The following is a 115,343-nucleotide window of genomic DNA, read 5'->3' as shown; positions in this document are numbered from 1 at the left end:
GGTACTCATCAACTGGTTGACCTTGCATTAACACCTTAGCAAAATCACAATAATAACAAATATGTGAACAAAAAGGAATGTGCACATAGGCTGATTCAACGGGATAGCTCATGATTTGCCCCTTTCATCCATTTTTTTCGTAATACGATAATTGCAAGCAGGCCATTAACCACCATCAAATAAATTGGAAAGGCGAGGCTTGTAAAATTCCAGATTGACATTGCAAAAAAGCTTGTTGCAGCATTAAAAACACCTGCAGCAAATGGCTCCCACGACTCTGTTTCTGGATACTGCCAAGATTTAACAAGGGTAGGTACCGAAGCTAAAATATCTGCGACTATTGCTAAGGCTATTGCAAGATTTGGATTTTTTGTCATGGCCCATACAATTAGTGTTAATAGAGAAACTACGCCACAAATGAAATCAAATCGTCCTATAGCCCAATAGGCTTTGCGATTAATAAATGAACATAGAAAAATAAGTGCTGTGGAAGAAAAGGAGATCAGTACAGGAAACTGGCCCCAACTCCATCCTTTAGAAAGAGCAGCAAAAAAACCGATTGCTGGTGCAATCGACCAGAGTAACCAAGAAACTTTATTGGGACGAACACGGCCCGTCACAGTTGCCCAAGCATAGGGAATATTAAAGACGAGCGTAACAGCCGCGCCTACGAAAATCATAAATTGCATAGCTTCATTATATCAGAAAAAGGCTATAAGAGTATCTGTTTTAGGATGATAAAAAGGACCTTTCAGTCCTCATTTTTTAAATGTGAATGGCGATAGCTATAGCCAAAATAAAAGAGAGTGGCTAACAGCAGCAAGATGATTAAGACAAACCAAGTTATCCAATCATAATTCAGTAACAGCCCAAAGCTAATTAACAATGAAACGATTGGTAAAAAAGGAACAAAAGGGGTACGGAATTCGCCTTCTTCTGGTTCTCCATAATCATGCCGTAACTTTATAATTCCTACTGCAAGCATCATCAGATAAAGAAGGGTACACAGATTAAAAAAACCTGAGAGACGTTCAATAGAGAAAAGGCCTGTCACTAGCATTGCAAGAATTCCCATCAAGAGAATAGCGTTTTTGGGAACACGATATTTCCCAGATAAGCGACTTAATTTTTTAGGGAGTAGACCATCCCGACTGATGCCATACAAGGTTTGGACGAGGGCATAAGACATAGTAATCCCGACAGTGAGTAGGGTGAAGAGCGCAACAATTGAGATAATGTTGCCAAGCCACGTTAATCCAACAGAGCGTAATGCAAAAGCCAGAACATCAGACACATCGAGCTGAGTATAGTGGACCATTCCTGTTAAAACTAATGTCACAAGAATATAAATGATTGCTGTAATAAATAATGCGCCCATGATTCCTGAGGGGATGGCATGTTCTGGATCTTTCGTCTCTTCGGAAGATACCGAAATGGTTTCAAACCCAAGAAAGGCCATGAACATCAAAGATGCGCCTGCGAGCATCCCTTTCCCACTAAAAATCGAGGTCCAACCAAATGGTGCAAAATTTTGCCAGTTATCAGGATTAAGAAAAAATAAGCCTGCGATAACAAAAATTGCTAAAGCAACGAGCTTTAGTACTACTAACACACGATTAAAACGGAGCATAGCATGCGTTCCTAAAAAACCCAAAAGCGTAATCGCAATAATAATAAGCACAGGGATAAGATCAATTGAAAAATGGGACGCTGTCCCTAGAGGACCATTAATGACAGCAGGCAAATGGAGCCCCAGTAACCCTTTGATGTAGGACCCCCATCCACTAGCCGTGACAGAAAGCCCCGTGAAAAATTCAATCATCAAGAGTGTTCCAGCAATCCAAGCAGGAAATTCACCAAAAAGAGTGTACAAATAGCCATATGGTCCGCCTTGTGCAGGGATGCGCGAGGCAAATTCCGAGAAGATTAGCGCAGAAAACCCAATGGCAACTGATGCAACGATAATCGAAACAATCAAGGAGGGGCCTGCAACTGTTGCCGCAGCTCGCCCAGTTAAAGTGAAAACTCCGGTCCCTACCATACTGCCTAATCCTAAAAAGACAAGGTCCATGCTATTTAAACGACGAACCCTCTCCAATTTTTCATTCTCCATTGAAAAAGGCTTTTTTCTAAAAATGTTCATTAAATTTTATTATCCTATTTACATGTTATAGTAATGTTATCATTTCATTTTAACATATCTATAAAAAAACTCAAATATATTTAATGTACTTCCTTAGAATAAGTTTTTCTATTAACCTATTTTTTCTGGAAACTGAAAGGTGCTCACTCCTAAATCATCATAACGTTGGAAATAAAGGGTACGGCTGTCCACCGCAACAGCGCTTCGATAAATGGTATAGGTATCCGAGCGACCATCGGATTTAGGAACAGTTACGCCATCTAATATGTGCCATGTTTCAATAACATTTTCTTGCTCATCTGCTGGAAATATCGCTCGCTCTTTGAAAATCGCTGCCCGCATAAAACGTGAAGTTGGAGTAAAACCTCCTGGAAACACAGGTTTTCCTGAAAAATTACCACTCGAAATACGATTGGGGTTTGACGGATTTACTGACAGGCTGGTCAGTGGTTTTATATCCATATAAGTCGCTAATTTTTCTACTTCACGCTCAAATTTTGGGGCATTGGTCACAACACCTACTGGATTATCAATAATTACCAGTTGCCCTCCCCGTGGTTCAATATTGACCATCATACCTGTAGGATCGGTTGCAGAGAAATGTAAGTCATTACGGCCAAATTTATAGGTGGAAAATAAATCTGTCATGAGCTGAACATTGGAAATCTTTTCCCGTAAATCTGCCACTGAACGACAATTTCCCAAAATCCAAAGCACTAATTCAAAGCCAGCCAGCTGAATTTTTCCGCTGACTGCTTCGTCAGCATATTCTGAGTGATTTGAAAACGTTAGTTTTTGAGCTGCCAGACCAAACTCGTTGACCCCATCGGATAAATCCACATGCGGACGTGCTTTGCGTGCTCCAACACCTAATACTGCATAGGTATTCTCGATTGTTTGACCATTGTAGACGCTTTGCCACTGATAACCTCTTGGTAGATTCATAGGACTTGCCTCAAAGGCTCGCCAATCCATTGTTCGAGCAAACATTAATCCGCCATCACGTGAGTGCATTTGAAAACTAGTACACATTTTTCTCCCCTAACTAATCTATCATCTCTTTATTTTAACAAAATATTAAAGGACAAAAGTTCAAAAAAGCTCGAAAAAAGCACTGACACAATTGTCAGTACTTTTATTCAACCCATAATTATAAAATTATTTGTACATTTCAAGCAATGCAAGGAAGCTATCAGCTTCGAGTGATGCTCCACCAACGAGGGCACCGTCGATGTTTTCTTTAGCCATCAATCCTTCGATTGTTTCAGGTTTAACTGAACCACCGTATTGGATACGTACAGCTTCTGAAACTTCTTTTCCGTAAAGTTTTTCAACTGTTGAACGAACAACACCACAAGTTTCGTCAGCAATTTCGTTTGTTGCAGTTTTACCAGTTCCGATTGCCCAGATTGGTTCATAAGCAATAACCATTTTAGAAACTTGTTCAGCGCTCAAACCAGCAAGACCAGCTTCGATTTGACCTGAAACCCATTCAGCTGTTTTACCAGCTTCAAAAGTTTCCAAAGTTTCACCACAACAAAGGATTGGAGTTGCTCCAGCAGCGAAGATTGCTTTTGCTTTTTTGTTGATGTCTTCGTCAGTTTCGTGGAAATATTCACGACGTTCGCTGTGACCGATGATGATGTATTCAACACCTAAATCAACGATAGTAGCTGGACTATTTTCACCAGTGAATGCTCCAGCATTTTCAAAGTAGCTATTTTCAGCAGCAAGTTTCAATTCTGAACCTTGACGAAGGTAAGCCATAGGAGCGAGGAAAAGTGCAGGTGCACCGATAACTGATTCAACTTTATCAGATGAAGGCAAGTTATTTTTTACAGCTTCAACAAAAGCTTGTGCTTCTGACAAAGTTTTGTTCATTTTCCAGTTACCAGCGATAATTGGTTTACGTGACATTCTAATTCTCCTTATAAGGCGTTTATGCCTCTTAAATTTTGGACTTCAGTCCATCTTTTACATGGTCTATTTTATCACATTGTGAAAAAAATTGCAGAAATCAACTCATCATTCATAAATTTCAATCCTGTCACTTTTTTTCTAATAATTTTATAGCATCGCGTGTTTTTTCCAACTTGTCATAACTTTCTGTAAAATGCTCTGATACATACATATAAAAAAGAATGTCAACAACATAAAGCTGAGCCATCAAACTCATTGTTGCAGCAGTCCGCATTTGGTAATCCTCACCAGAAACAGAACGAAGAATACAATCAGCCATTTGTCCTAAGCTTGAATTTTCCCGAGAAGTAATTGCAATAATGGGGATTTTCATATTTTTCACCACCCTTGCAAGTTCCAAAACTTCTTTTGTTTCTCCCTTCATTGAAATTCCAATGAAGATTGTTTTTTTATTAGAAACAGAAAGAGAGGAAACAAATAAATGGGCATCTTGAATAAAGATAACCTGCTTGCCAATTCGACTAAACTTTTGAAAAATGTCCTGAGCAACCATTGAAGATGCTCCAATTCCAAAAACAAAGATATTCTCAGCATCATCAATTGAAGACACAGCTTCCATAATTTCATCATCCAATAGAGCAGAATTTGTCGTCTCTACCATGTGATTTACCCGGACTTTGAGTTTATTCTTGATTGAAGTAGGCGTTTCTGAATCATTTACTTCCTTGTAGTATTCTTCATCGTCTACGTGAGCAGCATACGAGGCACTCAATTTTTGTTTAAACTGAGAGAATCCATCATAACCTAACTTTCTGGAAAATCTTACTAAAGCCGCAGAGGAGCTACCAATTTCTCCAGCCACTTCTTGCGCACTTTTTACTAGCATTTTCTCTCCGACTTCAAAAATATAGTCAGCTATTTTTTTCTCAACTGTCGTAAAGTTAGAATAATTTTGCCTAATGATAAGTAAAGTATCCATTTAACCTCTCCGTTCTTCTTTAATTATAACAAAGAGGTTGGTATAAACCAACCTCTAACTTTTATGCTTTAACTGTTATAATCTCTTGACCCTTACTTATTTTTCCATCATGGCTGACAATGATTTCTCGATAAGTATCAGAATTTGTGATCACCACAGGTGTAATTATAGGTAAACCTGCCGCTTTTATTTTTGAAAGATCTGCTCTTACCAATAAATCACCTTTTTTGACACGGTCATTTTGCTTAACGAAACTTTCAAAAGCTTCACCATTTAAGCCAACAGTATCCATTCCGATATGAATTAGAATTTCAACACCGTCATCACTAGTCAAACCAATCGCGTGCTTAGTTGGAAAAACTGTCGTAACAAGTCCATTGACGGGCGAAACGACATCTCCATTATCTGGTTCAATGGCTACTCCTTTACCCAACATTCCGCTTGAGAAAACTTCATCTTCAATTGTAGAAAGTTCTTTCACATTCCCTTCAAGTGGTGATGCGATTGTCGAACTAGAAAATTCTGGAGTTGTCACAACCCGTAAAGTAGGTTGAATAGTTTCCATTTGGACTGATTTTCCATAATTATCTGCTTTTTCTTTTGCATCTTTAGGAATACCAAAGAGATAAGTAGCAATAAATCCACCAATATAAGCACCCAATAGTCCAAGAAGATAAACCCACCATTTGCCATTGGCAATAAGCGGAAGGAGGGCAAGGCCTGAAGGGCCAATAGCAATGGCTCCAGCTTGACCTAATGAACCGATGATTGCACCACCAATCCCCCCACCGATACAGGCAGTGATGAATGGACGACCAAGTGGTAAGGTAATCCCATAAATTAAAGGTTCACCAATTCCTAAAATCCCTACTGGGAGAGCACCTTTTACAAGTTCGACAAATTCTTTATCTTTTCTCAAACGAAGCCAAAGCGCAATTGCAGCACCAACTTGACCAGCTCCAGCCATTGCAAGGATTGGCAATAATTGTGTTGAACCCGTTTTAGCAATCATTTCTAAATGAATAGGGGTTAAGATTTGGTGTAAACCAAACATAACCATTGGTAAGAAAAGTACACCCAAAACAAAGCCAGAGAAACCACCACCAACTTGAAGAATAAAGTTAATTGCCCCGACTAAACTTGAAGAAATAACTCCCGCTACCGGCATAATGGCAAAAATCTCCGCAAAACCAATGACCAATAAACCAATGGTTGGTGTCACAATAATATCAATTGAGTCAGGAATAAATTTGCGGAGTTGTTTTTCTAAAATCGATAGTAACCAAACAGCGAAAATTACGCCAATAATTCCACCTTGTCCTGCCGAAAGTGCACTTCCATTAAAGATATTTTTTAATGGCGCTTCTGGGTTCATTCCTGTGAGCAAGGAAACCGCACCGATAACTCCACCAAGCGAAGGTGTCGCTCCAAATTCTTGAGCTGAATTAATTCCGACATAGATGGCTAAGTAAGAAAAAATTCCAGATTGAATAATTTTTAAGACGGTAATAAATTGGGTCCATGTTGCGGCATCTAAGGTACCAGCAGTGACTAAGTTCCCTAAAACAGAGGCCAGCCCACCAATCAAACCGGCACCAACAAAAGCAGGAATCAATGGAACGAATATTTTAGAAATTGTATTAAGAACTGCTTTAAACTTTGAAGGCTTATTATATTTTTCTTTAGCTTCCGATTTTGTTTTTGCCATTAAATCATCAATTGATTGACCTTCAGCACTTGGGAAAGTCTCTCCTAACCTTACCCCAACTGTCTCAACCATTGCTTGAGCAACTTTATTTACAGTTCCAGGTCCGATGACAACTTGTAGTGTTTCATCTTCAACGACACCCATCACTCCATCGATTGCCTTTAAACCAGCTAAGTTAACTTTTGAATCATCAATAATGGTCATCCGAACACGAGTCATGCAATGAATCAATTTTTTTACATTTTGTGTTCCACCAACATTTTCATAAATCTCTCGTGCAATACGAGCTATTTTTTCTTCTGCCATTTTTGCTCCTTCTCCTACCTTAAAAGGTAAATTCTTAATTCAGAGTATTTTTCACAAAACCATTCGCTCTAACAAGCTTGGCTTTTCCTTCTTCTGCTGCACAATCAGTTAATAGCATGACAATTGCAAGTTTAACATCTTGATCGGCTTCAATGAATTTTTCTTCGGCTTCTTCATAAGTACAATCTGTCGCTTGCATGATGATGCGCTTACTACGCTCAACTAATTTTTCATTTGTTTGTTTAACATCGACCATCAAGTTATTATAAACTTTACCAATCCCAATCATTGAAATTGTTGAAATCATATTCAAAATTAATTTTTGAGCTGTTCCCGATTTTAATCTTGTTGAGCCTGTTAAAAATTCTGGTCCACAATCAACTTCAATTGGAAATTCGGCATGTTTTGAAATTTCAGCATTAAGATTGCAAGAAAGGCTTGCCGTTTTAGCACCAATTTCTTTAGCGTAATCTAAAGCTCCAATTACATAAGGCGTCCGACCACTGGCAGCGATTCCTAAAACAAGGTCGTTCTCATTCAACTTCAAATCAATCAAATCTTGTCTTCCAAGTTCAAGACTATCCTCAGCCCCTTCGACAGCAACCGTCATTGCTTTGTCACCACCGGCAATTAAACCAATCACTTGTGTAGCTGGTACGCCAAAGGTTGGGACACATTCAGCGGCATCAAGTACACCTAAACGACCACTTGTTCCAGCACCCATATAAATCAAACGGCCGCCTTTGTTAAAAGCTTCAATCGCTGATGAAATAACTGTTTCAATACTTGGAAGTGCTTCTTCAACTGCAAAAGCAACTTTTTTATCTTCATTATTCATTTTAATAAGCGCTTCTGCGACAGTCATTTGGTCAAGATTAAAGGTTTCGTTATTTCGTCGTTCTGTTGTTAGTGTTGATAAATCAATCATTATTTTTCTCTTTTTCTATTTTAAATTTTTGTCCTGGGCCAATAAAAGAAATAAGTTCCAAATCTTCTTTAATAATATTTCCCACAACATTTACTTTTTTATCTGCTGGCAAATTTCTTTTAGTAATTTGAATTTCACCCATATAACGCCCATATTCAAAATTATCAATAGTAATTGAGCCTTTTTTTCTCTCAATTGTATTTTCTGGACTTATTTCAGAAATTTCATTGAACCGGGCCTGAGTGCTGCGGACCACATCTCTAGCATTATCTTGTCTATTTTCATGCTCACCGAGGACTTTAGCAAAATCACTTGTTGCTTGGGTTGCTTGCAATACAAGTTCCCCCTCTTGAAGATATTGGTTCATCTGCCAAGCTGTTCTTGCTTTTAAGCCTCCATCCCCAACATAAATATGATCTATATTTAGAGATTCCATATCAAGTAAGGAAGAGAGTGGATGTTGATAGCGGTGCGCTTCAAGGGTTGGTAATCCTTCATATAAAGGATGGCGTAGAGCATCATCTCCCGGAATAAAGGCCATAACTTTAAATGAATTTCTTTTCAAAAATTCATTTTTTCTAAGAAAGCTCTCCCAAGAAAGGCCTGTTTCTGGTCTTGGGTAATAGTTGTGCCAGGCTTCAAGCTGATTAAAGTTTGCCTTGTTTTCTTTTAACTCGTCAATATCTTCTTGCCTAATTGTACTGGCATTTAGACTGACAGTCATTTTTTGACTAACTTGCGCAATTGTCTCATTGCTGATATGATAATCCATTCTGAGTCCAGTTACTCCAAGTTCTTGAAGTTCTTCTACTCTATCAATAGAAAATCCAGCTTTTTCTAAAGCTTGACCTGAAATATCAACCATAAGTTTCAAATGATTCTTTTTAGCAGCTGTTCCTAAGTCTATTAGCCTTTTTTTATATAGACTTGCTTCATCCTCGGGAATATGCATCGATGTGAAAATCCCTTTAAAACCATGATTAGTCATCTTGTCAATATATAAATAGTCCTTTTCATCCAAGTCCCTATTCATAAAAATTGAAAAACCGTACATTTTTTATCCTTCCGAAATATTATTTCCTGATAACGTAGTCATTATAACTTAAAAGAATTATTATTTCAAGTATTAATTTAATCTTTTTTTATTTTGAAATATTATTTCATCGTTTTGTATAATAAAAAAGAATAAATTTCTTTATTCTTTTTTATTATTTTTCCCTCAACAAAGAGAGTCCTTCATGAGTGAGGGCATCTCCCGCTGTAATTGTTTTTGCGCAAATGAATCATCAAAAAGCCACTTTCTTAGGTCTTCTTGTGCAATGATAAGCGGCATGCGATCATGAACATCACTTACTGAAGGGTTTGAAGCTGTTGTGATAATCACACTCTCTAGCTCTCCTTCATGAACGCGATAAAGCCCTGCTAAATAAAGCGGCGTATTTCTTCCTAATCCAAAATAATATTTTGTAGATTTTTCATTTTTTTTATTTCCATGTTGCCACTCAAAAAAACCATTAGTAGGAATAACACAGCGCTGACGAGAAAACAGAGGCCTAAACGTTACTTTCTCTAGCAAAGTTTCCGCACGTGCATTAATCACTAGAGATTTACTCCGAATTCCCCATCGCGTAGCGTAGGCACCCACATTTTCTGTTGCTTTATCACCAAGTAGAGTGAGAATGGTATCGGACGGAAAGATTTCACCAGTAGCTATTTTTTTCATAGGCATTGGAAAAACTCCCGCAGACTCTTCGAGGCGTAAGTTAGCCTTATCAAATAAACGTTTTAATGTTTCATTAGCTTCAGGTTCCAAAGTATATCTTCCACACATTTCACTCCTCCTTAATGTTCAACTCGATATCTTTAATGCATCAGATTTTCTTAAGTTAATTTTAACAGTTTTTTACCAGTAAAGCAGTTATTTTTACTAAAAAAAGTAGGCGTCACCTACTTTTAAGTTTTATCTTATTGCACAATGCACTTATCTTTTACGGAATCAAAATTTTCCTTTAAAAGTTCTGCTGAATGGGCAAACTTTTCTTCTTCTGCGGGAGTCAAATCCAGTTCAAGGACTGCGCGCACTCCTGTACGATCAATAATTGCTGGGCTTCCAGTATAGAGCTGGGCTTGTCCATACTCTCCTGTCAGATAAGCTGAAACCGGTAAAATAACACTTTCATTTCGGAAAATAGCTCGAGTAAGACGCGCTAAAGAAGCGGCTATCCCGTAAGAAGTGTTCCCTTTTTGCATGAAGATATCCAATCCCACTTCTCGTATTTCTTGGTCAATTTCATCAAAAGAAGGAAAATCTGGGCTGGGATACTTTTCTAACCATCTTGTAAGAGGAATAGCCCCTACTGTCACATTTGACCATGCGGTAAAACTAGATTTGCCGTGTTCAGCAAGTACATATCCATGAATACTTTTGGGATTAATCTGTAGCTTCTCAGCCACAATTTGTCGCATCCGACTTGTTTCTAACAACGTTCCTGTACCAATCACTCGATTTTTAGGTAAACCCGAAACTTCGGCCACAACTTGAGCTAGTACATCTACTGGATTTGATGCAACGAGAAATATACCATCGAAACCTGCAGCCATTGTCTGTTTGGTAATATCTCTAATCATCTCAACATTGTTCTCAAGAAGTTGGAGACGATCAGGTTGCGCACCGAAAGTCGCAGAAGGTGCATTCGCAGAAAGTACAACAATATCGGCATCAGCCACATCACAGTAATCAGCAGCATAAATATTTTTAGGTGCAGAATTAAGATAAGGAAGCGCATGAAGAAGGTCTAAGCTATTAGCTGAAGCTTTGCTCTTATTGGTGTTGATAATGGCAATCTCATCAGCTAAATCATCTACTACTAAGTTATGTGCGTAGGTACTTCCTACAGCACCAGCTCCGACAATGACGACTTTCTTATTGTTAACTTTCATCCGTTTCTCATTTTTCAGGAGACATTAATCCCTCCTGCTTCCTTTCTCATTCCAAACTAATTTTTATCTAAAATGTCCAATTTTACAGGTGGTAACGTCGGGCAATTCTTTCATCTTCTTTCATTTGAGCAATCAATTGCTCCATGTTTTCAAATTTAATCATATCGCGAATCTTATCGAGCCATAAAACGGTTAATTTTTCACCATAAATTTCTCCGCTGAAGTCAAAAATGTGGACCTCAACTGTCTTTTCCGTACCATTAAAAGTATCGTTATAACCGATAGAGGCAAAACCGCGATGTCGCTCCCCACGAAATAGGACATCACACGTGTAGACACCCACAGCGGGCAGATGGATAAAATCCTTGATAACGAGATTAGCCGTCGGGTAGCCAAGTTGTCGCCCACGTGCAAAGCCGTGAACGACGAGACCTGTTGTTTCGTAAGCATAACCTAAAAGCGCATTAGCTTGGGCGATTTCTCCCTCTTCTACTGCCTTGCGAATCCTTGTTGACGAAATCTTTCCTTGATCATCGGCTTGTTCTGGAATAATAATGACACGGTAATCTTCGGTCGATTTAAGATTTTGCATGTCTGAACCTGTGGTATAATCAAATCCTGTAATGACGACTTTTGGATTAAATTTAAGGACAACGTTTTTTGAAAATTCTTCAGAAGTTTGGTGGGCAAAATCGGAAGTAAAATCTTTAAATACGAGATAATCAACGCCATTTTTCGCAAATAAATCGGCTCTTTTTTGGTCAGAGGTTAACTTCAAAAGCATATCAGGGCTAAATTTTTCGAAGGTTAACGTCGGCTTTTCCGGAAAAGTCAGGACAGCAATCTTGAGATTGAGGACCGCAGCGACTTTTCTTGCCTCAGCAAAAAGCGCTTGATGTCCAAGATGAAGGCCATCAAAATAGCCAAGGACTAGGATAAGTTCTTCATCAAACTTTAGTTCTTCATTAAATTCTAATATTTCCATTGTTCTCACTTTTAACTTTCGAGGAATTGGACTTGAATGCGGCCTTAGACCAAGACTTTATTTGGCTTCCATACTCCTTGTTTTTCAGGGTGTTTCATGTAAACAGCGACCAGCTGATCCTCATAGAAAGCAGCACACTTACTTGTAGTAATTGCTGACAGCGTCGTCAGTAACTTTTCATCAAGTGGATGAAAAGACAAATCAGCCGTCAGTTGATTCGTATCAAGTTTTTTCCCTACTTTAACCTTATCAAACTGCTCCCTTGACAAATCAATCCGTGGTAAGTCAGTAACTGCATATTCTATCGGATAAAGCAACTCCATCAATTGGCCCTGTTCTTGAGCTTCTTTAATCTCAGCTAAAGTCACAGCTTGCTGGATCTCTAAACCATTGCTCGCTGTGCGTTGTAATTTTGACATGTGACCAGCATAACCTAGACGTTCCGCAAGGTTAACAGCCAACGTCCGGACATAGGTTCCTTTACTACAAGCTACTTTAAAGGAAAAACGTAAACTATCGTTCTCTTCATCAAGCGTAAGCGGGCTCGTCCGTTCAAAAGAATAAATGGTTACCTCACGTGCAGGTCGTTCTATGGTCTGACCAGCGCGAGCATATTCATAGAGTCTTTTCCCATTAATTTTTACAGCAGAGTACATGGGTGGAATCTGTTGGATTTTACCTGTAAACTCTTTCATAGTTTCATCAATCTCAGAAGGTGTTAGTAAAGCATGTCCTTCTTTGATCACGGGTGTTTTTTTAACGATGTGGCCGTCAGCATCTTCTGTCTCGGTTGAAAAGCCAATCGTCACTTCCCCTTCATAGACTTTACCAGCGTTCTCCATATATTCCAGAAGGCGCGTTGCTTTGCCTACGGCTACCGGTAGAACCCCTGTTACCGAAGGATCAAGCGTTCCCCCGTGTCCGATTTTTTTTGTTTTTAAAATACCTCTAAGTTTGGCCACCACGTCAAACGATGTCCAGCCTGACTCTTTGTAAACATTTAAAATTCCATTAACATTTTCGTTCATCTTGAAAATTATAGCATTTTTTGCTTGAAAAAGCACATTTTTGTCAGCTGACAAACTGGTCAGCTCCTGACCACACCATCAGCCATTTTTACAAAATAAAAAGCTGATTTAATCAGCTTTACCACCACTTATTAAGCTGCTCCTTGAGGAACACCTGTATTATTGATTGATTTGATTTGCGCAGCTCCACCTTTAAGTGCCTCCGCCGCACCATATTTCGCAAACAACTGGTCGCCAGTTAGGGTTTCTTTTACTTGCCACTCTACCATTGGCCAAGGATTTTGTGCCATACGTAATCCAGTTTGTGAAGGATTAGGGGCTTGTAAATAATAGGTGCCATCAGCATTAATTTGAATACGTGCTGTATTTTGAATCACATTCACAGGATCATTATAACTCGAAACACCGTTGTCCCCTACGTTTACTAAATAAATGAGATTGGCTTCCCCTGTGTAAAGCTCATATTTACCTTGTGCATTATTAACCCACTGGGCATAGACTGCATCATGTTCCTTATCGCTCAACGCACTCCAAGTCTTAGCAGTTGCAGTGGACGATGAGGAAGATGAGGAGGATGCAACGGTCGACTCCGAAGTACTGCTAGATGAAGCTTTGCTAGACGTACTTGAGGCCTTTGTGCTCTTACTTGTTGACTGAGTGCCGCTACTTTTACTGGATTGGGCAAAGGAATTCGTTTTATCCGGTCCCACTTGTTGAGGATAAAATACCTGATAAGCTATAATCCCAAGTGCAACGACCAATAGGACCGCCAAACTGACTATACCTATTGTTTTCTTGCGATCTTTTGTCTTCACATGTTTAGCCATATGGGCCTCCCTTTTTCAAAAAATATATCCTTTATAGTGTCATTATACTGAAATTTCAGCATTTTTTCAAAGTATCTAGCTTTCATTAAGCTTAAAAAAATTACTGACCAACTCGTCAGTAATTTTTTATTTGCCTGATAATTCGGCATATCTAAAACAGGTTTTTACGTGATCATTGATCACCCCGACTGCTTGTAAAAACGCATAAATCACCGTGGAACCTGTGAATTTAAATCCACGTTTTTTCATATCTTTGCTCATACGATCAGAAAGTTCGCTTGTAGCTGGCGTCACCTCTCCGTCCTCAATATGATGTTGTTGAACTTTACCTTTTGTGAATGACCAGATGTAAGCATCAAATGATCCAAATTCCTTTTGCACTTCCAGTACACGTTGTGCATTATTAATAGCTGCTTTTACTTTCAGCTTATTACGGATAATCCCGGAATTTTGTAAAAGTTCTTGTTCTTTCAACTCATCATAGGCAGCTACTTTTCTTATCTCAAAGTCATCAAAAGCTTTATAGAAATTTTCTTGCTTGTTTAAGATTGTTGACCAAGAAAGACCTGCTTGGTTGATGTCTAAAATCAGTTTGGCAAAAAGTTCCCGATCATCGTGCAAAGGAACTCCCCAATAAGTATCGTGATAATCAACCATTCTATCAGATGAAAGACACCATTGGCACCTTATTTTTGTTGTCATACAAACTCCTTTCCATCATTTAACATAATTAAAATTATGCAAATTCAAAAGAATTTTTTCTCCCACACTGACCCTTTAATTTCATAGATAAATTCATTATAGGTACAACGGAGCATCATTTCGGCCATTTCTGAAAAACTACTCGCTAAGTTAAGTTGCTCCAAGCCATTGATTTCATGCCAAAATACTTTTCCTTCAGATGTTTCATCAATTAATTCCCCTGAAAACTCTGTAGTAGCATAAAGAAAAACCATATATCTTCTGTCTTTATCAGGCTCGAACCAATCTTTAATCCCACAGAGTTTTAAATTTTTGATATCTAATCCAGTTTCTTCTTTTATTTCACGAATTGTTGATGGAACGATCGCCTCACCCTTTTCGACATGTCCTCCTGGGAAAGCAACACCCGGCCACGTTTTTTTACGTTCCTGTACCAAAACTTTTTTATTTTTTTCGTCAATGATGGCGCACATGTTTGTTAACTCGACTCTTTCGAGCTCGTGATAAGTCATTATTCCTCTACCCCAAATTTAAATTATTTCTTTTCTATAGGTGCCATTGCGGCTAATAAACGCTTCATCCCAACCTCAGGAAAATTAATTTTAAGTTCCATATTTTTTCCAGTTCCTGAGACAGCCAATACCAGACCTTCGCCCCATTTGCGGTGAACTGCTGTATCACCGATTTGCCAATCTTCTGTTGAAGATTGATCTATTGTTGTTTGAGCTGCTGTAGGATTAATCACTGCTTTACGCTGGTGCAAAGCATCTGACATCGAGCGTCCTGTAGCAAAACCACCCGATTTATAAGAAGCATTGAAGCTTGAATTTGCTTTACGAGCAATACCAGTATAATCAAGCAACTCATCGTCAATTTCCGAAATAAAGCGACTGGGACGATTATAGTTCGTCTTCCCATAAAGCACACGTTGATTGGCGTTCATTAAGTAAAGCGTTTCTTCTGCCCGTGTAATTCCAACATAAGCCAAACGACGTTCTTCTTCCAATTCATCAATGTCTTCATTTACCCGTGATAAAGGAAAAATGTTTTCTTCCATTCCAATTAGGAAGACAATTGGAAATTCCAAACCTTTTGCCGCATGCAGGGTCATCATGGTTACTTGGTCAGATTCTTCTTCATAAGCATCTGTTTCAGAAAGCAAACTAACTTCGTTAAGGAAACGGCTCAACTTATCTAAACCAGTTTCAGTAATTGGCTCTCCTGTTTCTTCATCTAGAGGAATTTCTGATTTTTCATCAAATCCTTTAGTTACTGACAAGAATTCTTCAATATTTTCAATTCGTGCTTGATTTTCGATACTTGGCATCATTTGTAAAGCTTTGACATAGCCAGTACGCTCCAACATTTCTTCGACTAATTCTGTAATGGTGTAAGTTTCAGCGTGCGTTCTTAATAAATCAAAAGTAAGAGCTAAATTGTAAATTTCACCGGCCGCTTTTCCACGAATATCGGATAACATAATATCAAAACTTGAATCTGCTAAAGAAAGTCCACGACTGTCAGCAAAACGACGTAATTTTTCTAATGCCCCTGGACCGACTCCTCGTTTAGGTTCATTAACAATTCGTTCAAAACTCATATTATCTGCTGGATTTGCTACTACATTTAAGTAAGCAATAACATCACGAATTTCCTTACGTGAGTAGAATTTCGTTCCCGCAACCATTGTATAAGGAATATTAGATTTAACAAAAGAATCTTCAATTGTCCGAGACTGAGCATTTGTCCGATAAAGCACAGCATAGTCAGCATAAGAACGTCCGGAACGAATACCTGATGTGATAATTTCAGAAACCTTATTTGCTTCTTCTTGTTCATTTCCAGCACGGAAATAAATAATCTTATCTCCAGCATCATTTTGCGTCCAAAGTTCTTTTGGTCGGCGTTTTAAATTATTTTTTATGACGTTGTTTGCCGCATCAAGAATTGTTTTTGTTGAGCGGTAATTTTCTTCAAGCAAAACCACTTTAGCTTTGGGATAATCTTTTTCAAAGTCTAAGATATTTTGCATATCTGCGCCACGCCAACCATAGATTGATTGATCCGCATCCCCAACAACACAGATATTTTGAAAACGACTGGCTAAAAGTTTCACCAACTGATATTGTGCATGGTTAGTATCTTGATACTCATCCACATGAATATATTGAAATTTCCCCTGATAGTAGGCAAGAACATCTGGATTTTCATCAAAAAGACGCAATGTCTGCATGATTAAATCATCAAAATCCATTGATTCTGCTTTTCGTAATTCTTTTTGGTAAATCTTATAAACACGTGCAACAACCATTTCATAGGGATGTCTAGCGTTTGTCTGAGCTTCATATGCTGATTCATCTAACAAATCATTTTTAGCATTTGAAATCGCATTTAAAAGCCCTTTGGGCTCCCATTTCTTAGGATCTAAATTCGCTTCCTTCAAAATTCGTTTCATCAACGATTTTTGGTCCCCTGGATCTATAATTGTAAAATTACGATTATAGCCAATATGGTCAGCATCACGTCTTAAAATTCGTACACACATGGAGTGAAAGGTCGCAATTAATGTATCTTGTGCTCTTGGAGTAAGTGATAAAGCACGCTCCCGCATTTCTTTTGCCGCTTTATTTGTAAAGGTAATCGCTAAAATATTCCAAGGATTAACCATTTTTTCATCAATTAAGTAAGCAATTCGATGGGTTAAGACACGAGTCTTACCTGAACCAGCTCCTGCCATAATTAATAAAGGCCCTTCTGTAGTTTTGACCGCTTCTGCTTGTTTTTCGTTCATTCCTTGTAATAATGGATTCATTTTATTCTCCTAGCTGAAAATCACTTTTAATTATAGCATATTTTGGACGACAAAAAATAACTGAGAAAATAGAAAAAGCAATCTTTCATAGATTGCTTTCAGCACTAAAAGTTTTTGATTTGATTGTATTTTTTTTCAAAGGCCTGAGTGACTGAACTGGAAGCTTTTGAAAAAGCTGTTGTGCTGACGTAAGTACCATGCACAATAATCCGATGGGTTGCTTCTGCATCTGCACAGGTCACTAGTGTAATTTCTTTTTGATTAGGCGTGTCGTCAAGAACTTCCACATGCTCTGGCGTTACCACATTAATTTTATCAATTTTATAAGCATACACGTTATTTTTATCCGTTACATAAATCATCATCCCATTTTTTGCTTTTTCAAGTGGAGTAAACAAAATTGAAAGATCAGACGTAAAACCTGTCATATTATGTCCGGCTAATGTATAATTTCCTTGACCCATTACTTGATCTTCCTTCATCGTTCCTGCCCCATAGAGTAAGGAAGTGTTCCCTACACCCTTAAAAATTGGAAGATTGATGCCTAAATCAGGAATAGCAACCCCTCCGATTACTGGTAGAGGTTGCTTATCAAATTGACTAGAAACAACAGCTTGAAAATCTACAGAACGCACCGCATCGAAATCAAAACTGGCTTTAGCTTCTTTATTTTTTTCAATTTTTTCAGGTGTGACTTGACTTAACTGATACTGATTACTTTTGGTAGCAATCATCATATTTCTTATGGGTTTATTAAATACCAAGACCAACCCTACAATAAAAAGTACTAAAATCAGTAAATTAATGAGCCAGTTCCCTTTTTTCTTTTTACCGCTTGTTCTCTTCTTCATTTAGCACTTCCTCGTCTCTTGACTTCTTTTCTCAATTGTAGCATTCTTTAAGCAACTAGTCAAAATGATTGCAAAAGTAAGAATAAAGCTTTTGGGTGCAACATTATTTTATATGTAAAAATAACGCTGCGTTTATTTCATTTCATTCTTCATTTTAATTTAAACCCCAAGTTTAAGCATATTTAATAACGACTAAAAATATTATTTTAAACCATATAACTGAGCGCAACACAAAAGGACTAAAACCTTAAATTTCTGAGCTTTTTTACAAAAAACAATTTGCTCTAAAATTTAAAAAGTTCCAAAATTTTACCTTGTATAAGGTCGCTTCAGCCTTTTTAAACCACTCCGAAGCATCTGAGCTTCGCATAAAACAATTAAGCGAGCAATCACCATTATGATCCGCTTCAACCAGTCCATAAACTAGGGGAAAATCCTGCTGCCATTACTCAAAAGTCTAGTCCCTAGAAAATTTCCAGTTTAACCTTCTCAAAAATATCTCTTGGAGTATGCCATTTCGCTTCCAAAAATGGATGCAAAAAAAACCATAGACCGAAATCTATGATTATTAACTCTTTCCCTCAAATAGTTGTATCTTACTTAATTTATCATCCTACTCATGAAATTGCATTCTTATCTCATTTTAATTTACCACTATGAGTTTTATTTATATTTCTAAAAAAATTTTTTTGAACACTAGTAAGTCAAGTAAACAATTAATAATTATCGAACCTGATAACATCAAATCATTATCACTCTCTCCTGTTCTTGGGAGTAAATTTTTTTCACCTTTTCTCATCTGATAATTCTGTGTCTGGCTTTGGAGGCTTGTGGTAGCTTTCTGACTTGAACTTTGTTTAGTTGTTGATACAATATTTTGAGGATTATTTTTAGAAAAACTTTGAGGTTTAGGTAGAACTGAAGAAAAGTTATTTTCTTTTGATTGAGAAATTTCTTTTTCACTGGAACTTGGGAGTGAGGACTCTGTTGATTTTTTTGCCATACGTAAGTATCAGCCATTTTCTGACCTTGAAATAAGGTTAGTAAATCAAAGGAATCATAAATATATTGACCTGCTGGTTCTTCGGCGTTTCCTTCTCCAACATTTTCCCAAAAGCCAGTGTAAACATCTGTTTCTTCAGGATCAGGAAGATTCATATCTGAAGTTAAAATAACGTTAGCTCCTAATTTTAATTCTTGTGGGGGATAGTCACCAGTGGCTAACATATTTAACGTACCGACATTTTTTCTCATATCAAAGCTAGACAAATCAAGACTCTTTAATCCCTCGTCTCCCGCAAACATAGCCTTCATGCTATAAACCTGTTTTGTATCAAAAGAAGATAAATCCAAAACCTTTAATGCAGCATCATGGGCAAACATTGCTGTTAAGTTTGTAACATTTGAAGTGTCAAATGTTGTCAAATCAAGGTTTTCTAATTTGGAATCATTCGCAAACATTTCATACATATTTGTTGCATTATGAGTATCAAGGTATTGAACTCCTTGAATTGTTGTTAAATTGGGAAAACCAGCAAAAAGTGCATAACAAGACCCTTGAGCTACAATAGGACCAATTAAATTAATTTCTTTTATCTCTTGATAGTTTGAGTAATACCAATTATCTGGAAATCGAACTCCATCAATAGTTCCAGAATCTATTTTCAAAATACCATCACGAAACGTCCATGGACAGGTTCCCAACAGTCCCGACGTTTCATCAATCGCTTTGGTTGTCTGTGTTTTTTCATCGGTTAAGGTTTCTGCTTTAACTTTACCGCTATCTGCCAATAGAAAAAATACGATAAAAACTAACATGATTAAATTGATTAAATTTTTTTCAAAACTTATCATTTTTGCATTACTAACCGTTCAGCTGCGATATAAATCTTTGTTTTAGAAACCAACTCCAATTCTAGGTTTAGTAACTTGTTTTCAAACCGAACTTCTCCAATTAAAATTTCCCCATAACCTTCATCTTCCACAAGCTTTTGACTATCAGCAAAAAGATACTTTGAAGCATCATAATTCATATTAATGACTTTTGTATTTTCACAAAGAAGAGTTTGGAATGATTTTTCATACGGGTCATAGAAAACTAATTTAGCCACTACTTCTTTTACGTTCTTTCGACTGCTTTCATAAATTTCTATCTTTAATGAATAATCATGAAGTCCTTTTTTGAAAAAAGTATAGCTAGTCCCTAAAACCTCCTTTAAATCTTCAACGTTTTGCTCATATCCTTTAATATCCCATAAAGTATTATCATCTGAATTGGGGTCAACAAAATATTTCATAATTCTCCTTTTTAAATTGCTGCAAGAAGAGCTGCCCATGCTGGAGCGCTTTCAGGTGCAAAAATAACCAAGCCTACAATGGAAATAAAGATGGCGATAGCTATTGCTAATTGTGCAGGATTTTTTAAGTTAAGGTGCCGTCTGTTAATTTCAGATTTAGCCGCTTTTTCTTTTTTCAAATCATCTTGCCCTTTTTTGTAATCCTTTAAAGCCTTAGCCTTCTTTTGAACTCCCTTAGGAATGCCTGCTTTATCTAAGTTTGATCCATGTGAATTGGTACCATCCACATTCTCTGCCCCACTCTTACCGTGTCCTTCAACATGAACATGAGGTTTAGCATCTCCAGCAGCTGGACGATCAACTCTAGCTTTCCATCCGCCACCCAAATCATGCCATTGTCCATATCCTCTTGAAGTTAAATCTGAATTTTCTGGAGTCCAATAACTGGAATCCGTCACCTTATATTGAGCTAACATTTTTTCAAGTTGCTTTACTTCAGGATTATTAGTCGTTGGATTTTTAAGTTTTGATACTTTATCTGTTTGTGCCATCAAAGCAGCAGAACTGGAAATAGCATCAGCCTGAGCAATAGCATTCGCTGGCATAAGGAAACCTAAAAATAAGGCTGCAAAGAATATAACGATTTTTCTCATATTGTAAATCTCCTTTTTTAAAAATTTAGTATTTTTATAAAGACAGCATGTATATAATAAAATATACCATTCCCCCACTTATTATATGCAAGCCTTTTCATATAAACTACTAAAGAGATTATACTACTAACTTTCAAATTTTGTCAATAATTTGTTACGTATAAAGTTACATACATTATTGCATAAAAATCTAATATTTTAGTTCAAAAAAAGTCGAATAATATCGACTTTTTATTTTTTTAATCTTCATTCTTCACTTCTCTACTCACTTAAAAGATTGAGCCTAAATTCACTGGCACAAGGTAACTGTACTTGAAATAACTCTAAAAATGATTTAAATAATTAGTAATTATGGCTTGAGTAATTTCAATCCGCAATATATATCAGATGACTCACTTTATCCTCCAATTTTTGAGTAAAGAATAAGTTTCGTGAAATTCACCTTCATAGATCTTTTATAATAACATTCAATTATTTTTTACTCCTCCACTAAAGCATAATACCTACACAATAAAAAAACACTTGCTAAAACAAGTGTTTTATTTTAAGTCGTTGATATTTCCAATCTTGAAGGTCTTTGTTTCTGTTAATTCAAATTGATCTTTTATACCTGAGGTCAGATATACTTTATTGTCTTTATCAACAAATACAGCTTCAACGTTTTTCATTTTTTCAATGTATTCATATCCCTTTTTCGTACCCATGGCATAAATCATGGTAGAAAGGCCATCTCCATTGGTCTGATCTTCCCCCGAGATAAGTAAGGTAATACTAGCAATATCATTTTCAAAAGGATAACCTGTCTTTGGATTTAATATATGACTGTATTTATGGCCATCTACCTCGAGATAACGTTCATAAATTCCTGATGTATTCACATGTTGATTGCTTGCTTTTAGAATTCCCATTTGCTGTCCCGTTGGATCATTAGGATCTTTAATCCCGATACTCCAAGGGTCACTAGCGCCCCGAGGAGAATGCCCAATCACATAGATTGAACTCGAACCCAAGTTGACAATCCCAGTTGTCACACCGTTTTCTTTGAGCGAGTTCACCATCTTCATCGCTACAAATCCTTTAACGATAGAACCCAGGTCTAAACGTACTGATGGCTTTGTCAGATAAATAGTATGCGCTTCATCATTAAACTCAATATACTTGTAATTGATAAGTGGAAGCACTTGATCAATTTCCTTTTGTGAGGGTTTTCGGGCGTTATCCATACCGATGTTCCAAAGACTTGTCAAAGAACCGATGGTGATATCATAGCCTAAATCCTTAGCAGAATAACGATAGCCAGCTTTAATCAGTTCATAAACACCAGCATCAACTTTGACCGGTTTAACTCCAGCATTTTGATTAATTTGATCGATTTGAGATCCCGACTGGTTAACTGTTGTTAATTTATTGTAGGTTACAGGGATTTTCAAGGCTTGATCAACAGCAGCTTCTTTATTTTTATCATAGACAGTGACTTTAACAAAAGTTCCCATTGTTGTAACGTCTTTTTCAAGCGGCGTTTTGAGTAAATCTCTTGTATCTTTTACTTTAGCACTTTTGTTCCCACAAGCACTAAGTGAAATCAGGCTCACCCCTACTGCAACTAGTCCTAATATTTTTTTCATCATCCTATTTTTACTGACAGCTCTGTCAGCACCAGTTTTTAATTCAGAAAGCCTGCCAGTAGCTGACAGGCTTTCCCATTTTTATTTTATGTTCATTCTTGATCTGCATCAGCACTGCTGACAGCTTCGTCAGCAGTTTGAACCGTTGTTTCTTCTTCAAGCTCAGCTTCAACCAACGCAAAGGTTACGATCTGCGCTTCGTCATCAAGTCGCATCACTTTTACACCTTGGGCTGCTCGACCAGTTTGTGAGATGTTAGAGACATTCGTCCGGATAATGACACCCGTATCCGTAATGACCATGATGTCTTCATCACCATTAATCGCCGTTAAGCCAGCAAGCTTACCTGTACGTTCAGTCACATTCATGACTTTGATCCCTTTACCACCACGTCCTTTAGTAGGATATTCAGAAGCTTGAGTCCGTTTACCCAAACCATTTTCTGAAATTACAAGAACTTCCTGTTCGTTATTGATGGTTGAAGTTCCAACGACGTAGTCACCTTCTCTGAGATTTACCCCTTTAACACCAGTTGCACTACGTCCCATATCACGAACAACTGCACCCTTAAAGCGTACAGAATAGCCCAAGTGAGTTCCGATAATGACTTCGTCATCTCCTGAAGTTCGTAAGACGTTAATTAACTCATCACCTTCGCGCAAATTGAGTGCCTTCAGACCATTCGTCCGGATATTAGCAAATTGTGCGGTAGCTGTACGTTTAACAACCCCATTACGTGTTGTAAAGAACAGGTATTTCGCTGCTTGATCACGGTCGACATTGATGATGGTTGCTATCTTTTCACCATCATCTAATTTCAAAAGATTTACAATCGGAAGACCCTTGGCAGTTCGTCCGTACTCAGGAATCTCATACCCCTTCATTCGATAGACGCGACCAAGGTTAGTGAAGAATAAAAGTTGATCATGAGTTGATGTGGAAACGAGATGTTGCACAAAGTCATCATCCGACATCCCCATCCCTTGCACACCACGACCTCCACGGTTTTGCGCCCGGAATTCATCATTTGCCAGACGTTTGATATATCCTTTATTTGACAAAGTAATCAAAACATCTTCTTCTTCAATCAAATCTTCATCTTCAAGATTGAGGACTTCACCCACCAGAAGCTCCGTACGACGTTTATCAGAGAATTTACGTTTAACTTCTTCAAGTTCCTCACGAATAATTTTCTTTACACGTTCAGGTTTTGCGAGAATATCAGCCAAATCCGCAATTAAGGCCACTAAGTCTTGATATTCATTTTCAATTTTATCACGTTCCAATCCAGTCAAACGACGCAAGCGCATATCTAAAATTGCTTGTGATTGTTTTTCAGAAAGTTGGAATTCATCCATCATTGCTTTTTGGGCAATGGCATCCGTTTGAGACTCGCGAATAATACTGATAATGCGGTCAATGTTATCTAAGGCAATCCGCAAACCTTCTAAGATATGTGCACGCGCTTCTGCGCGCGCCTTATCAAAAGCAGTTCGACGTTCAACGACTTCAATTTGATGCTCGATGTAGTCTAAAAGGATTTCTTTAAGCGAAAGGACTTTTGGAATTCCTTTTTCAATGGCTAACATATTGAACCCGAAAGAGGTTTGCAGGCTCGTCAATTTGAAAAGGTTGTTCAAAATAACATGAGCTGAGAGGTCTCGACGCACTTCAATGACTACTCGAATTCCTTCACGGTTGGATTCATCACGAACAGCTGTCAAACCTTCAATGCGTTTTTCATGGTTCAAGCGAACAATGTGTTCAACCAAACGCGCTTTATTGACCATATAAGGCAGTTCAGTCACGACGATACGTTCTTTACCACCGGGCATTTCTTCAATATGCGTCTTCGCACGCAAAGTAATTGAACCTTTCCCGGTTTCATAAGCACGGCGAATTCCTGATTTGCCCATGACTAAAGCACCAGTAGGAAAGTCTGGACCAGGTATCACTGACATCAAATCCATTGTGGTTGCTTCTGGATTTTCCATTAAGAGGTCTACTGCATCAATTGTTTCAGCCAGATTATGTGGTGGAATATTTGTGGTCATTCCGACAGCAATACCAGTGGTCCCATTGACTAAAAGGTTAGGAAAACGCGCTGGTAAAACCAGTGGTTCACGCTCTGTTCCATCAAAGTTATCGGTGAAATCAACTGTATTTTTATTGATATCACGCAACATTTCTAAGGCAATTTTACTTAAACGGGCTTCGGTATAACGCATCGCTGCGGCTCCGTCACCATCCATTGAACCAAAGTTCCCATGGCCGTCTGCAAGCATGTGACGGTATGACCACCACTGCGCCATCCGTACCATGGCTTCGTAGATCGAGCTGTCACCGTGTGGGTGATATTTACCCATAACTTCACCGACGATACGCGCTGATTTTTTGTGTGGTTTATCTGGGGTATTCCCCAACTCATTCATACCGTAGAGAATCCGACGATGAACTGGTTTTAGACCATCTCGTACATCAGGAAGTGCTCGTGCCACGATAACTGACATGGCATAGTCACGAAATGACGTTTTCATCTCCTCAACCAAATTGACATTAATCACATTTTTGTCTTGCATGTTTGTGTTGTAAATCCGCTTTCGATAGAGAATTTACGTTCCTTTCTTGCTTTCGGAAAAGTTTGCCTCAGGGGCAAACAGATTAACTTAATTATATCAAAAAATGCGAAAAAAGTCAGCTTTTATAAAGGCCGACAACAATAATTACTTTTTCTACTTCTGGAAAATATGGTACTCACAAATATAGCGATAAAGTGAGTGAACCTAAATCTAGAAAAGCTTTACCTCACACAGGCACTTCAAAAATAGCAATACAAACTGTAACTTTGGCCATCCATAATCAAGGTGTCACACAACAAGCTGATGTAGCTTACGAGCTGGTTCAAAAGTATTAAAAATATAGAATTGAAGAAGCGGATTCTTTCACAGAATAAACACGTAGTAGCTATAACACACCAAAAAAGACTAGCCCTTAGCTAGTCTTTTCCTCTCCTTTTGCTTTTGTTAATCTTTATTATTAGTTAAGTATCTTTTTACTCCTAGTAAGGAAAGGGACAGGAGAATAATCACACCTAGAATAGAAAAATAAAATTTTGTTTTCTCTCCTGTCAAGGGAAGCTTTTCACTTTCTTTGCCATCCTCAATAGGCATAGAGATGTTTTGAGCGTTCTTGATATTGTATGATTCATGGCTTTTTTGAATTTTTATATTTTCTTGTGTACCTTTATTTTCTTCAGTTTTTTTATCATCTTTAAGTTCTTGAACATCCTCTGGCACTACTGCTACTTTTTTCCAGTTGGCATAAAGGGTTTTATCACCTTGGTCTTGCGTAGAGATGACTTCTATTTTTTTCCCATTTTCATCTGTCCACCCCATGAAAGTATAACCTTCACGCCTTGCTTTTTCAAAGCTATTTACGCCTTGTCCATAGGTGTAAGTTTTTGGATTTTTATCAGAATTCACTCCATCATTTAGAAGATAAATTATGTTATAAGAATTAGCCTGCCACTTCGCATGGAGTGTTTTATCGCCTTGTGCATTTGTTCCAATATTGGTTACAGGATTATCATTTTCATCTGTCCACCCCATGAAAGTATAACCTTCACGTTCTGGAGCTTCGAAATAATTTACTCCGTGACCATAGCTGTATGTTGAAGGATTATTAGGATGGTTTGTTCCACCATTGAGAACGTAATTGATATTAAATTCTAAGCTCTCTGCTCTGAATGTTAAAACAGCGGGCTCAGTGTAAATTGGGTCATTATTTATTGAATTAACCGGTATGATTTTCAAGCGGTAGAAGCTTCCTTCATCTGAAATATCAGAAACAAAGTCGAGTGGCTTAGAAATACTTTGATTTCCTCCTGAATTTGTCAAACTTTCTATATCGTTATAGGTCACCCCGCTATCTCTACTTACCTGCCAGATCATGTCCACTGTCATTTTCTGAGGAGAAGCCAAGCTTATCTCTGATTCGAAATGCGCAGCATCTCCTGGGACTAAGGACATCTGATCATAGGGATTCGTTCCAGTTACCTGTCCATCGTATTCATACTGTACTAAAGCTGGGACATCAAAGTTGAAAGCATGCCATTTATTTGGATCTCCATTATATGCTCTTTCTTGATAGAGAGTAAAGGGAACATTTTGCGTCAGATTTGGTTCAAGTTCAGCAACATCGCCCAATAAAAACACAGGCCTAGTCTCGGTTAATGTAGAATCATTTTTAAGCGTACTTAGTGGCATGAACCCCGTTGACTTTCCTGTCATATAGATTTTAACCCCAGCACTGCCATTGACCGCTTGACTTGTATCAACACTAGTAGAAGTGTTATCTATGAGGGGATTGGGAAGGACCCAAGCTTGTAAACTTTCATCCCAGTTATAAGAACCAGCTGCAGCTGTAGAATTACCAGAATTTGTAATAGTAAAAGTAGGGGCCTCCATGTAAGGAATAACCTTTATCAGTCGATAATCACTGTTAGGCAATTTCGTAAATGTAAGCGTTCCTTGATAACGGTCCCCATCTGTTGTATTGGTACCTGGTGAGGGGATATTAAAGGAAGCTTTAAACAAGCTATTGGTCGCTCCTACCCATGGAATATGTGTTTTATAATCGAAAGTATAAGTTTTATCCGCAGTTGTGATTGCTCCACCATTTGCTGCAAATACGCGTACAGGTAATATATTTAAGAGCGTACAAAATGCTATTATGAAAGAAACCATAATGATTCTTCTCAAAGATAGCGCTTTGTGTAATATTTGATATTTTTTCATTTTTTCTCCTTGGTTTATTTATAGGCAAAGACAATGAAAGGACTTTGCCCCATCTAGAATTGGGCTTCCTTTTTATTATTCCTTAGATACTCATATTATAATGAAAAATAAATTAAATCAATATCTTTTTTATTATAATTGTCTACACAAATACCTTTTTTTTAATTTAAATCACACAAAAAAGACTCTTCTATATGCATTTCGTACTCTACCAAAATATCCTTTACAAGAAATTGTTCAATAAATCGAACTGTCATCGAAAATATTTTAACTTTATGAAAACATTAAATGATATTTCAATAAGAAAAAGTTACTGAAACTATCGTTCCAGTAACTTAATTATTAATTTTTATATTAAACACATCCTAGCTAATTATAGCCGCTGCTTTCACCTAGCTTGTGAATTATCTAGACGTTTTTATAAAAAACGCCCTAATTTAATTAGGACGTCTTCTTTACTCCGCTTTTAAATTTGAATCTATAACCAAATCCTTGGTTTGGCGTTGCTCACGTCGTGCGATATAGGGTAAAAGCATTCCCAATAAGAGCAACACAACTGGTGTCAAAATATTTGATGCCAGTTGGAACCACCATGCAGATGGATTAGCGGCATAGTCTAATTTTGGAACCATTCCTAACACACAGGCAATGAGTGTAAAGAGGAAACACCAAGCACCAGCAATCATGGCAAGACGTTTTTGTTTGATAAATTTATATTCAGATTGAAAATGTTTCACTGCCCGATTTAACATCATAAAGGCAAAGAAGACCCAAAGATAACGCATTGGCATCACAACTGAATTTAAATTAGTCAACCATTTGACTAATTCATTCATATCACCAATTCCAAGAATTGGTAAAAGAATGATAATACTTACCAAAATTCCGGTAAGCGTATAACCGTTTTTTAGTGTTCCTTTATTTGTCTTTTTACGTAACCATGCTGGAACGAATTCTGGGTCGGCATCAGCAAGTAAAATGCGTAATGGCGCGTCAATAGAGAAAGCTAAGGCAGCAATTTGTCCTACACCGTTCGTTAAAGCATAGACAATCATTAAAAAATTTCCGACACCAAAGTGTTGACCTAAAATTTGGAATGCTGCATAAGCACCATTAGCCATCAAGTCATTTGGTAAATTACCGCTTGAGAAAATCATTCCCATGGCAATCGAACCTAAGACGGCACAGATACCAACCATTCCAGCAAGTAAAAACATGCCTCTTGGAAATTCTTTTGCTGGGTTTTTCGTTTGGTTAACATAAGGAGAAATTTTTTCAGCACCACCGACAGCGAAAACCAACATTGAGATCGTTGTGAAATAACTAAAGTCAAATTTAGGGAGATATGTTTTAATATTTCCCATGTCCGGCGTTGCAATATGAAAATCTTTTGCGATAAAAGGTGCTCCAATCGCCATGACAATGAAAAGTAAACTCATAACAAACATTGCTGTTCCCGCAAGTCCACCAATCACTTTCAGCGTATTTAACCCTTTTGTTGACAACCATAAGAAAGCTAAGAAAATTGCTAAGGAAGCCAGAGCAACAGCGGTCATTGACATCTGATTAACCAGATTTCCGTTTCCTTGACCCACCCAACCAAAAGCAATCAAAATCGCTTGTGGTTTTTGAGCCAAATAAGGAATGTGAACTACCCAATAAGTCCATGCGGCATAATAAGCCAAGCGTTTCGTACTGGTATTTTCAACCCATGAACTGACCCCACCTTTACTATCTTTAAAAGTTGAACCCAGTTGACCAACAATAAGTGCATAGGGAATAAAGTACAAAGCCAAAATTAACAGCCATGAGGTAACAACAGTAATTCCTTGTTGGGCAAAGTTATTGACAACATTCCCCATTCCCCAAACCATGTTAAAGGCAATGAATGCGACGGTAAACCATCTAATTTTTTTAGTGTCCATACTACTCCTTAAAATAATTTTTTGAAAAACTTGCGGACAGTGACAAGCCTTTCTAATCCCCTCTCGTTAGAAAAAGATTACAACAAATTATAAATGAAAGCGTTGGTGATGTCAATTTTTTACCGCATATAAAAATGCACCGCTCCAGCAACGTGTAGGGTACATTTTTTATAGCCTTTAATTTTAAAGTTCTTCCAGAGCTTGGGTGATTGGTAGAGAGCCGTTATGCATGGTAATTACTTTACCAATGGCTTGATCTGTATGAATCAGTGCTTTGAGTGTTTGTGCGACATCTTCAATTGTATTTTTTCCAGATTGATTATCATTGATTGCGATAAGACCAGTCCCTTTCTCTTCAGTAAGGGTACCAGGTTGTAAAATGGTATAAGCGAGACGCGTTTCTTTAGTCAAGTACAAATCAGCAAAATATTTAGCAATGTAGTAATCTTTTAAACTATCAAAACCGGGACCAACCCATTTTTCAGGTTGCAAAGCAAAAATCGTGCTTAGTAAGATAAATCGTTTCACTTCTGCTTTTTCGGCTGCCTGCATGAGTTTGACAGCCCCATATAAGTCAACTTTCAACAAGCTTTTTCCGCCTGATCCTGAAACATTAATAATAACATCCATTCCATGTAATTGCTTGGCCATTTCCTCCGGTGTCCAATCAAGATCGAAATGAACTGCTTTTACATTATTATATTGAGGAACTTGCTCAACTTTTCTTGCTCCAGCATAGATTTGATGGTCCGTTGTTGAGAGAGATTTGAGCAAACTTTTACCTACACGTCCGGTACTTCCAACGATAAATATTTTCATTTTCTACCTCTTTTCTACTTCTTTCATTGTAACAAAAAACCACCCTATTGGCGGTTTTGAGAATTTTCTTTACTCTTCATCCATTGAAAGGACAGATAAGAAGGCTTCTTGAGGGACTTCTACTGAACCAATGGCTTTCATCCGTTTTTTACCGGCTTTTTGTTTTTCAAGGAGTTTTCGCTTACGGGAAATATCGCCACCATAACATTTGGCCAAGACGTTTTTACGAAGAGCTTTAATATCTGAACGCGCAACGATTTTATTTCCTATCGTTGCCTGGATTGGTACTTCAAATTGTTGACGTGGAATGAGTTTTTTAAGTTTTTCAACAATAATTTTACCACGTTCATAAGCAAAATCTTTATGGACAATGAAACTTAAGGCATCCACTTTTTCGGCATTTAAGAGAATGTCCATTTTCACAAGATTTGATGGACGGTAATCAGAAATTTCATAATCAAAGCTGGCATAACCTTTAGTTGATGATTTAAGTTTATCAAAGAAATCAAAAACAATTTCACTCAATGGAATATGATAAATGATATTGACACGATTTGCGTCTAAATAATCCATTGTTAGGAAAATTCCACGTTTTCGTTGAGCTAATTCCATAACCGGACCAACGAAATCATTTGGTACCATGATTTGAGCTTTAACAAAGGGTTCTTCGATGTTTTCAATGCGCGTAGGATCTGGGAATTCTGATGGGTTGGCTACTTCAAGGGTTTCACCGTCCGTTGTATTGATATGATAAACAACGGATGGTGCGGTCATAATCAAATCAATACCAAATTCACGTTCTAAACGTTCTTGAATGACATCCATATGCAAGAGACCGAGGAAACCACAACGGAAGCCGAAACCAAGCGCTTGTGATGTTTCAGGTTCAAAACGAAGACTAGCATCGTTTAATTGAAGTTTTTCTAGGGCTTCGCGCAGGTCATTGAATTTATTTGATTCGATAGGGTAAATCCCCGCAAATACCATGGGGTTCATTTCTTTATAACCCTCTAAAGCCTCAGTTGCTGGATTTGATGCGAGGGTCACGGTGTCTCCGACACGTGTGTCCGCAACGGTTTTAATAGAGGCTGCGACATAACCTACATCTCCAGCCATTAAGAAATCACGAGCGACTGCTTTTGGTGTAAAAATCCCAACTTCTGTGACATCAAATTCTTTACCGTTACTCATCAATTGAATACGGTCCCCAACTTTAAGCGAGCCGTCAATGACCCGAATTTGAAGGATAACGCCTCGATAGGCATCATAAACTGAGTCAAAAATCAAAGCCTTGAGCGGAGCGTCAACTTCCCCTTGAGGGGCAGGAACTTTCTCAACAATTTGTTCAAGAATTTCTTCAATCCCAATCCCAGCTTTGGCCGAAGCAAGAACGGCTTCAGAGGCGTCTAAACCAATCACATCTTCAATTTCTTGACGGACCATTTCTGGGTCAGCAGCTGGTAGATCAATCTTATTAATGACGGGTAAAATTTCAAGGTCATTATCCAAAGCAAGATAAACATTTGCAAGGGTTTGGGCTTCGATTCCTTGTGCGGCATCAACAACTAATATTGCTCCTTCACAGGCAGCAAGGCTTCGTGAAACTTCATAAGTAAAATCGACGTGACCTGGCGTGTCAATCAAATGGAAAATATAAGTTTCACCATCTTTGGCTTTATAATTGAGCTCGATCGCATTTAATTTAATGGTAATGCCGCGTTCACGTTCAAGGTCCATTGAGTCAAGAAGTTGTGCTTGCATTTCTCGTTTTGAAACCGTTTCAGTTTGCTCGAGGATACGGTCAGCAAGTGTTGATTTCCCGTGGTCAATATGGGCGATAATCGAAAAATTACGAATTTTTTCCTTACGCGCGTTCATTTCTTGTAGATTCATAGTGTTCCTTTTTTCGCCTGCAGGCGCTAGAAATTTAGTTAACTAAAAAGTCAGTTGAGTTAATTATATCATATTTCACCTTAAAAAACCGTCTCTTTTGTAAGAGACGGCAGGGTAAAAAGAGAGGACTTCCCCCCAAGTTAATGTCTGCTGACAGGCTGGTCAGAGCATTTAAAAAGGGTGATGTGTAAATGTTTCATCATCAGTTGGGAATTCCTGCTCGATTTGACTAATTTGTCCTATTTCGACAGTTACTTCCTTGGTAATAAAATGTTGTACATGAGCACTAAAGGTACGATCATCACTTACAAAATGCAAGTGAAAACCTGAACCGAAGAGATCTTTGAGGTGTTCAGGTGACCAGATGCCTAGCATTGTCCCTTCTACTTCCTCTTTTGTGAAATAGGGTTGGTCCGCCATGATTTCTGGATAAGAACGGGTATTATTGGCAGGCTTACTAGAGAGCGTTACCGTCTTAAATTTTCCATGGATGACGAGACTGTAAGCTGTATTTTTTGTAGGAAATTTTTCAATTAAATGAGCTAAAAAATCTTTAGAGTTACTGACGGACTGGTCAGTAAATGTTTGAAGTGGATGATGGTCAACCATCGCTACGTAGGGCATGGTTTCTTCATCATTAACCAAACGAACCTGATTATGAGCATCCCCATGATAAGCAATTCCATCAATAATTGTCACTTCGCCATCGGCGGTATCTAGTGTCCCAATACCTGCTGAACCATGTTGCAAAGCCTCTTTCAGGCGAATAGTGCCCTTATAAAAACCACCTGAAAGCGTTGTAAATGTGTTATGTTGAAATATTTTACTAGTTTCCATCTTTTCGTTTCTTGTACCTTTTTTGTTTGATAGATAAAATTGTATCACAGGCTGTCGAAAATAGCCGCTCTAATGCTTGAAAAATTTGCAGGAAAAGTGGGCCTTTTTCAAGTGTATTTTTTTCAAAATTCAAAGTATCTAAAAAAGTCCTGTTGTGGTAAAATAGTTTCATGACTATGAAAACATCTCTCGCAAAATTTGCAGGAAATTCAAGCGGATGGTTCTTACGAACTTTTCTGCATCGTGGTTCGACTCTGCCCGGCAAAGTGGCATTGAAAGTGGACCCAGATATTTTAAAAAATTTAACACAAAATTATGAAATTATTGTCATCACCGGAACAAACGGAAAGACATTGACCACGGCCTTAACTGTGGGTATTCTTGAGAAAGCCTTTGGACCCGTCGTGACTAATCCAACTGGTGCCAACATGATTACAGGGATTGTCTCCACCTTTTTAAAGGCTCCAAAAGCAAAAGCTGGTGAGAAAAAATTTGCGGTCCTTGAGATTGATGAGGCCAGCTTACCTAAAATTACGGAATACATCAAGCCTTCTTTATTTGTTTTCACGAATATTTTCCGAGATCAAATGGATCGCTACGGCGAAATCTACACGACCTATGATTTCATTGTAAAAGGCGCTGCAAATGCACCAGAAGCTACTGTCTTGCTCAATGGAGACAGTCCCCTCTTTCATTCTAAAACGTTGGTCAATCCCGTCAAATATTATGGTTTTAATCATGAAAATCATCAACCAACCCATGCGCATTACAACACAGAAGGCGTGGTTTGTCCCGTTTGTCATCATATCTTAGCTTATCAGATGAATACCTATGCTAACTTAGGAAATTATATCTGTGAAAATTGTGGCTTTACGCGTCCGGAGCTTGATTATCAACTGACAGAGCTGTCAGAGATTACGAATACTTCTTCTAAGTTTGTCATTGATGGGACGGACTATAAGATTAATGTGGGAGGGCTCTATAATATTTATAATGCCCTGGCTGCTGTTTCTGTTGCTGAATATTTTAACGTACCAAAAGCAACGATTGCTGCGGGATTCGAACTTTCCAAGGCCGTTTTTGGTCGACAAGAGACACTAGAAATTGATGGGAAAAAAGTGACGATTGTTCTCATTAAAAATCCAGTTGGTGCCAACCAAGCCTTGGAAATGATGAAATTAGCACCCTATCCTTTCACTTTAGTCAGTCTCCTTAATGCAAACTACGCAGATGGGATTGATACAAGCTGGATTTGGGATGCCAATTTTGAGTTGTTAAATGAAATGGCTATTGATCAGATTATAACTGGTGGAGCACGTTCTTCTGAAATGGCGCGCCGCATGCGTGTTACAGGATTTGACGCACAAAAGATTTCTGAGCGCGCTAACTTATCTGAAATCTTAAGCGCAATCAAAGAAAGTCCAAAAGAACACGTTTATATCCTTGCTACCTATACAGCCATGCTTCAAATGCGGGAACTTTTAGCAGAAAATCATTACCTTAAAAAGGAAATGCACTGATATGGTAAAGACGGGCGATCAATTTCAAAAAAATACCGCTTACGAGCATCCTGAAAAAAAGCACTTTATCACCTCAAGCCTAGGTTATAATCGTGTCGAAGTGGACCAATTCATGCGAAAACTCGCAGATGCTCCCGATCATATAAGTCCAAAAGCGCTTACGGAGCAAAACTTTTCCACGAGTGCATTTGGTTATGACAAGCAAGACGTTCGCTTTTACCTGAAACAATTTGCTTCTTACCGTTATCGCTTGAACCACCAGGCTGAATTTCAAGATGCTCGACGTGCAATTCTTGCAGAAATTGACTTGACCCAGACTAATTTTTCAAAGAGTCTGCGTGGCTACTGTATTGAGCAAGTGGATACTTTTTTAGAGCATCAGCCAAATCTTGAGACAATTGCATCAGCCGAGTTCAAAACACAATTCTATGGCTATAACAAGCGACAAGTTCAGCTGTATTTCGAAGCACTCGTCGAAAAATTGAAAGGAAATTTATGACTTATATTTCTTTAAAATCTAACTTAGAAGCTCCTCAATATTCTTTAAATATTGCTCATCTTTATGGCGATTTAATGAATACCTACGGAGATAATGGCAATATTCTCATGCTTAAGTACGTTGGTGAAAAATTGGGCACCGAAATGACTTTTGAAATTGTCTCGCTGGGTGATAAGTTTGATAAAGACTATTACGACCTCGTCTTTTGGGGAGGCGGTCAAGACTATGAGCAAGAAATCATCGCGGATCAATCACTGACGGCGCTATCAGCACCTCTCAAAGCTTATATTGAAGCGCAAAAACCCATGCTAGCCATCTGCGGAGGCTATCAAATGCTCGGACAGTACTATGTTAACTCAGCAGGTACGAAGATCAAAGGAACAGGGATCCTAGGTCACTACACTGAAAACTTACGGACGGATCGCTTCATTGGAGATATCGAAACACATAACGATGAGTTTGGGGAAACTTACTATGGGTTTGAAAATCATTCAGGAATTACTTACCTCTCTGAAAACGAAAAACCACTCGGTCGTGTTGTTTACGGCGGAGGAAATAACCCTGATGACGATACGGAAGGTTTGATTTACAAAAATACTTTCGGAACTTATTTTCATGGGCCGATTCTTTCTCGCAATGCTCGCCTTGCGTACCGTTTAGTCACTACAGCCCTTTACCAAAAATATGGTGCGGATCTACAACTTCCCCCTTTTGAAGCAATCCTAGCAGATGAAGAAAAAGGACAACAGGTCGGTGATATCAAACGAAAAGTTGAAAAATAAAACAAAAACTTACTGACCAGTTGGTCAGTAAGTTTTTTTAGTCTACTGATTTTAACGCTCCGAGCATGTCAACTTTTCTTAGTTTAAAGTGCACAACTAAAGCGAGTGCGAGCGTCGTTGCAAAAGTAATGGTTGCCGATATTACCAAATTTGTCCAGTATAACTCAGGGGCAAACATGATTTGATTTGGTACTAATTGACTGATGATAAAGTGGTGGAAGAAAGCACCTAGTCCAAAGCCAGCGCCAATTCCTAAGAAACTCAGTAGAATCGTTTCCCGGTAAATATACAAAGTCACTTCAGAATTATAAAAACCAAGGACTTTTATTGTCGAAAGCTCTCTAATCCGCTCTGACACATTAATATTTGTAAGATTATAGATCACAACAATTGCAAGCAAGATGGCACAAGTGATTAAGACAAACATCACACTATTAATCCCATGCATAAAGGAATTAATGGTTGTTTTCAAATCACTATTTTGCGAGACTGCCTTGACTGCTGGAAGTTTCATGAAAGCCGCTGACTGATCCTTAATTCGCTTTGCGCTTGGATTTTTAAGTGTAATAAGGTAAGCATTGCTTTGAAAAGTACGCCCAAAAGTTTGCTGATACTGGGTTTGATTCATAAAAATGTAGTGCCCCATGTACATCTCAGTAATTCCTGCTACGCGAATCTTATGCAGTTTTTTGTCTTCATCTTCAGCGGTAAAAGTATCTCCTACTTTAACTTTCAAGACTTCTGCGAGTTTCTCAGAAATCACACTCCCCTGCTTTTGAAGTTGAAGTTTATCCTGACTTTTTCGCTCTCGTAAAGTTACAAATCGAGAAAAAGCTGTCTCATCAGATGTAGCAATAACATTCAACGTTTGGACTTCATTTGCGGCACCCGTTTTTTTAGTTAAATTTTCAAAAGCTATGGGTAAATTTTCCTGAATATCTGTTGAATTTAATTGCTTATCTAAGGATTTTTGAGCTGCTTTCTTAGTTGAATCCTGCTTAATTGCAATCATATCATAGTGTAAGATTTGATCAAACTGACGAGTTGATAAGCCAGAGATTGAATCTCTAATACCAAATCCCATAACCAACAAGGCAGTGCATCCAGCAACACCAAAAATGGTCATCAACATGCGCTTTTTATAGCGAAAAAGATTACGAGCCGTTACTTTATAAGTAAAACTCATCCGTTCCCAAATAAAAGTAATATGCTCCAAAAAGATCCGAGAGCCAGCTTTAGGAACCTTTGCTAAAAATAGACGAGCAGGAACCTCTTTTAATTCTTGAGCCACCACCCAATAGGCAGGTAACACACTACAAGCTATTGCAATAAGAAAAGCCACAATCGTCCAAAAAAGTGAAAAACTCAACCGAAGATTAGAAAAAGTTGAAGAAGACGTATAGGCGTTAAAAACTGCTAAAGGTAAAAAGGTGTGTCCTAAAATCGTTCCCACCAATGCCCCCGCACCACTTGATACCAGACCATAAATCAAGAATTTTTTACGTATCTCAGCATTTTTATACCCTAACGCTTTTAGTAACCCTAAATTACTCCGCTCTTCTTCTACAAAACGTGTCATTGTCGTTAAACTAACTAAAAGCGCGATAGCAAACAATACTACGGGGAAAATATTTGAGAGGGTATCAATCCGCGTAGAGTCATCTATAAAACTTTGATAACCAGGGTTACCCTCTTTTCTGCTGTTCACCGTATACTTTGGCACACTCAAAGCATCTATTTTTTCTTGTTGAACTTTGAGCTTTTCTTGTCCTTTTTTGAGGGTATCTTTTCCCTCTTGCAATTGTTTTTGTGCCGCTTGGAGCTGTGCCGTTTGGGTAGCACTCATCACGATTCCCCTCGCTTGTGCTTGCTCAAGTTGTAATTTTTGTTCAGTGAGTTGGTTTTCCTGATGAGTAAGAATGGTTTCTTGTTGAGCAAGCTCTAGCCTTGCTTCATCCAGCTCGATCTGAGATTTTTCCCGAAGCTCGGATAAACGGGATTTTCCTTGTTGCTTTAAGCGAGTTTCTAATTGCTTTTGGTATTGTTCTAGGCGCTGATTGTATTTTTCATCATAGATGGACAGTTCAGAGAGATTTTTATAGCTGAGGCGTGCCATCATGTACACCTTTGATTGGAAAGCTTTTTTTGGAACAACGGCGTAGCCATTAAGTTGTCCCGTACCAACTGTTGTTGGTCCAAACGTGTTTTTATCAACATATTCACTGGATTTAACAAAGCCAACTATTTTAAAGTTATCTTTGCGCAAAACCCTGGACTCATCTTGTGCTTCAGCTGCAAAATGAAGGGTTTCACCAAGATGATAGTCCGCTTTAAATCGGTAATCTAAAGCAATTTCACCAGAATTTTGTGGCATTTTACCAGACATGAGTTGGTAGGTTGAGAGTGTATCAGGTTGCGAGAAAAGGCGTAAACTCGTGTGAGTATCTTTAATAACAACATCCTGAAAATAGCCGAACTCTATCTTTTTTAGACCCGATGTTTGTTTCAAAAATTTTTGATCACTTTGATCTAGCCCCAAACTTGAAGTGACTGTCAGATCAGCTAATTGCTGCTGTCGGTAAAAGTGTTCGGCGGTGGCACGCATATCCGGCCCAGAGACTTTGAGCCCAACGAAAGCAAAAACGCCTAAAACCATCAATGAAAAAATCGATAAAAAGCGGCCCAGCGAACCAGTAATAGAGCGTCGTATTTCTTTATTTAGTGTCTTTTTACGCATGTCTCACCACTCGATCTGTTCAATACTTTCAGGCTGGTCATTTTCTTTTACCGCCTTCACCTTACCATCATGCATTTGGATGATTCGATCAGCAATTGGAGCAATGGCTGCATTATGCGTCACAATAATCACTGTGGTCCCTTGTTCACGTGCCATTTCTTGTAAAAGTTTTAAGATTTGCTTACCCGTATGATAATCAAGCGCGCCTGTTGGTTCATCACAAAGCAACAGTTTGGGATTTTTAGCTAATGCTCTCGCAATTGCTACACGCTGCTGCTCACCTCCCGAAAGTTGGGAGGGAAAATTATGGATTCTGTGCCCTAAGCCGACCTCTTTTAATACGTTCTCAGCATCTAACGCATCTTCAACGATCTCTGAAGCCAGTTCAACATTCTCTTTTGCTGTTAAATTATTGATTAAATTATAAAATTGGAAAACAAAACCTACCTGGTATCGCCGATAAGTTATTAATTCTTTCGCAGAGAAGCTGGCGATGTTTTGCCCATCAATCCACACTTCACCAGCATCACTCGTATCCATCCCTCCTAAGATATTAAGCACCGTAGATTTTCCTGCACCAGAAGAACCTAATATAACTGCTAGTTCTCCTTCTTCAATATCAAAAGTCACTTGGTCATTCGCATAGATTTTTTCTTGTCCCGATTGATAAATTTTTGATTCGGCCTTAAGTTGAATAAAAGTCATAAAGTCCTCCTATTATGAAAACGCTATTATGATAATTATAACATAATTCTTTTCATTTTCTTAGATTTCCTTTGTAAAGGATAAGAAAAAGTTACTGACCAGCTGGTCAGTAACTTTTTGTCTTTTATTTCCAGAAATCGTCAAATACTGTAATTGGTAAATGACGTTTATGTTGTGTTTTATTCCACCAAGCTTCAATTTTTTCTTGCGCTTCAGCAGAGATTTGTTTCCCTTCTGTATAGTCATCAATATCACGGTAAGTAACGCCTAAAGCCACTTCATCTGCTAGCCCTGGCTTGCCTTCTTCCAAATCGGCGGTCGGTACTTTTTCATAGAGCGCAGGATCGGCGCCAAGCTCGGCAAGCAACGCTTTACCTTGACGCTTGTTCAAACGAAAAAGTGGTAATAAATCTGCTCCTCCATCCCCAAATTTAGTGAAGAAGCCTGTAATGTTTTCTGCCGCATGGTCCGTTCCAAGGACAGCTCCGTGGTACTCCCCTGCAACGGCGTATTGCGTAATCATCCGTTGACGGGCTTTGATATTTCCTTTATTAAAGTCAGAAACTTCAATCCCGGCTTCCTTAAGAGCGGCAACCTGCCCATCTACTGCAGGTTTAATGTTAATCGTTAAACTCACATCGGGTTGGATAAATTTAAGAGCGCGTTGGGCGTCTGCTTCATCAGCTTGTACACCGTGAGGCAGTCGGATTGCAATGAACTGATAAGTATCGTCTTTTGTTTCAGCTCGCATCTCCTCAATTGCCATTTGAGCCAAACGTCCTGCTAAACTGGAGTCTTGCCCGCCAGAAATCCCTAATACAAATGCTTTTATAAAAGGATATTTTTTGAGATAAGCTTTCAAAAATTCCACTGATACGCGAATTTCTGCTTTCGGATCAATTTCCGGTTTAACGCCTAATTCTTGAATAATTTGGTCTTGCAATGTCATCTTATTTCCTTTCAACAACTGATGGCTTGGTCAGTTACTGACCGTTTCATCAGGACTTACTGACGGATAAATTTTACTCATATAAAATTCGTCAATGTATTTTCCATCTACGTACATGGCTTCTTGGCGTACCCCTTCAATTACAAAACCTTGTTTGTGATAAAGGGCAATAGCTGCATAATTATTAACCATTACCGTGAGCTCAAGTCGCTTGATGCCTTTATCTTTGGCCCAGTCATCTAACCACTCAAAGAGCTGAGTCCCAATTCCTTGGTGCTGGTATGCTTCTAAAATCCCAACCACAAGGTAAGCCGTATTTCTGATTCGTCGAGCTTTTCCACGTTTCGCCGATAAATAACCAACGAGTTTTCCAGCATCTTCTGCACCAATTAGGAAATCAAAACGTGAAATTTGCCCAATCGTACGACTAAAATCAAACCGCCGCTCATCCGGCTCTAACATCATAAATTTTGTTTCCGTGTCCAACTGTTTTTGGACATCCCAAAACAGTCGGGCATCACATATATCAATCCTTCTTATTCTCATTATACATCATCCAATCTCGTCATTGAAACAGTTGTACGCACTTGCGAAATCAAGCGCATCTTGTGGTTCCAAAGCTCTTGCGACAAGTCAACGGGATACGGCTGTGGGTTTAAATCACGCTTATATTCGTCCCATAATTCATCTAAATTTTCACGAGCAAAAGCTTTTATTTCTTGGAGGGCGGGAAGCTCATAAACCAATTCACCCTTAACAAAGATATTCTCTAGCAACGGTTTTGCATTAAAATCACGCACATTTTTATTGATATAAGTATAGAGCGGATGGAACATATAAATTTCATCTGCTTGATCAGGGCGCTCTTCGTTAAAAGTAATGTAATCTCCCTCTGATTTACCATCTCCTTTTTTCGTGATGCGCCAAACTTGTTTCTTACCAGGTGTAGACACTTTTTCAGCATTACTTGATAATTTGATCGTGTCTTGCATTTGACCTTTCTCATCTGCAATAGATACTAACTTGTAAACTGCCCCAAGTGCTGGTTGATCATAAGCGGTGATAAGTTTTGTACCCACGCCCCACACATCAATCTTCGCCTTTTGCATCTTCAAGCTCAAAATAGTGTTTTCGTCTAAGTCATTAGAAGCATAAATTTTGGCATCAGGAAAACCGGCCTCATCCAGCTGCTGACGAACTTTTTTAGAAATATAAGCCATATCTCCCGAATCAATACGCACACCTTGAAAATTAATTTTATTACCAAATTCTCGTGCCACTTTTATCGCAGCAGGCACACCTACTCGCAAAGTATCATAGGTATCAACAAGAAAAACACAATCTTTATGGGTGGATGCATAAGCTTTGAAAGCCTCATAGTCATTTCCATAGCTTTGTACTAAAGCGTGAGCATGCGTCCCACTCGCCGGAATACCAAAAATCTTCGCCGCTCTCACATTAGAGGTCGCATCCGCTCCCCCAATGACCGCCGCACGAGTCCCCCATATGGCTGCATCCATTTCTTGGGCACGGCGTGTCCCAAATTCTAAGAGAGGGTCTTCACCAATCACCGATTTAATCCGAGCTGCTTTCGTAGCAATCAATGTTTGAAAATTAATGATGTTTAAAAGGGCTGTTTCAATCAGCTGGCATTCCGCAAGTGAGCCCTCTACTTGAACTAACGGTTCATTTGCAAAGGCCAACTGCCCTTCGCGCATCGCCCTCACTGTCCCTGTAAACCTTAATGATTTTAAATAACTAAGAAAATCTTCAGGATAGTCTAATTCCCGCAGGTATTCAATATCTGTCTCGGAAAAAGAGAGAGTTTTTAAATACTCCACCATCCGCTCAAGTCCAGCAAAAATAGCATACCCATTTTTAAAGGGCATCTCTCGAAAAAAAACCTCAAAAACCGCATGGCGATTGTGTCGCCCAAGTTTAAAATAAGTTTGCATCATATTGATTTGATATAAATCGGTATGTAATGTAAGACTATCGTCTGGATAAAGATGTGGCATAATTCCTCCGTCATTCACATTTGTGAAGTTCACTGATTTTAAGACGTTTCTAATCTTTATTTTATCAAATTTTTGCATAAATTTGTACTACAAACGTCTTAAAGGACCAGATAAAAAAATAAGCGCTTTGCCTTTACATTGACTGTTTCTTATTTTCCTCTTTCTTTTACAAAAGAGACATTTTTGATATAATCAAAACATGAAAAAACGAAAAAAAATTGGGCTACTTGGAGGAAACTTCAATCCTATCCATCATGCCCATCTCATGATGGCTGACCAAGTAGCTCAACAGATGAGCCTTGACCAAGTCCTCCTTATGCCTGAAAACATCCCTCCGCACGTAGACACAAAGAACACAATTGCGGCCGAGCATCGTGTCAATATGCTAAAGCTTGCTATCAAAGATAATCCAAGACTCGGTTTGGAGCTTATCGAAATTGAACGGGGGGGAAAATCTTACAGTTATGATACCTTAAAGCTCCTCACACAACTACACCCTGATACTGACTTTTATTTTATTATCGGCAGTGATATGGTTGAATATTTACCCAAATGGTATAAAATTGATGAACTTATAAAGCTGGTAAACTTTATTGCCATCCGGCGCACTCCACTTTTACCAGAGTCCCCTTATCCTGTCACTTGGCTTGAAACGCCACTTTTACCTATCTCGAGCACCATGATTCGGGAAACTTTTGCAAGACAACTTGAACCTACCTATCTATTGCCTCAAAGTGTGCTTCAGTATATTCAAAAAAACAACCTCTATAAAAAAAAGCATGGATAAACATGCTTTTTTTTTACATTTTCTCAGGTAACTTTTCACTTACATTTCAAGATTTAAGACTTCTTGCGCATAAATGGATGCATTACCATTAATCACATAGGCAATGGTCATGATGGGAAGGATATACTGAACTGAACCAAAGCCAAACACTTCTGCTGCAATAAAAATTGGTCCAAAATAACTGTTCGTTGCAGCTGAAAAGATAGAGACGTAACCTGCAGCAGCTATCAGTTCTACTGGTAAGCCCAACCAAAGTGCTAAAGTAACACCTAATGAGGATCCTATAGCAAAAAGCGGTGTGACTTCCCCACCTTGGAATCCAGCGGAGATGCTTAAAACAGTAAAGATAAGTTTTAAGAGCCAATCATATCCATTGATAGAACCTCCGTGAAAGCTTTGAGCAATCAAATTGGTCCCTAGTCCCGCGTATCGATCCAAATGTATCAACAAAAGTCCGATACTGAGAACAATACCGAGTAAGAGGATTCTTTGATAAGGATTTTCAATCTTTTTAGCGACTTTAGCTTTCATAAAAGCCAATGAAACAGCAAATAAGCGACCAACTAAGCCAAAACAAATTGCAACAAACAAAAGTTTGAGAAGTGTCACAGGCTCTATTTGTATTGAGCTAGAAATATGAAATGAAAACTTTTCAAGTCCTAAGTAATGTGAAGTTTCGCTCGCAACATATGAAGCAACCAATGCAGGAATTAAGGCCCGATACTCTATCTTACCTAACATTAAAATTTCGATAGCAAAAAAACTTGCCGCAATAGGGGTCTGAAAAAGACCTGCGAAACCCGCTGCCATCCCTGTGATAAGTAAGATTTTTGCTGCTTCCTCGGTTGATAATTTCTTACCAATGGTATGACCAATCACACCCCCTATTTGAACAGCGACTCCTTCACGCCCCACACTCGCTCCAAATAAATGTGAAAGCCACGTTGAGAATACAATCAATGGAATCAAGCGCTTTGGAATTTCTTTTCTTCCATGGTTTCCCGCTTCAAAGATTAGGCCCATTCCTTTTTGACTCTCTTTACCATACTTTCTGTAGATAAACACAATCAAAAGTCCTGACAGTCCTAAAAAGGGAATGAGATATAGAGCATGAGCGTCTCTAAAGCTTGTAATATAAATGAGACCACGACCAAAAAGTGCGTCTACTCCACCAATTATAAGTCCCATTACAATCGCCAAAAATACATAGAGAATTTGTACACGAGAAATACCCAGTTTAAAAAAATTCATGAATTACTACTCCTTATATTCTGAAGTGAGGAACTTCTCTAAAAAAACCTCACCTTATAATTTTTCAAAACAAAAGGCGCTACAAACAAGACTGTCAGTAACAGCCTTTTGTTTGTAGGCGCCATCAGTTGATTTTTAAATCAGCGGTTTTGGGAGTGCACCATTCCCATTTATAATCTTATTGTACTCATTTTTAAAATAATTTGCAAGGATGATCCTAGTCACGCATTCCATTTTTTCTTTGAGCTTCTTTTATCTTCTCAGGAGTAACATCTTCCCCAGTTTTTTCATCAATTACTTTGATGGTTTCAACTTGTGAACGGAAATTAGCTTTAACACTATCAATATAAGCACGTCGTAAAACAGTCTGTTCTTCAAGCTCTGCTTCTGACAAACCCTCTGTTTTTTTCTTACGTGCTAGTTCATTAATGCGCGCTATTTGTTCATTAGTCATTGCCATATTTAAAGTTCCTTTCTTTTTACTGACCGATCTGTCAGTAGTTTTTTTAAAAGATTTTATTACTTACCACAATTATTTTGTATTAATCAAACTAAAGTCAGCCATAGAACTTGTTAAGGTAACAACTTCCGAAAGCAACGCCAGACGATTCTCACGAACAGCTTCATCTTCTGCCATTACCATAACATTTTCAAAGAAGTTTTCGATAGCGGGACATAAATCATGAACAAGTGTTCTAAATTTATTTTCAGCTGACAGTTGCATCCACTCATCCTGTAATGAAACCACCACATCATATAAGTTTTGTTCCGCTTGTGATTCAAAAGAGGCTGCGTTTACTGACGAAGTGCTCTTATTTTTTTTCACAATATTAATTGAACGCGTAATGTTTTCCATAGATGGTTTAAATGGTCGATGATCCTTGTGCGCATCAATGACAAAAGCTACTTCCATTATGTTAGCAACATCAAAGTTTGAACTATTAATTGCCGCTTCAACAATATCATGACGATCGAGTTTTTCAAGCAAGAGTTTTTGAATACGCGCTTTGACAAAATCCAAAATTTCAAGATGATTTTCACCTTCAAATTGGTCAATAAATAAAGATAAATCGAAATGCCAATTCATTTTTTCAATAATACGAATCAAGCCTTGTACTGCTCGACGTAGGGCATAAGGGTCATTTGAACCAGAAGGAATTAAACCAACATTAAAGAAAGAGAGGACTGAATCAATTTTGTCAGCTGCTGCAAGCACAGCACCAACTTTTGTTTCAGGCAATTCTCCCTCGGCTGAAGTTGGCATATAATGTTCACGAATTGCTGCGGAAACATTTGCATTTTCACCAGCTAAAAGCGCATATTTTTCACCCATTACCCCTTGTAATTCATCAAATTCTCCAACCATTCCTGTCAAAAGGTCAAATTTATAAATTTCAGCACTACGGGCAACGTCTCTTTTTTCTTCATCAGTCAAGCCAGCAATATCAGCTAATTTAGCGGCTATTTCTTTTGTTCGCGCCATGTGTTCAGTAATTGAACCAATTTTTGCATGGAAAGTTACTTTAGCAAGTTTAGCGACCAAATCTTCAATTTTAAGTTTTTGGTCTTCTTTCCAGAAAAACTCTGCATCTTCAAGACGAGCAACCAAAACTTTTTCATTTCCGAGCACGACGTTTTCAATATTTTCAGCGTTCCCATTACGGACAGAGATAAAGTTTGGTGCGAGTTGACCTTCTTGGTTATAAACTTCAAAATAACGTTGATTATCACGCATTGATGTCACTAAAACTTCTGCTGGAACAGAAAGATATTTAGGATCAAATGACCCGACAAAGGCAGTTGGATATTCAACAATATTATTTACTTCTTCTAATAAATCTTTATGCAAAGTAACTTGCCATTTATTTTCAGACGCAAGAGTCAAAATTTGAGCTGAAATTTCTGCTTTACGCTGTTCAGCATCAACTAAAACAAAGTTTTCTGGCATTTTGCTAGCATAATCATTTGCATTTTTGAGTTCAACCTCAACATTTGCCAAGAAACGATGGCCTCGTGAAAAACGATTTGCTGTTACGTCCAATAAATCAAAAGCAACAACTTTATCTTCTAGAAGTGAAACAATCCATTGAATCGGACGAACAAAGAGAAAATCATTATTTCCCCATTTCATATAAGTTGAGAATGTCATTTTTGCGATGACTTCATCGCCAACTTTAGACAGAATTTCTTCTGCTTTTACTCCGTCAATATGTTTTTTAGCATAATAATAATCCCCCTTAAGGATTAAATCATCTGGTGTAGCTCCTTGTCCTCTTGAGAAACCTTGAATCGCTTTTGACCAATTTCCTTGCGCATCTTTAGCAATTTTAGCAGATGGCCCTTTGACTTCTTCATCAATCGCTTCTGACGCTTCTGCCAAACCTTCAACAAGTATTGCTAAGCGACGTGGAGTTGAAAATTTAATAATTTTATCAAATTTTAAGCGATTTTCTTTAAGAAAAGTTTCCATTCTTTCGGCTAATTGATTGATTGAAGGAGTCACCAAATGTGCTGGAATTTCTTCCAAACCAATTTCAAGTAAGTAATTTGTCATTATTTTTCTTCTCCTTCAACAATCTTTGTATATTTTCCCTTTTTACCAAGGTATTTTTCACGCAACGCTTCATCTTTTAAGAGCGGGAAACCAAGTTTTGCACGTTCTTCAATGAAAGTTTTTGCTACCTTACGTGCCATTGTACGAACGCGATGCATATAGCCTGCACGCTCAGTTACAGAAACTGCTCCACGTGCATCAAGTAAATTGAAGGTATGTGAAGATTTCAAAATATAATCATAAGCTGGGTGAACCAAGCCTTTATCTAATAAATCAAGCGCTTCTTGTTCATATTCTCCAAAAAGTTTAAGTAAAAGCTCTTGGTTTGATTCTTCAAAGGCAAATTTAGAATGTTCGTATTCTGGTTCTTTGAAAATATCACCGTAAGCTACGCCATTTCCCCATTCAAGGTCATAAACAGAATCAACCTCTTGAATAACTGTCGCAATACGTTCCAAACCATAAGTAATTTCTGAAGTTACGGAATCAACTTCAATTCCTCCGACTTGTTGGAAATAAGTAAATTGAGTACATTCTTGCCCATCAATCCAAACTTCCCATCCAATACCAGCACATCCCATTGAAGGATTTTCCCAGTTATCTTCAACAAAGCGAATGTCATGTTCTAAAGCATCAATTCCAAGTTCAGCTAAACTTTGAAGATAAAGTTCTTGGATATTTTTTGGAGAGGGTTTTAAGACAACTTGGAACTGATGGTGTTGGAACAAACGATTTGGGTTTTCACCATAACGACCGTCAGCAGGACGACGTGATGGTTGCACATAAGCGGCTCCCCACGGTTCAGGCCCGTTTGAACGCAAGAAAGTATAAGGACTCATTGTTCCTGCTCCTACTTCATTATCGTAAGCTTGCATCAAGTTTGCTCCCTGTTTAGACCAAAAGCCTTGTAGGGTCAAGATAATATCTTGAAATGCTAGTTTTTTATTTGTCATTATTTTCCTCCAAAATTCAAAAAAACCGTCACTCGCACACTCATCATAATTATCAAAAATCATGATAAAGGGTGCAAATGCACGGTTCCACCTTTATTTTTTACTTTATTTGTGTTCATTACAGTTTTAAGTTAAGCCATTATTTTTCCCGAACTTCCACTATCTTCGAGTCGCTACCTATAAATTCTAGCCCTATTTTCCCATTTTGTCAAGAGAAACCTCAACACTACGGAACCAAGAGGATTTTTCCTACGTTCTTCCCCTTTTCTAAATAGTCATGGGCTGCCTTTCCATCAGAAAGGTGAAAAATGGTAGGTGGGGTAATCGTAATTTTTTCTTCTAAAAAATAGTTAAACAGGCGTTTAGCACGGCTATTTCTTTCTTCATAAGACGTTAGAAAATGCCATAAATCACCGGTGAGGATATTCTTTGATTGAGAAAAAAGATTTACAAAATCTATTTGTGGTGGCTGGCCTCCAGCCATACCAAAAAGAACAACTTTCCCTCGATTTTTAAGTAGTTTAATAGATTGATTTAAGGTTGAGCCAATCCCATCATAAACGGTATCAAATTGCTGACTCTGTTGCTCAACCCAAGAAAATTCTCGACTTGGAAAAACTTCTTTTACTCCAAGTTTTATGGCAGTAGCCACTTTTTCTTTTGAAGCAGAGCCATACACGCTCATCCCATCAGCGCGGAGCATTTGACTAAGGATCTGTCCAACTCCTCCTGTCACGCCAGAAATAAAGACTTTAGCTCCTTGTTGATCTTTAGCTAAATCATGCGCTAAAAAATCAGCAGTCAGACCTTGTAGCCCAATACTAGCCGCCAGTTCTAGAGAAATATCATCTGGTAAAATAATGAGATGCGCTTTAGGTACCGCTACAAAAGAAGCATTTGCAAAAGGAACATCGACAAATAGTACCCGTTTACCAATAAGCCACTTATATCTTGATTCTACGATAAAACCAGCACCTTCATAGCCATTAATATAAGGCGCTCTTTGGGCAATTGTATACTCACCTCTGCGCCGATATATATCAGCAAAATTTAAACCGATAAAAGAAGTCTTTACTAATACTTCGTCATCCTTAAGAACTGGTTCTGGCTGCTCTCCATATTTCAGAACGTCCGAATCACCAAATTTGTCAAAATATAAAGCTTTCATTGATGCATCTCCTTTGATCAGTTTTTAAATCAAACTTTTTTATTTTGCTTTATTGTGCTTGAGCAAAGCAATAGATTAATGTCTGCGATTATAAACAATGCTAGAAGTGAAAGACAGACCAATAATTACTGCTCCTATGAGTCCAGTGATAACATCACCAATTTCCCACTTGATGCTTGCTAAAATTAAAATTGCTAAGGTCAAAATCGCCCAATGAGCCCCATGCTCTAAATAAACTAACTCGTTAAGTGTTCCTTTTTTGACAAGGTACAGAGTTAAGCTCCGAACAAACATCGCTCCGATAACACCTAAACCTAACAAAATGATAATAGGATCTGAGGTAATTGCAAAAGCACCAATGACCCCGTCAAAACTAAAGGAAGCATCAATGACTTCGAGGTAGAGAAAGAGAGCAAAACCAGCTTTTCCTGTAGCGATAATAAAATTAGTCGTTGAAGTTGCCTTTGAATGGCTCATCATGTCACCAAAGCCATCAACTAATAAGAAAGTCAAAATTCCCAAACAGCCAGCAAATAAAATCGTATGTGACTCTACAGCCAACGTTTCAGAAACAAGTAATAGCAAGCCTAGTGAAATAATTGCATTCGCAGCAGGGAAATGACCGATACGCTGCAAAAGTTTTTCTGGTAATTTTAACCAGGTATAAGCACGCTGATCAAAGAAAAAGCCTAAAGCCAACATCAGTAAAAACATGCCACCAAAAGCTGCAATTTGAGGATGTGCATGGTGCAAAATATAGCCATACGTACCCATTACTTGAGGATCACCTTTTGCTAAGGCTAAGCGTAGCGCGCTAATAGGATCTATATGAGCCGAAACACCTACTATAAGCAAGGGAAAAATGAGGCGCATCCCTACTACTGCTATGAGAATCCCGACGGTCAAAAACATCTTTTGCCAGGCTGGACTCATCCTCTCTAGGATTCGCGCATTTACGATAGCATTATCAATTGATAAGGAAATTTCTAAAACAGCTAAAATAAATGTGACAAAAAGTCCATTCCATCCGCCATAGATAAACGCGATAATAAGGGCAAAAAGCGTGACAATAAATGAGCCTCTGAATAGTTTCATGGGGTTCCTCTTCTAATTAGTTATTGAACCTATTTTACCATATTTTAATCTTGTTAAAGCTTTAAACTCACCAATAAATCAATCCTTTATTTCTCTTTCAATAAGCTGCGTTTTTCCTTTAAGAATGCTAATTTTTCCATTAAAATCCTCCGTCAGCTCTGACAAGAATGATTTGACCTGATCCTCTTCAATAAAACATTTGACAGTAATGTCAGACAAAAATACGGGCTCAATAATTTCAATATCTCGACTAGCAAGGTAACGTTGTAACTTATCATAGAGGGCATAATCTAATGTTAGAACTAACTCTTTTTGTACAACAAACTCCACACAACCTACTGCTTCAATCGCATGATTTACTGCGCCCGCATAAGCCCTAATCAGACCCCCGGCTCCTAATTTTATCCCTCCAAAGTAACGAGTGACGACAGCACAAACATTGATCAGTTCTTTCTTTTTTAAGATTTCAAGCATGGGTACACCTGCTGTGCCTGAAGGTTCACCGTCATCACTACTTCGCTGTATTTCCTGGCGATCACCTAAAGTATATGCTGAACAATTGTGATTGGCTTTCCAATGTTCCTTTTTAATTTGATTAATAAACGCTCGTGCTTCTTGTTCATTTTCTATCCGCTTGAGGTGGCAAATAAAACGTGACTTTTTTATTTCTTCTTCATGGGTGAAATCATTTTTTATCGTTATGGTCATGCTTATGATTTTAACAAATTTGGTGATGATTTAACAGCATTTCCGTATAGTAAGATATGGAACAATTTTATGGACGACTCCTCTTAGAAAACGATCTAAAAGCTACTGACCAGCCTGTCAGTGATAATAAAGATAAATTTCTTATAACTCCCCAAAAGGTTTTGAGAAACGCTAAAGTAACAAAAATCCAAGGAATGTTTTCAGTTAACAAACGACAGATACAATGCAATCGCTGTGGCAGCCTTCATTTCAAACATGAGGTCCAACTCCCTTTAGGGTGTTTTTATTGCCCTACTTGTATCAATTTAGGGAGAGTGCGGTCTGATGAATGGCTTTATGCTTTTGCTCAAGAAGAGTTTCAAGCTGGCCATTATTTGAGATGGAGAGGAAAATTGACACCCGCTCAACAAAATATTGCTGACCAACTGGTCAGTAATAGCAAAAAACAATTTCATACATTAGTACGCGCTGTGACTGGCGCTGGTAAAACAGAGATGACTTATCCTCTCATTAATCAATTTCTTAAAAGTGGAAAAGGCGTGGCTTTTGTGAGTCCTAGAATAGATGTTTGCATAGAAATACATAACAGATTAAGTCACGACTTTTCCTGCGCTATTCCTCTCCTTTATGGGCATGGAAAGTCTTATTTTCGTTCCCCTCTTGTTGTCGCAACAACTCATCAACTCCTCCGCTTCCAAGCAGCTTTTGACTTAATTATTGTGGATGAAGTGGATGCCTTTCCATTCTCTGAAAGTCCTTATCTCTATTTTGCACTGAAAAAGGCGCTGAAAAAAGAGGCACAACTTCTTTATCTCACAGCTACTTCAACGAATTATTTAGAGCAGCAGATAAAAAATGGGACGTTAAAACAACTGGAGCTTAATCAGCGTTTCCATCAGTCGCCCCTCATTTTACCACGCTTTTTTTGGCACACACAACTTATCAAGAAGATAAAAAAACAGCGCAAAACAGGTTTCCCATTACTCATTTTTGCAGCTGAAATTCAAGCAGGGCAACTTTTAACTCAAAAATTACAAAAAAATTTCCCTCATGAGAAAATAGCGTGCGTCTCTTCTAAAACTTCTTTACGACAGGAGTATATCCAACAATTTCGCCAAGGAGAATTAGATATTCTCGTCTCTACAACCATTCTTGAGCGAGGAGTTACTTTCCCTAAAGTTGATGTTTTTGTTAACCATGCCGAGCATTCAAATTTTACAAAATCATCTTTAATTCAAATGGCTGGGCGTGTCGGACGCTCGTCTGAACGCCCTAATGGTCTCGTTTATTTTTTTCACGAAGGACGCACTAGAGCAATGACGAAAGCAAGACAAGAAATTAAAAAAAGTAATCTTAAAGGGAGCCTCTCATGAATTGTTTAATCTGCCAGGCCAAAGCGCTTACACCCTCAATTGATTTTCAAGCACTTATCACTCTGAAGAGCAATCCTTCTTATCTCTGTTTGACTTGTAAAAATACATTTATAAAAATTGGGGCGGACCATTGCCCACGCTGCTATAAATCTGGAGAGAAAGAAATCTGCCAAGACTGTCAAGAATGGGAACGAAAAGGAATTATAATCAATCATCAGGCAATTTTTAAATATAATGACTCAATGCAACAGTTTTTTAGTCGCTACAAATTCATGGGTGATTATCAGTTGCATCAAGTGTTTAAAAGTTACTTTAAATTCAAAAAGGAGTTTACAATTGTTCCTATTCCTTTAAGTCCAGAGCGTTATCAAGAGCGAGGCTTTAACCAGGTTGCAGCTTTTATGGAAAAACTCCCTCTCCAACATCTTCTTACAAAAAAAGAAAGCCAGCCTCAAAGTTCACTTACACGCGAAGAACGATTGACCCACACCAACCCTTTCCAAATAAAGGAAAATAGCGGTATTCCAGAAAAAATAATAGTAGTGGACGATATTTATACCACTGGAGCTACTCTGGTTCATGCCTGTAAGACATTAAAAGAAGCTGGATGCAACACTGTCAAGACCTTCTCACTCTGTCGTTAAACTAAACTTAAAAAATTCCTAAAAAAAAAACATGCCAATAGAGTAGCATGTCATTTGTTCTTCACTTCTCTGGCCATGCGATAATCCTCAAGTGTGAGAATCGTGTTTGCCAACTTTTTATTTTTTTCTCGTAAAGTTCCTTATTGTTATCCTTATGAATAATAGGGCGAAGGGTTTTCGTAAATATATCATCGAGACCATAAGGGGCATAAAACTCAAGGTGTTTTGATGTTCCCGTAATCCCTATAGCATGCACAGTCGCAATCCAACGGCCTATCGCATCTTCCGTCGATTGATAAGGCTTTTTATTACCGCCTCGCCATAAATGCATATATGCCTCATTGTGGACATCAAAAGTGAAAGGAAATTTTTGAGATAATTCCTTTTCGAGTGCATGATCTTTACTGACAGCTTGGTCAGCTGTAACATGGTCGTCAAAATATACCACATCAATATCCTCTACACCATGCATCGGTAATTTCGAATCAACCTGATTCCAAACCGTCTGAAAGATACTCCCAGCAGCAATATAGTAATTCGGCAAATTTAAAGTAGCGACTTCGTCTAAAATAACCATGAGCTCATTATTAGCTCGTAGCAGGGTAATAAATTCCTTTTCTCTTCCCATCTTTGTACACTTTTCTAAAAAAAGAATTGCCAAATTTTAGGTAAAAATATAACTAAACCAACAATAAGAGCAAAACCTGAAATCACAAGTACTGCACCTGCCGCCATATCTTTAGCGCGCTTTGCACGCATATAAAATTGATAGTCAGAAGCTAAATCCACTACATTCTCTATCGCCGAGTTAAATAATTCAGCCATGAATACTAAAAAGATAGCCAGAAGTAAAAAGAGCCACTCAAATTCAGAAATTTGAAAAATAAGTCCAAAAATAATAGCCGCAATTGCTGAAAAAACGTGCTTACGCATATTTCTTTCTTCTTTAAAAGCTGTCCAAATTCCTGAAAGGGCAAAATCTAAACTGGAAAGTAGATTGGGATTTTTCCAACGGGAACGCTCTTTTTTTTCAGGGATATTTCCATTATTAAAATCTTTTTTCTTGAAAAGCTTTACATCCTTATCGTGTGAGTCCATAAGCAGTTAAAATCTCCTCTTGCAGTCCAAACATTTCCGCTTCTTCAGGTCCGCCCACAGGATAGTGATCGTAACCATTAATGTGCAAAAAGCCGTGGACTGCAAGCCACGCATATTCACGCTCCAGTGAGTGTCCGAAATCCTGCGCCTGTTCTTGTGCTTTATCAATCGAAATATAGAGCTCTCCAATAAAGGGATCCATTTCTTCCAACAGTTCTTCTGGAATGTCCATTTCTTCATCAAAGAAAAATTCCTCTTCATCTGGCTTGTATTCAAGTGAAATAACATCAGTCGGACGGTCCGTATCTCGGTATTGCAAGTTAAGCTCGTGTGAACGTGCATTATCTACAAAAGTCACGGCCATTTCCGTTGAAGGCCTCAACCCTAATTTTTCAGCAGCAAAATTGAGAATGTGCTTTGTTTGTTCAATAATTTCTTTTGGCACTTTATTTGTTTCATCTACTAATTCGATATACATGTTTATTCCTATTAAAAACTGAGTCTTCATCAGTTGTTATTTCTCTTAAGTCAAATACTGACAGCCTTGTCAGCAAGTTTGTATAAAAGCACTTTTAATCATCACCGTAAGCTTTAATAATTTCAGCAACAACCGGATGACGTACCACATCTTTCGCTGTGAAATAGACAAAGTCGATAGCTTTAACAGCACTTAATTTTTCTTTAGCATCAATAAGTCCAGATTTCACTTTACCCGGCAAGTCAATTTGTGAACTGTCTCCATTTACAATCATTTTGGAATTGAAACCAAGTCTTGTTAAGAACATTTTCATTTGCATGGTTGTGGTATTCTGAGCTTCGTCTAAAATGACGAAAGCGTCATCAAGTGTTCGACCACGCATATAAGCTAAGGGTGCTATCTCAATAATCCCACGCTCCATCATCCGCTCTGTTGCTGATTTTCCCAGTATTTGAAAAAGAGCATCATAAACTGGACGCAAATATGGATCGACTTTTTCTTGTAAGTCCCCAGGTAAAAATCCTAAACTTTCCCCAGCTTCTACTGCTGGACGTGTAAGAATAATCCGTTTGACAACACCGTTACGTAAAGCTTGGACAGCCATAACGACCGCAAGAAAAGTTTTACCTGTCCCCGCAGGACCAATACCAAAGACGATATCATGGTATTTGACTGCATCGACATATGTTTTTTGTACTAAATTTTTCAGACGAATTGGTTTGCCATAAGCATCTTTTGTCAATTCAATTTCATAAAGGCTGGTAAAATTTTCAATGTCATCATTCAAAACCATTTTGATAGCAATTATAACATCTGATGTTTGAACAGGAACGCCTCTTCTTACAAGAACTTGTAAAGCCTGCAACACCTTTCGAGCGTTTTCGCCTTGTTGTTCATCTGGCGAGAAAATTTGAACCATTTCACCCCGATAATTAATCTCCACGCCCATTTGCGCCTCAACCAATTTTAGAAACTTGTCTTGTACTCCAAAAAGAAGGCTAGTATCCTCTGGATTTTCTATTTTAAATTCAATCGAACTTTTAGTCAAATAAGCAATCTCCAATTAAGCATTTTCTTACATTATAGCACAAGTCGATGAACGATGCCATTGGTCGTGTCATTTAACAACCCTAGTATTAATTGACTTTGAAAGTACAAACGTTCAAAAAGTCATAGTGCATGACAACTTCGAGAAACATTACATCAGTAATCTCTTCTACTCCTCATTAAGCAATAAAAAAATCTATCTTCACAAGATAGATTTTATAATTCTTATTTAGCCACTACTGGATAAACTGAGACGTGTTTTTTACCACGTTTCATTTCGAATTTAACAGTTCCTTCGATTTTAGCGAAGAGAGTATCGTCGCCACCACGGCCAACGTTAGTACCTGGATGGATATGTGTACCACGTTGACGGAAAAGGATTGAACCGCCGCTTACAAGTTCACCGTCAGATGCTTTAGCACCGAGACGTTTAGCTTGTGAGTCACGTCCATTGGAAGTAGAACCCCCACCTTTTTTGTGGGCGAAGAGTTGCAGATTAAGTTCAAGCATGTTATTGCCCTCCATTTTCAAATTTAAGTGTAATGTACTGGCCATAATTTTTCTCAACTGCTTTCATTGCATTTGCAAAGGCTTCGAGCAAGGTTTGTGCCAATACGCCTTGTTTTTCAGGTGTGCTCAAAGGGATTTCAACATAGAGATAACCTTCTTCCATATGCGTCACAGGTTTAATGTGAGCCATATCATAGATATTATTCGCCGTTGTAATCGATAGAACGCTGACTGCCGCACAAACCACATCGTGTCCGTACTCGCCAGATTCAGCATGTCCTGAGATTTCATAAGAAACAATTTTGTCTCTTTTTGTCCTGATACAAGCTTCAATCATAATTAAGCGTTAACTGATTTGATAACAACTTTAGTGTATGGTTGACGGTGACCTTGTTTACGGTGTGAGTGTTTTTTAGGTTTGTATTGGAAAGTAACAACTTTCTTTTGCTTACCATGTTTTTCGACTTCACCAACAACAGTTGCGCCTTCAACGAGTGGTGCACCAACTTTAGTTGTTTCGCCTCCGACAAAGATAACTTCGTCGAAAGTAACGGTTTGACCAGCTTCAACATTGAGTTTTTCAACGTAGATTACTGAACCTTCTTCAACTTTAACTTGTTTACCACCAGTTTTGATGATTGCATAGTTTGACATTGTGATTCCTCCTTGTTAGATTTCATCGCTTTTTGAGTCAAGCGACTGTTAGACTCGCCTTAGTTCGTGGGCTTATGCCACTTCATACGAAACTTCGTGCGGTTGCACTTTATGAGACTTCACAAAGACAACTATATTATTATACTACTTCTTCAAGAGGATTTCAACCCTTATTATTTTCTTTTTCCTTTTTTTTTTTTGCGTCTGTGGTTTGTGGATTAAGTCCTACTCGGTAAAGCTTTTGGTCATTCCAAAGCATGTTGATTAAGGAGTTGACTAAAAGAAGGAGCCAGGCAAAACTAAGAGAGAAGGACAAGATTTCAAAAGCAGTAAGGGTGAGATAATGAATCGGATGCCATAACAGATAAGATAAAAAGATTAAGCCGACAATTAAATAAGACATGCGATAGAGGTTCCGTGTTGCCTGAGGTAAGAACCAACGAATTCCTAAAATAGAAAGTCCCATAAAGAATACTATCAATTGGGCTACTACATCATGAGCAACATGCATCCATCCACCATTATTGGGAATTAGACCAACCAATCCAATTGAAATAGCGCACAAGGTTAATAGAACCTGCAGGATAGATTGTCGAAGGTGAGTACCAATCTTTTGTCTTAAAGAGACAAAGATATAATCTACTAAAGCTGCAAATAGAGCAGCGGAGACTATGAGGGTCAGATTAAACTGCCAGCTGGAGTGCGAAGCTTGTGTTCCTAATAAACTAAAATTCCGCTGCCACCAATATTGATCACCATTTGTGGCCATACTGGAAACCAGTCCACCAATTGAAACCATCAAGAGCATATTAACCATCACATTAATGGAGAATGTATCTACAACAAAAATCATCAGATAGTTAATAATCCCAGAAAAAATTCCAAAAATTAAGGTTGAGGTAAATAAACCAAAATTGACGCCGTAAAATATTTGTCCTAAAAACCAGAAGAACGCGATGGTCGATAAGACAAGAATAAGCAAAACTGAAAACACAACTGTTGCAAAAGTCCGCCAAAATATTCGTTTTCCCATTTGTCGGTAGAAATCTTGCCGACGCTTATAATAAGCACCAATAAAAGTGAACATTCCAATTGCATTAGCAATAATAATAACCGCTGTCGCAATGGATTCATTACCGGATAGCGGTATGACATGAGGGTGTTCCAAGAAAAAGGCAAAAGCAATAAAGATCAAGGAAGCGATAATCGTTGGTAGAATAAACCACGTTGCCGCTCGGTCCGTTTTGGTGACGTTAACTTTACGAATTGTAAAACTATCTGCTTCCAAGGCGACTACTTCTATTTCTTCATCCTCGCTCAAGTTAAGCCTGTCATATAATTCCTTGGGGAGATGTATTTTTTCCATTGTTAACTTTCCTCTTCTTTCACATCGGGCACTTCACTCCAATCAATCCTCAAATGATATTCCCCAATACTCATCTCACCTTGCGACAATTGATATTTTATTTTAAGTTGACCTTTTGAAGAATTAAGATCTAATTGATGCGTGAAAATGGAGAGTTTCCCAACGCCTTCGTAAGTGGTATGACTCGGAATTTCAGGATTAAAACGCATCTTAACTGCCTGCCTTGAATAACGTGTCATCGTTACCTCTGCATCATTGATCTTTAATAGTACCTTTTCATTTTCTCCATTTTTATACATTATAAGAGTATGCTGAGCACTTTGTTTTATTTGTGCGTTATAGGTTTCTTTAATCAATTCTTCTTGTTGATCAATCTTTACTCTATTGCGAATCGTAATTTTCATATGTTTATTTTACTATAATATTCATGAGAATAGAAATCCTAGATAAGGGAGTTGTCCATACTAATCGTTCAGCATTTTGCAGAAAAATACGGTATAATAAAGAAAAGACTCTTAACTTAAAAACAACATTCTAAAGTCATATTTAGAGTCTTAAGAGGAGGTCTCACTTGGAAAAAGTTTTCCGCGACCCTGTCCATGATTACATCACTGTGACGCATCCCGTAATTGCTGCTCTAATTGATACTGCTGAATTCCAACGGTTACGACGAATTAAGCAACTAGGGACATCTAGTTTTACTTTTCACGGGGCAGAACACACGCGCTTTTCACACTGTTTAGGTGTGTATCATATTGCTAAGAGGATAACAGATTACTTTAGTCTCAACTTTCCATTAGAATGGAATCCGGATGAAAATTTGCTTACACAATGTGCCGCCTTACTTCACGATGTTGGACATGGTGCATATTCTCATACGTTTGAAGGGTTATTTGGTACCGACCACGAAGCAGTCACCCGAGAAATTATTACTTCCCCTCAAACAGAAGTCAATGCCATTTTACGACAAGTCTCTGCTGATTTCCCAGAAAAAGTCGCTTCTGTTATCTCACATGAATATCCAAATCCTCAGGTGGTTCAACTTATCTCTAGCCAAATAGATGCGGATCGGATGGACTATTTATTACGAGATGCATATTTTACCGGAGCTGTATATGGAAAGTTTGATTTAACTTGGATTTTACGTGTTATTGTCCCTACAGAAAATGGCATTGCGTTTAAATATTCTGGGATGCATGCGGTTGAAGATTATATCGTTAGTCGTTACCAAATGTATATGCAAGTTTATTTTCATGCTTCTTCTCGTTCGATGGAAGTCTTGCTTCAAAAACTTTTAGCACGGGCCAAAGCACTTTATAAAAAATACCCCGAATATTTTGCCATGAGTAGTCCATGTTTAGTTCCTTTTTTCAGGGAAGAACACCGACTTGAAGATTATCTACGTTTAGATGATGGCGTAATGAATACTTATTTTCAAATTTGGATGACGCATGAGGATCCTATCTTGGCAGATTTGGCGAGGGCTTATGTTAATCGTCATCTACTAAAATCAATTAAATTTAATCGTGATACTGTCTCACTAGACGATCTATCAATTTTGACGCAGTTGGTTGAGGAAGCGGGCTATGATCCTGACTACTACACAGGCGTTCACAGTAATTATGACCTTCCCTATGACTTTTATCGACCAAGTTCTCAAAAGCCACGGACAGAAATTAAAATTTTGCAAAAAGATGGAGCTCTAACTGAGCTGTCCGTTTTATCTCCCTTAATAAAAAGTCTTACAGGTACTATTCATGGAAACAGCCGCTTTTATTTTCCAAAAGAAATGATGGAAAATCCGGAATTTACAAAACATATTCAGAATGACACCTTTTTTGATAAAGAGGAACGTGACGAAAGTTCTAAATTATAAAATATCCAATATAGAAAGATAATACGATGATTAAACTTGTTGCAATTGACCTTGACGGTACACTACTTGACCCTAACCGCCAAATTACCGAAGAAGTAAGAAAAACAATCGCTAAAGCAAAAGCCGCTGGTGTTAAGATAGTAATCACCACTGGGCGCCCACTCCCTGGTGTAGTGGAAATACTGAAAACTTTAGGCCTTACCGAACAGGGAGACTATGTCATTACTTACAACGGTGCCTTAGTTCAAAGAGCTACGGGGGAAGAGTTTATCAAAGAGACGCTCACCTCAGAAGATTGGTTAGATCTAGATGCAGCAGCTCGCAAAATAGGGTTGCCAATTCATGCGATTACTCGTGAAGGGATTTATACTCCAAACCGTGATCTTGGTAAATACACTGTTCAAGAGGCACAGATGGTACAAATGCCGCTCTACTTCAGACAACCTGAGGAAATAGCTGCGCTTGAAATTGCCAAAGTGATGATGGTTGATGAACCTCAAGCTTTAAATGATGGAATTGCCTATCTTCCTTTCGAATTTTTCGAGCGCTACAACATGGTAAAATCGACTCCATATTATCTCGAGTTTATGAATAAAAAAGCAAGTAAAGGTTCAGCCGTTAAACACTTAGCAGAAAAACTTTTCTTGGATCTAGATGAAGTTATGGCTATCGGAGACGAGGAAAATGATCGGTCTATGCTTGAAGTTGCTGGGAACCCTGTTGTGATGGAAAATGGTAAAGCTGAATTGAAAAAAATCGCAAAATACGTGACGAAATCCAACGCAGAATCTGGTGTTGCCTATGCTATCAATGAATGGGTTTTGAAAGATTACGAAGCCTAGTTACAATTTATAAGCAGATTTCCTGTACTTCCCCCTTCTGCATGTTATAATAACATTATAAACAGATGATAAAAAAATGAACTTAAAGATGCAAGAATCCTTGTATTCTTGAGTTTGATTTTGAAGTGGAGGTAGATATGAAGATTAAATTTGATGAAAAGACTGCTACTAAGATTAAAGATTTAGGCGAAGCTGACTTAGTCTTTGATTTCGATCATACATTGAGTGAAGAAAATACAGCAGTTGATGCATGTGCTGGCGGGATTTCTCGCTACCGTATTGTGGCTGTCGATAAAGGAAAAGTCCCAAAAGAATTTGATGCGACAATCGACTCTGAATTTGGACCAATTTATTATAAAGGATATGGTGCCTACTTCTTCCAAGATGAGATGTATACAGTGCTTAATACCTCTTACAATCTCATTGAGCTTCGGAGCACTGCCGAGCTTCTAAGTCCTAACCTGTTGATTGTAGATTTTCGTGGAAAAACAAGTGCTAGCTTCTAAATAAAAAGCCCTTAACTTAATAAGGGCTTTTTTTTAAATATCATAAAATGGATTGGTCGAGCTTGCACTCTCAATGACCCTCACATCTGTTGCAAACGCACGAATTTTTTTAGCTACAAGTGGGATAAATGCTTGTTCGATATAATGCCCTGGGTCGATTCCAAGGAGACCAGCAGAGAGCATATCGTGTCCTGTATGGTAGTAGATATCTCCAGTGATATAGAGATCAGCGCCGTGTTCTTTGGCTTGCGGCCAAAATTTACCGCCTGACCCACCACAGATGGCTATGCGTTGAATTTTTTCTTTTAATTGACGATCGTAGGTCACCAGTCGTAAATGATCAAGATTAAATGTCTCTTTTACACGTTCGGTCAGTACTGACAGTTCTGTCATTGGAAGATTACCCACACGTCCCAAACCTTCATCATTGAAAGTTTCAACATCTGTTAGCCCTAAAAGCTGACAAAAGTAATCATTTAATCCCCCAGAAACAATATCGATGTTGGTATGGCTCGTATAGACTCCAATACCTTGTTGAGCTAAATCCCAGATTAATTTTTGCTGAGTATCTAGAGTGGTTAGAGCGTCCAAGGGGCGAAAAATAAGCGGGTGTTTTGCAATAATCAGATCGATGTTTTGAGCAATGGCTTCTTTGACCGTTTGTTCTCGAATATCAAGCGTCACCAAAACTCTTCTGACTTCACTTTCTGGATCACCAAGTTGTAAACCCACAGGATCACCTTCCATAGCTAATTCTTGTGGGCAAAATGTTTCGTATTGCGCCATAAGTGCTTTAATTTTCACTGAGTACCTCCTCTATTCTCTGTTTTTTTTCTTCTAAACCCTCCCGTTTCTGATGCTGATTTTGAGGAAGTTTAGCGAGTATTTTGTTTAAGGTTCTTAACTCTTTTTCCCATTTTTGCCTAAAGAACTCTGTTTTCTTAGTAAGAAGAATCGGTCCAAATAAATATTCAGTTACTGACAGCTCTGTCAGTAATTCGGGATGTTGTTTTTTAGGCACAGCAACAATGATTTCGTAGAATTTTCCAGCTTCCAGCAAAATACTTTCATGAGAAATCACAAAGTCATGGGCGAGGAGCCACCTTCTTAAGGTATCTTCATGATTATTAGGTTGTAAAATCAGACGTGATACACCGTTTAACAAAGGCCTATCTTTACTTAATATCTCGGTGATGAGAATTCCACCCATACCCGCAATCACAATAGTATCAATACCATCCTGCTCATTGATAGCAGCTAGACCGTTTGCTTTCCTTACATAAATTTCATTATGTAAATCCGCTTCTTCTACATGACGTTTTGCGATTTCAAAGGGACCTTGTACGACTTCTCCCGCAACAGCATAATTAATCTTTTTTTGCTGTATGAGGTAAGTTGGTAAAAAAGCGTGGTCAGAGCCAATATCGGCAAGTCGTGCATTTTGCGGGACAAAATTTGCAATGGCTTGTAAGCGTTGCGATAATTTAATTTCAGTCATTTTTTCAAATAATTCTTTCCAAATTTACAATATTCTAAAACTGGACATGTTTCACAGTTAGGCTTTTTTGCTGTACAGTGGTAGCGTCCAAAAAAAATGAGGTGGTGGTGCGCTTGAATCCATTTTTCTTTCGGAATTAACTTCATCAGCTTTTCTTCTACTTCTAGAACAGAGGCTTTCTGAGGAACAACATCTAACCGTTTCGAGACGCGTTCAACATGGGTGTCAACTGCTAACCCTGGTATTCCATAGGCTTCTGCCAACACAACATTGGCCGTTTTACGTCCAACCCCTGGCAAAGTTTGGAGTACTTTTTTGTCCTTTGGCAAATCAGGAAGCTCATCTTTAAACTGAGTAGTAAGCATTTGTGCCGTTTTGAGGATATTTTTAGCCTTTGTTTTATAAAGACCAATTGTTCTGATTTTTTGTTCAATATCTTCAACGGATGCTTCGGCCATCGTTTCAGCATCGGGGTAAGCAGCAAAAAGGGCTGGAGTTGCTTTATTGACTCCTTTATCTGTTGCTTGTGCAGAAAGTATAGTAGCGATCAAAAGCTGAAAGGGTGTTTCCCAATTCAATTCTCCATGGGCCTGAGGAAACATCTCTTCGATAATTTCTAGTGCTTCTAAATATTTTTTCTTGCTTAACATAATTTTAATTCCGTAATTTAGTTATCCCAAGGACCTTCTAAAGGGATATAGAAAGATTCATTCGTCACCTTACTTTTATTTTGGTAACGTTCGCTTTGCTTTTCTTCAACATCATGAAGAGAGGTCACTCCATCATTTTTCCAATTTCGTAAGATTGCCTTAATGTAGTTAAGAGAAACTTTGCGATTTAGGACTGCTTCGCGCAGTGCTTGTTGAATCAGCTGAAAATCATAATGTTCTTCAAACAGCCAAGCTCTTAACTCTTCCATTTGCACAGGCGAAATCATGCCCATTTCAGCTTCAAACATACTGACCAAAGTCTTAAGCTGACCCTCTTCTTGCTGAGGTTGTGTAAGCTCAGAGCTTCCTGTCGTAACAAGTTGGTCAAGTTTTTGAAAAGCAGGCCGTGTGTCAAAAAAGGTTTCCATCTCCCCATCTCGTTCTAACAAAGCTACTTTCATTGTGCCAAATTTTGCGAGCCGATCAATCGCTTGGTTCACATCATTTAAGCTTTTACCTGTCTGAGTGGCAATATCACTTGGCGCAATTTCCCGATTTTCATAGAAATAAAGCCAGACTAGAAAGTCGAAAGCTGAGGGGAAAAGTTTATCAAAGTGAGCGAGCAGTGCACTTGGTAACACCAGATGCCCGACACTGTATTCATCGTAATAATTCATATGCTTATTATAACACATCTTAAGCCAGACATTTATTTAACTTTGATAAGATCTCTTAAAAATAAAAAAGCACTTAGTGCTTCTTATTCTCCTTGATAAATGATTTTGCCCTCACATATTGTATAAGCGACTTTACCTTTCAACTGTTTATTGATAAATGGCGAATTACAAGCTTTTGAGATGAATGTTTCACTTACTGCGGTGTCAGTTGTTGCGTCAAAAATGACGAGATCAGCCGGTCCATTTTCTGCGAGGTAACCTGCATCAAAATTATAAAGTTTAGCTGGATTAACGGTCATTTTTGTCAGTAATTCACTGAGTGTTAAATGGCCTTTTGCGACTAAGTTTGTCAAGCCAAGTTGCAAGGAAGTTTCTAATCCAATCATTCCTGATGGTGCCTTATCAATGCTGACATTTTTCTCTTCATGAGTATGAGGGGCATGGTCTATGGCGATGACATCAATCGTTCCATCTTTTAATCCCTCAATTATTTTATCGATATCAGCCGTTCTACGCAGTGGTGGATTGAGTTTAGCATTTGTCCCTTGCTCAAAAATCATTTGTTCTGTAATCGAAAAATGTTGTGGAGTCACTTCTGCTGTGATTTTTGCTCCCAAATTTTTGGCAAATCGCACCACTTCAACAGATTCTCCAGCTGATAAATGTTGAATGTGCAAGCGAGCGCCTGTTTCGTAAGCAATCATGGCATCACGCGCTATCATACTGTATTCTGAAACAGTCGGTGCTCCTGTGAAACCACATTGATGTGCCACTTCACCATCATTCACTCCTAAAGTTCCAATCAAATTTGGATCTTCTTCGTGAATTGAAAGCAGGCTGTCAGTTAATTTCGCTTTTTGCAGCGCTTTACGTAAAACTCCAGCATCTGTCAGTGGAATACCATCATCAGAAAAGCCGATTGCTCCAGCTTCCCTGAGTGCATCAAAATCTGTTAAATTTTTTCCATCAAAATCTTGCGTAATTGATCCCACCGCTTCAATCTTAATGTCTTCTTTGTCAGCAATTTCTAGAGTTTCTGTCAGCACTTTTGGCGTAGATAAAATCGGTTTTGTATTCGCCATCATGACCACGGTTGTAAAACCACCTGCAGCCGCTGCCTTAGCACCACTATGAATGGTTTCTTTATGCGTTTGTCCTGGCTCACGAAAATGAACATGAACATCAATTAAACCGGGCGCTACGACCAACCCTGTTGCATCTATGATTTCTGCATTTTCTACGGTTAAGTTTGAAGCAATTTTTGATATTTTATTCGCTTCAATTAAAACATCCACTACTTCATCGCGTTTTGACTTAGGATCAATGAGACGTCCGTTTTTGATTAATAATGCCATTATTCACCTTCCGTTTTGAAAATTTCTTTTCATCAGTAGCTATTGATCTACTGACAGAGCTGTCAGTAAATTAATCTTGCCAAGTTTCTTGATTTTCTTTGAACTTTTTAAGTAATTCTAATTCTTCTTTTGTCACATAACCCGTTTCTTTAGCAATTTCAATCAGCTCAGAATAAGTTGTCAATGTGGCTAATTTAACACCAGCCTCAGCAAATTTACGGCTTGCTTTTTCTAATTCATAAGTGAAAATTGCAACCACACCAAGAACATCAGCGCCTTCACGTTCAGCAGCTGCAACAGCTTCTAAAACAGAACCACCAGTCGAAATCAAATCTTCAACCACAACCATTTTTTGGCCTTTAGCCACACGTCCCTCAACCTGATTTCCTGCTCCATGGTCTTTGGGTTTGCTACGAATATAAGCAAATGGTAATTTAAGATAGTCAGCAATAATTGCACCATGAGGAATTCCTGCTGTAGCAGTTCCTGCAATGACTTCAACTTCTGGAAATTCCGCTTTAATCAATTCAGCAAAAGCCCCTTCGATTTGGTTTCTTACTTCCGGATAAGCTAAGGTCACCCGATTATCCGTATATATTGGCGACTTAATTCCTGAAGCCCAAGTAAACGGTTGACTTGGTGAGAGACTGACCGCTTTAATTTCCAATAAATCTGCAGCAATGGCTTTTGATATTGACATGATTTCTCCTTCTCAATTTACTGACAAAATGGTCAGCAATAAAAAACACTTGCCAAGAAACCTAGCAAGTGTAAAAAGTATCCAAACAAATTCACTTTTACTGACAGAAAATCCTGTCAGTAAAAATAGAATCAATTTTTCCTGATTTCAACCTTGCTAGCCTCTCTGGACTAGTTTAAAAGTTATATTGTTTATTAGTTTAACAAACTTGAGCCAGATTTGCAAGTCTTTTTATCTTATTTCCACTAAATCCTCTTCACAGTACTTACAAATTTTCCAATTCTTCCATCGCTTCTAAAAGAGTCAGCTCTAGCTCATCTTTTTCGTCATTAAAGCGGTCAATTTCAGCTTGTAATTCTCCTAATTTAACAAAATCAGCGGTATTTTCTTGCATTTCCAATAAAAGTGCTGCGATTTTTGTTTCCAAATCGGCTAGTTTCTCTTCACAAGCCTTGATTTCGCGTTCTACTTTACGTCGATTCTTTTGAGCTTCTTTCTGAGCTGTAAAATCTTGTTGAGCTAAACTTTCTATCGGCTCCCCATGTTCTGCAGAATTACTCTCAGCTTGTACTTCTGCTTTTTTCTCGACATAATAATCATAATCTCCCAAAAATTCTGTACTTCCTTCGGGAGCAATTTCTAAAACTTTGGTAGCTACTCTATTAATGAAATAGCGGTCATGAGAAACAAACAAGATTGTTCCCGGAAAATCAATCAAAGCATTCTCTAAGACCTCACGTGAATCAATATCCAAGTGGTTGGTTGGTTCATCTAAAACTAAAAAGTTATCATGATCCATTGCTAATTTAGCAAGTAAAAGACGGGCTTTTTCACCGCCAGAAAGCATTCCAACCGTTTTCTTTACATCATCTCCACTAAAAAGAAAAGCGCCAAGCATGTTGCGAATTTCAACTTCATTGAGTAAGCGGTGCTCATTCCATAATTCGTCTAAGACAGTATTGGAAGCTGTCAATCTCCCTTGTTCTTGGTCATAATAGCCCAAAGTAACATTGGCACCCAATTTTGCTTGGCCTGCCAAAAATGGAATCTGTCCAACAATTGACTTAATCAATGTTGTTTTACCTACTCCATTTGGCCCAACAATAGCAAGGGACTCGCCTTTACGCTCATCAATGTTAATCGGACCAGAGAGACGATTATCTTCATAACCCACCGTTGCTTCTGAAACGGTCAAAACAACATTTCCAGACATTTTTTCAGGAGTGAAAGTGACATTAGCCGATTTATCATTACCTGTTGGTGCGTCTAAACGCTCCATTTTCTCCAACTTTTTACGACGTGATTGCGCCATTTTAGTCGTCGAAGCACGAACTAAATTTTTGGCAACATAATCCTCTAATTTAGCAATTTCTTTTTGTTGTTTTTCAAAATTTTTGAGCTCAGTGAGTAATTTTTGCTCTCTTTGTTCGACATAGCGCGAGTAGTTTCCAGAAAAACGAGTCAATTCTCCTCGCGACAACTCCAAGACCTCATTAACTACTTTATCCAAAAAGTAGCGGTCATGACTGACAATCAATAAACTTCCTTCATAATTTTTAAGGTAATTTTCAAGCCAAGCTAAAGTTTCAATATCCAAGTGGTTAGTTGGTTCATCCAAAATCAAAAGTTGTGGTCTTTCAAGCAACATCTTAGCAAGAGCCAAACGTGTTTTTTGTCCCCCCGATAAACTTGAAATTTCTCTTTCCCACATTGTTTCATCAAAGCGAAAACCATTTAAGACAGACTTAATTTCAGATTCATAAGTAAATCCATTTTTTATCCGAAATTCTTCTGATAAAGCATCGTAACGTTTCATCAAAGCTGTCAATTCATCCCCAGCAAGTTCTCCCATTTGCAATTCCATCTGGCGCAATTGTTTTTCCATTTGGCGAAGCGAATCAAAAACAGAGAGCATTTCTGCAAATATTGTCCTTGAGGAATTCAGCCCAGTATCTTGCGCTAAATAATTCATACTTAAATCTTTTGTTTTGGAAATCGTTCCACGACTGGCCTCTTCAACTCCAGCGATGATTTTAAGTAAAGTTGACTTACCAGCTCCATTTCGCCCAACTAAAGCAATTCTGGAGTGATCCTGGAGGCTAAAATTGATATTTTCAAATAAGGTGTCACCGCCGAAAGTCCGTGCAATTCCATTTCCTTGCAATAGTATCATTGTTTGTATCTTCCTTTTTATAACTGATCGAAGTTTCTTCAAAGCAGGTATATTATAACTGCTCCAAAGAAAGCATATGAACTGATTATAACATTTAACAAAGTCTTTTTGTAGTTTTTAAGAAAAGAGAAAAGTGTTCACTGAGCGAGTTGAACACTTTTCTTTAAAAATTATGCTAAAATTAAACGTTGTTTCAACTCCACCTTACGAACTTCCGTTGGTACAAAGGCACGAATCCCTTCCTCATTGAAACCCACTAACAAACGATTATCATCAAAGATAAGTGGACGTTTCAAAAGGCGAGGATTTTTCTGTATTAATCGGATAGCTTCTTCTAAGCTCAAACTTTCAAACTCTTGTTCCAAATTTAGATAGGTTTTTCCGCGTACAGCAATAATATCTTCCAAGCCATTCTCTGTTAAAGATAAGATTTTGATCAAGTCTTCTTTACTCATAACTGTAGAAGACAAATTTATTTCCATAAATTCTAGTTGACGTTTTCGAAGCCATTTTCTAGCTTTTCTGCAGGACGAACAGGAACCACTGAGATAAACTTTAATCATAATTTTCTCCTCATCTTTTTTTCATATTTCTATTCTAACATGAAAGACAAATTAAAGAAAGCGTTTTATGAGATTTCTTTAAAATTATATTTAGTTTTTTACATCTAAACTTCTGAAAAAAATTGAAAAAACAATTTAGTTGAGTTTTTCACAAACTTTTGGTAAAATAATCACAAAACATATTATAAAATAAATAAAGTAATTATAAATTCGAGGTATCAACATGAACGAAAATAAAGTAAGTAAGAACTTACCCAAAGCAACTGCAAAGCGTTTGCCCCAATATTACCGTCTCTTCAAAAGCTTAGTCGACGAAAATATTTCTCGTACTAATTCACAACTGATTTCCGAAAAAATCGGCGTCGATGCTGCAACAATTCGACGTGATTTTTCTCTTTTTGGGGAACTAGGCCGTCGGGGTTACGGCTATGAAACTCAAACTCTACGCGATTTTTTCGGCGAACTACTCGGACAAGATCAGGAAACGCCCATTGCTTTAATTGGTGTCGGTAATCTTGGTCGAGCCCTTCTCCACTACCACTTCCAAGAACGGAATAAAATGAGAATCACTCAAGCTTACGATATTGCTGGGAATCCTTTAGTCGGAACACAAACCGATGATGGAATTCCCATTTATAATATTTCTGATCTAGAAAAAAATGTCAAAAAATCTGAAATAAAAACTGCCATTCTCTCCGTTCGAAAAGAAAATGCCCAAGAAGTCGTCGATGACTTAATCAAAGCAGGAATCAAAGGAATCTTAAACTTTGCACCAATTCGTCTTCACGTTCCATCAGACGTTGTTGTTCAATCTATCGATTTAACTAAAGAGCTCCAAACCCTCCTTTTCTTTATGGGAAATAATGAAAAAAATGAATAAGAAAACAGCTAAATCTAGCTGTTTTTTTTGATGCTATTTTATAGCTTACCTTATTATTTAATCACTATCTCAGATATAATTTGGGAAGCTTGCTTATCAAATGAGGTAGGAATTTCAATCAATTGCGTACTATCCAATAATTTTTGTGACTCTTGTTTAACCCAAACCGGATCTTGAAGGTACCTCACGTCCTGGTAATGATTGGGATCTTTATAAAAATTAATCGTACCATTATGATTTGAACTATAGGTTACAGTACTAGTTCCAGCCATCGTATGATCATAACTAAAGGATAATGTTACCGTATCACGAGGTACAACTACAGAACCTGAAAAAGGAAAAACGGGGTGGTTGGTGCCGTTTTTAGTGACTTCAATAGAAACTGGCCGATGCTGGATCTTATAATAATTTAGCAATGTTTCCGTCACTCGTGCATATTCAATTTGTTCAGAGCTATATCCTGATAAAGGAAAAGTACTACTTTTGGAGATATTTCCTGTACTGCTCTTCTCAGTTTGACTACTTGCCGTAGCGTTATTTCTAGAACTTGATGTGCTTTTTGAACGAGAAAGAGATTTTTGAGTTGATGAACTGGTTACAGAATGTTTTTGAGTTTTTTCATCACTATTTTTTGTACTTGAGCAAGCACTAAGTGTAATTATACCCAGAAATGTTACCGACAAAAGTATCTTTTTTTTCATAATATAATTCTCCTAATAATACCCTTTGAAGTTAACATTAAAAATTGATAAAGTCAAATTTATTTTAATTGTTCACTATCAATTTTTTACATCAGAAAGAAAAAGAATACCTTATTTGTCAAAATCTGAACAAATCATTTTCCAATAATATATTTTAATTGTCCAGCCTCTTTTTTACTTAGGACTTGGTAATCATATAATGTTTTATAGCCTGTTCCAGACTGAGAGATGAGGATAGACCCATCAGAATGTATCTGTTCCACAAAAGCTACATGTCCATAACTAGCATCTGCCCCCAGCTGCCCCGCTTTAAAACTTACTGCACTATGAAGTTGTGGTGTGCTAGTTACCGTGTAACCCGCTTGGTTCTGCCAGTCTTTTCCATTGCCCATATATAATCCATAGTTAATACCAAATTCCTTGGCACGATTATAGACCCACCATGTGCATTGTTTATATGCATAACTTTGTGTGGAGTAATTATTGGTATTTACTGCGCGATCAATAGACCAGCCTTGCGGTAGTGTAGGAAGCGGATCAGAAGGCATCGTTTTCCAAGCAATTGCACCATATTTCCAACCATTTTTAAGGAGGTTATTTTGTTCATAAACATTTGTGGTATAGTTGTGACTACCTGACTGTGCATTCGGATTATAAGCAACATATAAGTTGACGCTCCCCCCCGAATAGAAAACAGGTTTGGCATTGTTATCCCATCGCCAACCAGCTTCGATCAAACTCTTAGCCTCATAATTACTCATAGTATAGTAATGATTCCCTCCCTTAACATTGGGATTATATACTCGGTAGACAGGTGTTCCCTTTGTTGCAGCTTGCCAACCAACTCCTTCGTCGCGCCAACCTACATTTTTCAGAGTGTTTTGTTCATAAAAACTAGTTGTATAAAAATGCTCCCCACTATTAGGATTGTACAAACGATAGACTACTTCTTTCTCACTTGCTGAGACATGTTTACTTGTTAAAACGAATGCTATGAGTAATAAAGCACTCCCCCACAGTCTTTTTTTTTGCATCTAACACGCTCTCCTTCTTAAAATTTTCAACCAACAATAGCATAGGGTTAAAGTACTTCAACATCAATATTAGGTTACTTTAACCCTCAAAATAGTTTAGAAATTTATTTTACCATATAAATCATCTTCTATATTTAAAATATTTTTTCAAATGATTTCATATTAATGTTAAAAATAGATTTTCATCCATCATTAATAAAAATTTGTGCGATGGTGTTAAGAAGTGTCCTTTGTAGCATGCAATTCATTTCCCATTAAAGAAAAAAACCAGCTTTCTATGAACTGGTTTTTAATATTTAGCTTTCTCTTTGTAACTGTAATACTTGAGCATTATTTATTTCTTTGAATAATTTATTACTTAGCTCTTTGGAGATAGAGCCGTCGTTTACTTTCTCAATAATAAATTGATATTCCAATTGAAAAGCTTCAATAAGGAGCTCTTCTGGTATTTGAGCATCCTCTTGAATTTCATTTCGTGTCCGATGATGCCTACTCTCCAAAATCCGCTTTACTTCTTCTATGTCACTAAATTCCATTTCCTTTTGCGCCAATCTTGTTTTTTCAAGTTCTTCTAGCGTTTGCATACTGTGTTCATAGAGATTTTTTTCTAGGCCCATTAAGTCATCTCTTAATAGTACTAATTCGTTGTAGTCTACATTTTCAGTTTCATAAGTTCTTTTTTTCCTTTTTTTAAAGCGAAAGAGTGGACTTCGCTTTCTGCCAATAAAGTATTCACTAAAATACTCTATGGCACGAGCAGAAAAATGTGCTGTAACCGCATCACTTTTTAAGAAGTCTGTTTGTTCCTGAATGATTTGGTCCATCAATACTTGACTTTTTTTATGATCAGGAATTTGTAGCCCTTTTTGAGATTGCAACTGCTTGATTAAACTATTACGTATTTGAGGCGTCATATCCTTTTGAGACATATTAATAATCGCAAAATCAACCATTGCTTCTCGCATATCATTAATATTGGAATGGTTTTGTGAACGAGCAGCTGGCAACAGACGAGGTAATATGAGGGTTGGAACAACAAGGCTTAACACAATAACTATAGCTGCCATCGTAATCATCAATTCACGATTCTGAGTACTTATAATGGCGGAATTTATTGGCAAAGAGAAGGCCATCGCAAGGGTTACTGTACCATGAGCTCCCGATAAAGCAAAGACTGTCGTTTCTTTACTTCGTACATCGCGATCATCACTAAAGAAATGATCTAAAGCTTGCACTCCTCTTTTATATGTCCAAAATTTCCGAATAAAGAGCATCAAAAGGTAAACAAGAACACTAACCAAGAATAAAGTCAAAGCCCGCATAAGCCCTAGGTTCCACAGAATCTCCGCTATTCCCACTAGGCTAACACCTAACAAAATAAATACGAAGTTATTTAACATGTCACTGATTATTTCCCAGATGGTTTGATTGGTCAACTGTACATTCGTGGAAGTTAGTTTTAGTACATCTGCTTCAAAATTATGAACCAGCCCAGCAGCAACAACAGCTAAAATACCAGAAGTTCCAAGATGTTCGGCTAAGAGATAAATAAAAAAGGGGGTAAGTAGCGAAATAGGAATGATAGTAGCTTCTGGACGTGTTGCACGTAAATTTATCCCCATTCTTATTCGTATAAGAATACTACCCGCAATCAAACCAATAACAATCCCACCAATTGCAACAAAGGCAAATTGCCCAATCCCTTGCCAAAGATTGAAATGACCACTTTCTAACACAGATAGTCCTAGACTCAGTAAAACGAGACCTGTTGCATCATTAAAAAGAGACTCAAATTCAACTGCCTCATTAACTCCAACAGGCATTTCTTTACCCGCAATAATTGATTTTACAGCAGCAGAATCCGTTGGCGTGACAATGGCCGCAAAACAAATAGCTAGTGCAAAAATCCAACTGTTCATTATATGACTTGTCAGAAAGGCTACCAGTAAAACAGTGATGATCGCTAAAGTAATGGATAGAAAAAATATCCCTTTTATATTTTTACGCACCGACTTAAGTGAAATCTTGCTGCCCTCAAAAAACATTAAAGGAGCTATGATCATCATCATAAAAAAATCTGGCTCTAATTCAAAATGTCTGAAGCCAGGCAGAAAACTGATTAGGAGACCTACCCCGATAAGAATAAAAGTCTCAGAAATTTTTGAAAAATACTCTTTTAGTATATTAGCGACAATCACTCCAATAAGCATCACCGCCATAAAATGTGTTGCTGACATCCTCGGCCACCTTCCTTATACCAATCACTTTAGTATAACATATTCCAAAGTTTCTGTGAAAGGGTTAGAAGATATGACTTATTTTGAAGTGCTCTCAAACTATTTTACAGATAATTTGTAATGTTCTTTATTTTACTAAAAAATGTTATAATATAATAAGTTTTTCATAAAGAAAGGGGATTAGCTATGTCCTATGTCACTGAAGTTAAGAAAAAAATTAAAAATAACAATAAGAATGAAACTGAATTTCTACAGGCTGTAGACGAGGTTCTCGATTCACTGCATCCTCTTATTGAAAAAAATGAGAATTATTATAAAAGGGAGGCCATACTTGAACGCCTTACCGAGCCAGATCGACAAATAAAATTTCGAGTTCAGTGGCTTGATGATGATGGTCAAGTGCAGGTAAACACAGGATATAGAGTTCAATTTAATAATGTACTTGGCCCTTACAAAGGGGGATTACGATTACGAGATAATGTTAATATTGGTATCATTAAATTTTTAGGATTTGAACAAATTTTTAAAAATGCACTCACCGGTCTTCCTATTGGGGGAGCCAAAGGAGGGTCTGATTTCGATCCAAAAGGTAAATCAGATCGAGAAATTCTCAGTTTTTGCAAAGCCTTTATGAGTGAACTCTACAAATATATTGGTCCTGATATTGATGTCCCTGCTGGTGACATTGGTGTGGGTGCCCGCGAAATCGGCTATCTTTTTGGACAATATAAACGTCTCACCAGTAGTCATCAAAGTATCTTAACTGGAAAAGGGCTGACGTTTGGCGGCTCATTAGCACGAACTGAAGCTACTGGGTATGGCCTCCTTTATCTAACAAATGCGATGTTGAAAACCCATGGTTTATCGCTTGAAAATCAGAGAATCGTGATTTCTGGCTCAGGAAATGTCGCAATCTATGCAGCAGAGAAGGCACAACAACTAGGAGCCAAAGTAATAGCAATGTCTGATTCGACAGGTTATATCCGTGATGATAATGGTCTTGACCTACAAACTGTTAAAAATATAAAAGAGATTGAACGTGGTCGAATTGCTGAATATGTAATAACCCACCCTGAAGCCCTTTATAAAGAGGGTAAGGATATATGGAGTATTCCTTGTGAGGTTGCTTTACCTTGTGCTACACAAAATGAACTTACTTTAGTGGATGCGAAACAGCTCGTCTCAAATGGAGTCAAGGCAGTTGCCGAAGGTGCAAACATGCCAACGACATTAGAGGCCACACACTATCTTCAAAAAAATGAGGTTCTTTTTGCTCCAGGAAAAGCTGCAAATGCTGGTGGAGTAGCTGTTTCTGCATTGGAAATGTCTCAAAATGCTGAGCGTATGAGTTGGTCTTTTGAAAAGGTAGACAAAGCATTACAAGAAATCATGGAAGATATTTTCTCAAAAATTTCTGAATCAGCAGCTCGCTTTAAACAGTATGATAACTATGTATTCGGAGCAAATGTTGCTGCCTTTGAAAAGGTCATCGAAGCAATGATTGCACAAGGAATATAATTTGTGTTATTTAAAGATTGCATTTTTTATTTGCTTAGCATTAAAGTATGTGATATGATTAACATATATGTTGGTCTTTATACGCAAATACTCGCCAACATATTCTATTCTATACATTCCGCTAGTTTTATAACTAGTGGTTTTTTTATAAAAAAAGACCTCATAAAGGTCCTTTTGGTGTTTAATCTATATCCTCCAACCATTGTACAAGTAGGGTAGCTACTTCCTTTTGTTGTTGGTAATTGCTAATATTTGCCTTATTATCCCCTTTTTGTTTCCCATAGCTTCCAAACCCTGCATGATTTCCTCCGTGGATGGTTTGATAACTTGTTTGTTTCGGTAAATAAGCTTTTGATTTATTATAAGTCGACCAATTCAGGACACCATCTTGTGTGCCGACTACTGATAGAACAGCTCCTTGATAACCTTTTAAACTCCCTTTTTTATCTGGATAACTCGCAAGAAAGAATACCCCTTGTAAAGCAGTTTGTTGTTTATTTTTTTCAGCAAAACGACTTGCCATGACTCCACCTAACGAATGTCCACCCACTACATAACTTTTTAAATGTTCACGATCAATAACAGATGAAGCCTTGTTTGGATTGACTATTGCCAGATTAAGTGGTGCTTTCAAAAGATAAACAGTATAACCTGCTTTCGCCACCTCACTCGCCCAAACACTATAACTTCTATTATCTACAAAAGCACCCTGGTAAAAAATCACACTTGGATTTTCAGGTTGACCTTTAAAAATAAGAGTATCACCACGTTCTTCGGCTTTTTTACTTTTTGATACAGCTTGGTGTGAAGGGTAATAGGTATTGAATTGGACGTAAACAAAGAGCCCCAAAATTAAGGCGAGCAAAATAACCCCAAAGGCAATTAGCCATCGTTTCAACCGAGACTTCTTTTTCATTTTATTCTCCATTTTTCATATTAATTATTAAGAAATTGTACCACTTTTATTGTAACACAGCTACTAAGCAAAATTATCCGTATCGCTTTACGCGCAATGAAATAAAAATACGCCCTAAAGGGCGTGTCTATACGTAAAGGATTGTAAAGGATTGGTATAGATACTTTCATTGTAGCATAAGCACTAACATTTTCAAACCAATGTGCCCGACCATCCAACTGAAAAATTTATAAGTAAATTCCCTTAGCTTTGAGATTAGCTAGACACTCGTTAAGATATCGTTGATCATGTTCTGGGTAAATTGGTGAAGAAAGTGGCACAACCTCTAAGTTTGCATAAGGGAGGAGCGATTGCCCGCGATAACAAGGATTAGTCCAAATCAAATCAGGCTGATAGCCTCTGTCCAACATCTCTTCTATAACGTGTTGATGATACTGGTAAAGCTTATAAGGGGAATACTGAAAAACATAATTTACCGTTGCGTGAGGTTTGCCCCATCCTTTACCTCTTAATGCACAGCACTCGCGATGTTGCCCTAGAAGTTGTTGTCTTGGTAGTTTTTTAATCAAATTTTCATGCCAAAGTCTCATTATTTTCCTTTTTAGGTTCTATCTGATTTATTTTTAAAGTCTTTTTCTTTAACTATTGTATCAAAAATGGCATCCTTTAAAAAATAAATGACTCAAGCTGTTATAGACACAACTTGTGCTACTAGGAGAGAATTTCAGCAATGTTCACGAAAACTATAATATTGGCCAGCTCCCACAATAATATGATCAACAAAGTTTATCCCTAAGTTTTCACAGGAAGACATTATCTTATTGGTAAATAACTTATCAGCTTGACTAGGTTTTACTTTTCCTGAGGGATGGTTATGAATCACAAGTAAACCTACAGCCAAATTTTTAATGGCATGATACAGAATTTCTCTTGGATTGGCTGGAGCATGATTAACTGCGCCAATAAAAATTGTTCGCTTTTCAATAATTTGATTTTGTCCATCAAGATAAGTTGCTATCAGATGCTCTTGTTCTAAGTTTAGCATCTCTTGTGCTATTCTTTGTCCAAATTCTTGAGAACCTAAAACTTGTCCCTCTCTTTGATTTTTAGCAAGTTGAATTCGTTTGCCAAGCTCGATCATCGCACGCATCTCAGTGGCTTTCACTTGTCCAATACCAGAGAGTTCGCAAAGTTCAGATAGCGAAGCTCTCCTAAGATTACTTAACGTTTCAAAATGTCTAAGGAGATGCGCTGAAAGCTCCAAGGCGGATTCTTTTTTTGTGCCTGTTCTCAAAAGAATAGCAAGAAGTTCGATGTCTGAAAGCTGTTGTTCACCAAGTAAGATGAGTCGCTCACGTGGGCGCATAGGATATGGATTTTCTTTAACTTCGTACATATCTTTCTATACGAAAAGATTATAAGTTTGTCACTGACCGCTTCGTCAGTAAAAAAAGCCCCTTCACTATAAATGAAGGGGAGGTTTACTATTCGACTGTTACCGCTTTGGCTAAGTTACGCGGTTTATCTACATCGAGCCCACGTTGCATAGATGCAAAGTAAGCAATTAATTGGGTAGGAATAACCATTGAAATCGCTGATAAGTAAGGATGTACTTGGTTAACAACGATTGTATCATCCGCACGAGCGGCTCCTTCTTCAACAATAGTGATGGCTGAGGCTCCACGTGCGACAGTCTCCATGACGTTTCCTCTTGTGTGAGATGCGACTTCTTTGTTGTTAGAAATCAAGGCAATCACAGGGGTTCCTTTTTCAATCAAAGAAATCGTTCCATGTTTCAACTCACCCGCGGCAAAACCTTCACATTGAATATATGAAATTTCTTTAAGTTTTAAGGAGGCTTCCATAGCTACAAAATAATCTTGCTTACGTCCAATGTAGAAGGCATTGCGGGTATTTGGCAAAAGTTTTGCAACGACGTCTGAAATTTCATCTTTTTCTGATAAGGTCGATTCGATTGACTGAGCAACTAATGATAATTCTTTAACCAAATCAAATGCTGCGGCTTTTGGCTCTCCATCTGCTTCACCCACTGCTTTAGCCAAGAAAGCTAAGGTTGCAATTTGGCCGGTATAAGCTTTTGTTGATGCAACGGCGATTTCTGGACCTGCTCCGATAAGCATAGTGTAGGTTGCTTCACGAGATAAGGTAGATCCAGGGACGTTCGTTATTGTAAGGCTTGGAAGACCAAGCTCATTAACTTTAACTAAGACTTGACGGCTATCCGCTGTTTCACCTGATTGAGAGAGAAAAATAAAGAACGGACGTTTGCTCAAAAGTGGCATATCATAGCCCCATTCTGAAGCTACGCCAAGCTCGACTGGAGTTTTAGTCAGTGCTTCAAGCATCATTTTTGCACCAAAGCCAGCATTGTATGAAGTTCCGGCAGCAATAATGTAAATACGGTCTGCGGCTTGAATTTCTTTGACAATCTTGTTATCTACTTTCATTGAACCATCTTCATTAGTGTAAGTTGCAATAAGCTTACGCATGACAGCAGGCTGTTCATCAATTTCTTTAAGCATGTAAAATGGATAAGTCCCTTTGCCAATATCTGATAAGTCAAGTTCAGCAGTGTAAGAATCACGCGCTATTTCATTTCCTTGATAATCTAAAACTTGCACGTTTTCTTTAGTTAATATAACCAGTTCTTGGTCATGAATTTCCATAAATTCTGAAGTTTCACGGATCATTGCCATTGCATCAGAACATACCATGTTATAGTTTTCCCCAAGTCCGATCAACAAAGGAGATTTATTTTTAGCTACATAAATGACTTCTGGGCCATAGGCATCTACGAGTGCAAAGGCATAAGACCCTTTAATCAAATTCAAGGCTTTTTGAAATGCTTTAAGGGTATCTAACCCTTCTTCTTCAGCGAATTTCGCAATGAGGTGAACAGCAATCTCAGTATCTGTTTGGCCTTTGAAAGTGTCATCAGCTAAATATTGAGCTTTAAGTTCAACGAAGTTTTCAATCACGCCATTGTGCACAAGAACAAACCGGCCTGAAGCTGAGGTATGGGGATGTGCATTATCAACGGTAGGTTTACCGTGGGTCGCCCAGCGTGTGTGCCCGATTCCCATCGTCCCTGCCACATCAATCCCGATTTTTGCACGGAGATCAGCGATACGTCCAACAGCTTTGATAAGACTAGGTTCACTATGAGCGCCATTTACAAATATCCCTGCTGAATCATAACCACGATATTCTAATTTTTCAAGACCTTGCATCAGGATATCTGTTGCATTTTTATTACCTACAACACCGACAATACCACACATAATTTAACTCCTTTTAACCTCACCAAAAATTGGTATAGTTAATTCTGTTTCTTTTTTTTATTTACAAAGAGCATTATAATACAGTTATTAAGCTTTGTCAAGGATTTGTGTTATAACCTTTTTAGTATTTTATTATCTATTGGTATAATTTATTTTTCGAGTAAAAAAATACTACTCCTTCACAGAGTAGTAATATTTCAGCGAAAACGGCTTTGGAAATAAGGGTAAGTAAACATTAAAAGCATAAGCCCCTCTAAAAAGCCTGCCATGGTATCTGTCGGATAGTGTACCCCTACAAGAATACGTGAAAACATGATGAGGCCAATCATCACCAGACAGAGCAAGCCGCAGGTTATTTTTGTTGATTTCTTTTTCATTCGATAAAGAAAAATAAAGAACAAACTTCCAAAAAATACCGTTGCAAAAATAGAATGACCACTTGGAAAACTCTGCCCTGGTTCATTGGCAAAGGCAGCTAAACGATGGATGGATGGCCGAACGCGTCCAATGAGATGTTTGACTAAACTATTCAAGACAAAGCTAAAGACAATTAAACCTGAAAACCAAATTGCCCCGACTCTTTCTTTCACCACAAAATAGAGTAGGAGTGCAACAAGACCAGCGGTAATCAGCCCACCTGTGTCACCAAACATATTGGTAAGATGTGAAAAAAAGGTAGTCAGTCCTTGATGTTGTTGAACAGAATAGGCCCACTCTTGGAGCGGATGATCAAAGAGCACTGGACCTTTCAATCCTTGGCTTTGGATAAGTAGAGCTAGTACAATAAAGAGCACGGTACTCGTTGTACCTAAAAAATAATATCGTTTCTTATTCATAATCGTTAATCTCGTTTGAAGACGAGATGAAAAATAGATCCTTTCGGTAAGTTATCTGAAACAAAAAGTTCAGCAGAAATTCTTGTAGCATACTGCCTGGCAATCGCTAGACCAAGTCCTGTCCCTGGAATACGACTTGAGCGTGATTTGTCAATCCGATAAAAACGCTCAAAAATGTTTTCTTTTTCACTGTCAGCAATGCCACTGCCTTCGTCAGCTACTGACAGGTCGATTTCTTGCTGATGCGTGGTGATCAACACCTTTATGACACTTTCTTTAGGCGAATACTTTCCAGCATTTTCCAAAAGACTAAGTAAAATATGATGAAGCGCCGTCTGATCTGCATTGACCATGACTTCTGATGACGCTTCGACAGTTATTTTTTGAGCAAAAGCAGGTTGGAATTCACTGACCAGTCTGTCAGTAAATTCGGTGAGCTTAAAGGTCGTTTTTTGAGAAGGAAGTTGGCTTTCACGAGAGAGGTCCAATAATTCTTCTATGAGGTGCTTCATTCGCATAGACTCTTCATCGATATAAGCGAGTGAATCATCAACGATTTCAGGATGATCATGCCATCTGCGCTTGAGTAGAGTCACATGACCGCGAATAGCTGCCACTGGTGTGCGCAATTCATGCGAGGCATCAGAAACAAACTGTTGTTCTTTTTTTATTTTCTGATTAAGGCGTTGCAAAAGATGATTGAAACTTTGACTTAACTGTTCTACTTCCTTGGGGTTTTCAACGACTGGAAACTCTTTAATTTCAGCTTGATTAGCTACTTGGGTCAAATCAACTAACGGTTTACTAATTGCATCAGAAGCTTTGCGTATCATTAAACGCGCAATAAAAAATAAAAGAATGACGACCAAACCAATCAATAAAACGGCTCGCATCATCGCCTTAATAACAAGATTAATGTTTAACCAGAGTTCAACTTTAATTCCTGACTTAGAAGCGACTGAAGAGGTATACCAAAAAATATCATCCCCGGAAAAGCTGAAATTCCCCCATTGTCGGCGCTCCTTTAAAAAGGCAGCTGTTCCATGACTTTTGTCCTGCGCACCTGAGGGACGTGTCACGCGGTAAAAAGTCTCTGCATGTCCTTTTTCGTCATGGTTTTCTAACCGAAACTCTTTCCAATTGATATTGCCATTCTCCGCTGCTTCCTGTACAGAAGCAAGAAGTGATGCGCCCTCAGATTCTCGAATTTGCAAACTGGTGAGCGCAACCACGCCGGATACGATAATCCCCATGAGTAACACAAACATGAAAAACAGACGAACGAAAGTCTTGGTAATAATTTGGGCACTCGTTTGCGACGTACTTTTTAAACTTTTTTTCATTGATTAAAGAAAATATTGTAGGCTAAAAAAAATACTGAGCAAAAGGGCAAAATTGAACACTAGCATGCCCGCTGGGCGTGTTTGACTATGGAGTTCACTTAAGATTTTTTTCCTGTCAATAGACGCAAGAAGAGCGTGCTTAGGCTTTGCCAAGCGCTTTTTCAGTTTGCGATATTCCAGCAGGGTTAAAGCAATCATAAGCACATCGACCCCACACAACACCAACATTGACAACGCGCCTCTTTGTGAAAATTCAAAGAGTTGATAAATAATGAAACCGACCAGTAAAGCGACCGATAAAGGATAGGACCATAGGATTTTTTTCCATAAGAGGGCAAGGGTACCCAACTTTAGAACACCATGTAATAAAAGATAGACGATTGCAAAAAGTGTTGCATCACTTGTTAAGCGTTGGCCTGCCTCAGTCACAAGTACTGACAGACTCGTCAGAGGAAGTACGGCTGCTACATGATGAATAGCAGCTTTTATCAGGTCTAACGGAATAAAGATCAAGACTAAGCCCGCCAGAGTTTCGCCTAAGGCAAAAAGGCTTTTAAAAATAAGCATGGTGTTAAAACTGACATCCAGCAATTCGTCTTTTGTTTTTACATTTTTCATGGCTTTACCTCTTTTCCTAATGTGTTTTAATGTTCATCAGTGATCATTAAAACGATAGCCAACGCCACGGATGGTTTCAATCCTTGAAGGCTGCCCAGGCCAATCAATTTTCGTCCGTAAATACCGAACATACGCATCTACCGTATTTTCTTGACCATCAAAGTCCATTCCCCAGACATCATCTAAGATGTCTGCTCGCTTTACCACTTTACCACGATGTTCTAAAAAATAACTTAACAAAGCAAATTCGCGTTGTGTCAAATTAATACTTTTACCAGCCAGTTCTGTCGTATGCGCGCTCACATCCACTACTAAATCACCGCTGCAATACCTAGGCTGGCTAAGTTGCTGCTTTCTAAAAATCAAGCGTAAGCGTGCCAAAAGTTCTTCAATTTCAAAAGGTTTTGTCATATAATCATCAGCTCCCGCATCCAAACCTGCTACTTTATCTCCTACGTAGTCTCGAGCAGTAAGGAAAATAATGGGAATTTGAGCTTGCTGTTTTTTCATCCTTCGAAGCACGGTCAGCCCATCTAGTTTGGGGATCATCCAGTCCAATAAAACAACATCGACAGCAGGTTTTGCAGTTTCAAAGATGTCTAGAGCGCTTTGACCGTCAGCAGCTGTGGTTACCTCATAATCTTCAAACATCAACTCTTTTTTGACATAGTCTGAGATGCTTTGCTCATCTTCTACCACCAAAACGTGCCGCTTCATTTTATGTCCTACTCTTTCTAAATTCTGTGCTCTAACTGATGTCTCTCTCAATTCTAGCTTTTTTCTAACCACAAAACCATTCTTTTCTGATGAAGGAATACTGATATTTTATCAGAAATTAAAAAAAGCTGCAGAATTTCACTTTAAAAAAGCACCGTCAGTAGCTGACAGCGCCATAAGTAATTCTTTTATCATACTTCGTCATTGAGAAACTCTTCCACCAGATAACGAGGACGTTGTTTGACTTCCAAAAAGATTTTCCCAATATACTCCCCGATCACACCAAGAGCAAGCAAAATCGCACCGCCAAAACCAATGATAACGACCATCAAAGAAGCCCACCCTGCAACATCAGGACCATACATAAAGTGGTTAATAATGATATAAACGGCCCAGATCAATGCCCCTAAAAAGCAAACCAAGCCTGTCCAAAAAATCAAGCGCATCGGCGCGGCGGAGGTAGAGGTAATCCCATCTACTGCAAAGCTCACCATTTTTTTAAGAGGATACTTACTCTCCCCAGCAAAACGTTCTCCTCGCTTGTAATAGACAATCGATGAAGGATAACCAATCAAAGGCACCATACCGCGTAAAAAGAGGTTTTGCTCAGGAAATTGGGCAAGGCCATCAAGCGCCCGTTGGCTCATTAACCGAAAATCTGCATGATTGGGGATGCTCTGACTTCCGAGCCCTTCCATCAATTTATAAAAGGCTCCTGCGGTACGCCGCTTGAATACAGTATCGGTTTCTCGATTATCTCGCACCCCATAGACGACATCAGATCCTGTTTCGAAAGCCTCAAGCATCTTGTCAATTGCGTCAATATCATCCTGTAAATCTGCATCCATAGAGATCACACAATCCGCTAGAGCACGAACAGTCATTAAACCGGCTAAAAGCGCATTTTGATGTCCGCGATTACGTGAGAGATTTATTCCACTAAACATTTGATTTTCCTGATGTTTTTCTTGGATTTTCTCCCATGTTTTATCTTTCGAACCGTCATTTACATACACAATCCGACTCTTTGTGCTGATTTTTTGCTCTGCAATCAAAGCTTCATATTTGCTTTTGAGGCGATGCGAAGTTTCATCGAGCACTTGTTCTTCATTGTAACAAGGTACAACCATATAGAGGATTGTAGTCATCTTCCTTCTTCTCCTTTAGTTTTCAATAGTTTGTTATCTAATAAACGGGTTAAATTTTGAGCGGCGAGGGCAATCATTAATGGGGCAAAATGATAAAGATAACGTGAATTGGTTTCCCATAAAATAAGGAATACACTCAGACCAAAGAAAGCAAGCGCAGGGATAAACCATAAGTTTGCCCAATTCTTTTTCTTACTCAGTAACCACCAAATTTCGCGCCACAATAAAATCACTAAGAAAACCCAGTAAATGGTCTGAACCGCTTTGAGCATGAACCACCCCGTGATATTACCTTGTGGTTTGGTCCCGCGATCAATATAGTCAAAGTAACGATTAACCAAAGGATTTTCATGCCGATAAGTATAGAAAGCGGCATTGAGATCCCCAAAAGGCCACGTATAACTCAGTTTTCTTCCGATTTGGCGAACGACACCTCCAAAGCCCATGGTTTTAAAATTATCGCGAAGTAAAGCCTTATCCGCTTTATCCTTTGCCGCATAGTTAGGGAAAGATTCTGAATACAGACGTATTTTTTTGTTGAATCCACCCGTTTTGTTTTCAGGCGACCAAGACATCGCAAGCCAGTGCGACATCGGAAGATTATAGCGATCATTTGCCGCCTTTGAAAAAGCGGGTTCATTTGCCACAGTCGTTTTCACAAGTTGGTGGGTTCCTACAAAACCAACCACTAAAAAGCAGAACAATACAAGTAAGGAAGACCATTTTTTATTCAACAAAAGATAGCCTAATACAGCAAGTAAGACAATTAAAACCGTTGGCTTAAATTGGAAACCAACTACTGCAAATAAAGTTCCTACTGCTAACCAAAGATACCGCTGTTTTTGGGTTACTGCTTTTAGGGCATAACAAAAGAAAAGAAGACTTAAGCTCACAAAAGGTAACGTTACTGTGTCACTGTAAAGTTGCGCCCCGTAAAGATAAAAGGGAATAAAGCCCATGGCCATGACGTTATAGAGCATCGCTGGTCTTTTACCACTCAAACTCTTCACGACTAGACTTCCTGCGAGGGTACCAACTGTAGTAAGCAATGCAGATACGGCAGTCACGATCCACATTTTGAGTTGAATATTTCCTGCAAAGGGAGCAAATAACTTGTTAAAAAGAATTCCCAAAAATTGATTATTCGGATAGCGTAAAAAGTAGCCCAAACGATCAGGAGTCATGGGTAGATTTTCAAACGAATGTCCCTGTAAAGCCGTTGTCGAGTTAAATATGACAAAATAATCCCACGCATGCGGACTATCCGGCACGTGAATCATAAAGAAAAAAGGCAAGACGAAGGACAAAACCAGCAGTAAAACAAAGGTTTTGCGGTAACCTACCTGAACTTGCATCTCCGTCAGACCAAAAGGCTGATTGACCGCGAGGTCAGATTTCGCTGCGTTTTCTAGGGCAGGGATCGGTTGTTTTAGTCTGCATGCTAGCTTGTAAACGTAAACAAAATAAAAAAGGGCACCAATCAGAAGTAGATTTCCAAGCAGGAGAGCAACGACATGATCTGGATGCCACTTTGGTGTAATAACCAGTGCAATTCCATTAATAAGGATAAAAATCCCCGCTACAAGCGCATAAAAAACAGTGCGTTTGTAGCCTTTAAATTTCATAAATTCCATAGTACTATTTTACCACAGCTTCTTACGAACTTCTCGTGATAGCCTTGCTAAATCGCTGAGATTTTATCATAAAAACACAAAATATTCAGAGTGTCTAAAAAAGGCTAAGCACGCCTTTGGGGATTTATGAGCACAAAAAAATCACTGACCAGCCGGTCAGTGAAAGTGTGTGTTTAGTTCATAAGGAGCGCGACAATAATCCCTAGCAGCGTTCCCCCTAATACTTGAATCGGCGTATGTCCAAGGAGCTCTTTAAGATTTTTGTCAACTTTAATCCCAGCATTTTCAACATTCTGAAGCATTTTATTGATAATCCGAGCTTGATTACCTGCCTGCCGGCGTATCCCCTGAGCATCATACATGACGACAAAAGCAAGGACCACCGCCACAGCAAATAGCGGAGAGCCAAAGCCTTGCGTCAAACCTACAGCAGTAGCTAAGGCCACGACGAGTGAGCTATGCGAACTTGGCATGCCTCCTGTCGCAAAAACAAGGCGCCAGTTGAGCTGGTGAGTACGAATTAACTCGATCAAAATTTTAATCAGTTGGGCTAGTGCCCAGCTGACCAAAGCCGTCAGTAAGATGCGATTTTGCATCACTTGTTCAAAAAAGGACATATTTGACCTCCTTTCCCCATAAAAGAGGAATAAAAACACCTGTGTGCATTCATATAGCGACTTCCTGAAAGATTACAAAAAGTTACTGGAAGTCTTTCTTTTATTATAGCAGATTTCAAAAAAGATGCGCATTATTTTAATAAAAAAAGAATAAGTTTCCTTATTCTACTTGTCCACGGAGTTTTTTGAGCTGCTCAGCAAAAATTTCTGGTACTTCTGCTTGAAATTCCATAAATTCTCCTGTCGTTGGATGTTCAAATCCTAAAGTCTCAGCGTGTAAAAACTGGCCATGGTTGGGTGTAAGGGTCTTATTCGGTCCATATAAAGGATCGCCCGCAACAGGATGACCAATATAATTCATATGCACCCGAATTTGATGCGTTCTCCCTGTTTCAAGCCGTAACGCCACCAGAGTATAACCTAAGAAACGTTCCAAAACTTCAAAATGGGTAATCGCGGGTTTCCCACCAGATACAACCGCTTGTTTTTTACGCTCTTTAGGATTTCGTCCGATGGGTGCTTCAATTGTGCCCTTATCATTCGGAATTTCGCCGTGAACAATGGCTAAATAACGCCGTTTACTGGATTTATCTTTAAGCTGAGCTGCCAAACTTTCATGAGCTTTATCATTTTTAGCTACCATTAACAAACCGCTTGTATCTTTGTCGATTCGGTGCACAATGCCAGGGCGAATAACGCCATTGATGCTTGATAAGTCTTTAATATGGTACATGAGCGCATTGACCAAAGTCCCTGAAGCATGTCCTGCTGCTGGATGAACCACCATTCCTTGAGGTTTGTTTACCACCGCAACTTGAAGATCCTCATAAACAATCTCTAAGGGCAAGTCTTCAGCTACAATATCAAGCACTTCATCTTTAGGAATTTCCACATCGATGCGATCGCCCGTTTTTACTTTATACTTGGCTTTTTTAACTTCGCCGTTGACCAGCACTTTGCCATCACGAATAAGCTCAGTCAATAAACTCCGAGAAAGCTCTGTTTGATTGGCTAGAGCTTTGTCCAAGCGAAGCTGATTATTTTCTTCTTTAATAATAAATTTATTCAAATTTTTCTTTCCTTGTTGTTAAGTCACTCATCTTTTTACTGACCAGCTGGTCAGCAAGCTTTTTTATCTTGTCTACTAGAGGCGGTCGCTTTTATCCGTCAAAATGGCGATAAAAAGTAATACAAATCCTATCGACAAGAGCGTATCCGCAATATTAAAAATTGGAAAATTCATAAAGTCGGTCTGAAACATGTCAACCACAAAGCCTTGTCGGACTCGATCAATGAAATTTCCTAAAGCTCCTGAAATAATCAATGTCAGCCCAATAAAATACCAATTCTGTTGAATTTTACGCCATAAAAACCAAGCCGCAATGACTAAAACGACCGGAGTAAGCACGAGAAAAAACCATTGTTGACCCGCAAATGATGACCAAGCAGCCCCATCGTTTCGCAAATAAGTCAGACTCATAAAACCAGGTAAAAAATCTTTCACCTCTCCTAGCGCAAGGTGGGTAACAATCCAATTTTTAAAAAGCTGGTCAAAAGCAATCCCAGCGGCAATGATCAGGAGTGACAGTATTTTTTTCATAAGTTTAATTATAGCATTTACTGACCAATCTGTCAGTAGCGCACTTTAACAGTGGACGCGAAACTTTAATGATAGGAACTCACGTCTAATCTGCCTGACCAGCAGTGCTTTTTTCATAAGCCAATATGGCTGTTTTGATATCTTGTCGATTGGCTTTTCCCATAAATCCTCCCAACGTACCATCTTTTTTTGTGACCCGATGACAAGGTAAAATAACAGGTAGAGGGTTACGGGCTAAGGCTTGCCCCACAGCTTGTTGTGCGCCTGGGGCACCTACTCGTTCTGCCATTTCTTGATAAGTGATTGTTTGTCCTGAGGGAATACGGCGCAGCTCTAACCAAACTTTTTGTTGAAAGGGCGTCCCACTAATCAGCTCGTAATCTTGCTCTGATAAGCCTATCAGCACCTCATAGGCCATGGGTTCATGTGTTTCATCAAAATAGACGTGGACAATTTTTCCATTGGCTGCACGCTCAACAGATAACTTAAATGCTGTTTGCATGTCGCTCCTTTTTGAGTGATGTGTCTTCTGTTCTTAATTATAACAGGATAGCGAGAATAAGACCATAAAAAACAGCCTCGTCTTAAAGACAAAGCCATTTTTTTAAAGTTATTTCAAGTGAGCAGTTCCTACTTGACTCATTTTTTCAGACAGAGGATGACCATTACTTGTGCGTTCAGAGAGTGTCAAATCAGTCAACACTACATCGTGAAGCTCTCCATCAACCGAAGCTACCTCCAGTATCTGTGGTTGTGGCGTTGTTTCTTTTGTAGGATTTGCCGAGGTGAACAGATCAACTTCTTTGCTAACAGCACTTAAATCAGCGGTCGCATTGACCAAACCCGCCGCAAATACGGTATGGTTATTCGTTTTCAGAGTGCGGAGTACTTGAAGCCCTCGGTTTGCTCTTGAAGTGACTGGAATATCCTCAGTTTTCATCCGTTTGATAAAGCCGCGTTGTGTCAATAAATACCAACTGTTGCTTGTTACAAAGAAAGCTGCTTTGATCACATCTCCTTTTTTCAGATTCATCGCTTTAACCCCTGCTGCCTTATTCCCAAGAATTGGCACATCATCCAAATTAAAGCGTAATGCATACCCTTGCTCTGAAATCACCATCAGATCAGCAAATTCAACAGGGCAAATCAAAACGACTTCGTCATCCTCGCCCTTCATCTTCGCATAAACAGCAGATTTAGAACGATAGGTCCGCCAGGGCGTGAAGCTCGCTAGATCCACTTGTTTCACTTGACCATTTTTGGTCACAACAACAAAGGTTTCTCCTTCAAACTGGTCGACTAAGCGCACATAGAGGATTTTTTCGTTAGAAGCAAAGTTTGACAAACTTTGTGATAAATGCTCACCAATATCCTTCCAACGTACATCAGCAAGTTCATGAATAGGTCGATAAATAACATTTCCAAGTGTTGTAAAAATCAACAAACCTTGCGTCGTTTTCGCATTGGCATAAAAGAGCAGCTCGTCATCATCACGTTTACCGATTTCTTCAAGTGCTGAGGAAGCAAATGAACGTGGAGAGGTACGTTTGACATAGCCTGAACGAGTAACGGAAACCACCGTATCTTCAGCAACAATCAACTCACTGGCCTCAATCTCTATGGTTTGAACTTCATCTTGCAACTCACTTCGACGGGCTTTCGCAAATTTTTTCTTGACCTCACGCAATTCACGTTTCATTAAGTTAAAAAGCGTCCGTTCATCATTAATGATTGCTTTTAATTCCAAAATACGTTGTTCAAGCTCCGCTTGCTCATTTTGCAAAGTTACAATATCGGTATTGGTCAAACGGTAAAGCTGCAAGGTCACAATAGCCTCAGCTTGTTCTTCTGTAAAATCAAAAGAAACCTTGATGTTTTCCTTCGCATCAGCTTTATTTTCCGAAGCCCGAATTGTTGCCACGACTTCATCCAAGATTGAAACCATGCGAATCAATCCTTCCACCAAGTGCAGTCGTTTTTCAGCCTTTGTCAAATCAAATTGAGAACGTTTGACAATCACTTCTTCACGATGCTTAATATAGGCGCGTAGGATTTGTAGGATTCCTGTCTGAACAGGCGTCATACTATCAATGGCTACCATGTTGAAGTTATAATTAACTTGCAAATCTGTATTTTTAAGCAAATAATTCAGGACCAATTGGCTATCTGCTTCTTTTTTTAGTTCAATGGCAATGCGTAATCCTTCACGGTCAGACTCATCTCGAACCTCTGAAATACCAGGTACTTTAGCATTTATCCGAACATCATCAATTTTCTTGACCAGATTAGCCTTATTAATTTCATAAGGAATTTCCGTAACAATGAGCTGTTCACGGCCGCCTTTCATTGCTTCCACTTCAACTTTGGAACGAACAACGACACGGCCTTTACCTGTATGATAAGCTTTTCTGATTTCGCCTTTTCCTTGAATGATTCCTCCCGTTGGAAAATCAGGACCAGGCAAGAATTCCATGATCTTTTCGACGTCTGCTTTAGGGTGATCAATCATGTGGATGGTCGCATCAATGACTTCACCCAAGTTATGAGGCGGAATATCTGTCGCATAACCTGCTGAAATACCTGTTGAGCCATTGACCAAAAGGTTAGGAAAAGCTGCCGGTAAGACGGTCGGTTCTTTTTCAGTATCATCAAAGTTCCACGCGTGGCTGACTGTTTCTTTCTCAATATCTGCTAAAAGATAGCCTGAAATTTCTGAAAGGCGCGCTTCGGTATAACGCATCGCAGCGGGTGGGTCACCATCCATCGAACCATTATTACCATGCATTTCGATTAAAGGTTCGCCCATTTTCCAATCTTGACTCATCCGAATCATTGCTTCATAAATGGAACTATCGCCGTGTGGGTGAAAATTACCCATGACATTTCCGACAGATTTCGCTGATTTACGGTAAGACTTATCAAACGTATTGCCGTCTTTATTCATGGAATAAAGAATGCGGCGTTGAACGGGCTTTAATCCATCTCGAATATCAGGTAAAGCCCGCTCTTGAATAATGTATTTTGAATAGCGCCCAAAGCGCTCACCCATGATATCCTCAAGGGGTAATTTTTGAATATTAGACATTTTTTAACTTTCTTTTGAGAAAATTTTTAGTTCATTTAATAATGGCTTTTTAATTTTAAGTTGACTTTTTTTACACTCACTGACCCACTCGTCAGTAAAACTGTGAGCTGAGAACTGTCGTACACCCCCATTATGGTGGGCCTTGTAGTTTTTAATCCGCTCATCAGCTAAAAGCCAGTGAGCCGTTTTTTTCAGCAATCACTTTTTCTATTCTACCACAAAAACAGAGTGAAAAAAACTGCCAAAAGGCGGAGTGGACAAAATCTAAAGGTCTGTTTTCTTCCTCAAGAGGTCGTTTTTGATAACCTTTTCAGTAAAAAACTTACTGACAGAGCTGTCAGTAAGTCAAAGAATCAAAAAATAAGTTTCATATTAACGTGCTTAATGCCATCCTCATCGAAAGGTTCTGAATTTTCGACAAACCCAAATCCTCGATAAAAATCACGTAAATAATATTGAGCTTCAATCGTTACTGCGTCCTCACCAGCTTGTTGTAAGACTTCTAAAGCCGCTTTGACAAGCGCACGACCCCAATTTTCGCCCCGATAGGCAGGGTTAACAAGAACCCTTCCGATTGAAGCTTCAGCAAAGGAGAGCCCTTGAGGTAATAGCCGACAAAGCGCTACTACCTCTCCTGCTTCATTTTCAAGCCAGAGGTGCTGTGCAACTTGATCTTTGCCATCTAGTTCTTGATAAGGACAGTTTTGTTCCACTACAAATACAGCTGTACGCAAACTCAGTAAGTTGTACATTTCTGTAGTTGTTAATTGATCAAACGTTTTAAGTTTCCAATTTTCCATCTTTTCCTCCTTAGGGCAGGTGCATCACTAATTTTTAACTAGTCTTCTTCCATCTGACTCACAAAGTTAGCCTTCTGCATTTCCTTCAAAAAATCCGAATGAATCGCTACTTTTTCACCATCGTACAAACGGATAGTCAGACTTGCTCCCGTACTGTAAGTGCGCTCAATGTGAATGCCAACCACTTCTAAGCGATGCCAGCGTCGCTGTTCATCTTGATGGTAGTAGACCAAAGCTTTCGTGATTGGAAGGTGCAATTCACGACGTAACTCAACGGTAATCTCATCGGTCATTTCTCCAAACAAATCCAACTGATCAGCTTCTTTGGCAAATGCTAATTCTTCTGAATACTCGATTTTTTGTAAATATTGGTAAAGTTTTGCTGTAATTAAACAATCATTAAGTGCATCGTGTGAGCGCAGTTCATCCATTCCAAGCACCGATTTAAAATTTTCTAAGGCATAGGATGACATCGTCAATAAGCGTTTACTTTCTGTCAGCGTGTCATAGACGCGAAAAGCCTCGACGCCACTTAGGGCGCAATCAATAATTGCTTGGTATAAGAAACTGACATCAAAGGGAGCATTATGCGCAACTAAAAGATGATCTTTGATGAAGGCCAAAAACTTCGGTAGGATTTCTTCAATCGTCGGCTGATTGAGCAAATCAGCTGGTCTAATCCCAGTTAATTTTGTAATTTCTGAAGAGACATAGGACCGCTGATTTTTAACCAATTGGTTAAACCGCGCGATCTCAACATCGTTTTCGTCATATTTTACCGCACCGATTTGGATGATTTCATTTTTTTGAGCAGAGAAACCAGTGGTTTCAAAGTCAAAAACGACGTATTTTTCTTTCATTTTTCTTTTACTCCAGCTGACAGGTTCGTCAGCAAATTATACAGCATTCTCTATCAGCAAAATCTCATGATTATCAACAATCAGCCCTGCTGAGTCAGTCAGAAAATAAGTATTTTCTTTGAAAATCGTAAGTTTTTCATGAGGAGAAATTGAGAAATCCAGCAGCCCCAGATAATTTTTCGCCAAAACGCAAGCGCCTGCTGATGAACCCACCCAGATTTTTCCTGCCAAAAGTTCTGGCAAAAGTTCAGAAAAACCAGTTTTCTCAAAGGTTTCTAGCAATTCATTAGTGTAGCCACCAAAACACCAAATCAAATCGTAGCCCAACATCTTGGTCTTGAGCTGTTCTGGCGCCACAGCGCGCAGATTGGCAAAAGTTAGTTTGCCACCAAAAGTTGTGGCCAAACTTGAAAATGCCGATAAAAGCCAGCGACAATCATCATCTGACTGGGCGAGCGCTTCGTTAATCAGACAGACCGAGATGTCGGCGCGAGATTTGCCCAGCCATTTTTCAATTTGTCGAATAAATTTTTCCTTGCCTTCTGGCGCAGATGCTAAAATCAAACGCATTTTTTCTCTTTTCAAGTGTGAAAAATTACTGACGAAGCTGTCAGTAAACTTTAAAAGACTGTTTCTTCTTCCATCGTAAATTTCACGTTGTTTTCAATCCACTTCCGGCGAGGTTCAACCTTGTCACCCATAAGCACAGAGACGCGTTTTTCAGCTTGAGCGGCATCGTCAATGGTCACTTGAATCAAAGTACGGCTTTCAGGATTCATGGTCGTTTCCCAAAGCTGATCCGCGTTCATTTCACCAAGCCCTTTGTAACGTTGCAGGTTAGCATTTTTACCGAAATGCTTGCGCAACTCAGCCAGCTCGCCATCAGTCCAAGCGTATTCAATTTTTTCCTTTTTCCCTTTGCCTTCGCTCATTTTGTAAAGGGGCGGCAGAGCGATGTAGATGTGCCCTGCTTCCACCAGCGGTTTCATGTAGCGGTAAAAGAAAGTCAGCAAAAGGGTCTGGATGTGGGCACCGTCCGTGTCGGCATCGGTCATGATGATAATTTTGTCATAGTTGCGGTCAGCCAAGGTAAAATCAGCCCCAACCCCAGCACCAATGGTGTAAATCATGGTGTTGATTTCCTCATTTTTGAGAATGTCCTGCATTTTAGCCTTCTCGGTGTTGATAACCTTACCACGCAGAGGCAATATCGCTTGGAACTTGCGGTCGCGCCCTTGTTTAGCGGAGCCACCAGCCGAATCTCCTTCGACCAGATAAAGTTCGTTTTTGTTAGGGTTTTTGGTTTGAGCTGGGGTCAATTTACCAGACAAAAGCCCTTTGTCTTTCTTGTTCTTTTTGCCATTTCGGGAATCTTCGCGCGCTTTTCTAGCCGCTTCACGGGCTTCACGCGCTTTGATGGCCTTACGTATCAAATTCTGAGCCAATTCGCCATTTTCCATCAAGTAGAAACTGAGCTTTTCAGCCACCAAACCATCCACAATCGGGCGAGCCAAAGGGGAGCCTAATTTGTCCTTAGTCTGCCCTTCAAATTGCAAGTGTTCTTCAGGAATCAAAACCGACAGCACCGCCGTTAAGCCTTCACGATAGTCTGAACCTTCCAGATTTTTATCCTTGTCCTTGAGTAAGCCTACCTTGCGGGCGTACTCATTCATCGCTTTAGTAATGGCAGTTTTCAGGCCCGCTTCATGTGTTCCACCGTCTTTGGTACGGACATTATTAACAAAAGAGAGGATATTTTCCGAGTAACCATCATTGTATTGCATGGCCACTTCTACTTCAAACCCGTCTTGCTTGCCTTCGAAATAAAGCACTGGCGTCAAGCTGTCTTTGTCTTCATTCAGATAGGTGACAAAATCCTGAACCCCATTTTCATAATGAAATTCTTCTTTTTGATCTGTTCGTTTGTCTTCAAGAACGATGGTCACTTCTTTGAGCAAGAAAGCTGATTCGTTCAGGCGTTCTGAGATGATATTATATTTGAACTCTGTTGTCGAGAAAATACTGGGGTCGGGCATAAAGGTGACCTTTGTCCCTGTTTTTGACTTGGGTGCTTTGCCAATTTTTTCCAGCGTAGTAGCAGGGTGTCCGCCATTTTCGAAACGTTGCCGATAGACCGTTCCATCACGCGTGACTTCGACTTCTAGCCAAGTGGAAAGGGCATTAACAACTGACGAGCCAACGCCATGCAGTCCACCTGAAGTTTTATAACCCCCTTGACCAAATTTACCACCAGCATGCAAAATCGTGAAAATAACTTCAATGGTAGGTTTTCCACTGGCGTGTATTCCAACAGGCATACCCCGTCCTTCATCTTCAACGGTTAAGCTGCCATCCTTGTTAATCGTCACTAGGATTTTATTTCCAAAACCGGAAAGGGCCTCATCGACTGCATTATCTACAATTTCCCAAACCATGTGGTGCAAGCCTGTACTATCGGTTGAGCCAATGTACATACCAGGCCGTTTTCTGACAGCATCCAAGCCCTCTAGGACTTGAATCGCACTATCATCATAATTATTAATATCTATTACCATTACTGTCATTCCCCTCATTGAAAGCTCATATTCTTTGTTAAGCTACAAAAAATATTCATCTAGCTTATTGTACCTTGTTCAGAAAGCTTTGTCAAAAGCCTGCTGTAAGCATTTTTTGAAAAATTTACTTATTTCTTTAGTAAAATATGATATAATTGTACAGTTAAAAGCATATGTTATTTTAAAAGAAATAGACCTGGAGCACTTATGATTATTTTTATACTTCTTGTTGTGAGCTATCTGCTAGGGGCAATACCAGCTGGGCTGTGGGTAGGGCAACTTTTTTTCAAAAAAAACCTACACGATTATGGCTCAGGAAATACTGGCACTACCAATACTTTTAGGATTCTTGGGGTGAAAGCGGGCATCGCCGTCTTTACTTTTGACCTTCTTAAAGGAACACTTGCAACCCTTTTACCTGTCCTCTTTCACGTGCACGGGCTCTCTCCTCTCATTTTTGGGTTGATGGCGGTTATTGGGCATACCTTTTCCATATTTGATCACTTCAAAGGAGGAAAGGCTGTTGCTACCTCTGGTGGTGTCATTCTTGGTTTCACCCCTCTTTTTCTGGTTTATCTGTTACTAGTCTTCTTCGTTGTCTTATGGTTATTTAGTATGATTAGCCTTTCAAGCGTTGTTGCAGCTCTTGCTGCATTAGTGGGGATTTTGATTTTTCCAAGCTTTGGTTTTATTTTACCTTCTTATGACCTTTTATTCTCTTTAATTGTTATTGTTTTAGCAATTATTATCATTTATAGACACAAAAGTAACCTCATCCGGATTAAAAATCACACTGAATCCCTTGTCCCCTTTGGTTTAAACCTATCTCACCAGCAAAAAAAATAGCACAATATCTTGTGTCATCTTGTCATATTTTACATAATTCAACACAATATCTAGTAAATATAATTTGACTAGGTATTTTTTTTACGCTAAAATAAGAATATAAAATTCGAGAAAAAGTAAAAGAACTTTGACTCACCACTGAGGAGACTAAAATGGTTACAGTATATTCGAAAAATAACTGCATGCAATGTAAAATGGTCAAAAAATGGCTCGGAGAACATCACGTCGCCTTCACTGAAATCAACATTGATGAGCAACCTGAGTTTGTAGAAAAAGTCATCGAAATGGGCTTTAGAGCTGCTCCTGTCGTTACTAAGGGAGAAGTAGCTTTCTCTGGTTTTCGTCCTGCCGAATTAGCAAAGTTGGCTTAAGATGAAACTTGTTTATTTTAGTGTAACCGGGCAAACTCGACGTTTTGTAGGTAAAACCAGTTTACCTCATGTTGAAATTCTACCCGACGATGATTTAGAGATGTCTGAGCCTTTTCTTCTCATCACACCAAGTTATGCCGAGGAATCCCCTACCGTCTCTAAGTCTATTGACGTGATGGATCCTGTGTTTGATTTCATGGCTTATAATGAAAACTATAAGCTTTGTCGTGGTATCATTGGAACAGGAAACCGCAATTTTGCAGGAATTTATATTTTTACAGCTAAGGAACTTTCTGCCAAATATCAAATTCCACTCTTATATGACTTTGAGTTTAACGGTACGCCAGCTGATGTGGAGGCGGTCGAAAAACTCGCCATACAGCTTGATCAAGGGGCCAAAGTAACTTTTAAAAATCCACTATGATCTTATGCTTCACAGATTTGACGTGAAGCATCTTTCATTTTTAATGCTATTGCTTTTCTAACAGCTAGCTTTACATTGATTAATTATTTTAGTTTCAGTAAAAATGTAGCAACTGAAACGCATTGATAAATAAAGGAGTAATATGTCTCTTAAACAACTTAAAGATGTCACCTATTTTAAGCTTAATAATGAAATTAACATTCCCGTCAATGGTGCCATTCCATTGGCTAAAGATAAAGAAGCAATCACTGCTTTTTTTAAAGAAAACGTTGCACCAAATCGTTTCACTGCTGAGACGTATGAAGAAAAACTCAAGTGGCTTGTACAAGAAGAATATCTGGAGGCAGATTTTTTAGCGCAATATTCATTTGACTTCATCACCTCACTGAGAAAAGAATTGAGTCAGTTTGAGTTTCATTTCGATTCATTCATGGCCGCTTATAAATTTTACAATCAGTACGCCATGAAAAATAATGATGGGTCACTTTATTTGGAAGATTTTGAAGATCGTGTACTCATGAATGCTTTGTATATGGCGGATGGCAATGAGAAATTAGCGCATGACTTGGCCTTTGCAATGGTCAATCGTCGCTATCAGCCTGCCACGCCAACTTTCTTAAATGCTGGTCGAAAACGCCGGGGTGAATTCGTCTCTTGTTTCCTTTTGCAATTGACCGACGATATGAACTCCATTGGTCGGACAATCAACTCAGCGTTACAACTCTCCAAAAATGGTGGTGGAGTTGGCCTCAATTTGACAAACTTGCGCGGGGCTGGTGCACCAATCAAAGGTTATGATGGGGTCGCAGCTGGTGTAGTACCTGTCATGAAATTGTTTGAAGATAGCTTTTCTTATGCTAACCAATTAGGGCAACGTCAAGGCGCTGGTGTAGTTTATTTGTCCATCTTCCATCCGGACATTATGGAATTTTTATCTACTAAAAAAGAAAATGCAGATGAAAAAATACGTGTCAAAACGTTGTCTTTAGGTGTAACCGTTCCTGATAAGTTTTATGAATTGGTCAAAAAAGGGGAAACAATGTACTTGTTTGAACCTTATTTCGTCGAAAAACACTATGGTAAACCTTTTACAGAAGTGGATATTACAGCCGAATATGACAACATGGTAGCTAATCCAGAAATTCGTAAAACACCAATTTCTGCTCGTGAACTTGAACAAGAACTCTCAAAACTTCAACAAGAGTCTGGTTACCCTTATATCGTCAATGTAGACACCGTTAACAAAGCTAATCCGGTTGATGGTGTGATTTCGATGTCTAATCTTTGTTCTGAAATTTTGCAGGTTCAAACACCTTCTGTTTTGAATGATGATCAAACCTACAAAGTGACGGGGACAGATGTGGCCTGTAACTTGGGTTCAACAAACGTTTTAAACATGATGACCTCTGGTTCAGAATTTGGCCCTTCTATTGAATCAATGGTTCGGGCATTAACTTTCATTTCTGAAACATCTAACCTGGACACTGTGCCTACTGTACGTAAAGGAAATGATGAAATGCATGCCATCGGACTTGGAGCCATGGGCTTACATTCTTTCTTAGCTCAAAATCAAATCCATTACGATAGTAAAGAAGCCGTTGAATTTACTAGCGTTTACTTTATGTTATTGAATTACTATACGTTGAAAGCCTCCAATAAATTAGCACAAGAAAAAGGGGCCTCTTTCAAAACATTTGAAAAATCAGCTTACGCTGACGGCAGCTATTTTGACAAATACGTCAGCCATGATTATTTTGCTGCTGTCTCTCCAAAAGTACAAGCTTTGTTTGACGGGATTGAAGTTCCAAGTCTTGCTGACTGGGCAGCTCTGCGTGAAACTGTAAAAACTTCTGGACTCTACAATTCATATCGTATGGCCGTTGCGCCAAATGGGTCAATTTCTTATATTAATGACTGTTCTTCTTCTATTCACCCAATTGTAAACCGAATCGAAGAACGTCAAGAAAAGAAAGTCGGTAAAATTTACTACCCAGCGGCTGGTCTTTCAACGGAAACTATTCCTTATTACAAATCAGCATATGACACAGATATGCGCGCCGTGATTGACGTCTATGCTGCTGCCACAGAGCATGTTGACCAAGGCTTATCCCTTACCCTATTTATGCGCTCTACTTTGCCTGAAGGCCTTTATGAATGGAAATCAGCTACCAACAAAATGACCACTCGTGATTTGTCTATCTTACGTAATTATGCCTATAAAAAAGGAATCAAAACCATTTATTACGTGCGGACTTTTACTGATGATCAAGAAGAAGTTGGCGCTAATCAATGTGAAAGTTGCGTTATCTAAGGAAAATTTACTGACCACTGCTACAAAATTTACTGACGAAGCGGTCAGTAAATTTTCTTGGCATTTTATACGAAGAAAAAGAGAAAGGAATTGAGCCCATCTTGTTTACCGCAGGGCTCACATCTTAATACTATGTCTGAAACTGAAAATTTGACGGTGCCGACCTACTACAGCGCCATTGACTGGAACTCTATTGAAGATTCGATTGACAAATACACTTGGGAGAAATTGACGAGCCAATTTTGGTTAGACACTCGCGTACCTGTTTCTAACGACTTAGATGACTGGCGTAAATTACCTCAAATCGAACGAGATACTTTTGCTAAGGCCTTTGCCGGCTTGACCTTGCTCGATACCCTGCAATCCGTAGATGGTGCGGAAGTACTTAAACACGATGCCAGAACGCCTCAAGAAATTGCCTGTTTCAATAACATCCAATTTATGGAATCGGTTCACGCCAAATCTTACTCTACGATTTTCTCTACTTTGAATACCAAAAAAGAAATCGAAGAACTTTTTGACTGGGTCGATACCAACGTTTATATGCAAACCAAGGCCGAAATTATTAATAAAATTTATGAATCTGGTACAGCTTTGCAAAAAAAGGTGGCCTCTGTGTTCCTTGAAACGTGCCTCTTCTACTCCGGTTTTTACACTCCTTTACTTTATTTAGGAAATAATAAAATGATTAATTCAGCTGAAATCATTAAATTAATCATTCGTGACGAGTCTGTCCATGGCACTTATATTGGCTACAAATTCCAACTTGGCTTTAATGAGTTATCAGAAGAGGAGCAAAGTGAATTACGTGACTGGATGTATGAATTGCTTTACCAACTTTATGAAAATGAAGAAAAATATTCGCATTTACTTTATGATCAAGTGGGTTGGACTGAGGAAGTTTTGACTTTCTTGCGCTATAATGCCAATAAAGCTTTGATGAATCTTGGACAAGATCCACTTTTCCCTGACACTGCGGCGGACGTTAATCCTGTAGTGATGAATGGGATTTCTACGTCGTCTTCTAACCATGACTTCTTCTCACAAGTCGGAAATTCTTACTTATTAGGAGAAGTTGAAGCCATGTCTGACGATGATTATGAGATTTAAGCTTGACTTTTTAAAAATTATAACTACTGACCGGCCGGTCAGTAGTTTTTTTACTTGCAGTTCTTTAGCAACAGGATTCTTTCTATAAGAAATTGAACTGGAAGAGGAAATGATGTTGTAAATTATTTCGAATGTCACAAATAAAAAATACTATCATCAGAGATAGTATTTTTTTCTTTTAGATTTTAAGGAAACGACGCATTGAGAGCAAGGCCCCAAACGAACCAATCAAGACCCCAATCACCGCCATCAATGCGATAATCCCAGGGATGAATTGATCAGGTGCATACATAGAAAGCTTTTGCGACTGAAGACTCGGTGTTAGGCTTACAAAAGCTAAACGATAAGCCCACACAACTACAAGACTCGGAATAATCGCTCCAATCAGACCAACCCATGCACCTTCTAGGAAGAATGGCCAACGAATATAACCATTTTTGGCTCCTACCAAACGCATGATTTGAATTTCACGCTGCCGTGAAAGAATCGTAATTCGAATCGTATTAGAGATTAAGAAGACGGCAACAAAAATCAACAGAACGGCTATAATGGTTCCCCAAGTCTGAACTCCTTTGGCGATTTGGAAAATCTTTTGCGTATTAGCTCCGCCATAAGTTGCACTTTCAATACCAGAAATTTTTCTGATCTGAGCGGTAACGCTCTTCACATGATCAGGTGAGTCTGCTTCAACAATATAAGCATCGTAAAGTGGATTAGCATCACCCTTGAAAAGATTCCAGGTGCTTCCTAATGTTTTTGTCAATTCTTTCAATTGTTGTTCTTTGCTTGAAAAAGTAGCTTTTTCTACATTAGGAATGTTTTTGATTGAATTATAAATCTTTAGATGATTTGAATTATCAATCATTTTTTTACTATTTTTTGGATCTTGAATTTTTGCTTCTTGATCATGCACGTCTAACTTCATATAGGCAACAATCCGAACATTGTTTTGAATACCATCTGCTAATCTTTGCGTGTTCAAGATAATTGAAAGGAAAAGACCAACCAAAACTAAAGTAATTGTTACTGATGAGACAGCGGCAACTGTCATCCAACCATTACGTTTTAAGTTTTTGAGCGATTCCAAAAGATGCTTGAAGAAATTTCTAATCATCGTAGCCGTAAACTCCTTCCTCTTGGTCACGGACAATTCGTCCGTTTTCAATAGCGATAACACGGTGTTTCAGTGTGTTAACGATTTGGCTGTTGTGGGTCGCCATCAAAATGGTCGTCCCTTGAAGATTGATTTTTTCAAGCAAGTTCATGATCTCCCATGAATTTTCAGGGTCTAGGTTCCCCGTTGGCTCATCGGCAATCAATACTTTTGGTGCATTAGCAATAGATCTGGCAATCGCTACACGCTGTTGTTCTCCACCTGAAAGTTCATTTGGAAATGACCGTATCTTGTGTTTTAAACCGACAAGATCAAGCACCTCGTTAACACGCTTTTTAATTTCACGTGGACGTTTACCGATAACTTCCATGGCGTAGGCAATGTTTTCATATACTGTTTTCTTTGGTAAGAGTTTATAGTCTTGGAAAACCACCCCTACAGAACGACGTAACATTGGCACATCACGGCGCTTCAATTTAGATAAATCATATTCTGCAACTTGTCCAGAGCCTCGGTCAATCTTTAATTCACGATAAAGGAGTTTGATAAAGGTCGATTTCCCAGCTCCTGAGGGACCAACGATATAGGTAAATTCGCCTGCTTCAATCTCAAGCGAAATATTACGTAAAGCTGTTGTCCCATTAGAATATTTCTTGGAAACGTTGCTTAGTTTAATAATACTCATAGTACCTTTCCTGTATAAGATTTATTTGTTGGAATGACCATCCAGTCCGCAACTTTTGACGAGCCAGAACCGGTTTTTATCACACATACAAATAAAAATATATTTTAATCACTATGGATGTTTTGGCTAACTTTTTGAAAGACAAAAAGCGAACCAGTTTTACTTTTTCAAAAGAGTCCAAAGTAAAACCAGTCTAATTATACCAAATTAACACGCCTTTGTGTAGTTTTTTTTATAACTGAATTTTACTCGAGTAACAAAAAAATCACAAATAGATTGCAACAAGGCCAATTGCCAACCTCAATTGATCACAGATTCCAACGTAAATAAGCGTTGATAAAGCCGTCTAAATCTCCGTCCATAACATTTGAAATTTGCCCTGTTTCATAACCTGTTCGTGTGTCTTTAACCAACTGATAAGGCATGAAAACGTAAGAACGAATTTGTGAACCCCATGAAATATCGGACTGGTCCCCCCGAAGTTCATCAACTTCTGCTTGTTTTTTGTCCATTTCCATTTGGTAAAGTTTAGATTTCAGCATGGCCATCGCTTTGTCACGGTTTCCGTACTGCGTTCTATCCATTGTTGATTGCACAACAATCCCTGTTGGAATGTGAGTCAAACGCACCCCTGTTGAGACCTTGTTGACATTTTGCCCACCAGCACCGCCAGAGCGGAAAGTGTCCATTTTCACATCAGCATCGCGTACTTCCACTTCAATCGAATCATCCAACTCAGGCATAACATCAACAGAAGTAAACGAAGTGTGACGACGGTTGGCCGAATCAAAAGGTGAGATGCGCACCAGACGATGCACCCCTTTTTCACCACGCAAGAAACCATAAGCATTTCGTCCAACAAAACGGATGGTCACCGATTTAAGCCCGGCAACATCGCCATCTTGATAGTCGAGAATTTCAACCTTGAACCCATGTGCTTCGCCCCAGCGGGTGTACATCCGCATGAGCATTGAACCCCAGTCTTGAGACTCGGTCCCACCTGATCCTGGATGAATTTCTAACACTGCATTCATATGATCATAAGGTTGATTAAGCATGATTTCCAACTCGTAGGCTTCGATTTTTTGCCCAAGTGCAGTCGTCAGCTCCTCTAACTCGGCTTGCATTTCTGCATCTGCTTCTTCATGAAGCATTTCCAGCATCATCTGTGCTTCTTCAAGCATATTATTCATGGCTTGGTAGTTATCGTATTTGGCTTTTAAAGCGTTTGATTGATCAATAACCTTTTGTGCAGCAGCCTGATCATTCCAGAAATCGGGCTGTGCCATGTCATTATCTAACAAAGCGATCTCTTCTTCTAAACGATCTAAGTCTAGTGAGTCGTGAAAACCATTGATTTTCTCACTATATCCCTCAAGTAAATTTCTAATTTCTGATAGTTCCATAACTGTTATTATACCACAGTCCCCCCTCTAAGGACAGAGCAAGCTTATTCTACTGGCTTAACGCGTAGCAAAAAAGTACTTGAAAAAAGCTCAAGTACTTTTCGGTAACAAAGTAAAACCTGACGTTTTTGGTTAACGTCTCTTGGGACGTATCCTTGTTTTTCCATTTTCTAAGCGCTCAATGGCCCATTGAGCTGCATCGACCATGTAGTCCCGCTTATCATTTTCTGCCATTTCACGCAATTTGGGTAATGCACTGCGGTCATTTGCATTAGCCAGCGCATAAACCGCATTGCGCTGAAGTGGATTTTTTCCTCGCCAACTTCCAGCCATCTGACCGAATTTGTTTACAAATTGTTTATTAGACAGCTCTAAAAGCGGTAAAAGCTCAGGATTCGTCAGTTCAGGATCTGGTTCCATCTCAGGATGAAAATGGCTATTAATCCCTTTATTATAGGGACAAACAGTTTGACAAATGTCACAACCGTAAATCACGGTTTTAATCTTTTCTCGATATTCTTCTGGCATTTTCCCTTTCGCCTGAGTTTGAAAAGAAAGGCAGCGTTGGGCATTCAGTCGCCCATCGCCTAAAAGGGCTGAGGTTGGGCAAAAGTCAACACAACGGCTACATTCTCCACAGCCGTAATCGACCGGTTCATCAGGTTCTATCTCTAAATCCGTTACTAACTCGCCAAGAAACATCCAAGAACCAAACTCTTTAGAAATGAGTAACCCATTTTTTCCAATAAAACCTAGACCAGCCCGAGCAGCCACAGCAACATCAACAAGTGCTCCCGTATCCACCATTGCTTTATACTCAAACTCCCCTGCCAATCTTTCAATTCCCTCAGCAAGGGCCTTGAGTTTGCGTTGAAGCACAAAGTGATAATCTTCTCCCCAAGAACCACGTGAAAATTGTCCTCTTCGATAGGACGTTTTTTCAGGACGTTCATCCGCCTTATTTGGATAAGCAATACCAATAGAGATAATTGTTTTTGCTGACGCTACAGCAAGCCGTGGGTGTAAACGCTCCTCTAGATTTTGGTGCTCAAAACCACTCGTATGCCCAGCAGCTTTCTGCTCCACAAGAGATTTTCTAAGGTATTCAAAATCATCCGCAGTGGTAAAACCAATTTTTTGGATATTAAGCTCCTGAGCCAACGTTTGAATGGCCTGTTTGAGTGAGGTCATGATTTATGGTTTTCCTTTCATTGGTGGGATATTTGTAAGAAATCCTGCTTAGGAGAAGTCTTTTTCTTAAACTATACAAATTTTGATTTGCTGGTTTATTCTATTTTAACGAAAGAATGATAAAAAGGCTAGCAAATAGCTGCCTATAAGTAATATGCAACTATTTTTAATCCTACTGAGGAAAGTTTTTACTTAACGGAATGATTCAAACGCAACTTCTTCACTTTTCTTGCCATGACCACCGTAAAAATCGTAATTCCAACCAATTCTAGCCAGCCAAACAAAGCTAATAAGATACTCAGACCTTTATAGTCTGGTTCTTTAGCTCCTGTATTCTCCGAAACAGCCAAGAGAATGATTGAGCTTACAATATATAAAACCCCGACAAAATAGGCAGGGATAATGACTTTTTTATTAAGATATTCTTCTTTCATTTTTTTCCTCGATAAATTTAACTCACAAATTAACCAACTATTTAGGTAAAACGAGAATGATTAGTAATAATAAGTGGTAATGATTGAGTTATTTATTCTACTATTCTAACGCTTTATTCTTCTCCTGTTGGCCATAAATAGCATAACACTTCAAACTACACATGTCAAAGGTAAATTTAAAGAAGTACAACTATTGAAATTATTTAATAAGCGGATGAGAAAGACTAGCCGTCACTTTTCTAGCAGCCTATCAGTCATTTGGGGAAATCCATGAGCTGAAATCATCCCAAACCTATCCCACACACCAGATAATAACCTCCACAAGTCCAAGATTCATTGTTTAAATCTGTTAATTGTTATATAATTTTAGCATGTATAAACCACAAAGGAAACTCGCTGTAATCTCAGATTTTCATTTAGACATCAATGATTTTTCTAAGGAAGAACTTCAGATTTTTACTCAACTTTTATTGCAACTGAAAATCACTGATCTTCATTTTGCTGGCGATATTTCCAACGACTTTTATGGCATAACCTTGCCTTTTTTTGAACAACTTCAACTACTGACAGGTTTGTCAGTAACCTATAATCTTGGAAATCATGATATGGTCGGCTTAAAAGAGTCAGAAATCGCTGCTTCAAATTTTAAAGTTAGGACTTTTGGAACAACCGCTTTTCTTAGTTTTCATGGTTGGTATGACTATTCTTTCATGACTAAAGAGGCGGATTTTCAAAAAATTATTGCCTTTAAAAATGCTTTTTATTTTGACCGGAAAATTCACCGTGCTTTCGATGATATCCAGACGACCAAAAATGAGCTCCAGCAACTAAAAAAACTACTGACCGAGCTGTCAGTAAATGAAACAATCGAGAAAATCATTGTCAGTACACATTTTGTTCCGCACCAGGCCTTCATCATCGATACCCGCTATGAAAAATTTGCACGTTTCAATGCTTATTTGGGTTCCCAGCATTTTCATGAACTCTTTAAAACTTTTCCAAAGGTGAAGGAAGTGGTGTTTGGGCATTTGCACGAACGCCGTGCGCCCCTTGCTCTTGATGGGGTTCGCTATCATGCTAAACCTCTAGGCTATCCCTATGAATGGCAAATGGTAGCACAATTTTTGGCAACATATCCGCAGTATCAGATTTCCGAATATTGGCATTGGCGCAAGCGTTACAATGCTATCCGCCATCTTCCAGAGTGGCAAGCCTTTCGCAAAGCGCATCTTGCTGAGGAATTTCAGGCAGCAATGACAATTTTTGAGCTTAATTGACGCCTCTTTTTTCTCCAAAAGGTGATTAAACTCCGAACATTATTAAATGATTTAGTTCACAAATAGAACATTAATACTGTAAATTTTCGTAAAAAAGTGGTATAGTAGTAAGCGAGAACTTTGAATTGAGAAAGTGAGAAAAGCCTTGAAAATTCCCAAAGAAGGCGACTTTATCACGATTCAAAGCTATAAACATGATGGGAGCCTCCATCGCACTTGGCGCGATACGATGGTTCTGAAAACAAATGAAAATTCGATTATTGGAGTGAACGATCACACGCTAGTGACAGAATCCGACGACCGGCGTTGGGTCACACGCGAACCAGCCATTGTTTACTTCCACAAAAAGTTTTGGTTTAACATCATTGCTATGATTCGTGAGGAAGGCGTCAGCTATTACTGCAATCTAGCTAGTCCCTTCGTCTTAGATAACGAAGCACTTAAGTACATTGATTACGACCTTGACGTAAAAGTCTTCAAAGATGGCGAAAAAAAATTGCTAGATGTTGAAGAATATGAGCGCCATCGTCGCCAGATGCACTATCCAAAGGAGATTGATCATATTTTAAAAGAGAACGTCAAAATTCTTGTTGATTGGATAAATAACGGAAAAGGTCCTTTTTCACAAGAATACGTTAAAATCTGGTACGATCGTTATCACCAACTAAAAAAATAGTTACTGACCACGCTGTCAGTAACTTTTTTGTTAAAAGAATTAAGCGGACCATTTCTAGACACCAAAAATACTGATGGCCTCATCAGTATTTTTTCTTATTTTAAGCTGGTTATTTTAAAAAGGTCACTGACAGCTTGGTCAGTAAAGTTTTTCTGTCGTCATTTATTTTTTAGCTCCTTGATCTGACGTCGGTAACCTAAGGTATAGAAGCCAGCAACAAATACTGTGCCACCAAGAACATTTCCTAAGTAGACAAAGAGAAAGTTATGGCCAAAATCAAGCCACGTGGCACCATTTTCAAATATGGCCGCAGGAATGACGAAAGCATTTGCTACGCTATGCTGAAAACCGATAGCGACAAAAGCCATAATAGGGAACCAAATGGCAAGAATTTTTCCCGCTGCATCGCGAGCACCATAACACATCCACATGGCAATTCCAACAAACCAATTACATCCCATCCCCGATAAGAGTTCTTGTGACCAGCTCGCTGCAATTTTCCCTTGAGCCAAGCGTAAGAGTTCTTCTTTAAATGCGCCTGTACTAGTCAATCCCAGCAAATGGCCAAAAACATAAGCAACAAAAATCGCTCCCACTACATTAAACAAGGTAATCACCAACCAATTTTTCAACAAATCAGCAAGACTTACCCGCTTGGCAAAAAATGAAGTCGCTACAGCTGTCATATTTGAAGTGATGAGCTCGCCCCCTCCAAGCAATATAACTATGAGGCCAATGGGAAATACACTCGCTCCAATCAGACTTGCCAAGGTGCCCAACTGCTCAACGACACTTGCGACTGAACGAATATAAAGCAAGTAACCAAACGAAATCATGGCTCCCCCAATAAAACCGAGAACTGCTTTTTCCAAAAAAGGGCGCTTAATTTTTTCCTGACCGTGGTGAATAGTGGCTGACAATATTTCTGCCGGATTCATCATGATAAAATTTCTCCTAAAATTTTTATAAATTACCTTGTTTATTTTATCACAATAATATCCAAAAAGCATGGAAGCGCTGTCGTTAAATTCTCTTTTTTTACTTCACTCCTTCAACAGGTCTCGGTGACGATACCCGATCGCTCCAAGAACCAATAAACACACAGTGAAGACCACTATAAGCACTACCACTCTCCAATTCATCTGCTCAACTGGAAGTTTTGGAATGTAGCCATAAATGCTTAATTGAGTGAGGAGTCTTGGAAACGCTACGAGACGCCCTAAATAAGTCATCAACAGAATAAAACCAACATAGGCCCAGATTAAACTTGCCCATCGTGGCACAAAGGCAATCAAGAGGGCGAGTAAAGCAAGAACAAAAACTGAACCCACGCTCCAAATCATTCCCGCCTGCATGATTTCTCCAAACCTCAGCGCATTTTCCATTCCAACCTGTGCAAAATATACACCAACAAGCGTGATTCCTTGCGCGATAACTCCAGCTATTATTGCCAAGCAAACATAGCTGCCATACACCTTCACCTTAGAATAAGGAAAGGCATAGATCAAATCCAAATGCCCCTTACGCTCCTCTGACAATAGACGCAGTAAAAGTGAGACAGCTAACATCGTAATCAGTACTGACAAGATCGAAAATAAAGTAACCATAAAATTTCCCACCACTGCCGTTTGCGCATTCCCCACAAAAAGCTGCTTTACCAGTTTATTATGCGCGATGAAAGCGCCTATTTGCTCAAACATGGAACCATAGATAAGCCCCAGAATGAACAGGCCCAACCACCACCCCATAATCACCTTTCCTTCTAAGTACAATAGGAGAGTAAACAGACGACGAGGCCCCTTAAAAAAGGTCACACTTTTTCCTTTAAAATAGCCTGCTCCATTGTCACGTCGTCCTTCAAGAAAGAGTGCCGCCCCCAAGAGCAGTAAGGCAAATAAAAGGGACAAAGCCACACCTAGACCGCTCTCCTTATTACTGACATAAGGAAAACCTAAATAAGACCATGAGAGAGGGTTAAACCATCCTAACTCCTGCTGATGTCCATCTGTAAAAAGACGCAGGAGATAAAAAATACCCAACAACGTAAAACTTAGATTTTTCGCAGAACGACTTTCTTGGAAAAGTTGTCCTATCAGCAAAGCAACCATCCCCCACAGCACCCCTTGTGTTGATGTAGAGAGGGCAAACAAACTGTTGCTACTCCACTGGTCAAGCCCAGCCACTCCCTGTCCTTGGAGACTCACAGTGATTAAAAAGGCTATGAGAACATGTAATATCCACACTACAACAACCACCGCACTCGTGTTTGCCAATCTCCCAATCGGATAAGAGCGGAACAATTCAATCCTCCCTTCCTCTTCATCTCTTCTTGTACGGTTAAGCACATAGAGGATGGCGAGGCTGGCAAATACTAGTCCTGTAATCAAAGACATTGTTTGTCCAAAAATCGGGCCTAACGTATAAGCGCTTGGATTTTTAATCGGCGTCGGTCCAAACAAAGCTACCATTGCTGGGTTTTTGACAAACATCGCATATAAAACTACTGCAGTTGTAGGCTGTGCCGCAACTTCAAGTTTCCCAACACCAGAGGCTGTAAAAGCAACCATCCCTACTAGCCATAATAAGAGCGTGAATCGATCTCGTTTTACAAGCTTTTGGAAGAGAAATCCCGTCCTATAAAATATCCTTCTCATCCTCATTCCCTCCTTCATAATGTCGCATAAAGAGTGCTTCAAGGGTAGGTGGAGTGGCTTCCAATTGAAGGAGCTGATAGTCCAGTAAAACTTTCAAGATCTTTTCCAGTTGGTTAGCCTCCACCTGAAAGGAAGCTTTTTTGCCCTCTATCTTCAAATCATAAACCCCTGCTAAAGTTTTTAATTTTATAGGTTCTGTTTTTGTTTCAACACGATACTGGTAACGCGTAAGGTGACGTAACTGTGTAAGGGTACCGGTCTCCACGATTTCACCCTGCCGAATTACTGCTACACGATCCGCTAATTTTTCAACTTCCGACAAAATATGACTCGAGAGGATAATAGCTTTCCCATCTGCTTTTAGAAGTGCCACTTCTTCTTGAAAGACAGCTTCCATAAGAGGGTCAAGTCCACTTGTTGGCTCGTCAAAAATATAAAGCTCAGCTTCACTTGCTAAGGTAGCGATTAATGAAATTTTTTGTCGATTTCCTTTCGAATAGGAACGGATTCTTTTGCGTGGATCTAAATCAAATTTCTGAATAAGGGCTTCTTTTTTAGCACGCGATCCCTTACCATGCATGTTCAACAAAAGCTCAAGGGTTTCCCCACCCGTCCAATTGGGCCATAAGGACAACTCACCAGGAACGTAAGCAATCTTTTTATGAATATCAATCGCGTCACGCCAAACATCTTGACCAAAGATAGTCGCCTGACCGCTTGTTGCTTTGATGATACCAAGAAGGATCCGTAAAGTAGTCGATTTCCCTGAACCATTAGGACCAATATAGCCTAATACCTCACCTCTATTAACCTCTAAACTTACCTGTTTAAGAGCTTGGAACGCTCCAAAATTTTTTTGAAGTTTTTTTACTTCGACAATTTTTTCCATTGGCCATCTCCTTCTTTGTAGAGGATTTATGGATAACGCTTTCATAGTAAATATTGTACGCTTTTATTGCTTAGAGTACAATTAAAAAGTAAGACCATTCGGTGATTTTGACAATAAAAAAAGAAGGTTACCCTTCTCTCTTAAATTTCCGTATTTTTTAGATTATTTGCTTGTTCAACAAGCTTTCTAATTCGATGATTAACCCCTGATTTTCCTAAAGGTGGGTCTAACATTTCTCCCAATTCTTTGATGGTCGCTTCTGGATTTTCCAATCGAAGTCGAGCAATTTCCGTTAATTGTTCGGGTAATTGTTCTAGTTCTTTTTTTTCATTTAAAAAATGAATAGCTTCAATGGCCTCTTGCGCAGCAGTCACCGACTTGGTAATGTTAGCATTTTCAAAATTTGACTGCCGATTAGCGAGTCCTCGCATCTCTCGTACGATTTTGGCTTCCTCAAACTTTAGTCGGGCTTTCATAGCACCAATAAGAGTAAGAAAATCCATAATTTCTTCTGCCCGAGAAAGGTAGAGAATCCAACGATTTTTGCGTTCAATCACCCGCGCATTCAAGCCAAAGTCTTGGAACATGGTCTGTAAGTCCTCCGCATGTTCTTGATAGACATTGGCGATTGAAAGTTGATAATCTCCTTTTTCAGGATTATGGACAGAGCCTGCTGACAAAAAAGCACCCCGTAGATAGTCTTTTTTGATAAATTCATCATTTTTGACGAATTCAGGGACCCCGTTATCGAGCATGAGTGAATCTGCAAGACTCAACTCATCAAGCAATTCAGCGGCACCCTCTTCTACATAAACAGTATAAACCCGATTTTTAGATAAGGTGGTTTTCTGGTGAACGCGAATCTCTGCCCGAATCTCATAAAGTTCTAAAAGCATTTGATAGATATACTTTGCAGTCCCCGCATTTTCAGTCGTTATTGAGAGTGTTAATCCTCCGAAAATCCCCACTGAGCCATTCATCCTCACCAGAGCCAGCAAAGTTCCCGTTGTTGCTAAATTCCGGGTTAGTTCATTTTTAACATCACTTGTAAAACTCATATATCTACCTAAGATCCACGCCCTGTTGGTCTTTTTTCCTTCTCCTACACTTTTATCAATTTTTCACTGCAAGCCTTTTTCAAGAAAAATGAAGAAGTTTTAGGACCCGCTTCACAGCTTAACCTCTTTACTTTGAGATAAGGCTACAATTTCACGAGCTACAGCTGCACCATCATGAAAGGCTCCCCCATCTCTTAACTCCAAAAAATTATTGGAGATAATATTGACTCCTTCTTCCTGTAAAGCCTTGAAATCATGGTCAACCTGTACCAAATACTCATCAAATTTATTCGTATTCATATAAGCTTCTGGTACTTCTTCAATATTAACTAGGACGGTATCAATGACTTTTGTTCCAATATGTTCATGAAGAACCCGTACATGATCAGCATCACTAAAGTGTTCCGTTTCTCCACGTTGAGTCATGATATTGCAGACATAGACAATCTTTGCAGATGTTTTCCAAAGGGCCTCACAAATTTCAGGGATGACAATATTGGGTAAGATAGAGGTAAAAAGTGAACCTGGCCCTAAAACAATAGTGTCAGCCTCCATAATTGATTTCACAACATTTCTTGAAGCAATCGGAGACGCACCAGAACTTGTCTGGGTTAGGTAAACATGATCAATCAAGCTCTTATAACCCGCAATATGACTTTCCCCTGCTACTTCATGTCCGTCTTTGAAGACGGCATGCAGGGTTAACGCTGCATCAGAGGACGGATAAATTTTCCCATCCACGTGGAAAAATTGGGCGAGTGTTTGAATCGCACGATAAGTGGAGCCTTGCATTTCAGATACTGCAGCAATGATGAGATTACCCAGAGGATGTCCTGCAAGTTCACCATCGGACTTGTCAAAACGATATTGTAAGATATCAGCATAAAACTTAGGCATATCTGACATGGCAATCAGGACATTACGTAAGTCTCCTGGGGGTGCAATACTCACTGCAGAACGTATCCGCCCTGAAGACCCCCCATCATCAGCTACTGTAACAATTGCAGTTAAATCAACTTTTTCTTTTCGGAGCGCTCTTAAAACAACAGGTATACCTGTTCCTCCGCCAATAACAACAACTTTTGGTTTACTCATGAGCGATTTACCGTTTCCTTTCTCCGATCTTTATCTCGATGACTTGTATTAACATGCCAATCTTTTTGGAGCATTTTAGAAACACGTTCAGCAAAAGCTACAGAGCGGTGTTGGCCACCGGTACAACCGAAGGCGATTGTCAATACTGACTTTCCTTCTTTTTTATAAGCAGGCAAAATTGGAACAAGCATTTTCATCAGATTTTGATAAAAAGCTTCTGATTGAGGGTGCTCCATTACATAATCATAAACTTCTTGATCCGTTCCATTTTTATCGCGCAGTTCTGAAATATAATGAGGATTTGGTAAAAATCGTACATCAAAGACTAAATCTGCATCCAAAGGCAATCCATATTTAAAACCAAAAGACATGATTTCAATTCTAAAATTGGATTCAGTATTCCCAGAGAAATTTTGTAAAATCTGAGCGCGCAGATTACGCGGTGTCAACTCACTAGTATCAATGACCACTTCTGCTAAATTTTTCAAATCTGCTAAAATTTCCCGCTCTTTAGTAATACCATCAAGCGTGCGGCCATCAATCGCTAAGGGATGACTACGACGTGTTTCTTTATAACGAGACACTAATTCGCTATCGTTGGCATCTAAAAAGAGTAATTTAAAATTAACACTTACATTATCTGTCAGCTCGGTAACAATACTTTGAATGTGATCAAAGAAAGCGCGTGACCGCATATCCACGACCATCGCCACTTTGTCAATTTTACTATCTGGCGTCTTGAGTAATTCGACAAACTTTTCAATTAATGTTGGGGGCATATTATCAACTGTAAAATAACCCATGTCTTCAAAAGACTGAATGGCTACAGTTTTTCCAGCTCCAGACATCCCTGTAATGATGACAATGTTTAATTTAGTGTTCTCCATTTTGAGCTCCTCTCAAATATCCATTTGTTTGAACTAACACATTCATTTTTTTCTGACCAGTTTGAAAGTAAATTTCCAGAAGTTTTAGGAAATAAACCTCAAGCCTTTAGGAAAGTAATTTTTGATGATTCCATTTACATTTTTAGCAAAACCAAGTCCATTACCTCCCACCGTTAATTGCACCCAACCTTTACTGACCGCCTTGTCAGTAGCAAAAGTTGCGCCAGAAACATAGTTTTGAAACTGTTCCTCAGAAATTTCCAAGCTTGTCGTGACTTCTGCTGGTTTTAAGGCCATACCCAAAGCCAAGGAGGGCTCAAATCTTTTTTTCTTGAAGACCCCTAGGTGTAAACCATTACGCGCTATTTTTAATGAAGATAAGTCTGGCAGGCCATCAGGTAAAAGATACAACTGATCACCGAAGACTTGCAAAATACCAGCTGACAGCTCTGTCAGTAGATAACGATGAGAAAAATCTTTCCAAAGTTGAACTTGTTCTCTAGTCAAATTAGATTTTCCTGATTTTACTTTCAGAGTTTCTAACTTTTTACCTGTGTCCACAAGATGAGCAACAAATTGGCCTTCCCCACGAAAACGATGTGGCCAACATCGGACAACCTCCGGCATATTAAGTCCTGCTTGTAAACCATTTGTTTTAGGGATGTCCTGCAAAGCTAGCTCAGGATAATTTTCTAAGATCCATCTTATGTTTGCTTCATTTTCCTCTGGTGCCCATGTGCAGGTCGAATAGATCAAATGACCACCTGGCGCCAACATTTTGAGGGCTTCTGTGATAATTTCCCGTTGTAATTCCGCACATTCAGCAGGATAATTTTCAGTCCAATATTGTATGGCCGAAGGGTTCTTTCGAAACATGCCTTCGCCAGAACAAGGTGCATCAAGAACAATTAAATCAAAGTAGGCAGGGAAAACACGCGCCAAACGCTCTGGCTGTTCGTTTAACACAATCGTATTGCGCGATCCAAAACGTTCGCTGTTTTCAACAAGTATTTTGCTACGTTTATTAGAAATCTCATTCGATACTAAGATTCCTGTATTTTCTAAAAAACTGACGAGATGTGTAGACTTACCACCTGGGGCTGCACATAAATCGAGCACCCGCATGCCCTTTTTGGGTGCTGCCACTTCGCCCACAACTTGGGCAGCAGGTTCTTGAGAATAGATTAGACCTGTCACATGCTCAATGGATTTCCCAGAGATTTTACCATAATAACCAAAGTGCTGCTTTGGAATTTTTTCAAACTTACTGACAGAGCCGTCAGTAGATTTTGGAGGGCCGATCAATAAATCTTTCGCCACTCTAAAACGTTCGTCAAGCTCTTTTAAAGGGTTGACGCGAAAAGCAGTTTGAACAGGTTGGTCAAAACTTGCGTGAAAAGCTGCAAATTCTTCCCCTAAAATCTTTTTATATTTTTCTAAAAATTCTACTGGTAAATCCATACAATCCTCATTTTAGTTTTATATCTTTAGATTGTCCTCAGCAATCTTTTTTTGTTAAAGCATTGGCGCGATGAGTCGTGCCAATCCTTCTTTGAAACGGACTATTTTTGAACGCTGCTCGTACCGCTCAAGCGTAAGCGCACGACTCAACTTCAAATCTTTAATAAAATCGTTACGCAGTTTTTGAGCAATGTCATAATTATAGATAACAACATTTGCTTCAAAGCACAGTTGGAGACTCCGATAGTCTAGATTTGCCGACCCAACAGAGGCGTATTCTCCATCAATAATCAACGTTTTAGAATGAACAAATCCATTCTCATACGTATAAACTTTTGCACCA

At 38.7% G+C, this 115,343-nt stretch carries 111 protein-coding genes, 1 riboswitch and 1 other annotated feature (2 of these 113 only partly in view); of the genes, 19 read left to right on the top strand and 92 right to left on the bottom strand.

The genetic code is table 11. The features are described from left to right. The 23 genes from hemW to gyrA all read right to left on the bottom strand — a co-directional run. Positions 1 to 112: the beginning of a radical SAM family heme chaperone HemW gene (gene hemW, locus JKP71_RS01925; RefSeq protein ID WP_200406825.1), read on the bottom strand. The gene continues 1,031 nt to the left of window position 1, outside the view; the window shows 112 of its 1,143 coding nt (coding positions 1-112); its start codon is at positions 110 to 112; the stop codon falls past the left edge of the window. Further along, a complete protein-coding gene (locus tag JKP71_RS01920) occupies positions 96 to 689 on the bottom strand; it encodes a hypothetical protein (protein ID WP_200406824.1) in 594 nt (197 codons plus the stop codon). Before JKP71_RS01920 ends, hemW begins: the two co-directional genes overlap by 17 nt. 62 nt (positions 690 to 751) lie before the next feature. Further along, a complete protein-coding gene (locus JKP71_RS01915; RefSeq protein ID WP_200406823.1) occupies positions 752 to 2,143 on the bottom strand; it encodes an APC family permease in 1,392 nt (463 codons plus the stop codon). Between the two features lie 111 nt (positions 2,144 to 2,254). Then, on the bottom strand, positions 2,255 to 3,175 hold the full coding sequence (locus JKP71_RS01910; RefSeq protein ID WP_200406822.1) for a choloylglycine hydrolase family protein: 921 nt from the start codon (positions 3,173 to 3,175) through the stop codon (positions 2,255 to 2,257). Between the two features lie 126 nt (positions 3,176 to 3,301). Continuing rightward, positions 3,302 to 4,060, bottom strand: coding sequence for a triose-phosphate isomerase (tpiA, locus tag JKP71_RS01905; RefSeq protein WP_200406821.1), 759 nt, complete (start codon positions 4,058 to 4,060; stop codon positions 3,302 to 3,304). A 130-nt stretch (positions 4,061 to 4,190) separates the two neighbouring features. Then, positions 4,191 to 5,042: a MurR/RpiR family transcriptional regulator gene (locus JKP71_RS01900; protein ID WP_200406820.1), complete on the bottom strand. Its 852-nt coding sequence runs from the start codon at positions 5,040 to 5,042 to the stop codon at positions 4,191 to 4,193. A gap of 61 nt (positions 5,043 to 5,103) precedes the next feature. Then, positions 5,104 to 7,056 (bottom strand): glucose PTS transporter subunit IIA, encoded by a 1,953-nt coding sequence (locus JKP71_RS01895; protein WP_200406819.1) that lies wholly within the window; start codon positions 7,054 to 7,056, stop codon positions 5,104 to 5,106. A 34-nt stretch (positions 7,057 to 7,090) separates the two neighbouring features. Then, positions 7,091 to 7,984 (bottom strand): N-acetylmuramic acid 6-phosphate etherase, encoded by an 894-nt coding sequence (gene murQ / locus JKP71_RS01890; RefSeq protein ID WP_200406818.1) that lies wholly within the window; start codon positions 7,982 to 7,984, stop codon positions 7,091 to 7,093. Continuing rightward, entirely contained in the window at positions 7,977 to 9,038 is a 1,062-nt protein-coding gene (locus tag JKP71_RS01885) for a DUF871 domain-containing protein (protein ID WP_200406817.1), read from the bottom strand. Before JKP71_RS01885 ends, murQ begins: the two co-directional genes overlap by 8 nt. Before the next feature lie 165 nt (positions 9,039 to 9,203). After that, the gene (locus JKP71_RS01880) at positions 9,204 to 9,815 is read right to left on the bottom strand and encodes an SOS response-associated peptidase (protein WP_075525777.1); all 612 of its coding nucleotides are present in this window, start codon (positions 9,813 to 9,815) and stop codon (positions 9,204 to 9,206) included. Positions 9,816 to 9,949: 134 nt separating this feature from the next. Further along, on the bottom strand, positions 9,950 to 10,924 hold the full coding sequence (locus JKP71_RS01875) for an L-lactate dehydrogenase (RefSeq protein ID WP_075525776.1): 975 nt from the start codon (positions 10,922 to 10,924) through the stop codon (positions 9,950 to 9,952). Between the two features lie 82 nt (positions 10,925 to 11,006). Further along, positions 11,007 to 11,909 (bottom strand): bifunctional riboflavin kinase/FAD synthetase, encoded by a 903-nt coding sequence (locus JKP71_RS01870; protein ID WP_200406816.1) that lies wholly within the window; start codon positions 11,907 to 11,909, stop codon positions 11,007 to 11,009. Positions 11,910 to 11,953: 44 nt separating this feature from the next. Further along, the gene (gene truB, locus JKP71_RS01865; RefSeq protein WP_075525838.1) at positions 11,954 to 12,937 is read right to left on the bottom strand and encodes a tRNA pseudouridine(55) synthase TruB; all 984 of its coding nucleotides are present in this window, start codon (positions 12,935 to 12,937) and stop codon (positions 11,954 to 11,956) included. Between the two features lie 131 nt (positions 12,938 to 13,068). After that, positions 13,069 to 13,764 (bottom strand): hypothetical protein, encoded by a 696-nt coding sequence (locus JKP71_RS01860; protein ID WP_200406815.1) that lies wholly within the window; start codon positions 13,762 to 13,764, stop codon positions 13,069 to 13,071. A gap of 126 nt (positions 13,765 to 13,890) precedes the next feature. Further along, positions 13,891 to 14,466, bottom strand: coding sequence for a DNA-3-methyladenine glycosylase I (locus JKP71_RS01855; protein ID WP_200406814.1), 576 nt, complete (start codon positions 14,464 to 14,466; stop codon positions 13,891 to 13,893). A 44-nt stretch (positions 14,467 to 14,510) separates the two neighbouring features. Continuing rightward, a complete protein-coding gene (locus JKP71_RS01850) occupies positions 14,511 to 14,978 on the bottom strand; it encodes an 8-oxo-dGTP diphosphatase (RefSeq protein WP_200406813.1) in 468 nt (155 codons plus the stop codon). Positions 14,979 to 15,001: 23 nt separating this feature from the next. After that, entirely contained in the window at positions 15,002 to 17,278 is a 2,277-nt protein-coding gene (gene pcrA / locus JKP71_RS01845; protein ID WP_200406812.1) for a DNA helicase PcrA, read from the bottom strand. 104 nt (positions 17,279 to 17,382) lie between these two features. Next, the gene (locus JKP71_RS01840; protein ID WP_200406811.1) at positions 17,383 to 18,129 is read right to left on the bottom strand and encodes a class A sortase; all 747 of its coding nucleotides are present in this window, start codon (positions 18,127 to 18,129) and stop codon (positions 17,383 to 17,385) included. 795 nt (positions 18,130 to 18,924) lie between these two features. Continuing rightward, the gene (locus JKP71_RS01835; protein ID WP_200406810.1) at positions 18,925 to 19,983 is read right to left on the bottom strand and encodes a BspA family leucine-rich repeat surface protein; all 1,059 of its coding nucleotides are present in this window, start codon (positions 19,981 to 19,983) and stop codon (positions 18,925 to 18,927) included. Next, positions 19,980 to 20,426, bottom strand: a complete 447-nt coding sequence (locus tag JKP71_RS01830) for a hypothetical protein (protein ID WP_200406809.1) — start codon at positions 20,424 to 20,426, stop codon at positions 19,980 to 19,982. The genes JKP71_RS01835 and JKP71_RS01830 overlap by 4 nt, the downstream gene beginning before the upstream one ends. A gap of 11 nt (positions 20,427 to 20,437) precedes the next feature. Beyond that, entirely contained in the window at positions 20,438 to 21,079 is a 642-nt protein-coding gene (locus JKP71_RS01825) for a hypothetical protein (RefSeq protein ID WP_200406808.1), read from the bottom strand. Positions 21,080 to 21,618: 539 nt separating this feature from the next. Beyond that, positions 21,619 to 22,704: an FAD:protein FMN transferase gene (locus JKP71_RS01820; RefSeq protein WP_200406807.1), complete on the bottom strand. Its 1,086-nt coding sequence runs from the start codon at positions 22,702 to 22,704 to the stop codon at positions 21,619 to 21,621. 92 nt (positions 22,705 to 22,796) lie between these two features. Then, entirely contained in the window at positions 22,797 to 25,283 is a 2,487-nt protein-coding gene (gyrA, locus tag JKP71_RS01815; protein ID WP_200406806.1) for a DNA gyrase subunit A, read from the bottom strand. A 194-nt stretch (positions 25,284 to 25,477) separates the two neighbouring features. On the opposite strand from gyrA, the gene JKP71_RS01810 reads away from it, so the two are divergent. Continuing rightward, on the top strand, positions 25,478 to 25,618 hold the full coding sequence (locus tag JKP71_RS01810) for a hypothetical protein (RefSeq protein ID WP_200406805.1): 141 nt from the start codon (positions 25,478 to 25,480) through the stop codon (positions 25,616 to 25,618). 109 nt (positions 25,619 to 25,727) lie between these two features. Here the strand turns inward: JKP71_RS01810 and JKP71_RS01805 are convergent, their stop codons facing one another. From JKP71_RS01805 to JKP71_RS01785, 5 genes are all read right to left on the bottom strand, one after another. Then, positions 25,728 to 27,500: an InlB B-repeat-containing protein gene (locus tag JKP71_RS01805; protein WP_200406804.1), complete on the bottom strand. Its 1,773-nt coding sequence runs from the start codon at positions 27,498 to 27,500 to the stop codon at positions 25,728 to 25,730. Positions 27,501 to 27,955: 455 nt separating this feature from the next. Continuing rightward, a complete protein-coding gene (locus JKP71_RS01800) occupies positions 27,956 to 29,425 on the bottom strand; it encodes an APC family permease (protein WP_200406803.1) in 1,470 nt (489 codons plus the stop codon). Positions 29,426 to 29,608: 183 nt separating this feature from the next. Then, on the bottom strand, positions 29,609 to 30,244 hold the full coding sequence (locus JKP71_RS01795) for an SDR family oxidoreductase (protein ID WP_200406802.1): 636 nt from the start codon (positions 30,242 to 30,244) through the stop codon (positions 29,609 to 29,611). Positions 30,245 to 30,313: 69 nt separating this feature from the next. Beyond that, the gene (lepA, locus tag JKP71_RS01790) at positions 30,314 to 32,137 is read right to left on the bottom strand and encodes a translation elongation factor 4 (protein ID WP_200406801.1); all 1,824 of its coding nucleotides are present in this window, start codon (positions 32,135 to 32,137) and stop codon (positions 30,314 to 30,316) included. A 171-nt stretch (positions 32,138 to 32,308) separates the two neighbouring features. Continuing rightward, positions 32,309 to 32,974 carry an acetolactate decarboxylase gene (locus JKP71_RS01785; protein WP_200406800.1) on the bottom strand — a complete coding sequence of 222 codons (666 nt, stop codon included), beginning with the start codon at positions 32,972 to 32,974 and terminating at the stop codon, positions 32,309 to 32,311. 170 nt (positions 32,975 to 33,144) lie between these two features. Between JKP71_RS01785 and murT the strand changes: the two genes are divergently transcribed. Genes murT through gatD form a run of 3 tightly spaced genes read left to right on the top strand, consistent with a single transcriptional unit; the run spans position 33,145 to position 35,775 of the window. Next, the gene (murT, locus tag JKP71_RS01780; protein ID WP_200406799.1) at positions 33,145 to 34,494 is read left to right on the top strand and encodes a lipid II isoglutaminyl synthase subunit MurT; all 1,350 of its coding nucleotides are present in this window, start codon (positions 33,145 to 33,147) and stop codon (positions 34,492 to 34,494) included. Between the two features lies 1 nt (position 34,495). Further along, the gene (locus JKP71_RS01775; protein ID WP_075524662.1) at positions 34,496 to 34,993 is read left to right on the top strand and encodes a DivIVA domain-containing protein; all 498 of its coding nucleotides are present in this window, start codon (positions 34,496 to 34,498) and stop codon (positions 34,991 to 34,993) included. Then, a complete protein-coding gene (gene gatD, locus JKP71_RS01770; RefSeq protein WP_075524661.1) occupies positions 34,990 to 35,775 on the top strand; it encodes a lipid II isoglutaminyl synthase subunit GatD in 786 nt (261 codons plus the stop codon). Before JKP71_RS01775 ends, gatD begins: the two co-directional genes overlap by 4 nt. 37 nt (positions 35,776 to 35,812) lie before the next feature. Here gatD and JKP71_RS01765 read toward each other — a convergent pair whose 3' ends face one another. From JKP71_RS01765 to JKP71_RS01745, 5 genes are all read right to left on the bottom strand, one after another. Then, positions 35,813 to 38,512, bottom strand: coding sequence for an ABC transporter permease (locus JKP71_RS01765; protein WP_200406798.1), 2,700 nt, complete (start codon positions 38,510 to 38,512; stop codon positions 35,813 to 35,815). Between the two features lie 3 nt (positions 38,513 to 38,515). After that, positions 38,516 to 39,217: an ABC transporter ATP-binding protein gene (locus tag JKP71_RS01760; protein ID WP_075524659.1), complete on the bottom strand. Its 702-nt coding sequence runs from the start codon at positions 39,215 to 39,217 to the stop codon at positions 38,516 to 38,518. 124 nt (positions 39,218 to 39,341) lie between these two features. Beyond that, positions 39,342 to 40,166, bottom strand: a complete 825-nt coding sequence (nadE, locus tag JKP71_RS01755) for an NAD(+) synthase (RefSeq protein WP_200406797.1) — start codon at positions 40,164 to 40,166, stop codon at positions 39,342 to 39,344. A 30-nt stretch (positions 40,167 to 40,196) separates the two neighbouring features. Then, positions 40,197 to 40,712 (bottom strand): GNAT family N-acetyltransferase, encoded by a 516-nt coding sequence (locus JKP71_RS01750; RefSeq protein ID WP_075524657.1) that lies wholly within the window; start codon positions 40,710 to 40,712, stop codon positions 40,197 to 40,199. Continuing rightward, the gene (locus JKP71_RS01745; protein ID WP_075524656.1) at positions 40,712 to 42,184 is read right to left on the bottom strand and encodes a nicotinate phosphoribosyltransferase; all 1,473 of its coding nucleotides are present in this window, start codon (positions 42,182 to 42,184) and stop codon (positions 40,712 to 40,714) included. Before JKP71_RS01745 ends, JKP71_RS01750 begins: the two co-directional genes overlap by 1 nt. Positions 42,185 to 42,383: 199 nt before the next feature. Between JKP71_RS01745 and JKP71_RS01740 the strand changes: the two genes are divergently transcribed. Continuing rightward, positions 42,384 to 42,971: a nicotinate-nucleotide adenylyltransferase gene (locus tag JKP71_RS01740; RefSeq protein WP_200406796.1), complete on the top strand. Its 588-nt coding sequence runs from the start codon at positions 42,384 to 42,386 to the stop codon at positions 42,969 to 42,971. Between the two features lie 39 nt (positions 42,972 to 43,010). On the opposite strand, the gene JKP71_RS01735 is transcribed toward JKP71_RS01740, so the two are convergent. The 7 genes from JKP71_RS01735 to JKP71_RS01705 form a co-directional block, all read right to left on the bottom strand. Next, positions 43,011 to 44,222: a voltage-gated chloride channel family protein gene (locus JKP71_RS01735; protein WP_200406795.1), complete on the bottom strand. Its 1,212-nt coding sequence runs from the start codon at positions 44,220 to 44,222 to the stop codon at positions 43,011 to 43,013. Positions 44,223 to 44,330: 108 nt separating this feature from the next. Then, positions 44,331 to 44,399: riboswitch (Fluoride riboswitch) on the bottom strand. A 40-nt stretch (positions 44,400 to 44,439) separates the two neighbouring features. Beyond that, positions 44,440 to 44,682 carry a DUF896 domain-containing protein gene (locus JKP71_RS01730; protein ID WP_075524653.1) on the bottom strand — a complete coding sequence of 81 codons (243 nt, stop codon included), beginning with the start codon at positions 44,680 to 44,682 and terminating at the stop codon, positions 44,440 to 44,442. Between the two features lie 72 nt (positions 44,683 to 44,754). Beyond that, the gene (gene glyS, locus JKP71_RS01725) at positions 44,755 to 46,776 is read right to left on the bottom strand and encodes a glycine--tRNA ligase subunit beta (protein ID WP_200406794.1); all 2,022 of its coding nucleotides are present in this window, start codon (positions 46,774 to 46,776) and stop codon (positions 44,755 to 44,757) included. After that, complete coding sequence (glyQ, locus tag JKP71_RS01720; protein ID WP_075524651.1) at positions 46,776 to 47,729, bottom strand: glycine--tRNA ligase subunit alpha; 954 nt, start codon at positions 47,727 to 47,729, stop codon at positions 46,776 to 46,778. Before glyQ ends, glyS begins: the two co-directional genes overlap by 1 nt. A gap of 226 nt (positions 47,730 to 47,955) precedes the next feature. Continuing rightward, the gene (locus JKP71_RS01715) at positions 47,956 to 48,897 is read right to left on the bottom strand and encodes a zinc-binding dehydrogenase (protein ID WP_200406793.1); all 942 of its coding nucleotides are present in this window, start codon (positions 48,895 to 48,897) and stop codon (positions 47,956 to 47,958) included. A 75-nt stretch (positions 48,898 to 48,972) separates the two neighbouring features. Continuing rightward, positions 48,973 to 49,992: a DUF475 domain-containing protein gene (locus JKP71_RS01710; RefSeq protein ID WP_200406792.1), complete on the bottom strand. Its 1,020-nt coding sequence runs from the start codon at positions 49,990 to 49,992 to the stop codon at positions 48,973 to 48,975. 78 nt (positions 49,993 to 50,070) lie between these two features. Further along, positions 50,071 to 50,700, bottom strand: a complete 630-nt coding sequence (locus tag JKP71_RS01705; protein ID WP_200406791.1) for a YigZ family protein — start codon at positions 50,698 to 50,700, stop codon at positions 50,071 to 50,073. Between the two features lie 56 nt (positions 50,701 to 50,756). Between JKP71_RS01705 and JKP71_RS01700 the strand changes: the two genes are divergently transcribed. Both JKP71_RS01700 and JKP71_RS01695 read left to right on the top strand, forming a co-directional pair. Then, entirely contained in the window at positions 50,757 to 52,073 is a 1,317-nt protein-coding gene (locus tag JKP71_RS01700; protein WP_200406790.1) for an ATP-dependent helicase ComFA, read from the top strand. Then, entirely contained in the window at positions 52,070 to 52,717 is a 648-nt protein-coding gene (locus JKP71_RS01695; protein ID WP_200406789.1) for a ComF family protein, read from the top strand. Before JKP71_RS01700 ends, JKP71_RS01695 begins: the two co-directional genes overlap by 4 nt. A 61-nt stretch (positions 52,718 to 52,778) precedes the next feature. Here JKP71_RS01695 and JKP71_RS01690 read toward each other — a convergent pair whose 3' ends face one another. The 9 genes from JKP71_RS01690 to JKP71_RS01650 form a co-directional block, all read right to left on the bottom strand. Beyond that, positions 52,779 to 53,345, bottom strand: coding sequence for a nucleotidyltransferase family protein (locus JKP71_RS01690; protein ID WP_200406788.1), 567 nt, complete (start codon positions 53,343 to 53,345; stop codon positions 52,779 to 52,781). A 14-nt stretch (positions 53,346 to 53,359) separates the two neighbouring features. Further along, positions 53,360 to 53,815, bottom strand: a complete 456-nt coding sequence (locus tag JKP71_RS01685; RefSeq protein WP_200406787.1) for a diacylglycerol kinase family protein — start codon at positions 53,813 to 53,815, stop codon at positions 53,360 to 53,362. Next, positions 53,799 to 54,293 carry an rRNA maturation RNase YbeY gene (ybeY, locus tag JKP71_RS01680; protein ID WP_200406786.1) on the bottom strand — a complete coding sequence of 165 codons (495 nt, stop codon included), beginning with the start codon at positions 54,291 to 54,293 and terminating at the stop codon, positions 53,799 to 53,801. Before ybeY ends, JKP71_RS01685 begins: the two co-directional genes overlap by 17 nt. A gap of 94 nt (positions 54,294 to 54,387) precedes the next feature. Further along, positions 54,388 to 55,341 (bottom strand): PhoH family protein, encoded by a 954-nt coding sequence (locus tag JKP71_RS01675; RefSeq protein WP_200406785.1) that lies wholly within the window; start codon positions 55,339 to 55,341, stop codon positions 54,388 to 54,390. A gap of 224 nt (positions 55,342 to 55,565) precedes the next feature. Next, positions 55,566 to 55,850: a 50S ribosomal protein L27 gene (rpmA, locus tag JKP71_RS01670; protein ID WP_003130646.1), complete on the bottom strand. Its 285-nt coding sequence runs from the start codon at positions 55,848 to 55,850 to the stop codon at positions 55,566 to 55,568. A gap of 1 nt (position 55,851) precedes the next feature. Further along, positions 55,852 to 56,187 carry a ribosomal-processing cysteine protease Prp gene (locus JKP71_RS01665; protein WP_075524643.1) on the bottom strand — a complete coding sequence of 112 codons (336 nt, stop codon included), beginning with the start codon at positions 56,185 to 56,187 and terminating at the stop codon, positions 55,852 to 55,854. Between the two features lie 2 nt (positions 56,188 to 56,189). Next, positions 56,190 to 56,504, bottom strand: a complete 315-nt coding sequence (gene rplU / locus JKP71_RS01660) for a 50S ribosomal protein L21 (RefSeq protein ID WP_003130644.1) — start codon at positions 56,502 to 56,504, stop codon at positions 56,190 to 56,192. 40 nt (positions 56,505 to 56,544) lie between these two features. Further along, positions 56,545 to 56,618, bottom strand: a sequence feature (ribosomal protein L21 leader region). A gap of 49 nt (positions 56,619 to 56,667) precedes the next feature. Then, positions 56,668 to 57,870, bottom strand: a complete 1,203-nt coding sequence (locus JKP71_RS01655; protein WP_200406784.1) for an AbrB/MazE/SpoVT family DNA-binding domain-containing protein — start codon at positions 57,868 to 57,870, stop codon at positions 56,668 to 56,670. A 2-nt stretch (positions 57,871 to 57,872) separates the two neighbouring features. After that, positions 57,873 to 58,274, bottom strand: coding sequence for a YwiB family protein (locus tag JKP71_RS01650; protein WP_200406783.1), 402 nt, complete (start codon positions 58,272 to 58,274; stop codon positions 57,873 to 57,875). 167 nt (positions 58,275 to 58,441) lie between these two features. On the opposite strand from JKP71_RS01650, the gene JKP71_RS01645 reads away from it, so the two are divergent. From JKP71_RS01645 to JKP71_RS01635, 3 genes are all read left to right on the top strand, one after another. Continuing rightward, positions 58,442 to 59,746 (top strand): HD domain-containing protein, encoded by a 1,305-nt coding sequence (locus JKP71_RS01645; RefSeq protein ID WP_200406782.1) that lies wholly within the window; start codon positions 58,442 to 58,444, stop codon positions 59,744 to 59,746. 26 nt (positions 59,747 to 59,772) lie between these two features. After that, positions 59,773 to 60,588 carry a sugar-phosphatase gene (gene yidA / locus JKP71_RS01640; protein WP_075524640.1) on the top strand — a complete coding sequence of 272 codons (816 nt, stop codon included), beginning with the start codon at positions 59,773 to 59,775 and terminating at the stop codon, positions 60,586 to 60,588. A gap of 137 nt (positions 60,589 to 60,725) precedes the next feature. Next, the gene (locus JKP71_RS01635) at positions 60,726 to 61,094 is read left to right on the top strand and encodes an iron-sulfur cluster biosynthesis family protein (RefSeq protein WP_075524639.1); all 369 of its coding nucleotides are present in this window, start codon (positions 60,726 to 60,728) and stop codon (positions 61,092 to 61,094) included. 33 nt (positions 61,095 to 61,127) lie between these two features. Here JKP71_RS01635 and JKP71_RS01630 read toward each other — a convergent pair whose 3' ends face one another. From JKP71_RS01630 to JKP71_RS01595, 8 genes are all read right to left on the bottom strand, one after another. Beyond that, positions 61,128 to 61,898, bottom strand: coding sequence for a Nif3-like dinuclear metal center hexameric protein (locus JKP71_RS01630; RefSeq protein ID WP_200406781.1), 771 nt, complete (start codon positions 61,896 to 61,898; stop codon positions 61,128 to 61,130). After that, positions 61,888 to 62,592 (bottom strand): tRNA (adenine(22)-N(1))-methyltransferase, encoded by a 705-nt coding sequence (locus JKP71_RS01625; RefSeq protein ID WP_200406780.1) that lies wholly within the window; start codon positions 62,590 to 62,592, stop codon positions 61,888 to 61,890. The genes JKP71_RS01630 and JKP71_RS01625 overlap by 11 nt, the downstream gene beginning before the upstream one ends. Then, entirely contained in the window at positions 62,589 to 63,242 is a 654-nt protein-coding gene (gene nth / locus JKP71_RS01620) for an endonuclease III (protein WP_075524636.1), read from the bottom strand. Before nth ends, JKP71_RS01625 begins: the two co-directional genes overlap by 4 nt. A 17-nt stretch (positions 63,243 to 63,259) precedes the next feature. Continuing rightward, positions 63,260 to 63,919, bottom strand: a complete 660-nt coding sequence (locus JKP71_RS01615; protein WP_200406779.1) for a DnaD domain-containing protein — start codon at positions 63,917 to 63,919, stop codon at positions 63,260 to 63,262. Between the two features lie 83 nt (positions 63,920 to 64,002). After that, on the bottom strand, positions 64,003 to 65,274 hold the full coding sequence (locus JKP71_RS01610; RefSeq protein WP_200406778.1) for a dihydroorotase: 1,272 nt from the start codon (positions 65,272 to 65,274) through the stop codon (positions 64,003 to 64,005). A 70-nt stretch (positions 65,275 to 65,344) separates the two neighbouring features. Then, on the bottom strand, positions 65,345 to 65,974 hold the full coding sequence (pyrE, locus tag JKP71_RS01605; protein WP_200406777.1) for an orotate phosphoribosyltransferase: 630 nt from the start codon (positions 65,972 to 65,974) through the stop codon (positions 65,345 to 65,347). Between the two features lie 265 nt (positions 65,975 to 66,239). Continuing rightward, positions 66,240 to 68,147 carry an ABC-F family ATP-binding cassette domain-containing protein gene (locus tag JKP71_RS01600; protein ID WP_200406776.1) on the bottom strand — a complete coding sequence of 636 codons (1,908 nt, stop codon included), beginning with the start codon at positions 68,145 to 68,147 and terminating at the stop codon, positions 66,240 to 66,242. Positions 68,148 to 68,317: 170 nt separating this feature from the next. Continuing rightward, a complete protein-coding gene (locus JKP71_RS01595) occupies positions 68,318 to 68,710 on the bottom strand; it encodes a Spx/MgsR family RNA polymerase-binding regulatory protein (protein WP_075524632.1) in 393 nt (130 codons plus the stop codon). A 223-nt stretch (positions 68,711 to 68,933) separates the two neighbouring features. Here JKP71_RS01595 and JKP71_RS01590 point away from each other — a divergent pair, with 223 nt between their 5' ends. Next, on the top strand, positions 68,934 to 69,590 hold the full coding sequence (locus JKP71_RS01590) for a redox-sensing transcriptional repressor Rex (RefSeq protein WP_075524631.1): 657 nt from the start codon (positions 68,934 to 68,936) through the stop codon (positions 69,588 to 69,590). A 53-nt stretch (positions 69,591 to 69,643) separates the two neighbouring features. Here JKP71_RS01590 and JKP71_RS09550 read toward each other — a convergent pair whose 3' ends face one another. The 3 genes from JKP71_RS09550 to JKP71_RS01575 all read right to left on the bottom strand — a co-directional run bounded on the left by JKP71_RS09550 (position 69,644) and on the right by JKP71_RS01575 (position 73,562). Next, entirely contained in the window at positions 69,644 to 70,291 is a 648-nt protein-coding gene (locus JKP71_RS09550; RefSeq protein ID WP_234446092.1) for a YdeJ family lipoprotein, read from the bottom strand. 134 nt (positions 70,292 to 70,425) lie between these two features. After that, positions 70,426 to 71,325 (bottom strand): CHAP domain-containing protein, encoded by a 900-nt coding sequence (locus JKP71_RS01580; protein ID WP_200406775.1) that lies wholly within the window; start codon positions 71,323 to 71,325, stop codon positions 70,426 to 70,428. 296 nt (positions 71,326 to 71,621) lie between these two features. Continuing rightward, positions 71,622 to 73,562 (bottom strand): cation:proton antiporter, encoded by a 1,941-nt coding sequence (locus tag JKP71_RS01575; protein WP_200406774.1) that lies wholly within the window; start codon positions 73,560 to 73,562, stop codon positions 71,622 to 71,624. Between the two features lie 186 nt (positions 73,563 to 73,748). On the opposite strand from JKP71_RS01575, the gene gdhA reads away from it, so the two are divergent. Further along, positions 73,749 to 75,080 carry an NADP-specific glutamate dehydrogenase gene (gene gdhA / locus JKP71_RS01570; RefSeq protein WP_075524627.1) on the top strand — a complete coding sequence of 444 codons (1,332 nt, stop codon included), beginning with the start codon at positions 73,749 to 73,751 and terminating at the stop codon, positions 75,078 to 75,080. Positions 75,081 to 75,261: 181 nt separating this feature from the next. On the opposite strand, the gene JKP71_RS01565 is transcribed toward gdhA, so the two are convergent. From JKP71_RS01565 to parE, 19 genes are all read right to left on the bottom strand, one after another. Continuing rightward, on the bottom strand, positions 75,262 to 75,996 hold the full coding sequence (locus JKP71_RS01565) for an alpha/beta hydrolase (RefSeq protein WP_200406773.1): 735 nt from the start codon (positions 75,994 to 75,996) through the stop codon (positions 75,262 to 75,264). Between the two features lie 227 nt (positions 75,997 to 76,223). Next, positions 76,224 to 76,586: a TIGR02328 family protein gene (locus tag JKP71_RS01560; protein ID WP_200406772.1), complete on the bottom strand. Its 363-nt coding sequence runs from the start codon at positions 76,584 to 76,586 to the stop codon at positions 76,224 to 76,226. 134 nt (positions 76,587 to 76,720) lie between these two features. Further along, positions 76,721 to 77,392, bottom strand: a complete 672-nt coding sequence (gene radC, locus JKP71_RS01555; protein WP_200406771.1) for a RadC family protein — start codon at positions 77,390 to 77,392, stop codon at positions 76,721 to 76,723. Positions 77,393 to 77,480: 88 nt separating this feature from the next. Next, positions 77,481 to 79,298 (bottom strand): glutamine--fructose-6-phosphate transaminase (isomerizing), encoded by a 1,818-nt coding sequence (gene glmS / locus JKP71_RS01550; RefSeq protein ID WP_200406770.1) that lies wholly within the window; start codon positions 79,296 to 79,298, stop codon positions 77,481 to 77,483. 197 nt (positions 79,299 to 79,495) lie between these two features. After that, positions 79,496 to 80,134, bottom strand: coding sequence for a phosphatase PAP2 family protein (locus JKP71_RS01545; RefSeq protein WP_200406769.1), 639 nt, complete (start codon positions 80,132 to 80,134; stop codon positions 79,496 to 79,498). Between the two features lie 5 nt (positions 80,135 to 80,139). Next, positions 80,140 to 81,477, bottom strand: a complete 1,338-nt coding sequence (locus tag JKP71_RS01540) for a sensor histidine kinase (RefSeq protein WP_200406768.1) — start codon at positions 81,475 to 81,477, stop codon at positions 80,140 to 80,142. A 3-nt stretch (positions 81,478 to 81,480) separates the two neighbouring features. Continuing rightward, positions 81,481 to 82,095 (bottom strand): DUF2127 domain-containing protein, encoded by a 615-nt coding sequence (locus JKP71_RS01535; protein WP_200406767.1) that lies wholly within the window; start codon positions 82,093 to 82,095, stop codon positions 81,481 to 81,483. 36 nt (positions 82,096 to 82,131) lie between these two features. Beyond that, positions 82,132 to 82,812, bottom strand: a complete 681-nt coding sequence (locus tag JKP71_RS01530; protein WP_200406766.1) for a response regulator transcription factor — start codon at positions 82,810 to 82,812, stop codon at positions 82,132 to 82,134. A gap of 191 nt (positions 82,813 to 83,003) precedes the next feature. Next, positions 83,004 to 83,960 carry a glycosyltransferase gene (locus JKP71_RS01525; protein WP_200406765.1) on the bottom strand — a complete coding sequence of 319 codons (957 nt, stop codon included), beginning with the start codon at positions 83,958 to 83,960 and terminating at the stop codon, positions 83,004 to 83,006. Next, positions 83,957 to 85,594, bottom strand: a complete 1,638-nt coding sequence (locus JKP71_RS01520; RefSeq protein WP_200406764.1) for a glycosyltransferase-like membrane protein — start codon at positions 85,592 to 85,594, stop codon at positions 83,957 to 83,959. Before JKP71_RS01520 ends, JKP71_RS01525 begins: the two co-directional genes overlap by 4 nt. A 173-nt stretch (positions 85,595 to 85,767) precedes the next feature. Further along, positions 85,768 to 86,211 (bottom strand): divergent PAP2 family protein, encoded by a 444-nt coding sequence (locus JKP71_RS01515; protein WP_075524617.1) that lies wholly within the window; start codon positions 86,209 to 86,211, stop codon positions 85,768 to 85,770. Between the two features lie 160 nt (positions 86,212 to 86,371). After that, positions 86,372 to 87,280: an RluA family pseudouridine synthase gene (locus JKP71_RS01510; RefSeq protein WP_200406763.1), complete on the bottom strand. Its 909-nt coding sequence runs from the start codon at positions 87,278 to 87,280 to the stop codon at positions 86,372 to 86,374. 75 nt (positions 87,281 to 87,355) lie between these two features. Beyond that, positions 87,356 to 87,811 carry a signal peptidase II gene (lspA, locus tag JKP71_RS01505; protein WP_200406762.1) on the bottom strand — a complete coding sequence of 152 codons (456 nt, stop codon included), beginning with the start codon at positions 87,809 to 87,811 and terminating at the stop codon, positions 87,356 to 87,358. Between the two features lie 85 nt (positions 87,812 to 87,896). After that, positions 87,897 to 88,313 carry a methylated-DNA--[protein]-cysteine S-methyltransferase gene (locus JKP71_RS01500; protein WP_200406761.1) on the bottom strand — a complete coding sequence of 139 codons (417 nt, stop codon included), beginning with the start codon at positions 88,311 to 88,313 and terminating at the stop codon, positions 87,897 to 87,899. 108 nt (positions 88,314 to 88,421) lie between these two features. Next, positions 88,422 to 90,896, bottom strand: coding sequence for a DNA topoisomerase IV subunit A (gene parC / locus JKP71_RS01495; protein WP_200406760.1), 2,475 nt, complete (start codon positions 90,894 to 90,896; stop codon positions 88,422 to 88,424). A gap of 353 nt (positions 90,897 to 91,249) precedes the next feature. Continuing rightward, positions 91,250 to 91,696 (bottom strand): GNAT family N-acetyltransferase, encoded by a 447-nt coding sequence (locus tag JKP71_RS01490; RefSeq protein ID WP_200406759.1) that lies wholly within the window; start codon positions 91,694 to 91,696, stop codon positions 91,250 to 91,252. Positions 91,697 to 91,734: 38 nt separating this feature from the next. Next, a complete protein-coding gene (locus tag JKP71_RS01485; RefSeq protein WP_075524610.1) occupies positions 91,735 to 92,556 on the bottom strand; it encodes a 3'-5' exonuclease in 822 nt (273 codons plus the stop codon). Positions 92,557 to 92,592: 36 nt separating this feature from the next. Further along, the gene (locus JKP71_RS01480) at positions 92,593 to 93,126 is read right to left on the bottom strand and encodes a Type 1 glutamine amidotransferase-like domain-containing protein (RefSeq protein WP_200406758.1); all 534 of its coding nucleotides are present in this window, start codon (positions 93,124 to 93,126) and stop codon (positions 92,593 to 92,595) included. Positions 93,127 to 93,176: 50 nt separating this feature from the next. Then, a complete protein-coding gene (parE, locus tag JKP71_RS01475) occupies positions 93,177 to 95,111 on the bottom strand; it encodes a DNA topoisomerase IV subunit B (RefSeq protein WP_373298584.1) in 1,935 nt (644 codons plus the stop codon). A 207-nt stretch (positions 95,112 to 95,318) separates the two neighbouring features. Between parE and plsY the strand changes: the two genes are divergently transcribed. The 5 genes from plsY (at position 95,319) to nrdF (ending at position 100,173) form a co-directional block, all read left to right on the top strand. Further along, positions 95,319 to 95,957, top strand: a complete 639-nt coding sequence (gene plsY, locus JKP71_RS01470) for a glycerol-3-phosphate 1-O-acyltransferase PlsY (RefSeq protein ID WP_200406756.1) — start codon at positions 95,319 to 95,321, stop codon at positions 95,955 to 95,957. 152 nt (positions 95,958 to 96,109) lie between these two features. Next, positions 96,110 to 96,328: a glutaredoxin-like protein NrdH gene (gene nrdH, locus JKP71_RS01465; RefSeq protein ID WP_075524606.1), complete on the top strand. Its 219-nt coding sequence runs from the start codon at positions 96,110 to 96,112 to the stop codon at positions 96,326 to 96,328. Between the two features lies 1 nt (position 96,329). After that, the gene (gene nrdI, locus JKP71_RS01460) at positions 96,330 to 96,752 is read left to right on the top strand and encodes a class Ib ribonucleoside-diphosphate reductase assembly flavoprotein NrdI (protein WP_200406755.1); all 423 of its coding nucleotides are present in this window, start codon (positions 96,330 to 96,332) and stop codon (positions 96,750 to 96,752) included. Between the two features lie 142 nt (positions 96,753 to 96,894). Further along, on the top strand, positions 96,895 to 99,063 hold the full coding sequence (nrdE, locus tag JKP71_RS01455) for a class 1b ribonucleoside-diphosphate reductase subunit alpha (RefSeq protein ID WP_075524604.1): 2,169 nt from the start codon (positions 96,895 to 96,897) through the stop codon (positions 99,061 to 99,063). Between the two features lie 132 nt (positions 99,064 to 99,195). Then, a complete protein-coding gene (gene nrdF / locus JKP71_RS01450) occupies positions 99,196 to 100,173 on the top strand; it encodes a class 1b ribonucleoside-diphosphate reductase subunit beta (RefSeq protein WP_200406754.1) in 978 nt (325 codons plus the stop codon). A 178-nt stretch (positions 100,174 to 100,351) separates the two neighbouring features. On the opposite strand, the gene ftsX is transcribed toward nrdF, so the two are convergent. From ftsX to JKP71_RS01425, 5 genes are all read right to left on the bottom strand, one after another. Then, a complete protein-coding gene (gene ftsX / locus JKP71_RS01445) occupies positions 100,352 to 101,287 on the bottom strand; it encodes a permease-like cell division protein FtsX (RefSeq protein ID WP_200406753.1) in 936 nt (311 codons plus the stop codon). Continuing rightward, complete coding sequence (gene ftsE / locus JKP71_RS01440) at positions 101,280 to 101,972, bottom strand: cell division ATP-binding protein FtsE (protein ID WP_075524602.1); 693 nt, start codon at positions 101,970 to 101,972, stop codon at positions 101,280 to 101,282. Before ftsE ends, ftsX begins: the two co-directional genes overlap by 8 nt. 308 nt (positions 101,973 to 102,280) lie before the next feature. Continuing rightward, complete coding sequence (gene prfB, locus JKP71_RS01435; protein WP_200406752.1) at positions 102,281 to 103,378, bottom strand: peptide chain release factor 2; 1,098 nt, start codon at positions 103,376 to 103,378, stop codon at positions 102,281 to 102,283. A 132-nt stretch (positions 103,379 to 103,510) separates the two neighbouring features. Beyond that, entirely contained in the window at positions 103,511 to 104,569 is a 1,059-nt protein-coding gene (gene queG / locus JKP71_RS01430) for a tRNA epoxyqueuosine(34) reductase QueG (RefSeq protein WP_200406751.1), read from the bottom strand. Between the two features lie 188 nt (positions 104,570 to 104,757). Further along, positions 104,758 to 105,003 carry a hypothetical protein gene (locus JKP71_RS01425; protein ID WP_200406750.1) on the bottom strand — a complete coding sequence of 82 codons (246 nt, stop codon included), beginning with the start codon at positions 105,001 to 105,003 and terminating at the stop codon, positions 104,758 to 104,760. 371 nt (positions 105,004 to 105,374) lie between these two features. On the opposite strand from JKP71_RS01425, the gene JKP71_RS01420 reads away from it, so the two are divergent. Beyond that, positions 105,375 to 106,280, top strand: a complete 906-nt coding sequence (locus JKP71_RS01420; RefSeq protein ID WP_200406749.1) for a metallophosphoesterase — start codon at positions 105,375 to 105,377, stop codon at positions 106,278 to 106,280. A 145-nt stretch (positions 106,281 to 106,425) separates the two neighbouring features. Further along, entirely contained in the window at positions 106,426 to 106,956 is a 531-nt protein-coding gene (gene ntdP, locus JKP71_RS01415; protein WP_075524672.1) for a nucleoside tri-diphosphate phosphatase, read from the top strand. Between the two features lie 158 nt (positions 106,957 to 107,114). Here the strand turns inward: ntdP and JKP71_RS01410 are convergent, their stop codons facing one another. The 8 genes from JKP71_RS01410 to cls all read right to left on the bottom strand — a co-directional run. Next, on the bottom strand, positions 107,115 to 107,897 hold the full coding sequence (locus JKP71_RS01410; protein WP_200406748.1) for a formate/nitrite transporter family protein: 783 nt from the start codon (positions 107,895 to 107,897) through the stop codon (positions 107,115 to 107,117). A 102-nt stretch (positions 107,898 to 107,999) separates the two neighbouring features. Beyond that, the gene (locus tag JKP71_RS01405) at positions 108,000 to 109,610 is read right to left on the bottom strand and encodes an ABC transporter permease (protein ID WP_200406747.1); all 1,611 of its coding nucleotides are present in this window, start codon (positions 109,608 to 109,610) and stop codon (positions 108,000 to 108,002) included. Next, positions 109,591 to 110,499 carry an ABC transporter ATP-binding protein gene (locus JKP71_RS01400; protein WP_200406746.1) on the bottom strand — a complete coding sequence of 303 codons (909 nt, stop codon included), beginning with the start codon at positions 110,497 to 110,499 and terminating at the stop codon, positions 109,591 to 109,593. Before JKP71_RS01400 ends, JKP71_RS01405 begins: the two co-directional genes overlap by 20 nt. A gap of 140 nt (positions 110,500 to 110,639) precedes the next feature. After that, positions 110,640 to 111,557, bottom strand: a complete 918-nt coding sequence (gene whiA / locus JKP71_RS01395) for a DNA-binding protein WhiA (RefSeq protein ID WP_075524594.1) — start codon at positions 111,555 to 111,557, stop codon at positions 110,640 to 110,642. Between the two features lie 111 nt (positions 111,558 to 111,668). Then, positions 111,669 to 112,652, bottom strand: coding sequence for a gluconeogenesis factor YvcK family protein (locus JKP71_RS01390; protein WP_200406745.1), 984 nt, complete (start codon positions 112,650 to 112,652; stop codon positions 111,669 to 111,671). Next, the gene (gene rapZ, locus JKP71_RS01385; protein ID WP_075524592.1) at positions 112,649 to 113,539 is read right to left on the bottom strand and encodes an RNase adapter RapZ; all 891 of its coding nucleotides are present in this window, start codon (positions 113,537 to 113,539) and stop codon (positions 112,649 to 112,651) included. Before rapZ ends, JKP71_RS01390 begins: the two co-directional genes overlap by 4 nt. Positions 113,540 to 113,623: 84 nt before the next feature. Beyond that, entirely contained in the window at positions 113,624 to 115,000 is a 1,377-nt protein-coding gene (locus JKP71_RS01380; RefSeq protein WP_200406744.1) for an RsmF rRNA methyltransferase first C-terminal domain-containing protein, read from the bottom strand. 54 nt (positions 115,001 to 115,054) lie between these two features. Then, on the bottom strand, positions 115,055 to 115,343 hold the 3' end of the coding sequence (cls, locus tag JKP71_RS01375) for a cardiolipin synthase (protein WP_075524590.1). 1,157 nt of this gene lie beyond the right edge of the window; the window shows 289 of its 1,446 coding nt (coding positions 1,158-1,446); its start codon lies off the right edge, out of view; its stop codon occupies positions 115,055 to 115,057.

Origin of the sequence: Lactococcus taiwanensis (assembly GCF_014905395.1) — a bacterium.
GTDB classification, from domain to species: domain Bacteria; phylum Bacillota; class Bacilli; order Lactobacillales; family Streptococcaceae; genus Lactococcus; species Lactococcus taiwanensis.
This window is presented reverse-complemented; position numbering and strand designations above follow the sequence as displayed.

What these genes read in the sequence shown, in the direction of transcription:
- JKP71_RS01580 (WP_200406775.1), bottom strand. Translation starts at nt 71,325, where the DNA reads ATGCAAAAAAAAAGACTGTGGGGGAGTGCTTTATTACTCATAGCATTC.
- JKP71_RS01715 (WP_200406793.1), bottom strand. Translation starts at nt 48,897, where the DNA reads ATGAAAGCTTTATATTTTGACAAATTTGGTGATTCGGACGTTCTGAAA.
- glyS (WP_200406794.1), bottom strand. Translation starts at nt 46,776, where the DNA reads ATGACAAATTACTTACTTGAAATTGGTTTGGAAGAAATTCCAGCACAT.
- nrdI (WP_200406755.1), top strand. Translation starts at nt 96,330, where the DNA reads ATGAAACTTGTTTATTTTAGTGTAACCGGGCAAACTCGACGTTTTGTA.
- JKP71_RS01805 (WP_200406804.1), bottom strand. Translation starts at nt 27,500, where the DNA reads ATGAAAAAATATCAAATATTACACAAAGCGCTATCTTTGAGAAGAATC.
- JKP71_RS01635 (WP_075524639.1), top strand. Translation starts at nt 60,726, where the DNA reads ATGAAGATTAAATTTGATGAAAAGACTGCTACTAAGATTAAAGATTTA.
- JKP71_RS01690 (WP_200406788.1), bottom strand. Translation starts at nt 53,345, where the DNA reads ATGGGAAGAGAAAAGGAATTTATTACCCTGCTACGAGCTAATAATGAG.
- yidA (WP_075524640.1), top strand. Translation starts at nt 59,773, where the DNA reads ATGATTAAACTTGTTGCAATTGACCTTGACGGTACACTACTTGACCCT.
- ftsE (WP_075524602.1), bottom strand. Translation starts at nt 101,972, where the DNA reads ATGAGTATTATTAAACTAAGCAACGTTTCCAAGAAATATTCTAATGGG.
- parE (WP_373298584.1), bottom strand. Translation starts at nt 95,111, where the DNA reads ATGGTAATAGATATTAATAATTATGATGATAGTGCGATTCAAGTCCTA.
- JKP71_RS01485 (WP_075524610.1), bottom strand. Translation starts at nt 92,556, where the DNA reads ATGAAAGAAAAATACGTCGTTTTTGACTTTGAAACCACTGGTTTCTCT.
- JKP71_RS01765 (WP_200406798.1), bottom strand. Translation starts at nt 38,512, where the DNA reads ATGCGTAAAAAGACACTAAATAAAGAAATACGACGCTCTATTACTGGT.
- JKP71_RS01705 (WP_200406791.1), bottom strand. Translation starts at nt 50,700, where the DNA reads ATGACCATAACGATAAAAAATGATTTCACCCATGAAGAAGAAATAAAA.
- JKP71_RS01695 (WP_200406789.1), top strand. Translation starts at nt 52,070, where the DNA reads ATGAATTGTTTAATCTGCCAGGCCAAAGCGCTTACACCCTCAATTGAT.
- JKP71_RS01895 (WP_200406819.1), bottom strand. Translation starts at nt 7,056, where the DNA reads ATGGCAGAAGAAAAAATAGCTCGTATTGCACGAGAGATTTATGAAAAT.
- JKP71_RS01880 (WP_075525777.1), bottom strand. Translation starts at nt 9,815, where the DNA reads ATGTGTGGAAGATATACTTTGGAACCTGAAGCTAATGAAACATTAAAA.
- rplU (WP_003130644.1), bottom strand. Translation starts at nt 56,504, where the DNA reads ATGTCAAACTATGCAATCATCAAAACTGGTGGTAAACAAGTTAAAGTT.
- JKP71_RS01745 (WP_075524656.1), bottom strand. Translation starts at nt 42,184, where the DNA reads ATGCCACATCTTTATCCAGACGATAGTCTTACATTACATACCGATTTA.
- JKP71_RS01775 (WP_075524662.1), top strand. Translation starts at nt 34,496, where the DNA reads ATGGTAAAGACGGGCGATCAATTTCAAAAAAATACCGCTTACGAGCAT.
- JKP71_RS01825 (WP_200406808.1), bottom strand. Translation starts at nt 21,079, where the DNA reads ATGAGAAAAATCGTTATATTCTTTGCAGCCTTATTTTTAGGTTTCCTT.
- whiA (WP_075524594.1), bottom strand. Translation starts at nt 111,557, where the DNA reads ATGAGTTTTACAAGTGATGTTAAAAATGAACTAACCCGGAATTTAGCA.
- JKP71_RS01590 (WP_075524631.1), top strand. Translation starts at nt 68,934, where the DNA reads ATGAACGAAAATAAAGTAAGTAAGAACTTACCCAAAGCAACTGCAAAG.
- murQ (WP_200406818.1), bottom strand. Translation starts at nt 7,984, where the DNA reads ATGATTGATTTATCAACACTAACAACAGAACGACGAAATAACGAAACC.
- JKP71_RS01910 (WP_200406822.1), bottom strand. Translation starts at nt 3,175, where the DNA reads ATGTGTACTAGTTTTCAAATGCACTCACGTGATGGCGGATTAATGTTT.
- lspA (WP_200406762.1), bottom strand. Translation starts at nt 87,811, where the DNA reads ATGAAAAAAATACTGTCACTCCTGATCATTGCCGCTGGGATTGCTTTT.
- glmS (WP_200406770.1), bottom strand. Translation starts at nt 79,298, where the DNA reads ATGTGTGGTATTGTCGGTGTTGTAGGTAATAAAAATGCAACAGATATC.
- JKP71_RS01390 (WP_200406745.1), bottom strand. Translation starts at nt 112,652, where the DNA reads ATGAGTAAACCAAAAGTTGTTGTTATTGGCGGAGGAACAGGTATACCT.
- nrdF (WP_200406754.1), top strand. Translation starts at nt 99,196, where the DNA reads ATGTCTGAAACTGAAAATTTGACGGTGCCGACCTACTACAGCGCCATT.
- JKP71_RS01405 (WP_200406747.1), bottom strand. Translation starts at nt 109,610, where the DNA reads ATGAGAAGGATATTTTATAGGACGGGATTTCTCTTCCAAAAGCTTGTA.
- JKP71_RS01700 (WP_200406790.1), top strand. Translation starts at nt 50,757, where the DNA reads ATGGAACAATTTTATGGACGACTCCTCTTAGAAAACGATCTAAAAGCT.
- JKP71_RS01850 (WP_200406813.1), bottom strand. Translation starts at nt 14,978, where the DNA reads ATGACTTATCACGAGCTCGAAAGAGTCGAGTTAACAAACATGTGCGCC.
- JKP71_RS01650 (WP_200406783.1), bottom strand. Translation starts at nt 58,274, where the DNA reads ATGAAAATTACGATTCGCAATAGAGTAAAGATTGATCAACAAGAAGAA.
- JKP71_RS01885 (WP_200406817.1), bottom strand. Translation starts at nt 9,038, where the DNA reads ATGTACGGTTTTTCAATTTTTATGAATAGGGACTTGGATGAAAAGGAC.
- lepA (WP_200406801.1), bottom strand. Translation starts at nt 32,137, where the DNA reads ATGAATCTACAAGAAATGAACGCGCGTAAGGAAAAAATTCGTAATTTT.
- rpmA (WP_003130646.1), bottom strand. Translation starts at nt 55,850, where the DNA reads ATGCTTGAACTTAATCTGCAACTCTTCGCCCACAAAAAAGGTGGGGGT.
- JKP71_RS01490 (WP_200406759.1), bottom strand. Translation starts at nt 91,696, where the DNA reads ATGGAAAATTGGAAACTTAAAACGTTTGATCAATTAACAACTACAGAA.
- JKP71_RS01380 (WP_200406744.1), bottom strand. Translation starts at nt 115,000, where the DNA reads ATGGATTTACCAGTAGAATTTTTAGAAAAATATAAAAAGATTTTAGGG.
- murT (WP_200406799.1), top strand. Translation starts at nt 33,145, where the DNA reads ATGACTATGAAAACATCTCTCGCAAAATTTGCAGGAAATTCAAGCGGA.
- JKP71_RS01515 (WP_075524617.1), bottom strand. Translation starts at nt 86,211, where the DNA reads ATGTCCTTTTTTGAACAAGTGATGCAAAATCGCATCTTACTGACGGCT.
- pcrA (WP_200406812.1), bottom strand. Translation starts at nt 17,278, where the DNA reads ATGAATCCATTATTACAAGGAATGAACGAAAAACAAGCAGAAGCGGTC.
- JKP71_RS01575 (WP_200406774.1), bottom strand. Translation starts at nt 73,562, where the DNA reads ATGTCAGCAACACATTTTATGGCGGTGATGCTTATTGGAGTGATTGTC.
- JKP71_RS01760 (WP_075524659.1), bottom strand. Translation starts at nt 39,217, where the DNA reads ATGACTTTTATTCAACTTAAGGCCGAATCAAAAATTTATCAATCGGGA.
- JKP71_RS01520 (WP_200406764.1), bottom strand. Translation starts at nt 85,594, where the DNA reads ATGGAATTTATGAAATTTAAAGGCTACAAACGCACTGTTTTTTATGCG.
- JKP71_RS01875 (WP_075525776.1), bottom strand. Translation starts at nt 10,924, where the DNA reads ATGAAAGTTAACAATAAGAAAGTCGTCATTGTCGGAGCTGGTGCTGTA.
- JKP71_RS01830 (WP_200406809.1), bottom strand. Translation starts at nt 20,426, where the DNA reads ATGAAATATTTTGTTGACCCCAATTCAGATGATAATACTTTATGGGAT.
- JKP71_RS01525 (WP_200406765.1), bottom strand. Translation starts at nt 83,960, where the DNA reads ATGACTACAATCCTCTATATGGTTGTACCTTGTTACAATGAAGAACAA.
- JKP71_RS01920 (WP_200406824.1), bottom strand. Translation starts at nt 689, where the DNA reads ATGCAATTTATGATTTTCGTAGGCGCGGCTGTTACGCTCGTCTTTAAT.
- nrdH (WP_075524606.1), top strand. Translation starts at nt 96,110, where the DNA reads ATGGTTACAGTATATTCGAAAAATAACTGCATGCAATGTAAAATGGTC.
- JKP71_RS01740 (WP_200406796.1), top strand. Translation starts at nt 42,384, where the DNA reads ATGAAAAAACGAAAAAAAATTGGGCTACTTGGAGGAAACTTCAATCCT.
- JKP71_RS01565 (WP_200406773.1), bottom strand. Translation starts at nt 75,996, where the DNA reads ATGAAAAAGAAGTCTCGGTTGAAACGATGGCTAATTGCCTTTGGGGTT.
- JKP71_RS01915 (WP_200406823.1), bottom strand. Translation starts at nt 2,143, where the DNA reads ATGAACATTTTTAGAAAAAAGCCTTTTTCAATGGAGAATGAAAAATTG.
- JKP71_RS01800 (WP_200406803.1), bottom strand. Translation starts at nt 29,425, where the DNA reads ATGGACACTAAAAAAATTAGATGGTTTACCGTCGCATTCATTGCCTTT.
- gatD (WP_075524661.1), top strand. Translation starts at nt 34,990, where the DNA reads ATGACTTATATTTCTTTAAAATCTAACTTAGAAGCTCCTCAATATTCT.
- JKP71_RS01655 (WP_200406784.1), bottom strand. Translation starts at nt 57,870, where the DNA reads ATGGAAAAAATACATCTCCCCAAGGAATTATATGACAGGCTTAACTTG.
- JKP71_RS01710 (WP_200406792.1), bottom strand. Translation starts at nt 49,992, where the DNA reads ATGAAACTATTCAGAGGCTCATTTATTGTCACGCTTTTTGCCCTTATT.
- JKP71_RS01545 (WP_200406769.1), bottom strand. Translation starts at nt 80,134, where the DNA reads ATGAATAAGAAACGATATTATTTTTTAGGTACAACGAGTACCGTGCTC.
- JKP71_RS01615 (WP_200406779.1), bottom strand. Translation starts at nt 63,919, where the DNA reads ATGAATTATTACGATGAATACAGTGTCGGGCATCTGGTGTTACCAAGT.
- JKP71_RS01665 (WP_075524643.1), bottom strand. Translation starts at nt 56,187, where the DNA reads ATGATTGAAGCTTGTATCAGGACAAAAAGAGACAAAATTGTTTCTTAT.
- parC (WP_200406760.1), bottom strand. Translation starts at nt 90,896, where the DNA reads ATGTCTAATATTCAAAAATTACCCCTTGAGGATATCATGGGTGAGCGC.
- JKP71_RS01530 (WP_200406766.1), bottom strand. Translation starts at nt 82,812, where the DNA reads ATGAAGCGGCACGTTTTGGTGGTAGAAGATGAGCAAAGCATCTCAGAC.
- JKP71_RS09550 (WP_234446092.1), bottom strand. Translation starts at nt 70,291, where the DNA reads ATGAAAAAAAAGATACTTTTGTCGGTAACATTTCTGGGTATAATTACA.
- nadE (WP_200406797.1), bottom strand. Translation starts at nt 40,166, where the DNA reads ATGACATTGCAAGACCAAATTATTCAAGAATTAGGCGTTAAACCGGAA.
- nrdE (WP_075524604.1), top strand. Translation starts at nt 96,895, where the DNA reads ATGTCTCTTAAACAACTTAAAGATGTCACCTATTTTAAGCTTAATAAT.
- gyrA (WP_200406806.1), bottom strand. Translation starts at nt 25,283, where the DNA reads ATGCAAGACAAAAATGTGATTAATGTCAATTTGGTTGAGGAGATGAAA.
- ybeY (WP_200406786.1), bottom strand. Translation starts at nt 54,293, where the DNA reads ATGTATATCGAATTAGTAGATGAAACAAATAAAGTGCCAAAAGAAATT.
- JKP71_RS01610 (WP_200406778.1), bottom strand. Translation starts at nt 65,274, where the DNA reads ATGGCATTATTAATCAAAAACGGACGTCTCATTGATCCTAAGTCAAAA.
- JKP71_RS01840 (WP_200406811.1), bottom strand. Translation starts at nt 18,129, where the DNA reads ATGAAGAAGAGAACAAGCGGTAAAAAGAAAAAAGGGAACTGGCTCATT.
- JKP71_RS01535 (WP_200406767.1), bottom strand. Translation starts at nt 82,095, where the DNA reads ATGAAAAATGTAAAAACAAAAGACGAATTGCTGGATGTCAGTTTTAAC.
- ftsX (WP_200406753.1), bottom strand. Translation starts at nt 101,287, where the DNA reads ATGATTAGAAATTTCTTCAAGCATCTTTTGGAATCGCTCAAAAACTTA.
- tpiA (WP_200406821.1), bottom strand. Translation starts at nt 4,060, where the DNA reads ATGTCACGTAAACCAATTATCGCTGGTAACTGGAAAATGAACAAAACT.
- prfB (WP_200406752.1), bottom strand. Translation starts at nt 103,378, where the DNA reads ATGGAACTATCAGAAATTAGAAATTTACTTGAGGGATATAGTGAGAAA.
- gdhA (WP_075524627.1), top strand. Translation starts at nt 73,749, where the DNA reads ATGTCCTATGTCACTGAAGTTAAGAAAAAAATTAAAAATAACAATAAG.
- JKP71_RS01500 (WP_200406761.1), bottom strand. Translation starts at nt 88,313, where the DNA reads ATGCAAACAGCATTTAAGTTATCTGTTGAGCGTGCAGCCAATGGAAAA.
- JKP71_RS01685 (WP_200406787.1), bottom strand. Translation starts at nt 53,815, where the DNA reads ATGGACTCACACGATAAGGATGTAAAGCTTTTCAAGAAAAAAGATTTT.
- JKP71_RS01480 (WP_200406758.1), bottom strand. Translation starts at nt 93,126, where the DNA reads ATGCGTTTGATTTTAGCATCTGCGCCAGAAGGCAAGGAAAAATTTATT.
- JKP71_RS01400 (WP_200406746.1), bottom strand. Translation starts at nt 110,499, where the DNA reads ATGGAAAAAATTGTCGAAGTAAAAAAACTTCAAAAAAATTTTGGAGCG.
- radC (WP_200406771.1), bottom strand. Translation starts at nt 77,392, where the DNA reads ATGTACGAAGTTAAAGAAAATCCATATCCTATGCGCCCACGTGAGCGA.
- JKP71_RS01855 (WP_200406814.1), bottom strand. Translation starts at nt 14,466, where the DNA reads ATGACAACAAAAATAAGGTGCCAATGGTGTCTTTCATCTGATAGAATG.
- JKP71_RS01750 (WP_075524657.1), bottom strand. Translation starts at nt 40,712, where the DNA reads ATGAGAATAAGAAGGATTGATATATGTGATGCCCGACTGTTTTGGGAT.
- JKP71_RS01410 (WP_200406748.1), bottom strand. Translation starts at nt 107,897, where the DNA reads ATGATGAATCCGGCAGAAATATTGTCAGCCACTATTCACCACGGTCAG.
- glyQ (WP_075524651.1), bottom strand. Translation starts at nt 47,729, where the DNA reads ATGACAAATAAAAAACTAGCATTTCAAGATATTATCTTGACCCTACAA.
- JKP71_RS01625 (WP_200406780.1), bottom strand. Translation starts at nt 62,592, where the DNA reads ATGACTGAAATTAAATTATCGCAACGCTTACAAGCCATTGCAAATTTT.
- JKP71_RS01835 (WP_200406810.1), bottom strand. Translation starts at nt 19,983, where the DNA reads ATGATAAGTTTTGAAAAAAATTTAATCAATTTAATCATGTTAGTTTTT.
- truB (WP_075525838.1), bottom strand. Translation starts at nt 12,937, where the DNA reads ATGAACGAAAATGTTAATGGAATTTTAAATGTTTACAAAGAGTCAGGC.
- JKP71_RS01735 (WP_200406795.1), bottom strand. Translation starts at nt 44,222, where the DNA reads ATGAATTTTTTTAAACTGGGTATTTCTCGTGTACAAATTCTCTATGTA.
- JKP71_RS01420 (WP_200406749.1), top strand. Translation starts at nt 105,375, where the DNA reads ATGTATAAACCACAAAGGAAACTCGCTGTAATCTCAGATTTTCATTTA.
- JKP71_RS01820 (WP_200406807.1), bottom strand. Translation starts at nt 22,704, where the DNA reads ATGAAAAAAATATTAGGACTAGTTGCAGTAGGGGTGAGCCTGATTTCA.
- queG (WP_200406751.1), bottom strand. Translation starts at nt 104,569, where the DNA reads ATGACCTCACTCAAACAGGCCATTCAAACGTTGGCTCAGGAGCTTAAT.
- JKP71_RS01540 (WP_200406768.1), bottom strand. Translation starts at nt 81,477, where the DNA reads ATGAAAAAAAGTTTAAAAAGTACGTCGCAAACGAGTGCCCAAATTATT.
- JKP71_RS01595 (WP_075524632.1), bottom strand. Translation starts at nt 68,710, where the DNA reads ATGATTAAAGTTTATCTCAGTGGTTCCTGTTCGTCCTGCAGAAAAGCT.
- JKP71_RS01900 (WP_200406820.1), bottom strand. Translation starts at nt 5,042, where the DNA reads ATGGATACTTTACTTATCATTAGGCAAAATTATTCTAACTTTACGACA.
- JKP71_RS01860 (WP_200406815.1), bottom strand. Translation starts at nt 13,764, where the DNA reads ATGGCTAAACATGTGAAGACAAAAGATCGCAAGAAAACAATAGGTATA.
- plsY (WP_200406756.1), top strand. Translation starts at nt 95,319, where the DNA reads ATGATTATTTTTATACTTCTTGTTGTGAGCTATCTGCTAGGGGCAATA.
- JKP71_RS01785 (WP_200406800.1), bottom strand. Translation starts at nt 32,974, where the DNA reads ATGGAAACTAGTAAAATATTTCAACATAACACATTTACAACGCTTTCA.
- JKP71_RS01425 (WP_200406750.1), bottom strand. Translation starts at nt 105,003, where the DNA reads ATGAAAGAAGAATATCTTAATAAAAAAGTCATTATCCCTGCCTATTTT.
- rapZ (WP_075524592.1), bottom strand. Translation starts at nt 113,539, where the DNA reads ATGGAGAACACTAAATTAAACATTGTCATCATTACAGGGATGTCTGGA.
- JKP71_RS01795 (WP_200406802.1), bottom strand. Translation starts at nt 30,244, where the DNA reads ATGAAAATATTTATCGTTGGAAGTACCGGACGTGTAGGTAAAAGTTTG.
- JKP71_RS01560 (WP_200406772.1), bottom strand. Translation starts at nt 76,586, where the DNA reads ATGAGACTTTGGCATGAAAATTTGATTAAAAAACTACCAAGACAACAA.
- JKP71_RS01870 (WP_200406816.1), bottom strand. Translation starts at nt 11,909, where the DNA reads ATGGAAATATTAGAATTTAATGAAGAACTAAAGTTTGATGAAGAACTT.
- JKP71_RS01730 (WP_075524653.1), bottom strand. Translation starts at nt 44,682, where the DNA reads ATGGCAATGACTAATGAACAAATAGCGCGCATTAATGAACTAGCACGT.
- nth (WP_075524636.1), bottom strand. Translation starts at nt 63,242, where the DNA reads ATGTTAAGCAAGAAAAAATATTTAGAAGCACTAGAAATTATCGAAGAG.
- pyrE (WP_200406777.1), bottom strand. Translation starts at nt 65,974, where the DNA reads ATGTCAATATCAAAAGCCATTGCTGCAGATTTATTGGAAATTAAAGCG.
- JKP71_RS01600 (WP_200406776.1), bottom strand. Translation starts at nt 68,147, where the DNA reads ATGATACTATTGCAAGGAAATGGAATTGCACGGACTTTCGGCGGTGAC.